Raw genomic sequence first — 115343 nt, forward strand, 5'->3', positions numbered from 1 at the left:
GGTCACAGGTTCAAATCCTGTCCCCGCAACCAAACCAAACGAAAAACCCCGCTCGGCATCGCCGGCGGGGTTTTTCGTTTGGCCGATGGCGCTTCAGTAGTTGCGGCGGGTCACGACCCAGATGGCGTGGATCAGGCCAGGAATGTAGCCGAACAGCGTCAGCAACACGTTCAGGATGAACTGCAGGCCGAACCCGACGGTGAACAGCACGCCGATCGGCGGGATCACGACGAGCAGGATGATGCGGATGATGTCGCCCACGGTGTCTCCGTCCTGACGCTTGGAAAACGAAAAGCCACGCTGGGAACGGCGTGGCGCCCGAACTGTTCCCGCGTCGGCGCCCGAAACCTCCCGCCATGGGCGGGAGGGGAGGGGGCTCACGGGCGCAGCAGCACCTTCCCCATCGCCTCGCGGCGGGCCAGGATGCCCAGGGCGGAGGCGGCCTCCTCCAGCGGGTAGACGCCGTGCACCTTGGCGGAGAGGCGGCCCTCGCGCACCAGCGACAACAGGCGAGCCTGGTTGGCGGCGTGGCCTTCCGGCTCTCGCTTGAGGAAGGCGCCCCAGAACACGCCCTGGATGTCGATGCCCTTCAGGAGGGCGAGGTTCAGCGGAATTTTCGGGATCTCGCCGGCGGCGAAGCCGACGACGAGGAAGCGGCCCTTCCAGTTGAGCGAGCGGAGCGCCGGCTCGGAATACTCGCCGCCGACGGGATCGTACACGACGTCGATGCCGGCCTCGCCGCCGAGCCGCTTCAGGCCCTCGCGCAGGGATTCGCGGCCGTAATCGAGGGTGAGGTCGGCGCCGTGGGCCTTGGCGAGTTCGAGTTTCTCGGCCGACGAGGCGCAGGCGATCACCCGCGCGCCCATCGCGTGGCCGAGTTCCACCGCCGCCAGCCCGACGCCGCCGGTGGCGCCGAGCACCACCAGGGTCTCGCCGGGCTGGAGGTTCGCCCGGTCCTGCAGCGCGTGCAGCGAGGTGCCGTATGTGACCGAGAGGCCGGCCGCCTGCTCGTCGCTCACGCCCTCCGGCACCCGGGTCAGGCCGGAGATCGGCGCCACCACCCGCTCGCGGCAGGCGCCGTAGCCGAGATGGACGATGACGCGCTCGCCGACGCGGAACGCCTCGGCGCCCGGTCCGACCGCCTCGATCACCCCGCAGGCCTCGGCGCCGGGCGAGAACGGCAGGTCCGGCTTCACCTGGTAGCGGCCGGCGATAATCAGCGTGTCGAAGAAGTTGAGCGCCGCGACGCTCACCCGCACCAGGGCCTCGCCCGGCCCGGGCACCGGATCCGGCACCTCCTCGATCACCAGGTCGTCCGGGCCGCCGAGCGCCTTGCACAGGAGTGCCTTCATCGTCACCGATCCTCCCCGCCGCGCGTCCGGCGGCTTGCGCCCCGAGTGGTGGGCCAGGCCGCGGCCGCTGGCAAGCCGGCACGCGGCCCGTCAGGGCCGTTCATAGGTCCCGGTCAGGGCGCCCTTGGCGAGGACGTGCCCGTGCATCGCTTCCAGGAGGGCGCCGCGGCCGGGCGTCCCTTCGAGGCCGAGACGCCGGTTCAGCGCGTAGACCTGGAACAGGTAGCGGTGCGGCCCGTGGCCGGTCGGCGGGTCGGGCGGCAGGTAACCGGCCTTGAGGAAGGTGTTCTTGCCGACTTCCTCGATCGTGCCGGTGGAGCCCGGGCTTGCCAGCGCCCCCTCGGCCAGGCCCTCGCTCGTCGGCTCCAGGTCCCACGCGATGGCGTGGACGATCGGTTTCGGCGTCGGGCTGTCGGCGTCCTCGACCAGCAGCACCAGGGCGGCGGTCCCCGCCGGAATTCCGCTCCAGGCGAGCGGCGGCGAGAGCTTCTCGCCGTCCTGCGTGAAGCGCGCCGGCACCGCGGCGCCGTCGCCGAAGGCCGGGCTCGCCACCCGGATCGCCTCGGGCGCGCCCTCGAACTCTGCGTGGTAGGCGGTCGTCTCGATGCCGGCGCGGAGGCCCGACAGGGCCTCGCCCAGGGCGTGGGGGATCTTTTCCAGCATGGACCCGTCTCTCCTCGGTGTGTCGCGGCGACAACCGGGGGAGGCGGGTCCGGGTTGCCGCCGTCAGGCCCGCAGGCGCTCGGCCGCGATCATGTAGTTCACCGCCGTGTCGCGGGCGGCGCTCCAGCGGTTGGTGAGCGGGTTGAAGACGACGCCGGTCGTATCGGTGACGGTCAGGCCGCCGCCCTCGACGGCGTCCTGCAGCTCGTCGGGCGTGACGAACTTGTTCCAGTCGTGGGTGCCCTTGGGCAGCCAGCCGAGGACGTATTCCGCCCCCACGATGGCGAGCGCGAAGGAACGCATCGTCCGGTTGATCGTCGCGGCGAAGAGCAGGCCGCCGGGCTTCACCGCCGTGCAGGCCGTGCGCACGAAGGCCGGCATGTCGGTGACGTGCTCAACCACCTCCATGGCGCAGACCACGTCGAAGCGTTCGCCGGCCGAGACCACGTCCTCGATCGTCTCGGCCCGGTAGCGCACCGGCACGCCGGCCTCGTCGGCATGGGCTTGCGCGATCTTGACGTTGGTCACCGCCGGGTCGAGGCCGGTCACCTCGGCGCCGAGCCGGGCGAGCGGCTCCGACAGGACGCCGCCGCCGCAGCCGACATCGACGAGGCTGAGGCCCGCCAGCGGGCTCGGGGCCAGCGGGTCGCGGCCGAACTGGCGGCAGACCGTGTCGCGGATATAGGTGAGGCGCACCGGGTTGAAGCGGTGCAGCACCCGCATCGGTCCCGTCTCGTCCCACCAGGTCGCGGCGAGGCGATCGAAGCGGGCGACCTCGTCGCGGTCGATCGAGGGTCCGGTCGGTTCGCTCATCGGCGCCAGGCCTTCCTGTGGGTGGGAGAGAAAAGGTCTCTCGAAGGGTCTCTCGGCGTCGAGGTAGCGCAGCCGCCGTCCCGGGCCAACCGCCGTGATGCGCCGCCGAGGGGCCCGCGACGTTGACACCGGCCCGGGGCGCTTGTACCCGCCGGACGCCCACCATCTCGCGCTGCGGCAGACGCGTCGCGAGGGCGGTCGGCGAGAGCAGTTCGCAAGAGCCGTTTGTTCGAAGCAGTTTGTTCGATCGGATCCCCATGCCCCGCCTGGTGATGAAATTCGGCGGCACCTCCGTCGCCACGGTCGACCGCATCCGCAACGTCGCCCGCCACGTCGCCCGGGAGGTACGGGCCGGCTACGAGGTGGCGGTCGTCGTCTCGGCGATGTCCGGCAAGACCAACGAGCTGGTGGCCTGGTGCAAGGACGCCTCGGCCCTCTACGCCCAGTCCGAGTACGATGCGGTCGTCGCCTCCGGCGAGCAGGTCACGTCGGGCCTGCTCGCCATCGTGCTCAACGAGATGGGCCTCAAGGCCCGCTCCTGGCAGGGCTGGCAGATTCCGATCGAGACCTCCGACCAGCACGGCTCGGCCCGCATCCAGAACATCGACGGTGCCCGCCTCGATGTCGGCTTCCAGCGCGGCGAGGTCGCGGTGATCGCCGGCTTCCAGGGCATCCACGCCGAGACCGGCCGCCTGACGACGCTCGGGCGCGGCGGCTCCGACACCAGCGCGGTCGCGATCGCGGCGGCGATCGGCGCCGAGCGCTGCGACATCTACACCGACGTCGACGGCGTCTACACCACCGATCCCCGGGTGGTCCCGAAGGCTCGCCGCCTCGAGCGGGTCGCCTTCGAGGAGATGCTCGAGATGGCCTCGCTGGGGGCCAAGGTGCTCCAGGTGCGCTCGGTCGAGCTCGCCATGGTGCATCGGGTGCCGACCACCGTGCGCTCCTCCTTCGACGACCCCGACGACGCCCGCCCCGGCACCCTCATCTGCGACGAGGACGATATCGTGGAACAGCAGATCATCACGGGCATCGCCTTCTCGAAGGACGAGGCCCAGATCACGCTTCGCCGGGTGAAGGACAAGCCCGGCATCGCCGCCGCCATCTTCGGCCCGCTGGCTGACGCCAACATCAACGTCGACATGATCATCCAGGTCGTGTCGGGCGACGGTGCCGCCACCGACATGACCTTCACGGTCCCGGCCGCCGACTACGAGCGGGCCCGCGCGATCCTGGAGGCGCAGTCCGGTACGGTCGAGTGCGAGCGGATCGAGGGCGCCACCGACGTGGTCAAGGTCTCGGCGATCGGCATCGGCATGCGCAGCCATGCCGGCGTCGCCGCCAAGGCGTTCCGGGCGCTGGCCGAGAAGGGCATCAACATCCGGGCGATCACCACCTCGGAGATCAAGTTCTCGGTGCTGATCGACGCTGCCTACACCGAGCTGGCGGTGCGCACGCTCCACGCCCTCTACGGCCTCGACAAGGCCTGACGCTCCGGCGGCCCCGGGACAGGGCCCGCAACACGTCGCCGAACCGACGCCCCGTCCGCGAATCCCGCGGGCGGGGCGTCGTCGCTTGTGACGGACGTCGTCGCCCGTTTCCCGGCGGGCGGGGCCGTTGCACCGGCCTCTCCCCCGGAAGGACGCTTGCCGGCCGGGCGTCGGACTCGCTATACGGCGATGACGGGGCCGATGCGTCAGGCCCGCGCGGGCCGATCCTTGGGTTGCGTCGCGCAGGGTCCGGCTCGCTAAAGGGTGGAACACGAGACGATGCCCGCAGCGCCTGGAGGCCCGCGCCTGCTACTGCGCCGCCTTCGCGAGGCCATGGCGGAGCCCGTCGGCCCGCAGGCGCGCCTCGACCGTATCGTCGTCCTGATCGCGTCCAACATGGTCGCGGAGGTCTGCTCGGTCTACGTCCTGCGCGACGACGGCAACCTCGAGCTCTTCGCCACCGAGGGCCTGAACCGCGAGGCGGTGCACCTCACGACCATGCGGGCCGGCGAGGGCCTGGTCGGCCTGATCGCCGCCACCGCCGAGCCGCTCTCCCTCTCCGACGCCCAGTCGCATCCCGCCTTCTCGTACCGGCCCGAGACCGGCGAGGAGGTCTACCACGCCTTCCTGGGCGTGCCGCTCCTGCGCGCCGGCAACACCCTCGGCGTGCTCGTGGTGCAGAACCGCACCTACCGGGTCTATTCCGAGGAGGAGATCGAGGCGCTCCAGACCACCGCCATGGTGCTGGCGGAGATGATCGCCTCGGGCGAGCTGCAGGCGCTGTCGCCCGGCACGGTCAGCGCCTCGCGCCGGGCGCTGAGCCAGTGCGGCGTCGCGCTCGCCGACGGGGTGGGCCTCGGCCACGTCGTGCTGCACGAGCCGCGCATCGTCGTGCGCACCCTGATCGCCGAGAACGTCGAGCGCGAGGCCTCACGCCTCGACACCGCCATCGCGGAGGTGCGCGCAGCCATCGACGACCTCGTCGAGCGCGGCGACGTCGCGGGGGCGGGCGAGCACCGGGAGGTGCTCGAGACCGTCAGGATGTTCGCCCACGACCAGGGCTGGCTGCGGCGGATGCGCGAGGCGGTGCTGTCGGGCCTCACGGCGGAAGCCGCGGTGGAGCGGGTGCAGTCCGACAACCGCGCCCGGATGCTGCGCCAGAGCGATCCCTACCTGCGCGAGCGCCTGCACGACCTCGACGACCTCGCCAACCGGCTCCTGCGCCAGCTCGTCGGCCGCGAGACGATCGGTCCGGATGCGATGCCCGAGAACGCCATCCTGGTGGCGCGCTCGATGGGCCCGGCGGCGCTCCTCGACTACGACCGCGCCCGCCTGCGCGGCGTGGTGCTGGAGGAGGGCGGCCCGACGAGCCACATCGCCATCGTGGCCCGGGCTCTGGGCATCCCGGCGGTGGGCGAGGTGGCCAACGCCACCGCGCTGGTCGAGACCGGGGACGCCATCATCGTCGACGGCGGTACCGGCGAGATCCAGATCCGCCCCGGGCCCGAGGTCGAGGCGGCCTACGCTGAGAAGGCGCGCCTGCGGGCCCGCCGCCAGGAGCAGTACCGCTCCCTGCGCGACGTGCCGGCGGTCACCCGCGACGGCGTCTCGGTCGGGCTCCAGCTCAATGCCGGCCTCATCGTCGACCTGTCGCACCTGCACGAGACCGGGGCCGAGGGCGTCGGGCTGTTCCGCACCGAGCTGCAGTTCATGGTCGCCGAGCGGATGCCGAGCGCGGCCGAGCAGCAGATCCTGTACGAGACCGTGTTCGACGCGGTCGGCGAGCTGCCGGTGACGATCCGGACCCTCGATATCGGCGGCGACAAGGTGCTGCCCTACATGAAGTCGCTGGAGGAGGAGAACCCGGCGCTCGGCTGGCGGGCGATCCGCATCGGCCTCGACCGGCCGGGCCTCCTGCGGATGCAGCTGCGCGCGCTGCTCAAGGCGGCGCGCGGTCGCCCGCTCAAGATCATGTTCCCGATGGTCGCGACCGTGGACGAGTTCGTCCAGGCGAGGGGCATCGTGGAGCGCGAGAAGGCGCACCTCACCCGCCACGGCTACCCGCTGCCGTCGGAATGCCGGCTCGGCGTGATGGTCGAGGTGCCCTCGCTGCTGTTCCAGATGGACGAGATCGCGGCCGAGGCCGACTTCCTCTCCGTCGGGTCCAACGACCTGATGCAGTTCCTGTTCGCGGTCGACCGCGAGAACCGCCAGGTCGCCAACCGCTTCGATCCCCTGAGCGCCGCGGCGTTGCGGGCCTTCCGGCTCATCGCCGAGCGGGCCAACGCCGCCGGGACCCCGGCGACGGTCTGCGGCGAGATCGGCGGGCGGCCGCTCGAGGCGATGGCGCTGATCGGCCTCGGCTTCCGCGCCCTCTCGATGTCCCCGGCCTCGATCGGCCCGGTCAAGGCGATGGTGCTGGGGATCGATGCCGGCGCCGTCGCGGCCTTCCTGGAGCAGGAGCTGGCGCGGACCAAGGACGGCGCGTCCCTGCGCCCGGCGCTCGCGGCCTTCGCCGAGGAGCATGGCGTCCCGATCTGAGCGGGCCGCGTGCGCGCACCGACCCGAAAGCGGTCCGTTCCCTCGGATCGACGATGACGTGACGTCGGGAAAGACCCTCTCCGGCCGCCGCCTGTCGATCCTGCGCCGGCCGGGGAGTGAGACATCCGAACGGCGTGCCGTTCGTGACCATCGCCGTCATCGAACGCCCGACCGGATCGGCTTTCGCCGTGACGATCGGGCTGCGTTCACGACCTGTCCCTGACAAGCGGGGTTGCGAGATTGCCACCCCGCGGCTCGTCGCCTGCAAGACGGAAGCGGGAGGACCCTGTCCGCGAAGATCCCGCACGGCCTCGGGGTGCGCCAAGGCGGTTTTCGGCGTCGGACTGGATCCGGCGTCTCGGCGGCCGCCCTATCGGCCGGGCGCGCGACCCGTCCAGCTCGCCTGGGCCACGGTATCACTCCAGGCCGAGCCGACGGGCTGCATGATGACCCAGGTTTCCGCCAGCCGGCCGGCTTCCGTACGGTAGGATTGCAGACCGGCGCGGGTTCGCACTTCGCTGCTTTCGAGGTCCGTCCATTTCATCGTGAAGCGAAACCGGGCGCGATCACCCTCGAAGCTATGATCGTAGACGATGATCCTGATATCGGGACGCGCCTGCCTCAAGCGCGAGAGCTCCGCCGCGTAGTCCTCGCGGGCGACGGTGCGGTCGCCCATCTCGTCATGCCGGACGTAAGACGGCGCGACGCAAAACTCGACGAGGTCGAAGGCGCCCTCGTGCCAGACGCGCTCCCAGCGGTCGAACAGATCCTCCAGCACGGTGGCATGCGTCACGATCGGCTCCCTCTGCGAGATCGACCCGTCGCAAGCCCCTTGCCGGGTCGGTCGGCCGAAGGCTCGGGTGTGACGGGCGGTGCCGTACTGCCATGGTGCAAGCGCGTGCGAGCCCGCACCGACTCCCCATCCCCCGCAGACCTGCTATACGCGGCACCATCTCCGGCACCGGGCGCGGGCCGCCCCGGCTGAACCGTCCGCTGCGCATGGCCATATCCTTCGTATGATCGCGATCCCGTCCGACCGTCTCGACGCCATCCTGGCCCGCCACGACATCGTCACCGCTATCCTGAGCGCCGGCGAGGCCGACGCGGAGAGCTTCGTCCAGCTCTCGCGCGAGCTCTCCGACCTCGATTCCGTCGTCGAGGCGATCCGCGCCTTCCGGGCCGCCGAGACGGCGTTGCACGGGGTCGAGGAGATGATCGCCGAGGGCGATCCCGAGATGCGGGCGCTCGCGGCGGAGGAGAAGCCGGAGGCCGAGGCCGCCCGCGACGGCGCGGCGCGCGCGCTCCAGCTCCTGCTCCTGCCCAAGGACGCGGCCGACGAGAAGAGCGCGATCCTCGAGGTGCGCGCCGGCACCGGCGGCGACGAGGCGGCGCTCTTCGCCGGCGACCTGTTTCGGATGTATTCCCGCTACGCCGACCTGAAGGGGTGGAAGGTCGAGGTCATCTCGGAGAGCGCCGGCACGATGGGCGGCTATCGCGAGGTCGTGGCCGAGGTGAAGGGCCGGGGCGTGTTCGCCCGGCTGAAGTTCGAGAGCGGCGCCCACCGGGTGCAGCGCGTGCCCGACACCGAGACCCAGGGGCGCATCCACACCTCCGCCGCCACCGTCGCGGTGCTGCCGGAGGCGGAGGAGGTCGACATCCAGGTCAACGAGTCCGACCTGAAGATCGACACGATGCGGGCGCAGGGCGCCGGCGGCCAGCACGTCAACAAGACCGAATCGGCGATCCGCATCACCCACGTGCCGAGCGGCATCGTGATCTTCGTCCAGGAAGAGCGCTCGCAGCACAAGAACCGGGCCCGCGCCATGGCGCTGCTGCGGGCCAAGCTCTACGACCAGGAGCGCAGCCAGAAGGACGCCGCCCGCGCCGCCGACCGCAAGTCGCAGGTCGGCAGCGGCGACCGCTCGGAGCGGATCCGCACCTACAACTTCCCGCAGGCCCGGGTGACCGACCACCGCATCAACCTGACCCTCTACAAGCTCGAGGAGGTGATGGCCGGCACCGCCCTCGACGAGGTGGTGGACGCGCTGATCACCGAGCACCAGGCGGCGCTCCTCGCCGCCGAGGGGATGACGTGATCGCGCTGGCCCCGGATACGAGCCGGATCGCGGCCCGCGCCCGGGCCGTGGACGTCCTCGCCGCCGGCGGCATCGAGACCGCCGCCCTCGACGCCCGCATCCTGGTCGAGGAGGCGCTCGGCGTCACCGCCACCGACCTCGCCCTGCGCGGCGACGCGCCGGTCGGCCCGGAGGGGGCGGCGCGGCTCGCCGCGTTCCTGGCGCGCCGCGCCGCCGGCGAGCCGGTGGCCCGCATCATCGGCGCCTGGGAGTTCTGGGGCCTCCCCTTCGCGCTGTCGCCCGAGACCCTGGTGCCGCGGCCCGACACCGAGACCCTGGTCGAGACCGCCCTCGGCCTCGGCCTGCGCCGGGACGGCGCCCATCGCCTCGCCGATCTCGGCACCGGCTCGGGCTGCATCCTGGTGGCGCTCCTCAGCGAGTGGCCGCGGGCCGAGGGCCTCGGGCTCGACCGCTCGCCCGGCGCCCTGCGCACCGCCCGGGCGAACGCCGCCCGCAACGGCGTCGGCGATCGCGCCGCCTTCGCGGCCGGGGACTGGGCCGCGGCGCTCGCCGGGCCCTTCGACCTCGTCGTCGCCAACCCGCCCTACATCGCCAGCACGATCGTCGACGGCCTGTCCGGCGAGGTCCGCGACCACGATCCCCGGCTCGCCCTCGACGGCGGCTCCGACGGGCTCGACGCCTACCGGGCGATCCTCGCCCAGGTGCCGCCGCTGCTGGCGCCCGGCGGGCATCTCGTGGTCGAGATCGGCTACGACCAGGAGGCGGCGTTGCGCGGGCTCGCCGCGGCGCACGGGCTCATGCCCGAGGTCCGGCGCGACCTCGCCGGGCATCCGCGCGTGGTCGTGATGGCGCCGCGGATCGCGACGTGACGCCGATCTGTCGGGTTCCGGACGCATTATCCCCGAAACCGGCCTGGACGAGACGGGAAATCGACTCGAAATCACTTGGCGGCGCCGGCCGAAACCGCTAACGTCCCAGGGTAGATCGTGAACGGTCCGGATATCACAGCCAGGCTCGGTTCTTAGGCGCGACATCGGACGCGGACCTTCGGACGATCTTCCACCACCGGGCAGACCAATCAGCGCGTAGGCGGTCCGGTGACCCGCATCTGTGGATCGAGGGCGGCCGGCGGCGAGACGGCCCGCGGTCGCACAGGGCACGGCGGACATCGCTGCGGAGACGGAGCAGGCCGGCACACGGCCGCCGGATCCGCGGACGAAGCCCCGCTCCGCGCGTGAAGCCCCGCCCTTCAAGTCGTCGAAGAGGGTCAGTCGAGACCGATGAGACCGAACCAGAACAGGCGTATGCGTGGTCGCAACCGCACCAACAACAAGGGGCCGAACCCGCTGACCCGGGCCTACGAGTCGAACGGTCCCGACGTCAAGATCCGCGGTACGGCCCAGCACATCGCCGAGAAGTACGCCCAGCTCGCCCGCGACGCCCAGGCCAGCGGCGATCCGGTGATGGCCGAGAACTACTTCCAGCACGGCGAGCACTATTTTCGCATCATCACGGCGGCGAACGAGCAGTATCGCCAGCAGTACGGCGGCACCTACGGCCGCCAGGGCTACGACGACGAGGACGAGGGCGACGACGAGGGCGCGCCGACGAACGGCTACGCCGTCCAGGAGCGCGGTCAAGACCGGGGCCAGGAGCGCGGCAACGGCTACGCCCAGTCGGGCTACGGCGCCGCCGACGATTACGGCGACCCCTCCCAGCAGCCCCAGCCCTATGACGGCCGCGGCGAGGACCGCCCGTCGCGCTACGAGCGCCAGGACCGCGGCGAGACCCAGCGGCAGGACCGTCCGGACCGGCAGGAGCGCCGCGAGCGGTTCCAGCAGAACCGCCAGGATCGACAGGACCGCCCGGAGCGCCAGCAGCGCGACCGGCAGGACCGTCCCGAGCGCAGCGAGCGTCAGGACCGCCAGCCTCGTTCCGAGCGTCAGGACCTCTCCCGCGTCGAGCAGCCGCGGCAGGACGACGCCCGGCAGGACGCGCCGAGGCAGGAGTCCCTTCGTCAGGATTCCCCTCGCCAAGATTTTCCTCGCCAAGATGCTCCCCGCCAGGAGGGCTACCGCGAGGGCGGTCGCTCCGAGTTCCGCCGCGAGCGCCGCCGCGAGGAGCCGCGCTCCGAGCCGGTGCTGGCCGCCGACGAGCCGACCGGCCTGCCGGCCTTCCTGACCACGCCGGTGCGTCCGGCGGTCTCGAACCCGGCCCCGGTCGAGGAGGCCCCGCCCGCCCCGCCGGCGACCGCGGTCGAGGCATCGGACGAGGCCCCGGCACCCCGTCCGCGCCGCCGCCGCCGCACCCGCTTCGAGGGCGCCGAGGGCGAGGGCCAGCCCTCCGGCGAGCTGTTCCCGAAGCCGTCCGAGCCCTCCGGCGAGTAAGCCCGCGGACATCTTACCGAGCGACGACGGGCCGGCTCCTCCCAGGGGGCCGGCTCTTTTCTTTGTCGGAGCCGCGGACGTCCCGACGCGGATCGGCCGGATGCAGCGACATTTTTTGCGCCGCCGCGTGTGGCGTTTCCCGCGCGGCTGCCTACCTGCCGGCCTGGAGCACGGGACTGCGGTCCCGCAGACCGGCATCCTCCGGGATCGCCCGAGGTGGAGCGCAGCATGACTCATCATCCCGCCCTCGCGCAGGGCCGCGTCGCGGTCGTCACCGGCGCCGCGAGCGGCATCGGCCTTGCCGCCGCCAGGGCGTTCGCCGAGGCCGGGATGCGGGTCGTGCTCGCCGACCTGCCCGGCGAGGCGCTGACGGCGGCCGGTCGAGCTGTGGCAGCCGCGGCCCGGGGTGGCGAGGCGGAGGTGCGCGCGATGCCGACCGACGTGACCGACCCCGAGGCCCTCGCGGCCCTCTCCCGCGAGGCCGCCTCCCTCGGCGAGGTGTCGATCCTGATGGCGAATGCCGGGATTGAGGCCGGCGGACGCTTCTTCTCCGACGCCGCGACCTGGCACCGCATCCTCGACACCAACCTGTGGGGCGTGATCAACGCGCTCCAGGCCTTCGTGCCGGGCATGATCGAGCGGGGGCGGCCCGGCGCGGTGATCGTCACCGGCTCCAAGCAAGGCATCACCACGCCGCCGGGCAACACGCCCTACAACGTCAGCAAGGCCGGTGTGAAGGTGACGGCCGAGGCGCTGGCCCACGAGCTGCGCGAGGCCGGCTCTCCGGTGACCGCCCACCTGCTGATTCCGGGCTTCGTCTATACCGGCCTGACCCGCGCCCGCGGCGTGACCGAGAAGCCGGCCGGCGCCTGGACGCCGGAGGAGACCGTCGCCCTGCTGCTCGACCGGATGGCGGCGGGCGACTTCTACGTCCTCTGCCCGGACAACGAGACCACCCGTGAGATGGACGAGAAGCGCATGCGCTGGTCCTCCGACGACGTGATCCGCAACCGCCCGGCCCTGTCGCGCTGGCACCCCGACCACAAGGCCGCCTTCGCGGCCCACATGGAGGCGCCGCTCGCGGGTGGCAGCACCGGGGCGGACGAGGGGATCAGGGAGGCCGCGGCGACGCCGGCCTCGTTCTGACGCGGCCCGCCCGCGAGGCCGGATTTTCATCGCCTCCCGGGTGCGTCGGAGGCACGGACGCGCCCGGCACGCATGCCGAATCGAGACGCCGCGGGATGTCGGGCGCGAAACGTGCTCGTCCCGCGGCAGGAGGCCGGCCAGCCCCTCGCGGAAGGGGCGCCGGCGAGGAACGGGAGACCCGTCACCCGATGCACAAGATCATCCCCGTCGCCGCCTTCGACGCGGTCGTGTTCGGCGCCACCGGCGACCTGACGATGCGCAAGCTGCTGCCGGCGCTCTACCAGCGCTTCCGCGACCGGCAGATCCCGGAGGAGAGCCGCATCGTCGCGGCGGCCCGCACCCATCTCGGCACGGACGAGTACCGGAACCTCGCCGCCACGGCGCTCGAGCGCCACGTCCCGACGGCCGACCGTGACCCCGACACGGTGGGCCGCTTCCTCGCCCATCTCCACTACGTCGCGGTGGACGGGGCCGGCGACGAGGGCTGGGACGACCTGGCGAGCCTGCTCGCCGAGCGCCCCGACCACGTCCGGCCCTACTACCTCGCCACCTCGCCGAGCCTCTACGGCTCGATCTGCCGCAACCTCAGCGCCCACGGCCTGATCGGCGAGCGCTCGCGCGTGGTGCTGGAGAAGCCGATCGGCCACGACCTCGCCTCGGCCCGCGCCATCAACGACCAGGTCGGCAAGGTCTTTCCCGAGAGCCAGATCTTCCGCATCGACCACTATCTCGGCAAGGAGACGGTGCAGAACCTGCTGGCTTTGCGCTTCGCCAACACGATCTTCGAGCGGCTGTGGAACGCCGACGTGATCGACCACGTCCAGATCACCGTGGCGGAGACGGTCGGGGTCGAGGGGCGCGGCGGCTACTACGACACGTCGGGCGCGCTGCGCGACATGCTGCAGAACCACATGCTGCAGCTCCTCTGCCTGCTCGGCATGGAGAGCCCGCTCTCGCTCGATGCCGACGCGGTGCGCGACGAGAAGCTGAAGGTCCTGCGCGCCCTCAAGCCGATCCCCGCCCACGAGGTGGCGATGCGCACCGTGCGCGGCCAGTACGTCGCCGGCGCGGTCAACGGCCAGCCGGTCGCCTCCTACGCCGCCGACCTCGGCGGCGAGGCCCACAGCCTGACCGAGACCTTCGTGGCCCTGAAGCTCGAGCTGATGACGCCGCGCTGGGCCGGCGTGCCGTTCTACCTACGCACCGGCAAGCGGCTGCCCCAGAAGGTCTCCGAGATCGTGGTGCAGTTCCGCTCCTCGCCGTTCAGCATCTTCTCCGACGAGTTCGCCCGCGAGCCGAACCGGCTGGTGATCCGCCTGCAGCCGCAGGAGGGCATCAAGCTCGAGGTGATGACCAAGGAGCCCGGTCCCGGCGGGATGCGCCTGCGCGCGACCGGCCTCGACATCTCGTTCGAGGAGACCTTCAACCAGCGCTACCCGGACGCCTACGAGCGCCTGCTGATGGACGTGGTGCGGGGCAACGCGACGCTGTTCATGCGGCGCGACGAGGTCGAGGCGGCCTGGGCCTGGGCCGATACCCTGCTGGACGCCTGGGCCGACCGTCCCGAGCCGCCGCGCCCCTACCAGTCCGGCACCTGGGGGCCGACCGCCGCCATCGCGTTGATCGAGCGCGACGGGCGCACGTGGCATGAGGACCTCGGCTGACGCCGAGCCGGCACGGTGATCCCGGCCGAACGCCGCTGATTGGAATGGATCCAAGATAATTGAAGGATCTCAACGGCATGGCACGGGGTTCGACCGTCCGGCGGCTTCCCTTCCGGCCCGCCGCGCTCTAGACGGGCGGCGAGACACAGGCCCGTTCCGCGCCCCGGCGTGGGCGGGCGCCGAGGAATCGATCATGCCGCCCTGCCGCCTTCCCGTCGCCAGCCTGCTTGTCCTCGCCGCGTTCCTCGCGGGTCCCGTCCGTGCCCAGGAGGAGCCCGCGGTCGAGGCCCCGCCGGCGGCGGAGGCGCCGCACAAGGCCGCGCCCAAGCCGGTGCGGCGCCCCGCCCCCAAGCCCGCCCCGGCCCCGAAGGCGGAGGCCGCGCCGCCCGTGGTGGCGACGCCCACCGGTGCCTGGCCCAACGGCGCCAGCGCGGTGAGCGAGGTCTATGGCGACTGGACCATCAGTTGCACCCGCGAGAACGAGAAGCGCCAGTGCCAGCTGTCGCAGGCGCAGGGCGTGGCCCAGACCGGGCAGCGCCGCTTCAGCATCGAGCTCAACCCGCCGCAGGACGGGCGCAGCAACGGCCTGCTCCTGATGCCGCTCGGCCTGTCGATCGAGCCCGGCGTGACCTTCAAGCTCGACGACGCGACGCTCGGCAAGGGGGCGCCCTACACCTCCTGCGTCCAGGCCGGCTGCATCGTGCCGATCAGCTTCCCGACGGTCGCCACCGACGCGATGAAGACCGCCGTCAACCTGCGGATCACCGGCACCAAGCCCAACGGCGAGGCCGACACCATCACGGTGCCGCTCGCCGGGTTCGCCGCGGCCCTCTCGCGGATGGCGCAGCTTTTGAGCTGACATCTTCACCGGCTGGTCATGCTTGGGCGGCAGGCTTTCGGTCATGAGCATCGATTCCGCCTCCCTCGCCGCCTTCGCCGTCGCCACGCAGGGCGCCAATTACAGCCAGCAGGTCGCGACCCTCGTGACCCGCCAGGCGCTCGATGCCGAGCGCAGCGTCGCCGCCTACGTCGCCGAGACGGCCAACATCCCGGCCCCGCCCCCGCCAGGCCAGGGGCAGATCGTCGACGTGAGCGTCTGATACCGTTTCCGGAAGATCCCTTCCGGACACGGTATCACCAGCCCGCGCGGCGCTTGAGCGGAGCCGAAATCCGCATCGCGGAGCGATCAACCGGATTTCGTATGAGCGGCTCCGGTCTCCCGCTGCCGCCCCGCGCGCCAGCTCCTGCCTGCCCCTGAGGCAGGCGGGCGGGCCCTCGATCCGGCGTGATCCCCGAAGAACCGGCCTTCGAGCACTGGCACGAAAGCTGCAAACGACCCCCGCAGGCTGGCCTCATGGCCCGCGGGGCAACGACGCCCGAGCCTTGGACAGGGATGTCCGACAGACGGAGGAGCGTGAACGGGCCTCGCCGGTCCTGCACGATCCTCGCCCTGAAGCGCGTCGAAGACCCCCCGCGGGGGCCATGCGTGAGGCTCGTGAGATGGCCAGTTTCAAGACCGTGATGAAGTCGGGCCATCCCCCGACCCTGTTCGCCGCATTCCTGTACTTCGATTTCTGTTTCGCGATCTGGGTGCTCAACGGCGCCATGGGTCCGTTCATCACCGAGCACTACAAGCTCACGCCGGCCCAGACCGGGTTCATGATCTCGCTGCCGATCCTGGCCGGCGCCATCATGCGCTTTCCCCTCGGCGTGCTCGCCCAGTATATCGGGCGCAAGAACGCTGCGATCACCGAGATGTCGCTGATCGTCCTGGCGATGGCCTACGGCTTCTTCCTGGTGCACTCGTTCACCGACGTGCTCGCCATGGGCGTGCTGCTCGGCATCGCGGGCGCGTCCTTCGGCGTCGCCTTGTCCCTCGGCTCGGGCTGGTTCCCGCCGGAGCACAAGGGCTTGGCGATGGGCATCGCCGGGGCCGGCAACTCGGGCACCGTGCTCGCCGTGCTGTTCGCGCCGCCGCTCGCCCAGGCCTATGGCTGGCAAGCGGTCTACGGCTTCGCCGGCGCGTTCATGCTGATCCCGCTCGCCGTCATGGTCGTCTTCGCCCAGGAGCCGCCGGACCGCGAGCACCAGAGCTTCAAGCAGCACGTCTCCTGCCTGTTCGAGAAGGACGGCTGGGCCTTCAACCTGGTCTACGTCATCACCTTCGGGGGCTTCATCGGCCTGTCGAACTTCCTGCCGACCTTCTTCTACGAGCAGTTCGCCGTCACCAAGATCGAGGCCGGGCGGCTCACCATGCTGGCCGCCTTGATGGGCTCGGGCATCCGCATCCTCGGCGGCTACTTCGCCGACCGGATCGGCGGCATCCTGGTCCTGACCGTGGTGCTGCTCGCCGCCGTCGGCTCGTTCCTGATGCTCACCGCGGCGCCGACGCTGCTGGTCACCACGATCCTGTTCATGGTCTGCTTCGCGGCGCTCGGCGCCGGCAACGGCGCGCTGTTCCAGCTCGTGCCCCTGCGCTGGCCGACCAACACCGCGGTGGCGGGCTCGATGATCGGCGAGGTGGGCGCGCTCGGCGGCGCGATCCTGCCGAACGCCATGGGCCTGTCGAAGCAGTATACCGGCGGCTTCGCGGCGGGCTTCCTGTTCTACGCCGCCTTCACGGCGGTCGTGCTCGGCTGCCTCGCCCTGTGGTCGCGCAAGTGGGTCGGCGTCTGGGTCGGTCCCCGCGGCAAGGTCCTGAGCACGTCCGGCGAGCCGGAGGCCGGCCAGGCGAACCCGATCGGCGGCGTGCAGCGCGCCTGATCTACACCACGTCGCGCCCGTCGCTGACCACGCGGGCGAAGACCAGCACGTCGACCGCCGCCGCCCCGCCGCGCAGGAGCGCGCGGGCGGCGGCGTTCGCCGTCGCGCCGGTGGTCAGCACGTCGTCGACGAGCAGCACGCGCTTGCCCTGAAGCCGCGCCCGCGCCGCTTCCGGCACCCGGAAGGCGCCCTGCAGGTTCTCGGCCCGGGCGGCCCGGGTCAGGCCCACCTGCTGGCGGGTCCGCCGCACCCGGGCGAGGAGGTCCGGCGCCACCGTCACGCCGCTCCCGCGGGCCACCACCCGGGCGAGCAGATGGGCCTGATTGAAGCGACGCCGCCACAGCCGCCAGCGCCAGAGCGGCACCGGCACCACGAGGTCGGCCTCGGCCATGAGTTCGGCGCCCGCCCGCGCCATCATCCCGCCGAGCGCCCCCGCGAGGTCGAGGCGGTCCTCGTATTTCAGCCGCTGCACCAGGCGCCGCGCCGTCGCGTCGTAGCGGGCCACCGCCCGGGCGCGCTGATAGACCGGCGGGTCGGCGAGCGCGGCCGGGGAGAGCAGGCCGGGCGATCCGAGATCGACCGAGAACGGCGTCCCCAGCCGCTCGCAATAGGGCCGCTCGATGAAGCGCATTTCGCGCCAGCACGCGGCGCAGAGTGCGTGCGGTACCGCCGTCGCTCCGCCGCAGGCGATGCAGCTCGGCGGATAGACCAGGCCGACGAGGGCCCGGACGGCGAGGCCGGGCAGCCTGGTGAAGCGGCTCACCGCCGCCCCGTGCCGCGATCGGCGGCACCGGGCCCAGCGGTGTCGTGACGGTGCATCATGGGCGAGGGGTCCGGGCGAATGTGTCGAAATCAGGCAACATACTGCCTGTTTGGCGCGCAGCACGGTTGCGTTGTGAACAGAGCCGGCGCACTATCGTGCTCAACATAAACGCGTAGGAGGAAGCGGTCATGAGTGCAGTGCGGATTTCGTCCTCGGCCGAGACCGGGTTGGGCGCGACGCTCCGTACGGCCGGGCAGCGCAGCAGCGAGAGCGGCGTGGATGCCGGAGCTTTCATGACCGCGAGCTTCGTGCCTGGCGCCCCGTCCACGATCGAGGAATTGCGCGAGCGTGCGCAGCGGGAGTTCAAGCGGATCTGGGAACTCGGCGTTCTCGCTCACTGACCTCGCCGCGGCGTCCGGTACCGGCGGGCGTCGCGCCGATCTCTGCCGCCGGCTCTCGCCTCCGGAGAGATCCCGTCGGCATGCCGTGGTGATCCCGCCGGTCACGTCTCGATGTCGGGCAGCGCGTCGTGGTGCAGGAGCAGCACGTCGGTCGCCGCCGCCAGCTTGCGGGCTGCGCGGGTGAAGCCGGCATTCGAGACTACCGCCGCGTGGTCGGCATTCCAGTAGCTGCGCGCCGCCACCACTTCCTGCACCGCGCCGTTGCCGACGGGCTTCGCATAGCGCTTGCACTGCACCACCAGCCGCACCCCGTCCCGCTCCGCCACCACGTCGGCGCCCTGGTCGCCCGCGGCCCGGGTGGTGCGCGCGTCCCAGCCCGCCCGCTCCAGCAGGGTGGCGCAGAAGCGCTCGTAGGCGATCCCGTCCGTCGGCGCCGCATCGTCCTCGTCCGGCAGCACCACGCTGAGGGAGGCTGCCTCGACGATGTCGAGGATCTCGTCGTAGCGCGCCGCGATCAGGTCGCCGTAGCCCTCGGCCTCGAGGCGCGGCAGCACCGTGCGGTCGGCGAAGTAGCTGCGCTCGCGCAGCCAGCCGTCGAGGATCTCGTTGCCGTAGGGATCGACGTAGCTCTCCTGGCGCCGGCGCAGCGCCAGGGTCTCGCGATGGCGGCGCGCGATCGCCCGGACCCGCCGGCGGAAGCGGCCGCCCCGGCCGAGCCGGTGCAGCACCAGCACCAGGGCCACCAGCCCGGCGACTCCGAGGGCCTTGGGCCCGAACCACAGGCTCGCCGCGCCACCGACCAGGATCGGCCAGAACAGGCGATCGGCGAGGCTGGAGGTGCGGCGCATCGGGAAGGACTCTCGCGCCGCGCGATGCGGCTGGACGGACCGGACTCTCGCGGGAGCGCGTTGTCCCCAGCCTAAGGCGCGGCCTGTCCCCGGATTCATCCACAGCAGAACGCCACCTCGCCCCGGGGGCCCGCATCGGCCTGAGACGGCGGCCCCTCACGCGAGCGTGTCGAGGCAAGGCCTTCGCGGCGCTTGCATTCGGGCTGCCGCGCGGCCGATCCTGGCGCTCCGCCGGGGTGTCTCGGGCCGGCGCACGGGAGTTCCCGGATGAGGTCACGCGTCGCCGCGCTTCTCGCCTGCCTCCTCGCCGCCACGGCGGCAGGCCCTCCGGTCCGGGCCGCGGACGCGCCGGTCGAGGTCGACGTCGCCCTGGTGCTGGCGGTCGACGTCTCCCTGTCGATGACCGGCGACGAGCAGGCGGTGCAGCGGGAGGGCTACGTCGAGGCGTTCCGCAACCCGGCGGTGCACCAGGCGATCCGCCAGGGCATGGTCGGGCGCATCGCCGTGACCTACGTCGAGTGGGCAGGGGTCGGCAACCAGCGGGTCGTGGTGCCCTGGACGCTCATCGCCGGAGCAGAGGAGGCCGCCGGCTTCGCCGAACGGCTGAGCCAGAGCCCGCCCCGGCGCTCGACCTGGACTTCGATCGCCAGCGCGATCGACTTTTCCGCCGGACTCCTTGCCGGCAGCGGCTTCGAGGCGATGCGGCGGGTGATCGACGTGTCGGGGGACGGGCCGAACAACCAGGGCCGCTCCGTCACCCGGGCGCGGGACGATGCGGTAGGGCAGGGGATCGTCATCAACGGCCTGCCGCTGATGATCCGCGAGCCGAGCGGCCCGTGGGACATCAAGGATCTCGACCGCTACTACCGCGACTGCGTGATCGGCGGGAGCGGGAGCTTCATGGTGCCGGTCCGCGAGCGCGACCAGTTCGCCGCCGCGATCCGCACCAAGATCATCCGCGAGGTGGCAAGCGGCGATCCCGGACCGCTGCTGCAGCGGGCCCAGGGCGAGCCCCGGGCCAACTGCCTGATCGGCGAGCGGCCCAACCCCGACTGGGATTAGCGCGACGCCGTTTGCAATCTGTAGATGCAGCAGGCCGCCTTCGGCCCCGCGGTCCGGCTCAGCCTTCGTTGCCGCGCAGCGCCTTGCGCCGCTGCTGACCGAGGCCCATGGTCTTGGCCAGTTCCGAGCGCGCCGCGGCGTAGTTCGGTGCCACCATCGGGTAGTCGGGCGACAGGTTCCAGCGCGCGCGGTATTCTTCCGGCGTCAGGCCGTAACGGCTGCGCAGGTGGCGCTTCAGCGACTTGAACTTCTTGCCGTCCTCGAGGCACACCAGATAATCCGGCATGATCGACTTCTTGATCGGAACGGCCGGGGTCAGCGGCTCGGCCGGGTCCGCCGTCTCGGTGTTGCCGAGGCCGCCCAACGCCGAGTGGACCGAAGCGATCAGGGCCGGAAGCTCGGCAACCGGCAACGAGTTGTTGCTCACGAATGCCGCCACGATATCCGCCGCCAGCTGGATGTGGTCCGTCGACGCCTCGGTGTCACTCATCACTTAGTCCTCTTCTCCCGATCGATCCATGACACGTTCGGACATCCCTGCCTCAGGACTCTGTGGGAGGGCGCCGAAACGGCAGGCCATGTCCGGGTTTGCTTCTGCGTGCAACTATGGCGTCGGCGCCAGAACCGCAAGGGAAAAACAAGCGACCTTCCCCAGCGGCTCAATGCCGTTCATAAATCTTGCAGGAGGGGGGATCGAGGCAGGGTTGTGCTCGCCTCAGCCTGCGCGTCCCGGGCAACTATCTCTGCCGTCGGCGATGCCTCGGCCATATCCTCTTCGGCTTATGCCATCTGGAGGATTTGTTATCTTTTGAACGGTGCGAGCTTCATCCTGTTGTCGCAAGTCGACGATCGAAGCCGGTGCAATCGCCGACGGCGGCCTTCGGCCGATCGAGCGACCAACCATAAGGTGTCGCGGGCGGGCGCGAAGAGTTGCTCGGTGATCGATGCTGTCGCAATTCAGTTATGCACGAATCGATCGACGGCGAATCGGCGCGGGGCGGCGTTTCCCGACGCCGTCGGGTGCCGCGATACAGTGCGACGGGTGGCGAAGACTGCGGTGAACGTGCAGGCCCGGCGTGACGCTAGCCGATCCGTGCGCGATCGGACGCCGAAGACCGGCGGGTTCGCTCCGCGGTGCGGGACCGGGCGGCCGAATGCTGTCGGTCGATTGCCGGAACCGGGTCGATCGTGCGGCCTTTTCAGGCCGCCGTCTGCGTCGCCGGCTCGAGGGCCGCGACGGCCAGGACCTGGTCGCGCCCGCGCACCGCGTGCTCGCCGAGCGGACGCGCGCGCACGCCCTCGGGCAGGCGCGGCAGCTTCGCCAGGAGGTCGCCGGAGATCAGCACCGGCGCGTCGAGGGTGCGGCACAGGGCCTCAAGCCGGGCGGTGACGTTCACCGCATCGCCGAAATACGCGATCTTGTGCCGGTCGACCCCAATCTCGGCGGTGACCACCGGGCCGCCATGCAGGGCGGCCCGGATGCGCGGCACGGTGCCGAAGCGCTCCTGCCAGGCCGCCGCGTCCCGGGTCAGGCTGTCCTGGATCGCCAGCACGCAGGCGACGCAGCGGGCGCCTTGCAGGCCGCGGGCCATCGGCCAGGTGATCATCGCCATGTCGCCGACGAAGTCGTCGGTCGAGCCCTGGCAGCGCCGCACCGGCTCGGCCAGGGTCGCGAAGACGGCGCTGAGGAACGCCTGCGTTCTCAGCGCCCCGTGGGTCTCGGCGTAGGCGGTGGAGCCGACGACGTCGACGAACAGGAAGATGCGCTCCTCCTCGACGGGCCGGTGGTAGCGGCCAACCAGCAGGTTGACGAAGACCTCGGCGCCGATGAGGTCGCGCATGCGCACCACGAAGACGAGCAGCGCCGAGACGGCGAGCGCGTAGACCAGGACCCGGAGCGAGGGCACCACCGCCTCGGCGAAGGGTTCGGGGCTCAGGCCCGTGCTCCACACGATGACACCGCCGGTGGCGTGCCCGAGGGTGATCATGCCGACATAGGCGAGCTCGGCGATGGGCACGTACAGGAAGGTCGGCAGGCGGCGCAGGCGTGCCTGCAGCCGCGGCAGCAGGGTACCGCGCTCCATCAGCAGCGCGCAGGCGCCGATGAACACCCCGTGGATCGCCGCCACCAGCGGGATGCCGTTCTTGAACAGCGCGTCGTAGAGCAGGCCGGCCCCGGCGCTGAGCGCCAGGATCCCGATCCAGAACCAGGCGTGCTGCGGGATCGGCAGCCGCAGCGTGCGCAGGAACTCGGCGGCGCGCGCCGCGAGCCCGACGGAATCCGGCTCCCCCGATGAGCGGTGGTCGGCGGGGCCGGCTGCGGGCACGATGGCGCTCTCCTGGGCCGCGGCGGGCTCGGGGCAGGCCCGCGGCGTCAGGGCAGTTCAGCCGGGATTCGCGCCGATTTGAGGGCACCGGCGACACGAGGGCGCAGATCGCCGCCTCGGCGGCGCTTCGATCGCCGGCGCGTCGCGGAGCCGGTCTGCTGTGGAAACCTGTGGAACTGTTGGCTTGACCATGGCGTTTGCAGCCCGGAACAGCATTCGAGCCTGGAGCCGACAATGTCTCTTCGTCTTGCCACCCTGGCGACCCTCGCCGCCCTGGTCACCGTTCCGGCGTTGGCCGAGGACGTGACGGTGATCCGCCGCGATTCGGCGCCTGTCGAGCGCAGCACCGTGATCGAGAAGCGTTCGGTCGAGTCGACCGGCTCGGTCGGTGGCTGCGAGACCAAGACCGTCAAGAAGACCAACGAGTACGGCGACAGCAAGACCGTCCGCAGCGAGCGCTGCGACTGATCCATCGATTGAAAAGGGGCGGTCCCGCGAGGGGCCGCCCCGTTCCGTTGTTTCTCCCGGTGTCCCTCGCGAAGCCCGCGTCCGCAGGACCGGGCTTCGCCGGGGACGCTTACTTGATCAGGCGAGCCAGGGTCTTGCCGGCCGGGCTCTTCATCTCCTTGGCGTCGAGCGTGCCGTCGTTGTCCGGGTCGGCGGCCTTGAACAGGCTCTCGGCCAGGGCGACGTACTCGTCCTTGGTCAGCGTGCCGTCGTTGTCCGGATCGGCCTTCATCAGTTGCTGGCGGCTCAGGCGGCCCTTCAGCTCCTTGGCGTCGAGCGTGCCGTCGGCATCCTTCTCGAGCTTGTCGAACACCGCGGCGGCGGCGGCCTTGACCTCGGCGAGGTCGAGCGTGCCGTCGGAGTCGGTGTCGACGGCCGCGATGGTGCGGTCGGCCGCCGGCTTGGCCTCGGCGGAAGCCGGAAGCGCCAGCGGCGCGGCGAGCAGGGCGGCGAGAAGCAGGGTGCGGTTCAGCATGGAAAGTCTCCGGCTCGAAAATCGTCGTCCATCTCCCGTCGGGGAGATGGGATAATCTGGCAAGCGGATACCTAACCGTTGCGGGAAGCTTTGCAACCCCTTCTGACGCAAGGGCGGGTCACGCGCCGAGCCGTTCCGCCAGGATCTTGTCGACCCGGCGCCCGTCCATGTCGACGACCTCGAAACGCCAGCCGCCGCGTTCGAACCCGTCGCCGGCGGTCGGAATACGTCCGAGCTGGAAGATCACGAAGCCTGCGAGCGTCGAGAAGTCGTCGGTATCGGGCCGTTCGGTGAGGCCGAGGCGCTCGAATGCTTCGACCGCGGGCATCATTCCATCGATGAGCAGCGATCCGTCCTGGCGCTCGACCACCATCGGCTCGTCGTCGTCGGTCTCCGGGATGTCGCCGGCGATCGCCTCGAGGAGGTCGGTCTGGGTGACGATGCCCTCGAGGTCGCCGTACTCGTCGACGACGATCGCCATCCGGACGGGCTTGGCCTTGAAGGTCTCCAGCACCCGCAGGATCGGCATGCCCTCGTGCACGACGATCGGCTCGCGGATGATCGCGTCGAGGCTGATCGGTGCCCCGTCGAGGAGCTGGTTGAGCACGTCCTGCTTGCGCAGCACGCCGACGATCTCGTGGATCTCGCCGCGGCTCGCCACCAATTGCTCGTGGCGGCAGGCGCGGATCGTCTCCAGCACCGCCTCGCGCGGATCCTCGACGTCGATCCAGTCGACCTCGTGGCGCGGTGTCATGATGTCCCGCACCCGCCGCTCGCCGATGCCGAAGATGCGCTGGACCGCCGCCTGCTGCGATTCCTGGATCAGGCCGGCCTCCTGGCTCGCCGCCACCAGGAGCGACAACTCGGCGGTGGAGTGGAGCGAGCCCTCGCCGGAGCCCGGTTGCAGGCCGCACAGCCGCAGCACGCCGTTGCCGAGCCCGTTGAGGAACGAGATCGCCGGGCGGAAGACCAGCAGGAACAGCCGCAGGGGCCGCACGATGGCGAGCGCGGTGCGCTCGCTGCGCTGCAAGGCCAGGCTCTTCGGCGCCAGCTCGCCGAGCACGATGTGCAGCGAGGTGATGACCACGAAGGAGAAGACCACCGCGATGGCGTGGGCGCCGGCCGTGCTGACGCCCTGCGGCAGGAAGGCGAGCAGCGGCTCGATCAGGTGGGCGAGCGCCGGCTCGCCGACCCAGCCCAGCGCCAGCGACGAGATGGTGATGCCGAGCTGCGTGGCGGCGAGGTGCGAATCCAGGCTGTCGACCGCCCGCTGCAGGGCGCCGGCATTGATCCGCTTCTCGGCGACGAGCTCCTGGACCCGGCTGCGCCGGACGGCCACGAGGGCGAACTCGGCCGCGACGAAGAACCCGTTCGCGAAAACGAGGAACACGATGGCGAACAGGCCGAGGCCCGTCCCCCAGGGACTGTCGGAGAAAATCACCGCCTCCCGTGGCGCGACCGGCCGCTCCCGGGGCGGGGCGTGGCCGGCCCCCTCATAGCAAGTCTGCTCCTCCGAGCCTATCCGTCGGATGCCCGATCCGCCGCTCCTCCACGCCCGATGCCGCCGCGGAAAGACGGTGGACGCCGTCCGTCATCCCGCGGCGCAACATCTGGCCTCGACCCGCAGTTTCTGCTAGGCGCCGGCAAGATCCTGCGCCGGCTCAGGCTTTCTTCCCTTGTCCGGGATCTCCGCCGCGCCGCGCTCCACGACCGAAAGACCCGGTTCATCATGGCGAGCGACCTGTCCCGCATTTCCCGTGCGCTTCTCTCCGTCTCCGACAAGACCGGGCTGGTGGAGTTCGCCCGCGCGCTCGCCGCCCGCGGCGTGACCCTGGTCTCGACCGGCGGCACCCACCGGGCGCTGACCGAGGCGGGCCTGACGGTGACGGAGGTCTCGGACCTCACCGGCTTCCCCGAGATGATGGACGGGCGGGTCAAGACCCTGCATCCGGGCGTGCATGGCGGGCTGCTCGCGATCCGCGACAACCCCGAGCACCAGGCCGCCATGCTGGCCCACGGCATCGCGGCGATCGACCTCCTCGTCGTCAACCTCTATCCGTTCGAGGCGACGCTCGCCGCCGGCAAGCCCGCCGCCGAGTGCATCGAGAACATCGATATCGGCGGACCGGCGATGATCCGCGCGGCGGCCAAGAACCACAAGGACGTCGCCGTGGTGGTCGACGTCGCCGATTACGCTTCGGTGCTGGCCGACCTCGACGCCCATGACGGCGCCGTCGCCTTCGCGACCCGCCGGCGGCTGGCCCAGAAGGCCTATGCCCGCACGGCCTCCTACGACGCCGCCATCTCGACCTGGCTCGCCGGCGAGATCGAGGCCGCGCCCGAGACCCAGACCTTCCGGGCGCTCGGCGGCACGCTGGCCCAGGGCCTGCGCTACGGCGAGAACCCGCACATGAAGGCCGCGTTCTACCGCACCGCCGGCGCCCCGCGCCCAGGCGTGGCGACCGCGCGCCAGCTCCAGGGCAAGGAGCTGTCCTACAACAACATCAACGACACCGACGCCGCCTACGAGGCGGTGAGCGAGTTCGATCCCGCCCGCACCGCGGCGGTGGTCATCGTCAAGCATGCCAACCCGTGCGGCGTCGCCGAGGGCGCGAGCCTGATCGAGGCCTACGAGCGGGCGCTTCGCTGCGATCCGGTCTCGGCGTTCGGCGGCATCGTCGCGCTCAACCGCACGCTGGACGCGGAAGCCGCGAAGAAGATCGTCGAGATCTTCACGGAAGTGATCATCGCGCCCGACGCCACCGAGGAGGCGGCCGCGATCGTCGCCGCCAAGAAGAACCTGCGCCTCCTCACCACCGGCGGCGTCGCCGATCCCCGTAAGCCCGGCCAGGTCTGGCGCACGGTGGCGGGCGGCTTCCTGGTCCAGGACCGCGACAACGCCGTCGTCGACGACATGCCGCTCGAGGTCGTGACCAAGCGCGCGCCGACCGAGGCCGAATTGTCGGATCTCCGCTTCGCCTTCCGGGTCGCCAAGCACGTCAAGTCGAACGCGATCGTCTACGCGAAGGACGGCGCGACCGTCGGCATCGGCGCCGGGCAGATGTCGCGGGTCGATTCCTCGCGCATCGCCGCCTGGAAGGCGGCCGAGGCCGCCAAGGCCGCGGGCCTGCCCGAGAGCCTCGCCCGCGGCGCGGTCGTGGCCTCGGACGCGTTCTTCCCCTTCGCCGACGGCCTTCTCGCCGCGGCCGAGGCCGGGGCCACGGCGGTGATCCAGCCCGGCGGCTCGATGCGCGACGACGACGTCATCCGCGCGGCTGACGAGGCCGGCCTCGCCATGGTGCTGACCGGTCACCGCCACTTCCGGCACTGACCGACGACGGCCGTCGCCCGATCGGGGGGCGGCCTTCGCCGACCGGACCGTTGACCCCCGGGCCGGCCTCGGCCAAGCCTCGCCGGGACGACAGGCGGGACCTCGACGAATGCGGCTGGACGAACACCCCTTGCGGGCCCGGGTGCTGGCGGAGGTCCACGCCCGGCCGTTCACGCCGGTCAAGACGCCCCGCCGCTTCCTGCACTACGCCTTCCTGACCGACGGCGATGCCGCCGCCGCCGACCGCGACGCGCTCGAGGCCTATTGCGCCGGCCTCGGCCATCCCGGCCCGGCCCTGGGCGCCAAGCAGCATCGGGTGATCTTCTCCGGCGCGATCCTGCGCTGGGAGAGCCACAGCGAGTTCACCACCTATACCTGGGAGTACGGCGACGCCCAGGGCCATGCCTTCCAGCCCCAGCCCGACGCGATCGAGGGCGCGATGGGGGAGGTGGCCCAGCCCGGCCCGCTCCTCGTCGCGGTTGACCTCCACCTCCTGCCGGCGGTCGACGGGGGCCTGCCGGCCGACGTCGTATCGGGCTTCAACGCCGCCTCCCTGGCGATGGCGGAGGCCGAGGGCGGCGCCGCGGTGATCGCCACCGACTTCCAGCCCGACCCGCACGGCTACGTCCGCATCGTGGTGGCCGACCGGCGCCTGAGCCGGCTCGGCGCCGGCACCCTGGTGCAGCGCCTGCTCGAGATCGAGACATACCGGACCCTGGCCCTCCTCGGCCTGCCGGAGGCGCAGGCGCTCGGGCCGACCATCCGGCGGATCGAGACCGCGCTGCCGCCCCTGATGGAGGCGATGCGCTCCAGCGAGGGGTTCGAGAAGAACCACGCCCTCCTCGACGAGCTGATCGGGCTCGCCGCCGAGCTCGAGGCCGGCGCCTCCCGGGCGATGTACCGCTTCGGCGCCACCCGGGCCTACGACGAATTGGTGCGCCTGCGCCTCTCCTCCTCGGGCGAGCACGCGCTGCCCGGGCAGACGAGCTGGTCGGTCTTCCTCGCCCGGCGCTACAACCCGGCGATCCGCACCTGCACGACGATCGCCGAGCGGCAGGACCTGCTCTCGCGCAAGCTCGCCCGGGCGGCCCAGATGCTGCGCACCCGGGTCGACATCGAGCTGGAGCGCCAGAACCAGGCCCAGCTGCAATCGATGAACGACCGGGTGCGGCTGCAGCTGCGCATGCAGCAGACCGTCGAGGGCCTTTCGGTCGCGGCGATCACCTACTACGTCGCGAGCCTCGTCCACCACGTCCTGGAGGGCGTCCACCATGCCGGCGTGCCGGTCGATGCGACGGTCGGGACCGCGGTCGCGGTGCCGGTGGTGCTGGCGGGCGTGTGGTGGACGGTCCGGCGCATCCGGCGGATGCATGCGGAGCCCGGGGGGCATTGAGGGGGAGCACCGGCTCGTCCGTCGCGACGATCTCGGCACCCTTTAGGTATTTGCAATCGTGCTTCCGCCGTCCGGACGAGGGCGGATAGCAACGTCGTCACCGGACAACGAGAAAGGGGCGGCGGCCGCAACGGCCGCCGCCCCTCGTCGCATCAATGCGCGTGCGCGCCGGACGCCCCGATGCCGGTCTCGGAGCGCACGTACTGCGCCTCGAAGGCCGCCCGCTCGCGCTTGGCGCGGGCCGAGTTGTCGATCTTCGAGACCGCCCAGATGCCCAGGAAGGCGAGCGGCATCGAGAACAGGGCCGGGTTGTCGTAGGGGAAGAGCGCCGCCGGATGGCCGAAGGTGGTGACCCACACGGCCTTCGACAGCACCACCATCACGACCGCGCTGACGAGGCCGATGAGGCCGCCGACGAGGGCGCCGAGCGTGGTGGTGCCCTTCCACAGGATCGACATCGCGAGCACCGGGAAGTTGCAGCTCGCCGCCACCGCGAAGGCGAGGCCGACCATGAAGGCGACGTTCTGGTTCTCGAAGACGTAGCCGAGATAGATCGCCACGATGCCGATCACGACGGCCGAGATCTTCGACAGCCGCACCTCGCCGGCCTCGGTCGTGCGCCCGCGGGCGAAGACCTGGGCGTAGAGGTCGTGGCTGACCGCCGAGGCGCCGGCGAGCGTCAGGCCGGCGACCACGGCCAGGATGGTCGCGAAGGCCACCGCCGAGATGAAGCCGAGGAAGAGCGACCCGCCGGTGGCGTTGGCGAGGTGCACCGCCGCCATGTTGCTGCCGCCGAGAAGCCCGGTGATCCGGTCGTAGGCACCGTTCGCCCCGGCCTTGAAGTAGCTCGGGTCGCCCATCAGGAAGGTGATGGCGCCGAACCCGATGATGAAGGTCAGGATGTAGAAGTAGGCGATGAGGCCGGTGGCGTAGAACACCGACTTGCGGGCGGCCTGGGCGTCCGACACCGTGAAGAACCGCATCAGGATGTGGGGCAGGCCGGCGGTGCCGAACATCAGGCCGATACCGAGTGACAGGGACGAGATCGGGTCGGCGACGAGGCCGCCCGGCGCCATGATCGCCTCGTGCTTGGGATGCTCGGCGACGGCGGCCGCGAACAGCGCCTCCGGATTGAAGCCGTAGCGCCACAGCACCGCGAGCGCCATGAAGGACGCGCCCGCGAGCAGCAGGCAGGCCTTGATGATCTGCACCCAGGTCGTCGCCTTCATGCCGCCGAAGGCGACGTAGACGATCATCAGGATGCCGACCGCGACGATGGCGGTGAGGTAGTCGAGGCCGAACAGGAGCTGGATCAGCTTGCCGGCGCCGACCATCTGGGCGATCAGGTAGAACGCCACCACCACGAGGGTGCCGGTCGCCGACAGGATGCGGATCCGGGTCTGGTCGAGGCGGAAGCTCGCCACGTCGGCGAAGGTGAATTTGCCGAGGTTGCGCAGGCGCTCGGCAATCAGGAACAGCACGATCGGCCAGCCGACCAGGAAGCCGATCGAGTAGATCAGCCCGTCGAAGCCCGACGAGAAGACCAGCCCCGAGATGCCGAGGAACGAGGCGGCCGACATGTAGTCGCCCGCGATGGCGAGCGCGTTCTGGCCGGCCGAGATGCCGCCGCCGGCGGCGTAGAAGTCGGCCGCCGACTTCGAGCCCGCGGCCGCCTTGTAGGTGATGCCCAGCGTGGCGAGCACGAAGAGCAGGAACATGACGACGGCGGTCCAGTTCGTCGCCTGCTTCTGCACGGCGCCGAGATCCGGTCCGGCGGCGAGCGCGGCGCCGGCCCCGACGATCGTCAGGAGCGCCACGACGGCGATGCGGCGGGCGGTCATCGGCCGAGCTCCCGGTTGAGGTCGCGGGTCAGGTCGTCGAAGCGGCCATTGGCCCGGGCGACGTAGATCCCGGTCAGCACGAAGGCCGCCACGATGACGACGAGGCCGAGCACGATGCCGAGCGAGGTGACGCCGGAGCCGACCTTCGTCGCCATCAGGCCGTGCGCGAAGGCGACGAGCAGGATGAAGACGAGGTAGATGCCCAGCATCACGCCGGACAGGATCCAGCCGAAGCGGGTGCGTTCGGTGACGAGCTGCCGGAATTTCGGGCTCGCCAGAACCCGTGAATGATCGATCTCCGCCATCGGCGGGCCTCCTCCCTGTTGTCTTTCGCCTGTCGGTCTTTCGTCAGCCGGACGCAGGTCACCTCGCGCCCGTCATCGACGGGGCGGCGATGAGGCGGCCGATGCGGGCTGAGAATGTTGCCGGATCGTAACGGACAATCTTGTGCCGACTATCCGCTGCTGCAGCGCACACAGCGAATGACCTGAAATGGCGGCGATTGCCAGTGCGAAACGATTGAAAAGCCGTGTCGTGCTACGAAGGTTTAGTATGTCGCCGGTGGCGTGATCGACGGCTCTGCTGGCCGCAGCGGCGATTCCGCACAGGAGAATGCCGCCGCGCGGTCGGCGCGGCGGCGTCTGCCGGGAGCCGAGCCGGCGCGGGCCCCGATGGTCGTGCCCGGGGCCCGGCTGCCGGATCAGTGGGTGCGGTTCTGGCGGTTCTCGATCAGGTCGTCGACGACGGCCGGCTCGGCCAGCGTCGAGGTGTCGCCGAGCGACGAGAACTCGTCCTCGGCGATCTTGCGCAGGATGCGGCGCATGATCTTGCCCGAGCGGGTCTTGGGCAGGCCGGGGGCGAACTGGATCAGGTCGGGCGAGGCGATCGGCCCGATATCCTTGCGCACCCAGGCGACCAGCTCCTTGCGGAGCGCGTCCGAGGGCTCCTCGCCCTGCATCAGGGTGACGTAGGCGTAGATGCCCTGGCCCTTGATGTCGTGCGGATAGCCCACCACCGCGGCTTCGGAGACCTTCGGGTGCGCGACCAGCGAGGATTCGACCTCCGCCGTGCCCATCCGGTGGCCCGAGACGTTGATGACGTCGTCGACCCGGCCGGTGATCCAGTAATAGCCGTCCGCGTCGCGCCGGCAGCCGTCGCCCGAGAAGTAGCGGCCCGGGAAGGTCGAGAAGTAGGTCTGGACGAAGCGTTCGTGGTCGCCCCACACCGTGCGCATCTGGCCGGGCCAGGAATCGTCGATGCAGAGGTTGCCCTCGCAGGCGCCGTCGAGGACCTTGTTGTCGGCATCGACCACCACCGGCTTGACGCCGAAGAACGGCCGGGTCGCCGAGCCGGGCTTGAGCGGGGTCGCGCCGGGCAAAGGCGTGATCAGGATGCCGCCGGTCTCGGTCTGCCACCAGGTGTCGACGATCGGGCAGCGCTCGTCGCCCACCACCCGGTAGTACCACTCCCAGGCCTCGGGGTTGATCGGCTCGCCGACCGAGCCGAGGGTGCGCAGGGACGCGCGCGAGGTCTTCTTCACCGGCGCCTCGCCGGCACCCATCAGCGAGCGGATCGCGGTCGGCGCGGTGTAGAAGATGTTGACCTTGTGCTTGTCGACGACCTCCCAGAACCGCGAGATCGACGGGTAGGTCGGGATGCCCTCGAACATCAGGGTCGTGGCGCCGTTCGCCAGCGGCCCGTACAGGATGTAGGAGTGGCCGGTGACCCAGCCGACATCGGCGGTGCACCAGTAGATGTCGCCCTCGTGGTAGTCGAAGACGTACTGGTGGGTCATCGCCGCGTAGACGAGGTAGCCGCCGGTGGTGTGGACCACGCCCTTCGGCTGGCCGGTCGAGCCCGAGGTGTAGAGCAGGAAGAGCGGGTGCTCGGCCTCGACGTGGGTGACCGGGCACTCGTCGGTGACCTGGGCGGCCGCCGCGTCGTAGTAGACGTCGCGGACCGGGTCCATCTCGACCGCGCCGCCGGTGCGGCGCACCACGATCACGTGGTCGACGCTGTCGGCCGGCAGGCGCTGGATCGCCGCGTCGACATTGGCCTTCAGCGGCACCTTGCGGCCGCCGCGCAGGCCCTCGTCGGCGGTGATGACGAGCTTCGAGTCGCAGCCCTGGATGCGGCCGGCGAGCGAATCCGGCGAGAAGCCGCCGAACACCACCGAGTGGATCGCGCCGAGGCGGGCGCAGGCCAGCATCGCGAAGGCGGCCTCGGGGATCATCGGCAGGTAGATGGTGACCCGGTCGCCCTTCGACACGCCCCGGTTGCGCAGGACGTTGGCCATCCGGCACACTTCCGCGTGCAGCTCGCGGTAGGTGATGTGGCGCGATTCCGACGGGTCGTCGCCCTCCCAGATGATCGCCACCTGGTCGCCGCGGGTCTCGAGGTGCCGGTCGATGCAGTTGTGAGCGGCGTTGGTCACGCCGTCGGAGAACCACTGGATCGAGACGTCGCCGGGGCCGAAGGTCGTCTCCTTGACCTTGGTGTAGGGCGTGAACCAGTCGATCCGCTTGCCGTGTTCGCGCCAGAACGCCTCGGGATCGTCGATCGAGGCGCGGTACCAGGACTGGTACGTCGCCTCGTCGATATGCGCCCGCGCGCGCGCATCCTGGCTGACCTCGACGACCCGCTGGCTCATGGCGTTCTCCCCTGCCTCGTCCGCCCGGTCACGGCGCAGGTCCCGGGCTGGTTGCGGTCGGTGTAGGCGTCGGCTCGCGGCGCCCGCAACCGATCATTCCGTCTAATGCACCTTGGATTAATGCGCCGGGCGAAGGGCACGGCGACGTAGCGGGCTACTCGGTGCAGCCGGTGCAGATCTCGGTCTCGATCTTGCGGCCGATCTCGCGGTCGCGCGCCTGAAGCTCGGGGGTCAGGCCCGAATCGGGGCCGAGCGCCGCGCCCGGCGGCTTGGTCTGGCCGACACCGGTGGTTGTACGGCTGCCCGGCCCGAGCGAGCCGGTGACGGCCGTGTCGTGCACGGCGATGTCCCGCGTCCCGGGGGCGACCTGGGCGAAGAGCGGGGCGGGAGCGAGGGCCGTCGCCAAGAGTCCGGCGAGACCGAGGGCGGCGAGACGAAGCGTCGAACGCATGAAAGGCCTCCTTCGTAGATCCGAGGCTTGCGGAACCAATTCCGAAGCATCCTCGAAGGACAACGCCGCGACGGGTGAGGGGTTCGCCCGGGATGTGCCGCCCCGCACCTCGCCTGTCAGTACGGCACCCGGTCGGCCTTGGCCTCGTAACGCTCCCAGACCTCGATCGCCTCGGCCCGCATGATCTGGCGGATCGGGATCTTGCGCTCGCCCGCGGGCTTGCGGATCTCCTCGTAGATCATGCTGTCGTCGAAGTTGCCGTGCTTCAGGGCGTCCTCGTTGGTCGAGGCGTAGAAGATCCGCGAGATGCCGGCCCAGTAGGCGGCGGCCATGCACATCGGGCAGGGTTCGGCCGAGGTATAGAGCGTGGCGCCGTGCAGCTTGAAGTTGCCTTCCTTGCGGCAGGCGTCGCGGATCGCCGCCATCTCGGCGTGCCAGGTCGGATCGTTCTCGGCGACGACCCGGTTGGCGCCCTCGCCGACGATCTGCCCGTCGCGCATGATCACGGCGCCGAAGGCGCCCCCCGCGCTCTCGACCAGGGAGGTGTGCTCCGACAGGGCGATGGCCCGCGCCATGAAGGTCTCGTCGTCGGTCATCGGGGCTCCTCGCGGCCAGGCCTTACGGTTACCCGAGGAGCATGGCGCCGCCTGCCGGAAAGGCAAGCGCGGAGAGGGGGCCGCGAAACCGGCCGCCCCTCAATACGTCCAGCGCTGCGCCTTCGCGACGAGGAAGTCCCGGAACGCCTGGACACGGGCGACCGTGCGCATCTCCTCGGCGTAGACGAGGTAGCTCTCGAGGTTCGGCATCTCGTAGTCGCGCAGCACCTGGACCAGCTGCTCGTTCCCGTCCGCCACGTAGTCCGGCAGGATGCCGATGCCGGCGCCGGTCTCGACCGCGAGCTGCAGCGCCGAGATGTTGTTGACCGTGAAGTGGATGGTGCGGTGCTCGCGCCCCTCGCGCCCGACGGTGGCGAGCCAGTGCGTCGCCATCAGGTAGGAGGGCTGGTCGCCGCCGAACGAGACTAGGCGGTGCTTGTCGAGGTCGTCGATGGTCTTCGGCTCGCCGAAGCGCTTGATGTATTCGAGCGAGGCGAAGACGTGGTAGTGCACCGTGAACAGCCGGCGCTGGATCAGGTCCGGCTGGGCCGGGCGCCGGAGCCGAATCGCCACGTCGGCCTCGCGCATCGCGAGGTCGAGTTCCTCGTTGGTCAGGATCAGCTCGACGCGCACGTCCGGGTGCAGGTCGAGGAACTCGGCCACCCGCTGCGACAGCCAGGCGGTGCCCAGACCCACCGTCGTCGTCACCTTGAGGTCGCCGGACGGGCGTTCGCTGGTCTCGACGAGGCGCGCGCGCGTCGTCTCCAGCCGCATCTTCATGTCCCGGGCGGCCCGGAACAGGAGGTCGCCCTGCTCGGTCAGGATCAGCCCGCGGGCATGGCGGTGGAACAGCGGCGCCTTCAGCTCGCGCTCGAGCGCGCTGATCTGGCGGCTGACGGCCGACTGGCTGAGGCCGATGTCGTCGCCCGCCTTGGTGAAGCTGCCCGCCTCGGCGACGTTGAGGAAAATCCGGATCTTGTCCCAGTCCACGGCCGTCAACCCCTCGCCAGAGCTCCGGCCGGCTCGGATGAGCCGGTGAGTTCAGAGCGAACGCCACAAGGCCGGGACCGGGGCTCATCCCCGGCCCCGGTCGATTGTCCCCTACTCGGCCGCCGCCTTGCGCGGCTCTTCGCCGATCGCGAGGTTCGCCAGGTACTTTTCCGCCTCGAGGGCGGCCATGCAGCCCATCCCGGCGGCGGTGATCGCCTGCCGGTAGACGTCGTCGGTCACGTCGCCCGCCGCGAACACGCCGGGGATCGCCGTCATGGCGGTGCCGGGCGTCACCTCGAGGTAGCCGCCGGCGCGGAAGGGCAGCTGCCCCTCGAACACGGCCGTGGCCGGCTGGTGGCCGATGGCGATGAACACGCCGTCCGCCTTGCGCTCGGTGATCGCGCCGGTGACCGTGTCGCGCAGGCGCAGATGGGTGACCGAGGGGGCCGGCTTGTCGCGGCCGCAGACCTCCTCCACCGCGTGGTTCCACACCACCTCGACGTTCGGGTGCTTGAACAGGCGCTCCTGCAGGATGCGCTCGGCCCGGAAGCTGTCGCGGCGGTGGACCACCGTCACCTTGGAGGCGAGGTTGGCCAGGTACAGCGCCTCCTCGACCGCGGTGTTGCCGCCGCCGACGACCACCACCTCCTTGTTGCGGAAGAAGAAGCCGTCGCAGGTGGCGCAGGCCGAGACGCCGAAGCCCTGGAACTTCGCCTCGGAGGGCAGGCCGAGCCACTTGGCCTGGGCGCCGGTGGCGATGATCAGCGCGTCGCAGGTGAAGACCGCGCCGGAATCGGCCTCGAGGCGGAACGGCCGCTGCGCGAGGTCGACCTTGGCGATGTATTCCGAAACGATCCGGGTGCCGACATGCTCGGCCTGGGCGCGCATCTGCTCCATCAGCCACGGGCCCTGGATGGCCTCGGCGAAGCCGGGATAGTTCTCGACGTCGGTGGTGATCATCAGCTGGCCGCCGGGCTGGAAGCCCGAGATCAGCAGCGGCTCGACCATGGCACGGGCGGCGTAGATCGCGGCGGTGTAACCGGCCGGGCCGGAACCGATGATCACGAGCTTCTCGTGCTGGGGAGCCTGCGGGGTCGTCGACATAGGAATCTCCGGGGCTGCCGCCGGTCGGGCTCTAGCGAGCCGTCCGACGGGCGAGCGCGTCGCGATGCCCCATATAGGCATTCGCCACAGCCTGCGCGATCGCGAGGGTCATGTCTAAGGGTTTGGGGCGCAACGCTTCAACCCGTCCGTCGAAAGCATGCACAGTTCCGTGCCGTTTCAGGGCCTCGAACAGCGTGCGATGGCGGGCGTAGACGTTCGCCGGCTCGAACAGCCGCACCGGAACACCGGCGGCGCAGGCCTCGACGACCATGTTGGCCGAATCACCCGTCGCCACGATCGTGTCGGCGAGCGCCAGCATCGCCAGGTAGGGATTCTCGCCGCTGCCGTCCCAGACGAACCCGCCGCGGCGGCGGACGAGATCGGAGAGCGCCGCGCGCAGGGCGGCGGGCGTGCGCCGCGAGGCGGTGACCATCAGGCTCGCGCCCTCCGACAGGCGCTCCAGTCCGGCGAGGAGGCGCGCCGCATCCGCCTCCGAAAAACGCCCGTGCCGGCTGTCGCCGCCGACCAGCACGGCGATGCGGGGCGCGGGGAGGGCGGCGAGGCGCGGATCGGGATGGGTTCGCGCCTCGGCGAGGCGGGCGGGCGAGACCGGATGCGGCCCGGCCTCGGTCACGATCACGTTGGCGCCGCGCAGGCGGTCGTGGGCCGGCACCCAGATCAGGTCGGCGGCCCGCGTCCCGATGCGCGGATCGCGCAGGAACACCGTGAAGGTGTCGTTCCCCGAGCGGCGCTTGATGGCACGCAACGCCGGCACCGCCCGCCGGCCGGTCGCGATGGCGAGATTCGGCCAGGGCGGGATGAGCGCCCGCTCGCGCGGATCGGCCGGGCCCCGGGGCGCCAGCCAGGAGAAGGGCGGGCGCGGTGCGATGCGCCGTTCCACGGGCGTCGACCCCAAGGCCTCCGCGAGGCCGCGGCACGGCGCGAGGTCGCCGGCCTTGCCGTCTGTGACGAGCCAGACCGTCGCGTCGGGCGGCAGCAGGCTGGCTGGGGGAGGGGAGGCGTCCACCATCGTGGCGATGCGGCGGCGGGGCAAGCGCTGTCAAGCCGGCGTCACGGGGCGGCGGCAACAACCCGCCGATTGCGCCGCGCTCGGGCGATGCTCTACGAGGGCCGCATGGCACCCGTCGTCCGCTTCGCTCCCTCGCCCACCGGCTTCCTGCATATCGGGAACGCCCGGCCGGCCCTGTTCAACGCCCTGTTCGCCCGCCGGGCGGGCGGCCGGTTCTGGCTGCGCCTCGACGACACCGACACGGCGCGCTCGACGGCCGAGTTCGCCGCGGCGATCGAGGAGGATCTGGGCTGGCTCGGCATCGTCCCGGACGGGATGTTCCGTCAGTCGGAGCGCCTGGCGATCTACGACGCGGCCGCCGAGCGCCTGAAGGCGGTGGGCCGGCTCTACCCGGCCTACGAGACCGCCCAGGAACTCGATCGCCGGCGCAAGCGCCAGCTCGGCCGCGGCCTGCCGCCGGTCTACGACCGCGCCGCCCTGAAGCTCAGCCCTGAGGAGCGTGCCGCCTTCGAGGCCGAGGGGCGCCGGCCGCATTGGCGCTTCCGCCTTGATCCCGGCACGGTGACCTGGGACGACCTCGTGCGCGGCCCCTGCCACGTCGAGGCCGACAGCCTGTCCGACCCGGTGCTGATCCGCGAGGACGGCAGCTACCTCTACACGCTTCCCTCCGTGGTCGACGACGCCGAGACCGGGGTGACCCACGTCATCCGCGGCGAGGACCACGTCACCAACACGGCGGTCCAGATCCAGATCTTCTCCGCGCTCGGCGCGCCGGTCCCGGTCTTCGCCCACCACAACCTGCTCACCACGGCGAGCGGCGAGGGGCTGTCGAAGCGCCTCGGCCACCTGTCGCTTCGCGGCCTGCGCGCGGCCGGCTACGAGCCGATGGCGGTGGCGGCGCTCGCCGTCCTCACCGGCTCGGCCGAGGCGGTGCGGCCGGTCTCCGACCTCGACGAGCTGGCTTCCCTCGTCGACCTCGCCCACGTCTCGCGGGCGCCGGCGAAGTTCGACGAGCACGAGCTCGACGGTCTCAACGCCCGGGTCGTGCACGGCCTGGGCTACGCGGCGGTGGCGGAGCGCCTGGCCGCCCTCGGCGTTGCGTCTGAGCGGGCCGAGGCGTTCTGGGAGGTCGTGAAGGCGAACCTCACCCGCGTGTCGGACGCCGCGGACTGGTGGCGGGTGGTCGAGGGCCCGGTGACGCCGGTGATCGGCGAGACGCCGGATCTCTTCGCCGTCGCCCGCGAGGCCCTGCCGGCGGAGCCCTGGGACGCCACGACCTGGAAACGGGTGACGGAGGCGGTGCGCAACGCCACCGGCCTCAAGGGCAAGGCCCTGTTCCTGCCCCTGCGCCTGGCGCTGACGGGGCTGGACCACGGCCCCGACCTCGCCGGCCTGCTGCCGCTGATCGGACGGGCGCGGGCGCTGGCGCGGCTGAAGGGCGAGACGGCCTGACCTCGGTCAGGCCACCCCCGGCCACGGCCGGAGCGCCGGCCGGATCCGCTCGAAGGCGCGGGCGAGCCGCAGCACGCCGACATCGTCGAAGCGCCGGCCGACGATCTGCAGGCCGACCGGCAGCCCGTCCGGGGTGAACCCCGCCGGGACCGAGACCGCCGGCTGCTCCGACATGTTGAACGGCACCGTGTAGGCGATGTGGTGCATCGCCCGGGCGGGGTCGTTGGTCGGCGAGGCGTGCTCGGCCGGAAAGGGCGGGTTCGGCGAGACCGGACCGATCAGAAAATCGAACGGCCGGATCGCCGCGAGCGCGGCGTCGCGCATCGCCGCCATCTGGGCCATGCCGTGGAAGACGGCCGCGCCGCTCAGATCCCGGCCGCCCGCCGCCCAGTCGCGGATGAAGGGCAGGACGCGGGCGCGGCGCGCCTCGTCGAGGGCGTCGATGTCGAGGGAGGCGCGCTGGCGCCAGAACCGGTCGAGCCCATCGAGCATCTCCTGCGTCAGGAAGGCCGGTACTGGCGTAACGCTTGCGCCGGCCTGCGCCAGGAGAGCCGCCGCCGCCTCGATCACCGCACGGTTGCCCGGATCGAGCGGGAGGCCTGCGCCCGCCTCCATCACCAGGCCGAGGCGCAGGCCCTTCAGGTCGATTCCGTCGAGGTCGAGCCAGGGCAGGTCGGCCGGGGGCAGGCCGGTCGGGTCGCGGTCGTCCGGGCGGCTGATCGCGCGCATCGCCAGCGCCGCGTCGGCGACCGTACGGGTGAGCGGTCCGGCGCAGCGGCCGTAGAAGGCGTTGTCGAGGGGCACGCGGCCGTGGCTGGGCTTGTGGCCGACGACGCCGCACCAGGAAGCGGGCAGGCGGATCGAGCCGCCGATATCGGTGCCGAGATGGATCGGCCCGTAGCCCGCCGCGGCGGCCGCGCCCGAGCCGGCCGAGGAGCCGCCCGGGCCCCTGGCGAGGTCCCACGGGTTGCGGGTGAGCGGGTGGAAGCTCGACAGTCCCGAGGACAGCATGCCGTAATCCGGCATCGTCGTGGCGGAAAAGATCACCGCCCCGTCCTCGCGCAGGCGGGCGGTGGCCGGCGCGTCGGCCGGGCTCGGGGCCGCGTCGTCCCGGGCGGCGGTGCCGAGCGGCATCGGCACGCCCTTGGTGGCGATGTTCTCCTTGATGGTGACCGGTACCCCGTCGAGGGGCAGGGCCTCGCCTCTCATCCACCGGGCCTCCGAGGCGCGGGCGGCGGCCAGCGCCGCCTCGGGCGCGAAGGCGTAGAGCGCGTGGAGGTGGGGCTCCCGGGCCTCGGCCCGGGCGATCACGGCCCGCGCCACCGCCACCGGCGAGACGGCGCGGCGAGCGTAGAGGGCGAGAAGCTCGGTCGCCGCGAGGTCGGCGAGGTTGTCGGAAGCCGGCTGGTCCATCGCGTCAGCGGGCCTCGGGCGTCTTCTCGGGCCGCCCGGCGAGGGCGACGTAGAAGCCGAGCCCGTCCTGGGACGGCAGGGTCTGGAGCCGCTCGACCCAGCCACGCCGCTTGGCGTCGAGGAGCTGGCGGCCGACCGGCTGGAACAGGGTCTCGCCGCCGCCGGGCACCGGCCCGTCGAACCGCACCGCCACGGTCTTGCCCTTGGCGAAGCGGCTGCGCTCCAGCATGTCGGCGAGCGAGGCCTCGGCCTGGGCCCGGGGCGCGCCCCGCAGGTCGAGCACCGATTCGGCGTCGGTCACCCCGAGGGAGCCGCGCAGCTTGTTGGCGTAGAATTCGTCGAAATGGGGCAAGGGCGGCTCGGGCGTCAGAGGGGAATGCCATCGTAGAGTGCAGCGACGGGGATTTCCCCGCCGAGATCGGGCAGCGGGATCGCGTCGTCGCGGCCGAGGACGCGCAGGGTCGCGTCGGGGCCGTTGCCCCGCGACCACAATTCGACCCGGGCCTCGTCGGCATAGACGATCAGATAGGCGCGCAGGGTCTGGAGGGCCTGGTAGAACGCCGCCTTACGGCCTCGGTCATTGTTCAGTGTCGACGGCGACAGGACCTCGGCGACGATGAGAGGGTCGCGGGCATAGCCGTCCGTGAGAAGTGGGCCGCACCGCACGACGACATCGGGGATCGGCGCGTAATCGTCGACGAAGTCGTTGCGCAGCCCAAGGCCCGGTAGAGCACGGCAGCCGAATTTCGCCACGAGCGGGCGCAAGGCGGCGAGCAGATTGCTGACGATCTGCTGATGCCGCTCGCTCGGCGGCGCCATCAGCACGGCCTCGCCGTCGAGAAGCTCCCAGCGCTCCTCGTCCGGGCGCTCGCGGATCATGGCGATGAAATCGGCGACCCGCATCCGCGGGGCGCGCCGCAGCGCGAGCGACATGACGGCTCCCTGTCACCGGCGCGATGGTAGCACCGGGCGGAAGCGGACGACAGCCCGCGGCGGTGAGGCACCGCGCCCGAAGAAGGGGCGCGGTGCCGCAAGCCCAGGCGTTACGCGCCGTGCACCAGCACGTTGCGGAACTGCCAGGGATCGGTCTCGTCGATGTCCTCCGGGAAGAGGCCCGGGCGGCCCGAGAGCGGCGTCCAGTCGGTGTAGACCCCGACCACGGGGCCGAGATACGGCGTCTGGACCTCGAGGCAGCGACGGAAATCGACCTCGTCGGCCTCGACGATGCCGGCCTCGGGATTCTCCAGCGCCCAGACCATGCCGGCGAGCACCGCCGAGGTCACCTGGAGGCCGGTGGCGTTCTGGTAGGGGGCGATGCGGCGGGTCTCCTCGATGGAGAGCTGCGAGCCGTACCAGTAGGCGTTCTTGCCATGGCCGTAGAGCAGCACGCCGAGCTCGTCGATGCCGTCGACGATCTCGTTCTCGTCGAGGATGTGGTGCTTCTCCTGCACCTTGCCGGCCTGGCCCCACATCTCGTGCAGCGACAGCACCGCCTCGTTGCAGGGGTGGTAGGCGTAGTGGCAGGTCGGCCGGTAGACCGCCTTACCGTCCTGGCGCACCGTGTAGTAGTCGGCGATCGAGATCGCCTCGTTGTGGGTGACGAGGAAGCCGAACTGCGCCTGCCCGGTCGGGGTCCAGGAGCGCACGCGGGTGTCGGCGCCGGGCTGCAGCAGGTAGATCGCCGGGGCGTCGTTCGGCAGGGTGCGGCCGTTCTCCGGCATCCAGGTCTCGTGGGTGCCCCAGCCGAGCTCCGCCGGCTGGTTGCCTTCCGAGACGAAGCCCTCGACCGACCAGGTGTTGACGAAGATGCCCTGCGGCTTCTCCGACTTGGCCCGCTGGGTGTCGCGCTCGGCGATGTGGATGCCCTTGACGCCCACCTCGCGCATCAGCGCGGCCCACTCCTCGCGGCTCTTCGGCTCGGGGGTCTTGAGGCCGAGCTCGGCCGAGAGGTTCAGGAGCGCCTGCTTGACGAACCACGACACCATGCCGGGATTGGCGCCGCAGCACGACACCGCGGTCGGGCCGCCCGGGTTGCGGCGGCGGGCGTCGAGCACCTGCTCGCGCAAGGCATAGTTGGTGCGGTCGGCCGGACCCGCGTTCTTGTCGAAGTAGAAGCCCGGCCACGGCTCGGCGACGGTGTCGATGTAGAGCGCGCCGATCTCGCGGCACAGCTCCATGATGTCCCGCGACGAGGTGTCGACCGAGAGGTTGACGCAGAAGCCCTGGCCGCCGCCCTCGGTGAGGAGGGGCGTCAGGATCTCGCGGTAATTGTCCTTGGTCAGCGCGACCTGCTCGAAGCGCAGGCCGTGCTCGTCGGCGAGCGCCTTGTGGGTGTCCGACGGCTCGACCACCGTGAACCGGGCCTTGTCATAGGTGAAGTGGCGCTCGATCAGGGGCAGGGTGCCCCGGCCGATCGAGCCGAAGCCGATCATCACGATGGGGCCGCTGATGCGGCCGTGGACGGGCCAGTCGGTCATGGCGCTCAAGGTCTCCGGACTCGTGGTCTGTGGTATCGCCCCGCCTGCGGGGACACGCGCCCCCGAGCCGGTCGGCTCGACTAGCAGGTCAGGATGACGCGCGGGCGACGGGGTGATTGACCTCTCGGCTCCCCGGGGTCAACCCCGGGCAAGCCATTGTCCCGGAACGACCAAGCGTCACCACCGGGTTAACCGGCGCGCCGGAATCGTCATGCCGGAATCGCATGGCGCCGCTGCACCCGCGACGCTTGTGTGCAGCGCGGCAGCGTCCATATTGCGTTGCAACAAGAACACCGGAAACGCCCGCGCGCAATCTCACAGGAGATCCCGATGCTCGCGGTCATCACTCACTCTCTCATCGCCCCCGCCATCGACGAGCGCTCCGACATGGAGCCCGGCATCCTCACCCTCGTGAGCCGCATGGTCCACGCGATCCACGCCGCCAACCAGCGTCGCCTGGAGCGCCAGATCGGCGAGTACGTCGAGGTCAACGGCGGACGCATCACCGACGATCTCGAGCGCCGGATCGGCCAGCACTTCTGCTGATCGCACCGCCCCGGCGAGCCGGGGCAACGCACTCGATGGTCAAGCAAGGCGCCAGGGGCGGCTCACGCCCCTCAGGCGCCTTCTTGGTGTTTGGGCGCTGCTCGGCTTCGACGGATCGCGCAGCGGGCTCGACCCGAGTTGTCCTCGCCTCGAGGCTGCGCACGCGACCGGGACGACCGAGGGCAGGCCCAGAATCGCGGGAGCCGAAACCGAGTCGCCCTCGGCACGTGTGCACGACGGAAGCTCCCGCGATCACCGCACCGCTCGTGCCCGCCCCCGATCGCGAAGCGCCAAGGCGGCCAGCCACAATGCCAGTATCGCCATGATCGGCCAGGCGAGGAGCCAGGCGAAAGATCCGAAGAACAGCAGATCGGTTTGCCATCCCGCCGAGGCTTTAGGGTGGCACCGGAAGGACATCTGGGCGGAAACGTCCTGAAATCCTGCCATCTCCTCCGTCAGGGCCGCGCTCAACCGGTACTTGTCGGGAGGAAGAGGAAGCGATGTGCTTACGGTGCGGTAGAATCCCTCCGCGTCGAACCCATCGCTCCCGATATTCTCTGCTTTGCCCCAGGCCACCGGCTGCCCGGCCATGTCGCGGAAGGACCATTGCAACGGAATGTCGATCCCCTCGGCCGTTCCGTACCGCCCGACGAGGCGCCGCATATCCTCGCGTGCGCGCGTCTTGCTGGACAGATGGAGACGGAGCCTGTGCGGGCAGGATAGGCGGACGACCACGTCCGTCTCGACCCGACCGGGAGGCGACATGGAGAGGGACGCGTCCAGGGGATCGGCTGTGATCCATCGCGACCAGATGCCGAAGACGACCGCGAAGGCAACGACGACGAGGAGAGCAACCGTCAGCCACCGGTAGCGGATGAAGAAGGCGCCCATGATTCCCGCGTGTGCTGGGTGTTGCAGGTCGCACGAACCGGCGACGAACCGCGGCCTTTGCACGACGGGCCCCGATATCCGTCCCTCGGCCTCAGCCGCCCTCTTCTATACCGGGGTGTCGTCGACGCGAGAACGGTTCGATCAGCAGGCACGCCCGGAAAGTGTCTCAATCCCCCACCAGCGCCAGATCGTCCCGGTGCACCATCGCCGCCCGGCCGGGATAGCCCAGCACCGCCTCGATCTCCCGGCTCGACCGGCCGAGGATGCGGGCGGCGTCGTCGCTGTCGTAGGCGACGAGGCCGCGGGCGAGGACGAGGCCGTCGCCCGAGCGGATCGTCACCGCGTCGCCGCGGCCGAAGCTGCCCTCGACCCGGGTGACGCCGACCGGCAGCAGGCTCGCCCCGCCCTGCAGCGCCCGGGCCGCGCCGGCATCGATCGTGAGCGTGCCGCGGGGCTCGAGCGAGCCGCCGATCCAGGTCTTGCGCGCCGCGCCCGGCGTCGAGCCGGCGAGGAACCACGAGCAGCGCGCGCCGTTCGCCACCGCCTTGAGCGGATTCTTGCCGCGGCCGTCGGCGATCATCATCTGGGTGCCGCCCTGGATCGCGATCTTGGCCGCCTCGACCTTGGTGCGCATGCCGCCGCGCGAGAGTTCCGAGGCAGGCCCCCCCGCCATCGCGTCGATCTCCGGGGTGATCCGGGCGATCACCGGCAGGTGTCGCGCGGCCGGGTCGCTCGCCGGGGGGGCGGTGTAGAGCCCGTCGATGTCGGAGAACAGCACCAGGAGGTCGGCGCCGATCATCGTGGCGACCCGGGCGGCGAGGCGGTCGTTGTCGCCGTAGCGGATCTCCGAGGTCGCGACGGTATCGTTCTCGTTGACGACCGGGACGGCGCGCTCCTCCAGGAGCTTCAGGGTAGTGGCGCGCGCGTTGAGGTAGCGCCGGCGCTCCTCGGTGTCCTGCGGCGTCACCAGGATCTGGCCGGCGACGATGCCGTGATGGGCGAGCGCCTCCGACCAGTGGCGGGCGAGCGCGATCTGCCCCACGGCGGCGGCGGCCTGGCTCTCCTCCAGCCGCAGCGGGCCGGGGCCGAAGCCCAGCACCGTGCGCCCGAGCGCGATCGAGCCCGAGGACACCACCAGCACGTCGACGCCGCGCCCGTGCAGGTCGGCGATGTCCTCGGCGAGCGCCGCGAGCCAGGCGTGGCGCAGCCGCCCCCGCGCCCGGTCGACGAGGAGCGCCGAGCCGACCTTCAGGACGACGCGGCGGAACTGGTCGAGGCTGGGCGTGAAGGGAGGGGTGTCCTGGGAACCGGGCGCGGAGGTCGTGAGCATGGAACCGAACGTCAGGGTGCGGCGGGAGTGAGGTCCGTGTGGACGAAGTCGTCCCCCTTGAAGGGGAGCGGCAGGCGCCAGACCTTGGCCACGGCGTAAGCCATGCAGTCCCCCATGTTCAACCGCGCGGGGTGGCCGCGACCGCGCCCGAAGCGCAGAAAGGCATCCCGGGCGGCTCGAACCATCCGATGGTCGAAGTCGACCGAACGGAGAGAGGGGAGGGCCATCAGGCCGTCGAGGAAGTGTTCGGCACCTGCCGACAGGCGCGCTTCGAGAACCATGGCGGTTTTGACGAGCGCCATTCCATTGACGGCAATGATACGAGAAAAGGCTTCGCTCTCCGACTCGTCCAGGGCGATCGCTACCAGCGCCGACGTGTCGAGCACGATCATGCCGGCAGGCCGTCCTCGGCGTAGAGGTCCGAGTGGTTCGAGGTGGCGCCCGGCCGCCTATGAGGTGCCGTCGCCTTCGTCAACCTACGCAAGGCATCGTAGTCGCTCGTCTGGGCGGGCGTCAGTGGTGCAGCGGGCGCAGCCGAGCGTACTTCCGCCTCGCGCAGGAGGCCGATCACGGCCTCGCTCGGCGTCGTGCCGAGCCGCTGCGCGACCCGCTCGGCGATCCCGACGATCTCGTCGCCCTTGATGATGAGCCGCTCGGTCATCGTGGTCTCCTCGCGGAGACAAGTCTATGGCAAGCGGGCCGGCGCAGCCAGGGCGCGGAGACGACGGCAAGCGAGTTCGTTCGCGGGTTCGTTCTTCTGGGCCCCCGTCTCACAGCTATCAGGGATGGGCGCGGCGTCCCTCACGCCTCGAGGGCGGCGGTTTCCCGCACGATGTCCGGGTAGGCGCTGTCCTGGGCCGCGTCCTGCGCGGCGGCGGCCTCGTTGAGGCCGGGGCGGGGCAGGCGGACCAGCACGATCGTGCCGATGCCCTCCTCGGAGCGGATGCGCAGGCCGCCGCCGTGGAGCTCGGCGAGCGAGCGGGCGATGGCGAGGCCGAGGCCGGAGCCCTTGTAGCTGCGGGCGAAGTTGGTCTCGACCTGCTCGAACGGGTAGCCGAGTTTCGGCAGCGCCGCCTTCGGGATGCCGATGCCGCTGTCCTCGACGAAGATGTGGACGGCGTCGAGGGCGCGGCGGGTGCGCACCGCGACCCGGCCTGCCTCGGGGGTGAACTTCACGGCGTTCTGGAGCAGGTTGACCAGGATCTGGTGCAGGGCGCGCTCGTCGGCCATCACCAGGGTGTCGGCGCTCATCTCGACGCTGACGGTGAGGCCCTTGGCGCGGGCCGGCTCGGCGATGAGCTTGAGGGCGCGCTCCAGCGCCTCGCTCACGGCGACCGGCTGCTTGGCGAGCTTCACCCGGCGGGCGTCGATGCGCGACATGTCGAGGATGTCGTCGATGACCGAGAGCAGGTAGTGCCCGCTCGATCGGATGTCGCGGCAATATTCGCGGTACTTCTCCGAGCCGAGCGACCCGAACACCTCGCTCTCCATCACCTCGGCGAAGCCCAGGATGGCGTTCAGCGGGGTGCGCAACTCGTGGCTCATGTTGGCCAGGAACTCGGATTTCGAGCGGTTGGCGCTCTCGGCCTGGGCCTTCTGGTCGAGGTAGCGCTCAGCGAGGTCGGCGAGCTGCTGGGTCTGGATCTCGAGGGTGCGGCGCGAGCGCTTGAGGTCGGAGATGGTGGCGATGAGCTGGCGCTCGGATTCCACCAGCCGCTCCTGGTGCCGCTTGAGCGCCGTGATGTCGGTGCCGACCGAGACGTAGCCGCCGTCCTTGGTGCGGCGTTCGCTGATCTGCAGCCAGCGCCCGTCGGCGAGCTCGGCCTCGAAGGTGCGGGCCCCGGCCTCCGGGAACTCGCCGGCGGGGATCTCGCGCCGCACGGTCGGCAGCGCGGCGCGGCCCATGATGGCGTCGTAGCGCCGGCCCGGCTGGGCCTCGTCCGTGGTCAGCGCGTGCAGGCGCCGGAACTTCGAGTTGCACAGGACGAGGCGGTTCTGCGCGTCCCACAGCACGAAGGCCTCGGACACCGCCTCGACCGCGTCGCGCAGGCGCATGTCGGCGGTGGCGGTCGATTCGGCGAGACGGCGCTGCTCCGAGATGTCGATGACGATGCCGACGAGGTGGCGGCCGTTGTCCTCGAGGTCCTGGACGATCTCGGCCCGGGCCTTGAGCCAAACCCACTCGCCGCCGGCGCCGCGGATGCGGAACTCGTGGTCGACGGTGGTGTCGCGGGCTGCCAGCTGGCGGGCCAGCCCGTAGAGGTCGGTGTCGTCGGGGTGGACGAGGGCGTTGACGTCGCCGAAGGAGAGGAACTCCTGCTCCCGGACGTAGCCGAGGAGCTGGTACATCGAATCAGACCAGTAGATCCGGCCGCGCGGGATGTCCCAGTCCCACAGGCCGCAACGGCCGCGGCCGAGCGCCGTGTCCAGGCGCTGGCGGACCTGCTCGCAGACCCGGTCGACGGCCCGCGCCCGGTCGGCCTGGAGCGCGTAGGCGAGGCCGGTGCAGACCACCACCAGCGCCACCGCGCCGACCAGCACCGCGGCGGTGCGCGCCCGGGTCCCCCAGATCGCCGTCACCGAATCGAGGGTCTGGACCACCGCGACCTGCGCGACCCCGGCGCCCCCCGTCACCGTCCGCACGGTGGCGAGCGCCCGCTCGCCGTTGCCGAGCACCACCGGCAGCACGCCGGCGCGCTCGCCCATGATGCCGAGCACCTGCACCTCGCCGACGAGTTCGGCGAAGCTCCGGGGCAGGCCCGGGCGCTCCGGCAGGGCGGCCAGGATTGCATCGTCGGCGCCGACCAGCAGGACGGTGCGGCCGGCCGGCAGGCTGCCGACGGGAAGCAGGCGGACCAGCCGCTCGCGCAGGGTCGCGGGCGTCGCCGTTTCGGGGAGGCCCAAACCGGGCAGCGAGGCGGGCCGGGCCAGCGCCGTCGGCAGCGTGCCGGCCAGAAGGCGGGCGACGAGGTCGATCTCGCGCCGCGCATCGCCCACCACCTCCTCGCGGTGACCGGTGAGCTGCAGGGCGGTGACGGTGGCGAGGCAGATCAGGAAGGCCGCCAGCATCGCCGGGACGGCGAAGCGCAGCCAGGATTCCGCATGGGCAAGACGCTGGTGCGCCGTCTTCGAAGACCGGCTGATCCCGAGGATCGTCGCGGCACGCTCCGAGAAGGGGGCGGGATCCGCCTCCAGCATACCCAAACCCCCAACGGAACAGAAAGACAGATGCCGCGGAGGTTTTCAGCGGGCCCCCGAATCGAGCCTCAATCTGGCATTTCCACAAGCATTTTGTCCAGCGCCCCGCATCCCGGAAATGAAGTGTTAACCAGTGATCCGGGGGGCGGCCGGCCGGGCGTCCTGCGCGATTCTACCAGGTCTCACAGGGGCTTGTGCATTATCTCGCCGGGGCGAGCGAGCGCCCGACGATGTCGCTGACGTCGGGGGAGAGGCCCGGCGCCTGCGCCACCCGCCGCAGGGCCGCCTCGGCGTGGAGGCGGCGCCCGCCCTCGACCATACGCCAAGTATTGAAGGCAGTTAGCAGGCGCGCCGCGACTTGCGGATTTTTTCCGTCGAGGGCCAGCACCACCTCGGCGGTCAGGTCGTAGCCGGCCCCGTCCGGGCGGTGGAACTGGGTCGGATTGTTGAGGCTGAAGCTCGCGATCAGCGAGCGGACCCGGTTCGGGTTGCCGAGCGAGAAGGCGGCGTGGTGCATCAGGCCGCGGACCCGCTCCAGGGTGCCGGCCTCCGGGATCATCGCCTGGAGGGCGAACCACTTGTCGAGCACCAGGGGCTCGCCGCGATAGGTCTCGCCGAAGCGGGCGAGCGCCGCCTCCCGGGCCGCGCCCGGCACGAGGCTCAGGGTGGCGAGCGCCGCGAGACGATCGGTCATCGTCGCGGCGTTCTCGACCTGACCCAGCGCCAGGGCGGTGCCGGCCTGCGGGTCGGCCGCGGTCACGAGGTCGAGGGCGGCGTTGCGCAGGGCGCGGCGCCCGGCGCTCGCGGCGTCCGGGCTGAACGGCGCGCCCTCCGGCTCGACCAGCGCCTCGCGCAGCGCCAGGAGCCGGGGCCCGAGGTCGCGGCCGAGCTGCACCCGCAGGGTCTGGCGCGCGCGCCAGATCGCGTCGGGGTCGATCTCGGCGCCGATCGCCTGGGCGATCTCCTGCTCGCCCGGCAGGGTCAGGACCAGGGCGGCGAAGGCCGGATCGGCGAGGGCCTCGCCATCGAGGAAGGTCGCCAGCGCGGCGGCGAGGCCCGCGCCCTCCGTCCCGGCCTCCTCGGCCAGCGGGGCATTCGCGCGGGCGCGGCCGACCAGCACCTCCATGGCGAGGCTCTGGGCCGCCTGCCAGCGGTTGAAGGCGTCGTGGTCATGGGCGAGCAGCGTCAGGCGTTCGTCGCGGGTCAGCGCGTGCTCGACCTTCACCGGTGCCGAGAAGCCGCGAAACAGCGACGGCACCGGTGCCGCGTCCAGCCCGGTGAAGACCAGCGCGTCCTCGGCCCGGTCGAGCACGAACACCCCGTCGCGCACCCGCTCGCTCGCCGCCGCGACCGGGCCGCCGCCGGGGGCGACGAGGCCGAGCGCGATCGGGATCACCAGGGGCTGGGGCGCGGCACCGGCGGCCGCCTCAGTGGCGACGACCGGAAGGCTCTGGCGGAAGGTCAGCGTATAGGTTCGCGCGGCAGCGTCGTAGGCACCCGAGACCGCGACGGTCGGGGTACCGGCCTGGGCGTACCAGCGGGAAAAGGCGGCGAGATCCCGACCGCTCTCGGCGGCGAAGGCGGCCAGGAAGTCCTCGACCGTGGCGGCGGTGCCGTCGCAGGTGGTGAAGTAGCGGTCCATGCCGGCCCGGAAGGTCTCGGGCCCGAGGAGCGTGCGCAGCATCCGGACGATCTCGGCGCCCTTCTCGTAGACCGTCGCGGTGTAGAAGTTGTTGATCTCGCGATAGGCCTGCGGCCGCACCGGGTGGGCCAGCGGCCCGGCATCCTCCGGGAACTGGCGGGCGCGGAGCGTCCTCACCTCGGCGATCCGGTGGACCGGGCGCGAGCGCTCGTCGGACGAGAATTCCTGGTCGCGAAAGACCGTCAGGCCTTCCTTGAGGCAGAGCTGGAACCAGTCGCGGCAGGTCACCCGGTTGCCGGACCAGTTGTGGAAGTACTCGTGCGCGATGATCGCCTCGATGTTGGCGTAGTCCGCGTCGGTCGCGGTCTCGGGACTGGCCAGCACGTATTTGTCGTTGAAGATGTTGAGGCCCTTGTTCTCCATCGCGCCCATGTTGAAGTCGGAGACCGCGACGACGTTGAAGACGTCGAGGTCGTAGGCGCGGCCGAAGGTGCGCTCGTCCCAGGCCATCGAGCGGGCGACCGCGTCGAGGGCGAAGTCGGCGCGGCCCTCCTTGCCGGGCTCGACGTAGACCGCGATCTCGACGTCGCGGCCCTCCATCGTGGTGAAGCGGGAGCCGACGCGGCCGAGCCGGCCGCCGACGAGGGCGAACAGGTAGGCGGGCTTGGGGTGGGGGTCGTGCCAGATCGCGTAGTGCCGGCCCGGGCCCGCCTCGCCCCGCGCGACCGGGTTGCCGTTGCCGAGCAGCACCGGCGCGGCGTCGCGGCTGCCCTCGATCCGGGTGGTGAAGACCGCCATCACGTCCGGCCGGTCGAGGAAGTAGGTGATGCGCCGGAAGCCGTCGGCCTCGCACTGGGTGCAGTAGACGCCGTTCGAGCGGTAGAGCCCCATCAGCTTGGTGTTGGTGCTCGGGTTCACCTGCGTCTCGATCTCGAGCACGAAGGGACGCTGCGGCGGCTGGTGCAGGGTGAGCGACCGGGGCGTCACCTCGATAGCGCCGGGGCCGGTCGGCTGGCCGTCGAGCGCGATGGCGACGAGCGTCAGCTCGTCACCGTCGAGGACGAGCGGCGCGCCCGGCTCGCCCGCCGGGTTCGGCCGCAAGCCCAGCGTCGCGGTGATCCGCGTCTCGGTCGGATGCAGGCGCACGTCGAGGTCGACCCGGTCGATCAGGTAGTCGCTGGGGCGGTAATCGGCGAGGCGGACGATCGTCTGCATGGCGGGTCTCGCGGGCGCTCGCGAACGGCGCGGGGGAACAGGGCGGGGGAACAGGGCAAGGGAACAGGGTAAGGAATCAGCCTTTGCACCGCCGTCGGCCCCAGCGCAACGCCGGAGCGATGCCGGGGCTCCGGGTGAGGGAGGCCCCGGCAGGAGAGGGCTCCCCGGAGGCCGACCCGCGCCCTAGCTACGACGCCGAAACCGGGCGGCTCCCGTGCGCCCGGCCACGAGGACGAGAGAGCGCCATGGAATACCTGCACACGATGGTCCGCGTCGCCGATCTCGAGCGTGCGCTGGACTTCTACTGCAACAAGTTCGGCCTGCAGGAGGTGCGCCGCACCGAGAGCGAGAAGGGCCGCTTCACCCTGGTGTTCCTGGCCGCCCCGGGCGACGCCGCGCGGGCGAAGGACACCAAGTCGCCGCTGCTCGAGCTGACCTACAACTGGGGCCCGGAGGAGTATACCGGCGGGCGCAACTTCGGTCACCTGGCCTACCAGGTCGACGACATCTACGAGACCTGCCAGAAGCTGCAGGATGCCGGCGTGACCATCAACCGCCCGCCGCGGGACGGCCACATGGCCTTCGTGCGCTCGCCGGACGGCATCTCGATCGAGATCCTGCAGAAGGGCGGCGCCAAGCCGCCGCAGGAGCCCTGGGCCTCGATGGAGAACACCGGCAGCTGGTAAAGGCCGGTGCGGGCGGGCCGCCGTCGGGGCCCGCCCGCGTCTTGAGATCAGGCCCCGGCGGCCGGCGTGACGCCGAGCTCGGCGAGCTTGGCGTGGATCGCCGTGACCGGTCGCTTGAGCTTCAGGCTCATGACCGAGGCCGGGACGCCCTCCCGGGCCATGGCCCGCAGTTGCTGCACGGTGTCGAGCGTCCAGCCCGCCTCGATGTTCTCGCTCATCAGGGTTGCCTCCCGTGTCGGCCGCACGCGTCCGTGACGCCGGCCTTGAGAGAAGCAGGTAGGGAGTATCCAGGGTCCGGCAAGCCGATCGGGCGCGGCTGCCGCCTCGACGCGGATGCGCCCGCGTCCCCTTACGTCCTCGACGCGGGCATGGCCGTGCCGCCTGCGCCTTGACGCGGCGGCTCCCGCGTCGCACATCGGCGGCGTCAGCCGGCCGGGCGGCCGCTCCGGTCCTGTCAGCGGGTTCGCCCGTGCGCGGGACCGGGGAGGAAAGTCCGGGCTCCATGAAGAGACGGTGCCGGATAACGTCCGGCGGGGGCGACCCCAGGGACAGTGCCACAGAGAGCAGACCACCGGGCGGATCCTCGCGGATCCGGGCCGGCCAGGGTGAAAGGGTGCGGTAAGAGCGCACCGCGGACGCGGCAACGCGGACGGCACGGCAAACCCCACCGGGAGCAAAACCGAATAGGGGCGGCACGCGCGCTCGTCGCGCAGGGCTTCTTCAGGCCCGTCGCCCGGGTTGGTTGCTCGAGGCGGCCGGCAACGGCCGTCCCAGAGGAATGGCCGCCACGTTCGGGCGATCCTCGCGGATCCTCCGGGCCATACAGAACCCGGCTTACAGGCCGGCTGATACCCAATTTCCCGATGATCACATCCTCCGCCCCGCGGCGCGAACCCGCCGGGCGCGAGGATTTGTCGACGTAGAGCGCGGCGCACCCCGCGAACAGGCGGCACGGCCTCGACTTTCCCGTGGCGCCCGCCGTCGGGCACAAGCCTTCGTTAACCTTGCTGGTCTCTGATGGCACACGGACGGGTGCTGCCCGTCGCGTGTGCCCTCGCGTTGACGACCCCAGAGGCCCATGATACCCCGAGCCACCCCGTTCCCGGCGATTCCCGCACCGGCGACCACGCCCCGCGCGAGCGGGCCCGATGGCCGCGCGGCGATGTCGGGCGTGGACAGAGCGGCGCCCCGGCGCCGGACCCGGCCGGCCTCGGCCCGGCTCGTGCGGACTGCGGAGCACCATGGATCGTCACGCGTCAGAGCGCGCTCGCCGCGCGCGGTGTGTCGTCGTCTCGGGAGGCCGGCCGTGACCGACGCGCCCCACATTCCGGTCCTGCTCGACGAGGTCCTGGGCGCGCTGCGCCTCGGCGACGCGCCGGCCCGCATCATCGACGGCACCTTCGGGGCCGGCGGCTATACCAGGGCCATCCTCGCCGCCCATCCGGGCAACCAAGTGCTCGCCATCGACCGCGACCCGACCGCGATCGCCGCCGGGCAGGCGCTGGTGGAGCGGGAGGCCGGTCGTCTCGTCCTGGTCCAGGGCCGCTTCGGCGACCTCGACGCCCTGGCGCGCGACCACGGCTTCGCCGACGCCGACGGCGTCGTCCTCGACATCGGCGTATCGTCGATGCAGCTCGACCAGCCCGAGCGCGGCTTCTCGTTCCGGTTCGAGGGCCCCCTCGACATGCGGATGGAGCGGGCCGGCGAGACCGCCGCCGACCTCGTGAACGAGGCCTCCGAGGCCGCGCTCGCCGACGTGATCTACCATTACGGCGAGGAGCGCCGGGCCCGCGCGGTCGCCCGCGCCCTGATCGAGGCGCGCCGGCGCGGCCGCATCGAGACCACGGCGGCGCTCGCGGAGATCGTCGCGGGCGTCGTGCGGGCGGAGCCCGGCAGCGGCATCCACCCGGCGACCCGGACGTTCCAGGCCCTGCGCATCGCGGTCAACGACGAGCTCGGCGAGTTGCAGCGGGCCCTGCACGCGGCCGAGCGGACCCTGCGCCCGGGCGGACGCCTCGCGGTGGTGACCTTCCACTCGCTCGAGGACCGCATCGCCAAGCAGTTCTTCTCGGCCCGCAGCGGCCGGGCGGTGGCCGCCTCGCGCCACCTGCCGATGGCGGCGCAGCCCGCGCCCCGCAGCTTCACCCTCGCCACCAAGGGCCCGGTCGCCGCCAGCGAGGCCGAGTGCCGGGCCAACCCGCGCGCCCGCTCGGCCAAGCTCCGGGCCGGCGAGCGCACCGACGCAGCCCCGCCGCCGCCGCTGACGGCGCTGGAGGCCCTGGCCTCCCTGCCCGAGCCCCAGACCCGGGGAGGGCGCCGGTGATCCGCCTCCTGCACCTCGCGGCGATCGCCGGGCTCATCGCCTCGGCCATCTACGCCTACTCGATCAAGTACGACACGCTCTACCAGGCCGAGCAGGTCGCGAAGCTCAAGACCCGCCTGCGCAAGGAGCGCGACGCGATCGCGGTCCTGCGCGCCGAGTGGCAGCTGCTGACCCGGCCCGACCGGCTCCAGGGCGCGGTCGACAAGTACCTGACGCTGGAGCCGATCGGCACCAGCCACCTCGCGCGGCTCGCCGACCTGCCCGCCAAGGTCGATCGCGGCGACGAGATCGCCCGCAAGCTCGAGGCGCTCGGCCTCGGCGCCACCGCGACCCCGGCCGCCAAGGACCGCGCCCCCTCGACCACCGGCGCCACCGCGGCCCGGCCCGAGGAGCCCCGCACCACCGGCTCCACCTCCACCCGCACCCCGACCGCCAAGAGGTAGGCGCCGTGACCCAGGATTCGGACTTCCAGGCTCACGCTCCCCTCGACCCGGACGCCATGCCGGAGACCGGCGCGCAGCCCGTGGACGACGCCCCCCAGCCCGCGCCCGGCCGCAGCCTCGCCGCGCTGCTGCGCGGCGGCGTGCTGGCGATGTTCCGCCTCTCGGTCGAGCGCAGCGCCGCCCGCGTCGGGCTCGTCAGCCTGGTCTTCGGCGCTGTGTTCCTCACCCTGATGGGCCGGCTCGCCAGCTTCGCGCTGTTTCCCGACGATCCGGTCACCGCCTCGGCCCGCCGCGCCGAGGCCGGCGGCACGACCCAGATCCGGCCCGACATCATCGACCGCAACGGCGAGATCCTGGCCACCGACATCCGCACCGTCTCGGTCTTCGCCGAGCCGAAGAACATCTACGACAAGGACGAGGCGGTCGAGCTGCTCACCGCCGTCCTGCCGGAGATCAACGCCCGCGACCTGCGCGAGAAGCTGTCGTCGAAGAAGGGCTTCGTCTGGGTCAAGCGCGAGATCACCCCGCGCCAGCAGGTCGAGGTGCATCGCCTCGGCATCCCGGGCGTCGGCTTCCTGCCGGACCACAAGCGTGTCTACCCGAACGGCACTGCGGCCGCCCACATCCTCGGCGTGACCAACCTCGACAATGTCGGCATCGCCGGCATCGAGAAGTACATCGACCGCCAGGGCCTGCGCGACCTCACCAGCCTCGGCTTCGTCGAGAAGTCGGCCGACATGGCGCCGGTCCAGCTGTCGATCGACCTGCGGGCCCAGCACGCGGTGCGCGACGAGCTGGCCTGGGGCATGGAGCATTACCGCGCCAAGGCGGCGGCCGGCCTGATCCTCGACGTGACCACCGGCGAGGTGATCGCCCTCGCCTCGCTGCCCGATTTCGACCCCAACGAGCCGAAGGACGCGCTCGATCCCGACCGCATCAACCGGATGAACGTCGGCGTCTACGAGATGGGCTCGACATTCAAGGCGATGACGCTCGCCATGGCGCTCGATTCGGGCAAGTTCAACGTCAACTCGACCTTCGACACCCGCGGCGGCGTGCTGCACTGGGGCCGGCAGAAGATCCACGAGTACCACGGCACCAACCGGGTCATCACGATGCCAGAGGTGTTCACCCACTCGTCGAACATCGGCTCGGCCAAGATGGCGCTCGGCATCGGCGTGCCCGGCCACAAGGCCTTCCTCAAGAAGATGGGCCTGCTCGACCGCCTGCGCACCGAATTGCCGGAGAGCGCCGAGCCGATCATCCCGCCGCGCTGGACCGAGATCAACACGATCACCATCGCGTTCGGCCACGGCCTCGCCGTGGCGCCGCTCCAGGCCTCGGCGGCGGTGGCGGCGATCGCCAATGGCGGCTTCCTGATGACGCCGACCTTCCTCAAGCGGACCGAGGCCGAGGCGCGCGAGAAGGCGACGCAGGTGCTCTCGGCCCAGACCAGCGAGGCGATGCGCTACATCATGCGCCTCAACGCCACCGAGGGCTCGGCCAAGAAGGCGGCGATTCCCTACTACTACGTCGGCGGCAAGACCGGCACCGCCGAGAAGGTCATCCGCGGCCGCTACGTCAAGAACCGGCTGTTCACGACCTTCATGGCGGCCGCCCCCATGGACAAGCCCAAATACCTGTTCGTCACGATCATGGACGAGCCGCAGGCGGTCGCGGCGGAATCGGGCTCCTACGCCACCGCGGCCTGGAACTCCGGCGTCGTGACCGGCCGGGTCATCGCCCGCGTCGCCCCGATCCTCGGCCTGCCGCCGCAATTCGAGCCGCCGGCCAAGCCCTTCCCGCTGATGGTCAAGCTCGGCGCCTATCACGTCAACCAGGTGGACGGGCGATGAGCCTCACCCTCGGCGACCTTTTTCCGCAGGCCGGTCGAGCCGCCGGCCTTCCCGTGGCCGGCCTCACCGCCGACAGCCGCAAGGTCGAGCCCGGCTTCGTGTTCCTGGCGGTGCCCGGCACCGCCGCCGACGGCCGGTTGTTCGCCGCCAAGGCGGCGGCGGCCGGCGCGGTCGCGATGGTGGCCGAAGGCGCGCGTCCGGCCGACCTGCCCGATCCGGTCGCCTACCTGACGGTGCCGGACGCGCGCGTCGCGCTCGCCGCCGCCGCCGCCCGGCTGCATCCGGGCCAGCCCGGCACCGTCGTCGCGGTCACCGGCACCAGCGGCAAGACCTCGATCGCCGACTTCGTGCGCCAGATCCTCGGCCGTCTCGGCCGGCAGGCGGCGAGCCTCGGCACGCTCGGCGTCATCACCACCTCGGGCGCGGCCTACGGCTCGCTGACGACCCCCGACCCGATCACCCTGCACGAGACCCTCGACCGGCTCGCCCGCAACGGCGTGACCGAACTGGCGATGGAAGCCTCGTCGCACGGCATCGAGCAGAGCCGCCTCGACGGGGTACGCCTGACGGCGGCGGGCTTCACCAATCTCGGCCACGACCACCTCGACTACCACGGCACGCCGGAGGCCTACCTCCAGGCGAAGCTCCGGCTGTTCACGACGCTCCTGCCCGAGGACGGCACCGCGGTCGTCAACGCCGACGGGCCGCAGAGTCAGGCGGTGATCGCGGCGGTGCGCGAGCGTGGAATCCGCCTCGTCACCACCGGCCGGGCCGGGGAGGGGATCCGCCTCGTCTCCGCCCGCCCGGAGGGTTTCGCCCAGCGCCTCGAGATCGCGGTGGCGGGGACGACCCATGCGGTCGACCTACCCCTCGTCGGGACGTTCCAGGTCGAGAACGCGCTGCTGGCCGCCGGTCTCGTGCTCGCGACCCCGGCCGGCGCCGGGCGCGAGGCCGAGGTGATCGCGGCGCTCGGCCACCTCGCGGGCGTGCCCGGACGGCTCGAGCGGGTCGGCACGGTGCGGGATGCGCTCTGCATCGTCGACTACGCCCACAAGCCCGACGCGCTCGCCAACGTCCTAGACGCGTTGCGCACCTTCACCACCGGGCGCCTCGTCTGCGTCGTCGGCTGCGGCGGCGACCGCGACCGCGCCAAGCGCCCGCTGATGGGCCGGATCGCGACCGAGAAGGCCGATCGCGTCATCGTCACCGACGACAATCCCCGCAGCGAGGACCCCGCGACGATCCGCGCCGCGATCCTGGCGGCGGCACCCGGCGCCGAGGAGATCGGCGACCGCGCCGAGGCGATCCGGGCGGCGGTGCGCGACCTGCGCGCTGGCGACGTGCTGGTAGTCGCCGGCAAAGGTCATGAAACCGGCCAGATCATCGGCGACCGCACGTTGCCCTTCTCCGACCGCGACGCGGTCCTGAGCGCGATCGAGGAGTCCCGCGCATGACCGAGCCCCTCTGGACCCTGGACACCGCCGCCGCCGCGATGGGCGGCCGCGCCGTCGCGGACGCCGCCGCGTCCCGCGACCTGTCCGGAATCTCGATCGACACCCGCACCCTAAAGGTCGGGGACCTGTTCTTCGCCATCCGGGGCGAGGCCCGCGACGGCCACGACTTCGTGCGCGACGCGCTCGCCCGCGGCGCCGGCGCCGCGGTGGTGGCCGAGGAGCGCGCCGCCGACCTCGCCGAGGCCGGCCCGGTGATCGCCGTGCCGGCCCGGGACGAGGACGGCGTGCTCGCCGCCATGCGGGGCCTTGCCGCCGCCGCGCGCGCCCGCACCGGCGCGCGGGTGCTCGCCGTCACCGGCTCGGTCGGCAAGACCGGCACCAAGGAGGCGCTGCGCCACGTGCTGGCCGCGCAAGGGGTCACCCACGCCTCGGTTGCCTCCTACAACAACCACTGGGGCGTCCCCCTGACCTTGAGCCGGATGCCGGCCGCGAGCGAGTTCGGGGTGTTCGAGGTCGGCATGAACCATGCCGGCGAGATCGCGCCGCTTACCCGGCTGGTGCGGCCCGAGATCGCGATCGTCACGACCGTCGAGCCGGTCCATATCGAGCATTTCCGCTCGCTGTCGGGCATCGCCGACGCCAAGGGCGAGATCTTCTACGGCCTGGAGCCCGGCGGCGTCGCGATCGTCAACCGCGACAACCCGAACTTCGAGCGGCTGAAGGCCCATGCGCTGGCCTCGCGGGCCGGTCGCATCGTGAGCTTCGGCGAGCACCGCGAGGCCGACGTGCGGGCCGAGCGCATCGTGATGCGGCCCGACCTCTCGATCGTCGACGTGCGGGCGATGGGCCAGGCCGTGACCTACCAGCTCGGGACGCCTGGCCGGCACACGGCCCTGAACTCGCTCGCCGTCATCGCCGCCGTGCAGGCGCTCGGCGCCGACCTGGCGCTGGCGGCCCTGTCGCTGGCCCAGCTGCGCCCGCCCGTCGGCCGCGGCGCCCGCACGATGCTGCGGATCGGCGACGGCGAGGCGCTGCTCGTCGACGAGAGCTACAACGCCAACCCGGCCTCGATCCGGGCCGCGCTCAGCACGCTGGCCGGTGCCGAGACCGCGGGCCGCCGCATCGCGATCCTGGGCGACATGATGGAGCTCGGCGCGGACGCGCCCGCCCTGCACCGCGAGCTGGCCGGGGCGGTCGAGGAGCACGGCATCGACCTCGTCCTCACCGCCGGCCCGCTGATGCAGGAACTGTTCGAGGCGCTGCCGGCCTCCCGGCGCGCCGCGGCCCGGCCGACCTCGGCCGAGCTCGTCGATCCGGTGCTCGATCTCGTCCGCCCCGGCGACGCCGTGATGGTCAAGGGCTCGAACAGCACCCGCATGGGCCGGATCGTCGAGGCGCTCAAGGCCCGCTACGGCGCCCAGGACCAGGATCTCGCCGTCGGCCGGTCCGGCTGAGCCCACCTTCAGGAAGCTGTCGCAGTGCTGCCGGCATAAGCCCGGCGCTGCCGCTCGCCCACGATCGGATATCCTTGGGATGCTCTACCTCCTCTCCGACCTGAGCGGCGTGTTCTCGCCGCTCAACGTCTTCCGCTACATCACCTTCCGCACCGGCGGCGCGCTGTTCACCGCCGGCTTCTTCGTGTTCTGGTTCGGCCCCTGGATCATCTCGCTCCTGCGCCTGCGCCAGGGCAAGGGCCAGCCGATCCGCGAGGACGGCCCGCAATCGCATCTGCTGACCAAGCGCGGCACGCCCACCATGGGCGGACTGATGATCCTGGCGGGCACGCTGGTGGCGGTCGTGCTCTGGGCCAACCCGCGCAACCACTACGTCTGGATCGTCATGATGGTGACGCTGGGCTTCGGCGCCATCGGCTTCTACGACGACTACCTCAAGGTCACCAAGCAGAGCCACAAGGGCTTCTCCGGCAAGTTCCGCCTCGGCCTCGAGGCGCTGATCGCGATTGCGGCCTGCACCGCCATCGCGGAATATTCGGCCCCGGGCCTCGCCTACCGGCTCGCCTTCCCGGTCTTCAAGGACGCGATCATCAATCTCGGCCTGTTCTACGTCGCCTTCGCGGGCTTCGTGATCGTGGGCGCGGGCAACGCGGTCAACATCACCGACGGCCTCGACGGGCTCGCCATCGTGCCGGTGATGATCGCGGCGGCCACCTTCGGGATCATCGCCTACCTGGTCGGCAACGTCATCTACGCCTCCTACCTCCAGGTGAACTACGTTCCGGGCACCGGCGAGCTGGCGGTGATCTGCGGCGCCTTGATCGGGGCGGGCCTCGGCTTCCTGTGGTTCAATGCGCCGCCGGCCCAGATCTTCATGGGCGATACCGGCTCGCTGGCGCTCGGCGGCCTGCTCGGCACCGTGGCGGTGGCGACCAAGCACGAGATCGTGCTCGGCATCGTCGGCGGCCTGTTCGTGCTGGAGATCCTGTCGGTCATCATCCAGGTCGCGTCGTTCAAGCTCACCGGCAAGCGCGTCTTCCGCATGGCGCCGATCCACCACCACTTCGAGCAGAAGGGCTGGAAGGAGCCGCAGGTCGTGATCCGGTTCTGGATCATCGCCGTGGTGCTGGCGCTGCTCGGCCTGGCGACGCTCAAGCTGCGGTAGGGGCGGCGAGGTCGGACCTTGCAATCTCGGCCGCCGCTTGGAAGGAAGGCGCTTTCCCTCTTCCACACCGGGAGGGGGGAGGCGCCCTTCGATCATCCGGCGGAACCCCGCATGACACCCTCCACCACCTTCGCCGGCCGGACGGTCGCCCTGTTCGGCCTCGGCGGCTCGGGCCTCGCCACGGCGCTCAGCCTCAAGGCGGGCGGGGCCCGGGTGATCGCCTGCGACGACAACCCGGCCCGCATGGCGGCGGCGCGCGAGCAGGGCATCGAGACCGGCGACCTGCGCGGGGCGGAGTGGAGCACCTTCGCCGCCCTCGTCCTCGCGCCCGGCGTGCCCCTGACCCACCCGGTCCCGCACTGGACCGTGGACCTCGCGACGGCCGCCGGCGTCCCGGTGATCGGCGACATCGAGCTGTTCTGCCGCGAGCGGGCGGCGACGAGCCCGGACGCGCCCTTCGTCGCCATCACCGGCACCAACGGCAAGTCGACCACCACGGCGCTGATCGCCCACGTCCTGGCGGCGGCCGGACGCGACGTGCAGATGGGCGGCAACATCGGCACGGCCATCCTGTCGCTCGCCCCGCCGTCGCCGGAGCGCGTCCACGTCATCGAGCTGTCGTCGTTCCAGATCGACCTGACGCCGTCGCTCGCACCCACCATCGGCGTCCTCCTCAACCTCACGCCCGACCACCTCGACCGCCACGGCGACATGGCGCGCTACGCCGCCATCAAGGAGCGGCTGGTGACCGGCGCCGCGCATGCGATCGTCGGCGTCGACGACGCGTATTGCCGCGCGATCGCGGCGCGTCGCACGGGGCCGCTCACCCGGGTCCATGTCGGCGAGGCGGGGGAGGGGCCGGGCATCCTCGCCCGCGGCGGCATCGTCATCGACGGGCGCCGGGAGCCGGCGGAGCCGGTGGCGGACCTCGCCGGCATCGGGTCCCTGCGCGGCGCCCACAACTGGCAGAACGCCGCCATCGCCTACGCGGTGGCGAGCGCGCTCGGCGTGACGCCGGACGCCTTCGCAGCGGCGCTCGCGACCTTCCCGGGCCTGCCGCACCGGATGGAGGAGGTCGGGCGTCGCGGCCCGGTCCTGTTCATCAACGATTCGAAGGCCACCAACGCCGACTCGACCGAGAAGGCGCTGTCGGCCTTCCCGCGGGTCCACTGGATCCTCGGCGGCAAGCCGAAGGAGGGCGGGATCGCGAGCCTCGCGCCGTACTTCCCGCGCGTCGCCCACGCCTACCTGATCGGTGCGGCGAGCGACGACTTCGCCGCCACCCTCGACGGGCATGTGCCGTTCAGCCGCTGCGGCACGCTCGCCGCCGCGGTCGCGCAGGCCGCCGGGATGGCCGAGGCGGATGCGGCGGGCGAGCCGGTGGTGCTGCTCTCGCCGGCCTGCGCCTCCTACGACCAGTTCCGCAGCTTCGAGGATCGCGGCGACCAGTTCCGCGACCTCGTCCGGGCCCTGCCGGGCCTGCGCCCTCCCGGGGCCTGAGCGCCGACCTCGGCCCTCCCGCATCCGCGGCGCCGTTCCCAGGGCGGGCAAATCGGCGTAAGGGGCTTGCCGCCGGACGGGCCTCGCGCGGGCCCGGCGCGCGCCCGGGCGGTGCCGTTCCGCATCCGCCCTCGTGCCGGCCCCTCCATGCGCTGCCAGCCGGTGCCATGCTGCCTCCCCAACACCTCCTGCCCGCCGAGTCCCAGGCTCCCGCGACCACGCCCGCGCACGTCCCGCACCGGCCGGGGCCACGCAAGATCATCAGCTGGAACCTGCTGCGACGGACCGGCGCGACGGTCGATGCCCTGGAGGCGCTGATCGCCCAGGAGAAGCCGGACCTCCTGCTGATGCAGGAGGCGACCGTCGACATCACCGAGCTGCAGGCGCGGGTCGGCGGGCACTACGCCTGGGCGCCGCTGCCGAAGCGCATCCACGGTCTCGCGATGTGGAGCCCGACCCCGTGGCCGAGCCCGCCGCGGGTGATCACGCTGCCCTCGGGCGCGCTCATCGACCGGGTCTGCCAGATCCTCGATCTCGGCTCGTTCGGGGTCGCCAACGTCCACCTGTCGCACGGCCAGGTGCTCAACCGGCGCCAGCTGCGCCGCATCGCCCAGAACCTGCCGGTGCGCGCCGCCGTGCTCGGCGACTACAACATCGTCGGGCCCGCCCTGCTGCCGGGCTTCCACGATGTCGGGCCGCGCCACCCGACCCACGCCATGGTCGACATCGTGCCCCTGCGCCTCGACCGCTGCCTGGTCCGCGGGCTCACCTGCCGCGGCCAGGCGGTGCTGCCGCGGGGCGCCTCCGACCACCGGCCGATCGTGGTCCACCTTGAGCCCGGCAACCCGCAGGGGCGGCGCGAGCCGCTGCGCGACAGGATCGCGGCGTTCCGCGACCGGGCCGAGGATCTCCGCAAGCGAGTGCCGCTCAAAGATATGGCAGCAGCAATCGGACGGCGGCGTCGCGCAGCCGCACGGCCATCCCGCGAGAGTTGAGGTCGTCGGCGGTCAGCCGCGCCTCCATCTTGGCCTGCATCAGCCGATTGAGGTCGGCGGCGAAGTCGGGGTCGTAGACCTCGACGTTGAGCTCGAAGTTCAGCCGGAAGCTGCGGCTGTCCCAGTTGGCGCTGCCGACGAAGCACCAGGCGTCGTCCACCACCATCAGCTTCGAGTGGTCGAAGGGCGGCCGGTCGAGCCAGATCCTGACGCCGGCTTCGAGCAGCGGCCCGACATGGGCCCGCGTCGCCCAGTCGACCACCCGGTGGTTGCTCGCCTGCGGGATGATGACGTCGACCGTGACGCCCCGCATCGCCGCGAGGCCGAGCGCCGTCAGCAGCATCTCGCTCGGCAGGAAGTAGGGGGTGGCGAAGCGCACCGAGTGCCGGGCGGTGGCGAGCGCCTCCAGCACCACGAACTCGATCTTCTCGATATCGGCGTCCGGCCCCGAGGTGACGACCCGGGCGAGCGACGCGCCCGCGGGCGGGATCTGCGGGAACCAGGCCGGCCCCTCCAGGTCCTCGCCCTTGACGAAGGCCCAGTCGCGCCAGAAGGCCTGGGCGAGCTGGCCGACCACCGGCCCGTCGATGCGGAAATGGCTGTCGCGCACCGGCTCGGGCGGGTCCTTCGCCATGACGTTCTCGTCGGCGATGTTCACTCCCCCGACGAAGCCGATCCGGCCGTCGATCAGAAGAAGCTTCTTGTGGGTGCGCAGGTTGAGGAACGGCATCCGCCAGGGCAGCGCCGAATGCATGAACAGCCCGGCCGGGATTCCGAGGCCGCGCAGGCGCCGGTACATCGCCGGGAAGAAGTAGCCGCTGCCGATGCCGTCGATCAGGACGCAGACCGCGACGCCCCGGGCCTGTGCGGCGTCGAGCGCTGCCGCGAAGGCCCGGCCGCTGTCGTCGTCGCGCATGATGTAGCTCGACAGCGCGACGCTGGTCTGCGCCTCGGCGATCGCCAGGAGCATCGCCGGATAGGCCTCGTCGCCGTGGCGGTAGCGCCGGACGCTGTTGCCCGCCACCAGCGGCAGGCCGCTGATCCGTTCGACGGCGCGCCGCAAGGGGGCGAAGGCCTCCGGCACCTCGGCCACGGGGGCCAGCGGCGCGCCGGGCCGCGGCCCGGGCAGCACCGGCAGGCGGCGGGCGCGCCGGCTCACCCGGTTGATGCCGAACATCACGTAGAGGAGGCTGCCGAGCATCGGCGAGAGCCAGCCGAGGCCGATCCACCCGATCGCCGCGCCGACCTCGCGCTTGTTCATCAGCACGTGGACGGTGACGATGACCGCGAGCGCCAGGCCGATCGGCGCCAGCACCTCCGACTGGATCGCGGCCGGGATGCCGAGCCAGCGGTAGATCTCGTGTTCCACGCGGGTCTCCTGCCGGCGCCGTCCGAGGGCCCGCGCCCTGTCGTGCCCCCGATCGGTTCCACCGGATACGAAAGGATGGAGGCGGAATCCACTCGGCGGCGCGGCCATCCACGCCCGACAAACAAAAATCCCCCGCCCCGGGGAGGGGCGAGGGATCCGGTCTCACGAAAAGTCTGAGGCGATCAGGCGCTCAGCGCTTCCTTGGCCCGCTCGGCGCGCTTGCGGTCGTTCGGGTCGAGGACGGCCTTGCGCAGGCGGATCGACTTCGGGGTCACCTCGACCAGCTCGTCGTCCTGGATCCAGGCGAGCGAGCGCTCGAGGGTCATGCGGATCGGCGGGGTCAGGCGGACCGCCTCGTCCTTCGAGGTGGTGCGGATGTTGGTGAGCTTCTTGCCCTTGAGCACGTTTACCTCGAGGTCGTTCTCGCGGTTGTGCTCGCCGATGATCATGCCCTGGTAGACCTTCCAGCCGGGCTCGATCATCATCGGGCCGCGGTCCTCGAGGTTCCACAGGGCGTAGGCCACGGCCTCGCCCTGGTCGTTGGACATCAGCACGCCGTTGCGGCGGCCGGCGATCTCGCCCTTGTAGGGCTCGTAGGCCTTGAACAGCCGGTTCATGATCGCGGTGCCGCGGGTGTCGGTCATCAGCTCGCCCTGGTAGCCGATCAGGCCGCGGGTCGGAGCGTGGAACACCAGGCGCAGGCGGTTGCCGCCCGACGGGCGCATCTCGATCATGTCGGCCTTGCGCTCCGACATCTTCTGCACGACGACGCCGGAATACTCCTCGTCGACGTCGATCACGACCTCCTCGATCGGCTCCATGATCTCGCCGGCCTCGTCCTTCTCGAAGACGACGCGGGGACGCGACACGGCGATCTCGAAGCCCTCGCGGCGCATGGTCTCGATCAGGATCGCGAGCTGGAGCTCACCGCGGCCCGAGACGTAGAACGAGTCCTTGTCGGCGGCTTCCTCGATCTTGAGCGTGACGTTGCCCTCGGCCTCCTTGAACAGGCGGTCGCGGATCATGCGGCTCGTGACCTTGTCGCCCTCGGTGCCGGCGAGCGGCGAATCGTTCACGATGAACGACATCGTCACGGTCGGCGGGTCGATCGGCTGGGCCTGGATCGGGGTCTCGACCTGCGGGTCGCAGAAGGTGTCGGCGACGGTGCCCTTCACGAGGCCCGCGATCGACACGATGTCGCCCGCCTCGCCCATCTCGATCGGCTGGCGCTCCAGGCCGCGGAAGGCCAGGATCTTCGAGACGCGGCCGGTCTCCACCACCTTGCCCTCGCGGTCGAGGACCTTGATCGCCTGGTTCGGCTTCACGGTGCCCGAGGCGATGCGGCCCGTGATGATGCGGCCGAGGAAGGGGTTGGCCTCCAGCAGCGTGCCGAGCATGCGGAACGGGCCGTCCTCGGTCTTGGCCTGGGGCACGTGCTCGAGCACGAGGTCGAAGAGCGGCGCCAGGCCGTCCTCCTGCGAGCCCTCGGGCGAGGTCGCCATCCAGCCGTTGCGGCCCGACCCGTACAGGATCGGGAAGTCGAGCTGGTCGTCGGTGGCGTCGAGCGCCGCGAAGAGGTCGAACACCTCGTTCACCACCTCGGTGATGCGGGCGTCGGGCCGGTCGACCTTGTTGACCGCCACGATCGGGCGCAGGCCGATCTTGAGCGCCTTCGAGACCACGAACTTGGTCTGCGGCATCGGGCCCTCGGCGGCGTCGACGAGCACGATCACGCCGTCGACCATCGAGAGGATGCGCTCGACCTCGCCGCCGAAATCGGCGTGGCCGGGGGTGTCGACGATGTTGATCCGGGTATCCTTCCAGACCACCGAGGTGGCCTTGGCCAGGATGGTGATGCCGCGCTCCTTCTCGAGGTCGTTCGAGTCCATCGCGCGCTCCTCGACCCGCTGGTTCTCGCGGAACGAGCCGGATTGCTGGAGCAGCTTGTCGACCAGGGTCGTCTTGCCGTGGTCGACGTGGGCGATGATGGCGATATTGCGCAGCTTCATGGGATATCCGAAGCAAACAAAGCCCGGCACGCCGCGGGCCGCCAGGATGGCAGCCGGACGCATCGAGCCGGGGGAAAACTATTGCGTCGCAATATAAGGTGTGGCGCCACTTCGCAAGGGGGCTGTCGCGACGGTCCTCCCAGGACGGCCCTCGCGAGACGGCCCTCGCGAGACGGCCGCCTACTCGGCCGCGGCGGAGAGCGGGTCCGGCCCGGCGGCGTGCCGCTCGACCAGCACCGCCCGGCGCTCGGCGATGGCGCGCCGCGCCTGGTCGAGGCCCAGCGTGAAGGCCGCCACGCCGGCATTGTCGATGGCGCCGGTCCCCGCCCGGGCCAGGGCCGCGGCCAGGATCTCGTCGGCCTGGCGCTCGAGGTCGGACAATTCCAGTTCGTCCTCGACGTCGCGGCTCGCCCGCACGATGGCGAGGAGCTGGCGCAGGAGCGCCATGTCCCGGGCCCGCGACCTGTTGGCGGCGCGTGACACCAGGGTGGCGGCGGCCGAGCCGAGGATCGAGACGCACATCACCAGGAGGTAGAACCAGTCGCCGTAGCGCTCGAAGAAGCTCTCGACCTCGCCCTCGTAATAGGCCTGCGCGCCGGGATGGACCGGGAGCGAGGCGCTCTTCGAGGTCTCGGGCGCCTCGATCTGGTTGGCGAGCGGCACCTCGACGGCGAGGGCGGGCCGGATGACGAAGAGAAGTCGCGTCAGCTCCGACACCACCGAATCGGCGAGGCGCGCCTGGGCCACCAGCCGGTGGCTGACCCCGACCGTGGTGACGGTCTCGGCCGGGCGCGGCGGCGTGCCGCCGAAGGTGCCGCGGGCGATCTCGACGCTCTCCAGCGCCGGCCAACGCCGGGCCAGCACCGCCGCCTCGCCGATCGGCACGAAGGCCGGGGTGCCGCCGGTGCGCCCGATGCTCGCCACGACGTCGCCGGCGGTGCGGCCGATCAGCGGGCTGACGGTCAGCACGGCGTCGACCTTGCCCTCGCGCAGCGCCTCGCCGGCTTCCTGCCCGTCGCCGAGCGGGACCGTCGTCACGGCGTCGGCCGGCACGTCGTAGTGGGCGAGCAGGCTCGCCAGCAGCCGGAGGTTGGCGGCGGGGTTGCGCACGATCCCGATCCGCTTGCCGCGCAGGTCCGGCACGGCGGAGAGGGACGGGTCGGTCGCCAGCAGCAGGGCCGCGTCGCGATGCAGGATCGCCACGGTCTGGGTGCTCGCCGGAATGCCGACGTCGGAGCGCACTACGGCGAGGTCGGCGCGGCCGATCTCGGCCATCCGCGCGCTCTCGGCGACGCCGCTCGTCGGCACCAGCCGCAGGCGCACCTCCTCGTGGGTGCGGGCGAGGGATTGCGCCACCGCCGCCATCAGGCGGGCGTCCTCGCTGCCCGCCGGCCCGACGGCGACGCGCAACGTCGTGGGCTGCCCGAGCCACTGGTAGGCGAGCAGGGCCGTCGCCACGAGGGCGAGGATGGCCGCGAGGACGAGGGGAAGGTGGCGCCGCATGGTCGTGTGACCTTGCGGCCGGGCGCCCGGTTCCGCAATCCGGCCGTTTGGCGCGGGGCCCGCGCCCCGGATTGCCCGTCGTCCCGGATCGGGCGGCGAGACGCCTACAGCCCGGCGATGCGGTCGATGGCGAACTTCGCGTTGGCGACGATGCGGTCGCGGTGCTCGGCCGGCAGCTTGCCCCCCGTCAGGAGCTGCAGGCAGGCCCGGAGGGTGTCGGCGGGACGCCCCGTCCAGGAGGCGGCGACGGCGTACTCGTCGAGCAGCGCCCAGTCGTGGATCCAGGCCTCGACGGCCCGGCCCTCGGCGGGCAGGCCGATGCCGAGGCCGCGCGCCGCGAACCCGTAGGCCTCCTCGTGGCGGCCATGCGTGCGGGCGTGCCGGGCGGCGGCGTGCAGCGCCTCCGCCCGCGACGCACCGATGCCGGCCGCCCGCGCGAACGCGTCGAGCACCGCCTGCGGCTCGTCGCCGAGCGCGGCCTTCAGGCGCGCCGCGCGGTAGAGCGCGAGATAGACCTCCTCCCGGTCGGGCCCGCCGAACGCGCCTCGCGCCAGGTAGCGATCGTGCGCCGGCCGCAGCCGGCCGGCCGTCTCCAGGATCAGGCCCAGCTCGTAGCCGCAGGACGGATCGGCGACCGACTCGGCCGTCGCCAGGCGCGCCGACCGGAAGGCGCCCCGGTCGTGCCGGACCGCCAGCCTCGGACCGAGCGCGTTGTAGAGGCTGTGGTTCTCCACGCTCCCGGTCTGGGCGAAGCGCTCCAGTGCGGCCATCCCCGAGAAGGTCGACCGCGACGTCCCCACGAAGGCTCCTGCCGCGAGCGCGATCTCGAAATCCGCCAGCGAGAGCTCGAGCAGGTTCGCGTCGTCCGACTGGAAGCGCGGCAGCAGGTCGGACTTCCAGAACGCCTCGATGTCGAAATGCTCGCGCAGGGATTGCCGGATCCGGTCCTTTCCGTCGACGAGCGCCGCCTCGTCGCAGACGACGTAGATCTTCGCGGCACCGTCGGGATGCGTCGCGCGGAACTTGCGGGCGATGCTCTCGGCCGTGTGCAGGTTGTCCTCGTTGAAGCCGACTTCCGGATCGACCCGGGTCCGGACGTGGAACTCCCAATCGCGCTCGATGCGCATCTGGACCACGTGGGTGATGCCCCGCTCGTCGAGCACGATGTCGCGCAGCCTCGCCACGTCGGGCGCGGTGCGCGCTGACGGCACCAGGGCGCGCAGGAACCGGGCGGCGACGCCGTCGCGGTCGAGCTCCCCGGCCGCCGCCGTGCCGGCGATGTGGCGCTCGCCGTGATGGAAATACTCCCAGCCGCCCTCGTCCCCGGCGGGATCGCGATCGAGGATGGTGACGCCGATGGACTCCGCGAAATCCCGTAGGCGCGCCACGTCGAACGCCGTCGCGATCGGGACGCGCTTGTGGATGAACGTGATCTGGTCGAAGATCACGATATCGGGCAGGACGACGCAACGATTCTCGCCCGTCATCGCCTTCAGGAACAGGCCGAGAAGGGCGATCTTCTGGTTGCTGATGCCGCCCCTGTTGTAGGAATAGCCGTGCGCCTGATCGGGGCGGTCGGTGTCGCGGATCACGAAGGAAGCCTTTTCGCGGAAGTCCGTCGCCGGCCGATCGATGCGGGCATCGAATGCTTGCGGCCGCTTCCCGGTCAGCCCGGCCTGCTCGCGGGATAGACCCGATCATCGTTCATGCGCCGCCGGCTGCCAACCCCGGCGCTTTCGTCGTGCCGGCCGGGCTCCGCCTACAGGCTGACCCGCAGCCCGAGCGCGATCACCGCCACGATCGCCGCCCCGAGCGCCGGACCGACGGCCGCGATCAGCAGGGCGCCCGGGTGGTAGCCCGGCGCCGCGAGGTAGCGCTGATGCGCGTTCTTCTCCTGCCGGAGCAGCGGCGCGTGCTCGCGCGCCGCCGCTCCGGGCGTCCGACCATGTCGCATGATGCCGTCCCCGCCCGCTTGAGCCGGCCCGTCTCCGGGCGGCGCGAGACCTGTTGTGTGGAGCCCATGAGGCGCCGGACGGCGTGAAGAGGTGGTGAATCCGATCCCTCGGATTCTCCCTTGTCGTGAATCGGGGGTTAGCGCGCCGAGATCGGGTCGAGGCCGGTCCCGGCCACCGTGCCGGCATGCTCCGGGGCGGACAGCCAGGCGATCAGGGCCCGGGCCGCCTCCGGGTGCTGCGCGCCCTTCGGGATCCCGGCCGAGAACACCGTCACCTTCTGCACCTCGGGCGGGACCGGCCCGACGATGGTGATGCCCGGGACGGGCTTCAGTTCGGCGACCTGCTGGAAGCCGAACTCCGCGTCGCCGCGGGCGACGACGTTGCCGACGCGCTCGGCGACGATCATCCGGCTCTTGGGCGCCAGCTCCTTCTCGAGACCCAGCTTCCTGTACATCTCCTTCTCGATGTAGACGCCGCTGGCGCTGTCCGAGTAGGCGATCGAGGCGGCGCCGAGCAGTGCCCGCTTGAAGGCGTCGAGGGTGGCGATGTCGGGCACCTTGGCGCCGGCCTTGACCGCCAGCGCGATGCGCGAATCGGCGAGCGCGACCTTGCTGCCCGGCTCGATCCGGCCCTCCTTGTCGAGAGCGTCGAGGGCGTAGCCGACCATGATCACCACGTCGGCCGGCTCGCCGCGGGCGAGCCGCACCGGGATCGCCTCGGGCGCCGTCCCCATCGAGGGGCCGTAGGCGGTCGCGACCGTGTCGCCGGTCTTCGTCTCGAAACCCGGAACCAGGGCCTGGTAGGCGGCGGTGAAGCCGCCGGAAATCATCACCCGGACCTCGGCGGCCTTCGCCGGGCCGGCGAGCGCGAGCCCCGCCGCCAGAAGGGCGGCGAGCCGGGGGAGGGCGCGTCGCCGGGTCCGCCCGGCGTGGTGATGCGGTGTCGTCTCGCTCATGGAACCTCCCGGCGGCGCCCGTCGCGGCACCTCGTCCGTCGATTAAGCCGTCGACGGCGCCCTCGCCACCGATTCCACGGGATTAGATTTCTCTGTCAAACGTGCGACGGTTGGCGCTAGAGAGGGCGAAGGCAAGCCCGACATCGGGAGGAAGCGTCATGGCAGGTCCGGTCCACGGTCCGCAGGGATCGAAGGTCGCCACGGTGTTGCGCGTCACGAGCGGCAACTTCCTGGAGATGTTCGACTTCTTTCTGTTCGGCATCTACGCGAGCCACATCTCGAAGGCCTTCTTCCCGGCCGAGAACGAGTTCGCCTCGCTGATGTTCACCTTCATGGCCTTCGGCGCCGGCTTCCTGATGCGGCCGCTCGGGGCGATCTTCCTCGGCGCCTATGTCGACCGGATCGGCCGGCGCCAGGGCCTCATCGTAACCCTCGGCATCATGGCCGCCGGCACGGTGCTGATCGCCTTCGTGCCGTCCTACCAGACCATCGGCCTCGCGGCGCCGTTCCTGGTGCTGATCGGCCGCCTGCTCCAGGGCTTCTCGGCGGGCGTCGAGCTCGGCGGCGTGTCGGTCTACCTCGCCGAGATGGCGACGCCCGGCCGCAAGGGCTTCTACGTCTCCTGGCAGTCGGGCAGCCAGCAGGTCGCCGTGATGGTGGCGGCGCTGATCGGCTTTACCCTGAGCCGGACCCTCATGCCGGCCCAGATGTCGGACTGGGGCTGGCGCATCCCGTTCTTCATCGGCTGCATGATCGTGCCGTTCCTGTTCTACATCCGGCGCTCGCTGGAGGAGACCCAGGAGTTCCTGCACCGCAAGCACCGCCCGTCGCTGCCCGAGGTGTTTGCCTCGCTGGGCCAGAACTGGAAGATCGTGCTGCTCGGCATGCTGCTCGTGGTGATGACCACGGTGTCGTTCTACACCATCACGGTCTACACCCCGACCTTCGGCAAGAGCGTGCTCAAGCTGTCCGAGACCGACAGCCTGATCGTGACCTTCCTCACCGCCCTGTCGAACCTGTTCTGGCTGCCGGTGATGGGCGCGCTCTCCGACAAGATCGGCCGCAAGCCGATCTTGCTGGTGTTCTCAGGCCTGACCCTGCTCACCGCCTACCCGGCCTTGGCCTGGCTCACCTCCAACATCTCGTTCACCAACATGCTGATCACGCTGTTGTGGCTGTCATTCCTTTACGGCAGCTATAACGGCGCGATGGTGGTGGCGCTGACCGAGATCGTGCCGGCCAACGTCCGCACCACCGGCTTCTCGCTCGCCTATTCGCTCGCCACGGCGATCTTCGGCGGCTTCACCCCGGTCGTCTCGACCTGGCTGATCCAGGCGCTCGACAACAAGGCGGCGCCGGGCCTGTGGATGGCCTTCGCGGGCGCCTGCGGGCTGATCGCCACCCTGCTGATCTACCGCCGCCGCGAGGGCGCGACCGCCGCGCTGCCGGGCACCGTCCGCCCGATGGCGGGCGAGTAGCCCGCGCCGGGCTGCAAGCCCGCGTCAGGTCAGGAGACCGTCGAGGGAGCGGATCACCCGGACCGGTGCGAGGTCCGGGTATTCGTCGGGCTGGCCGGTCCGGTTGACCCAGACCGGGGCGAAGCCGTAGGCCGACGCCCCGGCGATGTCCCAGCGGTTCGAGGACAGGAAGACGATCCGCTCGCGCTCGACCGCGAGCGCCCGCGGCGCCAGGTCGTAGGCCCGCGGCGCGGTCTTGAAGGTGCCCGCGGGATCGACCGACAGGACCGCGTCGAGCCGGCCCGACAGCCCCGCCGCCGTCACGGCCGCGTCCAGCATCGCGGGGTCGCCGTTCGACAGGATCGCGGTCTTCAGCCCCGCCCGGCGCAGGGCGTCGAGGGTGTCGGGCACCTCCCCGTAGGCGTCGAGCGACCGGTAGGCCTCCAAGAGAGCGTCCCGCACGCCGGCATCGACGTCCGGATGCCTGGCGAGGGCGAAGTCGAGGGCCCGTTCGGTCAGGGTCCAGAACGGTGCGTAGCGCCCGCACAGCGCCAGCACCCATGAATATTCGAGCTGCTTCTGCCGCCAGGTCTCCGACAGGGCCTGCGATTGCGGGCCGATCGCGGCGGCGTGGCGCTGCACGGCGGAGTGGACGTCAAGAAGCGTGCCGTAGGCGTCGAAGACGACGGCCTCGGCGCGGTCGAGCGGGGCGGGAAGCGGCATGGACGAGCCCTCACGGATCGAGCGTGAACCCGCGAGGCCCGCGACGGGTTGCGCCCGTGCTCCAGGATACCGCGTCGTGGCGCAGTGTCGCGCACCGGCCGGAATCTGCGCCGAGCGGGGAAACCGGCCGGCCTCCCCGGCGCTTCATAGGGAGCGTTCGCAACCCCACCGATCCGGGATTCCTCCATGCCGCATCTCCTCGTCATCGGCGCCAGCCAGGGCATCGGCCTGGAGACGGTCAAGGCGGCGCTCGCGGCGGGGCATCGGGTGCGGGCCTTTGCCCGCTCGGCGGGCAAGATCGACCTCTCCGACCCCAACCTCGAACGCTTTCCCGGCGACGCCCTGTCCTCCGCCGACGTGACGGGGGCGCTCCAGGGCGTCGACGCCGTGGTGCAGGCCCTCGGGGTGCCGGCCCGCGACCTGCTCGGTCCGGTGCACCTGTTCTCCGACGCGACGAACGTGCTCGTGCCGGCGATGGAGAAGGCGGGCGTACGCCGGCTCGTCGCGGTGACGGGCTTCGGCGCGGGCGACAGCCGGGCGGCGATCGGCCCGCTGCAGCGGCTGCCCTTCCGTCTCGTCTTCGGGCGCGCCTACGACGACAAGGACGCCCAGGAGATCCGCATCCGCCAGAGCGGGCTCGACTGGACCCTGGTGCGCCCCGGCGTGCTGACCGGCGGTGCCGCGACCGGGCGCTACCGGGTGCTCGACCGGCCGTCCTCGTGGAAGAACGGCCTGATCGCCCGGGCCGACGTGGCCCGCTTCATCGTCGCGGAGATCGCCGACAACGCCCATGTCGGCCGCCCCGTCGTCCTGATCAGCCACGCCCTGCCGCTGTGACGCCATGGACAAGCTCGCCTACTACGCCGTCACCCTGTTCGAGTCGGTCCTCGGCGTCGTCGGGATCCGGACCTTCTACGACCAGCCCCGCTACGCGGTGGTGGAGCGGCTCGATCGCGGCGTCGAGATCCGCGCCTACGAGGCCCGCGTCGCGGTCGAGACCGACGCGCGCGGGCAAGGTGGCGGGCAAGGCGACGGCGAGGCCTTCGGGCGGCTCTTCCGCTACATCACCGGGGCCAACCGGGCGGGCGACCGCATCGCCATGACGGCGCCCGTCGAGACCGGCGGCCGGCGCATCGCCATGACGGTGCCGGTCGAGCAGGGGACCGGCGGCACGATGCGGTTCTTCCTGCCCCATGCCGTGGCGGATGCCGGTGCGCCGGAGCCGACCGAGGCCGGGGTGCGGCTGGTGCGGGTGCCGCCGGAGCGGATCGCGGCGCTTCGCTTCTCCGGCCGCATCACCCCGGAGGCGAGGGTCGAGCAGGAGCGCATCCTGACCGGGGTGCTGGCGAGCGCCGGCAAGGCGACGGCCGCGGCCCCATTCTTCATGGGCTACGACCCGCCCTTCGCGATCCCGTTTCTGCGCCGCAACGAGGTTGCGGTACGGCTGGGGGAGTGACCCGCGCCCGAGCAGACTTGCGTTGGAAGGCCGCACGGTACACGACAGGGGCGTAAAGCTTTTCTGCGTCAAGGCTTTCCCATACACCACCTCATCCTGAGGTGTTGGCGATCAAAGATCGCACGTGATCGAAGATCGCTGAGCCTCGAAGGAGGGCTCCAGAAATTGCAGCGACATCTGGAGGTTTCCCTTCGAGGTCAGTCGATCGAAGATCGACCAACGCCTCAGGATGAGGTCGCGGGTGGGAGAGACAATCATCGCGGATTGACGTCGCTGTCGTGTGCCGTGGGCAGGCCAACGCGTCGCCCGCTTAGGTTCTTGTTCTGTCGCAGATGTTCGGCGCCGAACCGATAACCGCTTCCGCGAAATCTGCTTACCGCCCGTCCGCCCGCGCCACCGCCCGCTTGATCACCTGCTGGACCTCGACGTTCGACAGGAAGAGGTCGTGGTTGATGAGGCCGCTGCCGTAGTCGGACGCATCGGCGACGCGCACGCCGAGCGCCTCGAGGCGGCTGCGGTCGGCCGCGCCCGCCCGCGTCACGCCGCCCGCGATGGTGCTGGAGAGTTCGAGCGCCCGGTCGTTCGTCGAGGAGATCACCGTGATCTTCTGCGCCGCGGTCCCGAGGCGCTCGATGCCGTTGGTGAACAGGTCGATGTCGATGTCGGGGGCGGCGAGCACGATGGCGCCGATCCGGTCGAGGGCGGCCTCGCCGGCGTCGGCCCGCAGCATGCGCAGGGTCTCGAGGGTGAGGAGCGTCCCCATCGAGTGGGCGACGATGTGGATCCGCCCGCCCTGCGAGATCGCGAGCGCCCGCAGCAGGTCCTCGAAGGCGTCGCGCGACCACAGCGCGCTCTCGCGGTCGTAGCCGTAATCGAAGGTCTTGCCGGCGGATGGCCAGCTGAACAGGCCCGACACGCCGCGAAAGCGGATGCCGTCGGAGAGCTGCGCCGCGCTCACCGCCGCGGTCTCGAACGACTCGCGGTAGCCGTGGACGTAGAGCAGCACGTCGCGCCCGAGCGCGGCTTCCGCGAAGGCAGTGGCGGCCTCCGGCCCGGTGACCACCCGGGGGGCGGCGGCGATGCGCCAGTCCCCGGTGACCACCGCCGAGACCTTGCCGATCAGCGAACGGTCCGGCACCGCGAGCCGCACGGTCGCGAAGGACAGGCCGCGCCCGCGCTGGTCGGTGAAGTAGGGCGGGCGCCCGGCCGGGTCGGCGGAGCGGCGGGTCGTGGCGATGAGGAGCACCGGGCTCACGTCGAGGGCGGATTGCTTCTCGGGACCCGGGGACTCGCCGAGGAGCCCGTCGCCGAAGCAGCCGCCCAGCGACAGGCTGGCGAGGGCGGAGAGGCCGAGGCGGGCAAGGCCCCGGCGCGTCGGCGCGGCGTTCGTGGTCATGGCGTCCTACTCGGGATGCGGCACTCGCCCCGGCTTTGGGGCTGGGGATGCGGCATGATCGTGGCCGTGGCGCGTCGCGCCGGGGAATGCCGCGGCGAAGGGACCGGGCGAGGCCCCGCCTGTTGCCCGAAGGTTACGCTTCCCCGACCTTTCGTCCACAGCCCGGGCCCTCGACGGGGGCCCGGCGAGCCGGCAGAAAGGTCGCCATGACCGTCCCGGCCCCCGATCTCACCCAGCTCCTGTCCGGCAACCGCGCCGCCCTCGCCCGTGCCATCACGCTGGTCGAATCGAAGCGGGCCGACCACCGCGCCGCCGCCCGCGGGCTCCTCGACGCCGCCCTGCCGCATGCCGGCAAGGCGGTGCGGGTCGGCATCACCGGCGTGCCCGGCGTGGGCAAGTCCACCACCATCGACGCGCTCGGCGCCGCCCTGACGGCGCGGGGCCACAAGGTCGCGGTGCTGGCGGTCGATCCGAGCTCGTCGCGCACCGGCGGCTCGATCCTCGGCGACAAGACCCGGATGGCTCGTCTCGCGGTCGATCCGAATGCCTTCATCCGGCCCTCGCCCTCGTCGGGCACCCTCGGGGGCGTCGCCGCCAAGACCCGCGAGACGATGCTGCTGTGCGAGGCCGCCGGCTTCGACGTGGTGCTGGTCGAGACCGTGGGCGTCGGCCAGTCCGAGACCGCGGTCGCCGACCTCACCGATTTCTTCCTCGTCCTGATGCTGCCCGGCGCCGGCGACGAATTGCAGGGCATCAAGAAGGGCATCCTCGAACTCGCCGACATGATCGCCGTCAACAAGGCCGACGGCGAGGAGGGAATGCGGCGCGCCATGGCGGCGGCGGCCGAATACCGCGCCGCGCTGCACATCCTGACCCCGGCGAGCGCCACATGGTCGCCGCCGGTGGCGACGATTTCGGGACTGTCCGGCCAGGGCCTCGATGCCCTGTGGGACGCGGTGCTCGACCACCGCCGCAAGCTCACCGCCACGGGCGAGATCGCCGCCAAGCGCCGGGACCAGGACGTGAAGTGGATGTGGGCGCTCGTCCACGAGCGATTGCACCAGCGCCTCACCGGCAGCGCCGAGGTGCGCAAGACCACAGCGGAGGCCGAGCGGATGGTGGCGGCGGGCGAGCGCTCGCCCGCCGCCGGCGCCGACCTGATCGCCGAGCTGATCGGCCTGTAGATCAGTACCCGACGGTGAAGCGCCGGCGGAGATGGGCCGAGCGCTCGATCTCGTCGACGAGGGCGACGGCGTCGTCCTCCCAGGAGATGCGGCTGCCGCCCTCGCCGGAACCAGGCGGCGATCCTGGTAGCGCGGCAGCGTCAGGCGAAGCCTGCGGCCGGGGTGGCACCGGAACGATCGCGGGCAGGCACGACCTGCCCGGTAACCGGGCGTTAACCAAAATCGGTAACGATGCCTTAACACAAAAAAGCCGGGACGAATCCCGGCTTCTCTTTGGTGGTCTCGAGGGTCCGGGGGCCGGCTCAGCCGAGGTTGAGCCGGTCCACCTTGGTGCTCCGCAGGGATTCCGGGATGGCCGCGAAATCGGTGTACCCGGCCTCGCGCGCCATGGCGTCGAGGGCCTGCTGCTCGTCCGCGGCACCGCCGGTCCAAAGGATCGCACCGGTCGCGGCCTGCCGAACCTGGAAGATGGCCATCGCGCTGTTCCTTCCCGTGATCACTGACATTCGTCCCCTCAACGCGGAGCGGGCACGAGAAGTTGCAGCCGATCGGTCATTGCGCGGTGTCATGCCCTGGGTGTAGAGAATGAACGTTCATTCTCGGAAACGACACCGCGTGCCGCCCTCCCAGAGTCCCGCCCGCCTCGATTCGGCCGAGGAGCGCCGCACCCGCATCCTCGATGCGGCGGAGGCCTGCTTCGTCCGCCACGGCTTCCACCGCGCCACGATGCACGACGTGGCGGCGGAGGCCGGGATGAGCCCCGGCAACCTCTACCGCTACTTCCGCTCGAAGGACGCGATCGTCGCCGGCCTTGCCGAGCGCGACCGCGCCGCCGTGGCGGAGGACTTTTCCGGCATCGAGGCCGCCCCGGACCTGATGCAGGCCTTCACCGGCCTCGCGCGCCGCCACCTCGCCGAGGCACCGGCCGAGAAGGCGGTCCTGTGCCTGGAGATGTGGGCCGAGGCGACCCGCAACCCCGCCATGGCGGCGATCTGCCGGGACTTCGAGCGCGAGATCGCGGGACGGCTCACGTCGCTCTACCGGCTGGCGCAGGACCGCGCCGATCCGCCGAAGGCCGGCGCCGACCCGGAGGCGCTCGCCCGCCTCGCGATGGTGATGGCCGACGGCATCATGGTGCGCCGCGCCCTCTCGCCCGACTTCGCCACCGGCCCCGTCATCGACGCCATGCTGACCCTCGTCGGCGCGGCGCTCGACGGCCGCTTCGACCCGACGACCACCCCGGAATCCGACCGATGACCCGCCCCCGTCGCCGCGCCGGCATCCCGGCCCTCACCCTCGCGGCGGCCCTCGCTGCGACCTCCGCCGCCGTTCCGGCCCTGGCCGAGACCGCGCCGTCGGCTCCCGTCGTCGCGGCGGCGCCCGCCCCCGCGGTCACCGTCGCGGTGGCGGCCGAGCGCGAGATCGTCGAGCGCGCCGTCGTCACCGGGTCGCTGGTGCCCCGCGACGAGATCCTGGTCTCCCCGGAGATCGAGGGCTGCCGCATCACCGAACTGCTGGTGGAGGAGGGCGACCGGGTCGCCAAGGGCGCGGTGCTGGCGCGGCTCTCGCGCGAGATGATCGACACCCAGCTCGCCCAGAACGCCGCCGCCATCGCCCGGGCCGAGGGCGCGGTGGCGCAGGCGCGCAGCACTATCGTGCAGGCGGAGGCCGCCCAGACCGAGGCCGCCCTGTCGCTGGAGCGCGCCCAGTCGCTGATGAAGACCGGCAACGGCACCGCGGCGGTGCTGGAGCAGCGCGAATCCGCCGCCAAGGGCGCGGATGGCCGGCTCTCGGCCGCCCGCAACGGGCTCGCCATCGCCCAGGCCGACCTCGCCCAGGCGCGGGCCCAGCGCACCGAACTCGACCTGAAGCTCGCCCGCACCGAGATCCGCGCGCCGGAGGGCGGCATCGTCAGCCGCCGCACCGCCCGGGTCGGCGCCACGGCAAGCGCCTCCGGCGAGCCGCTGTTTCGCCTGATCGCCCGCGGCGAGATCGAGCTCGAGGGCGAGGTGCCGGAGACCGGGCTGGCGCGCCTGCGCGCCGGCGCCCCGGCGAGCCTCGACCTCGATACGCCCGACGGGCCGGTCTCGGTCTCGGGGCGCGTCCGGGTGGTCTACCCGGAGATCGACCGGGCGACGCGGCTCGGCAAGGTCCGCATCAAGCTCGACGCCGATCCGCGCCTGCGCATCGGCGCGTTTGCCCGCGGCGCCGTCGAGGCGGCGCGGCGCACCGGCGTCGCCGTGCCCCTCGCCTCGGTGGTCTACGGCCCGTCGGGCCCGACCGTGCTGGTGGTCTCGGGCGAGCGGGTCGAGCTGCGCTCGATCCGCACCGGCCTGTCGGCTGGCGGCTTCATCGAGGCCCGCGACGGGGTCAAGGCCGGGGACGCCGTGGTGGCCCGGGCCGGCAGCTTCCTGCGCGACGGCGACCGGGTGCGGCCGATCTACCCCGCGATGCCGGCGACCGCCGAGGCAGGGCGTCCCTGACGCCCTCTTCCTCAGTTCTCCGGCGTCCCTGACGCCCTCTTCCCGACTCTTGGACGTCCCCGACGCCCGCCTCGTCCGCCTTCCTCTCCTGACCGGGTCCGCTCGATGCGCCTGAACGTCTCCGCCTGGGCGATCCGCAAGCCGATCCCCTCGATCGTGCTCTTCCTGGTGCTCGGGCTGCTCGGCCTCGTGAGCTTCCGCAGCCTGCCGATCACCCGCTTCCCCAACATCGACATCCCGATCGTCTCGGTGACGGTGACCCAGGCCGGCGCCGCGCCGAGCGAATTGCAGACCCAGGTCACGAAGTGGGTCGAGGACGCGGTGGCGGGGGTGAAGGGCGTCAAGCACATCATCTCGTCGATCACCGAGGGCACCTCGACCACGACGATCGAGTTCCGCCTCGAGGTGAACACCGATCGCGCCGTCAACGACGTGAAGGACGCGATCGCCAAGGTCAGGATGAACCTGCCGCGGACGATCGACGAGCCGATTATCGCCCGGGTCGAGATCGCCGGCCTGCCGATCATGGTCTACGGCGCCTCGGCGCCCGCGATGACGCCCGAGGACCTGTCGTGGTTCGTGGACGACGTGGTGGCGCGCCAGATCCAGGGCCTGCGCGGCGTCGGCGGCGTCGAGCGCTTAGGGGGCGTCGCCCGCGAGGTCCGCGTCACCCTCAAGCCCGACCGGCTGCTGGCGCTCGGCATCACGGCGGCCGACGTGAACCGGCAGTTGCGGCTCACCTCCGCCGACATGGCCGGCGGCCGGGCCGAGGTCGGCGGACAGGAGCAGTCGATCCGCACGCTCGCGGCGTCGGCCAGCCTCGATACCCTGGCGGCGACCTCGATCGTGCTGCCCGGCGGCCGCAAGGTGCGGCTCGACGACCTCGCGACGCTCAGCGACGGGGCCGAGGAGCCCCGCACCTTCGCACGCCTCAACGGCCAGCCGGTCGTCGCCTTCGCGATCTCGCGGGCGAGCGGCGCCTCCGACGCCTCGGTGGGCGAGGTGGTATCGAAGAAGATCGAGGAGCTGGGCCAGACCTATCCGGGCGTGCGCTTCGACCGGATCGACTCCTCGGTCACCAACACCATCGGCAACTACGAATCCGCCATGCACAGCCTGATGGAGGGCGCGGCGCTGGCGGTGCTGGTGGTGTTCCTGTTCCTGCGCGACTGGCGCGCGACGCTGATCGCCGCCGTCGCCCTGCCGCTCTCGGTCTTCCCGACCTTCTGGGCGATGAGCGCGATGGGCTTCTCGCTCAACGCGGTGAGCCTCCTCGCCATCACCCTCGTCACCGGCATCCTGGTCGACGACGCGATCGTCGAGATCGAGAACATCGTCCGCCACATGCGGATGGGCAAGTCGCCCTACCGCGCCGCGATCGAGGGCGCCGACGAGATCGGCCTTGCCGTCATCGCCATCACGGCGACGCTGATCGCGATCTTCGCCCCCGTCTCGTTCATGGGCGGCATCGCCGGGCAGTACTTCAAGCAGTTCGGCCTCACCATCGCGGCGGCGGTCTTCATGTCGCTGTTGGTGGCGCGCCTCATCACCCCGATGATGGCGGCCTACTTCCTGCGCGACCACGGCCACCACGAGGAGCGCGAGGGCCCGGTGATGCGGGTCTACAACCGCCTCGTCCTGTGGTCGGTGCGGCACAAATACGTGACCCTGGTGGTCGGCCTGGCGCTGTTTGCCGCCTCCATCCTGTCGACGAGCCTGCTGCCGGCCGGCTTCCTGCCCAAGGAGGACGCCGCCCGCACCCTGATGGTGGTCGAGCTGCCGCCGGGCGCGCGCCTCGACGACACGATCGCCGTCACCGACCGGATCGCGCAGCGCATCCGCACCCTGCCGGAGGTCCGCTCCGTCTTCGTCGATGGCGGTCGGCAGCTGCCGGGCAAGAAGGAGGTGCGGCTCGCCACCTTCACCATCAACCTGACGCCGAAGAACGCCCGCGCCCGCAAGCAGGCCGACGTCGAGGCGGCGATCATGGACCTGATGCGCGACGAGGCGGACGTCCGCTACTGGTCGCTGCGCGAGGGCGGCCAGCGCGACTTCACCCTCATCGTCGCGGGCGGCGACACCGCCCAGGTGACCGAGGTGGCGGAGAAGATGCAGCGCGAGGTCGCGACGCTGCCCAACCTCGTCAACGTGATGTCGACCGCGCCCCTCGACCGCACCGAGGTCCGCATCCGGCCGAAACCCGGCGTCGCCGCCGATCTCGGCGTCTCGACCGACACCATCGCCGAGACGGTCCGCGTCGGGACGATCGGCGACATCGGCCAGAACCTCGCCAAGTTCAACGCCACCGACCGGCAGATCCCGATCCGGGTCCAGCTGCCGATGGCCCTGCGCGGCGACCTCTCGGCGCTGGAGAGCCTGAAGGTGCCGGCGAAGAACGGCGCCTCTGTGCCGCTCGCCGCGGTGGCCGACATCAGCCTCGGCCGCGGGCCCACCGCGATCGACCGCTACGACCGCGCGGTGCGCGTGGCGCTCGAGGCCAACATGCAGGGCTCGGACGCGCTCGGCGAGCAAATCAAGCTCGCGATGAACACCCCGACCGCCCGCAACCTGCCGCCCGGCATCAGCTTGCGCCAGACCGGCGACGCCGAGGTGATGGGCGAGGTGTTCGAGGGCTTCGCCCTGGCGATGGGTGCCGGCCTGATGATGGTGCTGGGCGTGCTGATCCTGCTCTTCGCCTCGTTCTTCCAGCCGCTGACCATCCTGTTCTCGCTGCCGCTCTCGATCGGCGGCGCGATTCTCGGGCTCCTGGTCTTCAACCGGCCGATCTCGATGCCGGTGGTGATCGGCATCCTGATGCTGATGGGCGTGGTGACGAAGAACGCCATCATGCTGGTCGACTTCGCCGTCGAGGAGATGAGCCGCGGGGTCGACCGCGTCACCGCCATTACCCAGGCCGGCGCCAAGCGTGCCCGACCGATCGTGATGACGACCATCGCCATGGCGGCCGGCATGGTGCCGAGCGCGATGGCCTTCGGCATCGGCGGCGAGTTCCGCTCGCCGATGGCGATCGCCGTGATCTCGGGCCTGATCGTCTCGACCCTGCTGTCGCTGCTGTTCGTGCCGGCGATCTTCCTGCTGATGGACGATCTCTCGCGCCTGATGGGCCGGCTGCTCGGGCGGTTCGTGGGGGCGGTGGACGAGCCGCCGGGGCACGAGGGGGCGCAGCGTCCGGCGGCGGCGGAGTAGGGGTGACTTGATCGCGCCGGGATCATCGTGGGACAAGTTGCGGCGCTGCCGCTCGGGCATCCGATCGTTGGTTTTCCAGGAAGCCGGTGCAACGATGACCACGCCTCCCAACCCAGCGAGAGTGGCGACCATCCGGCAGGAGGATCCGGCACAGCCGGAGGTCGTCGCGCTGCTCCGCAACGGCGAGGCGGATTCTGCCGCGCTTTATCCTGCTGAAAGCAACCACCATATGATTCTTGAAGGGTTGCGCGCATCGAACGTGCGCTTCCTCGTGGCGCGTGACGCCGAGGGCCGGGCGGTCGCGACTGGTGCCCTGGTCGAGCATGGCGACTGGGCCGAGATCAAGCGGATATGGGTCGAGGAACACGCACGAGGACGGGGCCTGTCCCGGCAGATGCTCGACGCGTTGCTGGCCGAAGCGGATCGCGCCGGGATGGCCGTCCTGCGCCTGGAGACCGGTATCGTCAGTCACACCGCGCTCGCCCTTTACGAGAGGACAGGCTTCGTGCGTCGGGGGCCGTTCGCGGACTACACCGACGATCCGCTGAGTGTGTTCATGGAACGCCGGCTGAGAGCCGCGTGATCTGATGAGATGCCACAGCGCGACACCGAGAACTCGGTCAAGCAGCAGAACAAGGAGAACCGGGAGGCCGACCGCAACGTCGATCGCCTGATCACCAACCGGAAGTAGGTCTGCCACTTCTTTCGACCGGTGGAACTGTCAGAGCCTTTCTGAGTGGCTGCGCAAGCTGTCTGCCGCACAGACGCCGCCATCTCCCGACGTCATCCTGGGGCTCGACGAAGTCGAGAACCCGGGATCCATAACCGCTGACGGGGCAGGATGAGGTGTGCAGCGTTCCGCTTCAACCTGGACTGTCAGCGGTTATGGATCCCGGGTTCCGCTGCGCGGCCCCAGGATGACGTTGGTGGACTTGAAGGCGCCATCGCATAGCTGCGGGCGCGACCAAGCGTTACTGCCCCCGCCGCGCCTGCGCGGCGAAGCGCACCGCCTCCTCCGCGGCCCGGAACTGCGCCTTGGCCTTGTTGATGCATTCCTGCTGCTCGGAGGCAGGATTCGAATCGTGCACGATGCCGGCCCCGGCCTGGACGTGCATCCGGCCGTCCTTGACGATGGCGGTGCGCAGCACGATGCAGGTGTCCATCTGGCCGTCGGCGCCGAAATACCCGATGCAGCCGCCGTAGGGCCCGCGCTTCTCGCGCTCCAGTTCGTCGATGATCTGCATCGCCCGCACCTTCGGGGCGCCCGAGACCGTGCCGGCGGGGAATCCCGCGGCGAGCGCCGAGAGGGCGTCGTGCCGGGGATCGAGGCGGCCCTCGACGTTCGACACGATGTGCATGACCTGGCTGTAGAATTCGAGGAAGAACGAATCCGTCACCCGCACGCTGCCGATCTCGGCGACGCGGCCGACGTCGTTGCGGCCGAGATCGAGCAGCATCAGGTGCTCGGAGCGCTCCTTGGGATCGGCCAGGAGCTCGTCGGCCAGCGCCCGGTCCTGCTCCGGCGTGGCGCCGCGGGGCCGCGTGCCGGCGATCGGCCGGATGGTGACCGCGCCGTCGCGCACCCGCACCAGGATCTCGGGCGAGGAGCAGACGATCTGGAAGCCGCCGAAATCGAGGAAGCACAGGAACGGTGCCGGGTTGACGCGGCGCAGCGCCCGGTAGAGCGCCAGGGCCGGCAGGCCGAACGGCGATTCGAAGCGCTGCGACAGCACCACCTGGAAGATGTCGCCGGCGGCGATGTACTCCTTGGCCCGCGCCACCATGGTGTGGAACTCGTCGGGCGTGACGTTCGAGACCTGGGTCGGCGTCGGGATCTCGGCCGGGTTCTGGCGCGCCTCGACCGGCAGCGGGCCCTCGAGGGCGTCGGCGGCCGCTTCGAGCCGGGCAAGCGCCCGCTCGTAGGCGGCCCTGGCCGAGATCCCGGCGACCGGCCGGATCGGCGCCACGAGCGCGATCTCGTCGCGCACCGCGTCGAAGATCACCATCACGGTCGGGCGGACCAGGATCGCGTCCGGCACCCCGATCGGGTCGGGATGGGCCGGGCCGAGCCGCTCCATCTCCCGCACCATGTCGTAGCCGAGATAGCCGAAGAGGCCGGCGGCCATCGGGGGCAGGCCGGGCTCGGCCGGAATCGCGCTCTCGGCGATCAGCGCCCGCAGGCTGTCGAGGGGGGCGGCCTCCTCGGGCGCGAAGGCCGCGAGGTCGGGCGCCACGGCCCGTTCGGCCCGGCCGTCGGCGCAGCGCCAGGCGAGGTCGGGATCGACCCCGATCATCGAGTAGCGGCCGCGCACGGCGCCGCCCTCGACCGATTCAAGCAGGAAGGCGGCGCCGTCGCGGCCGGCCTTCAGCTTCAGGAAGGCGGCGACCGGGGTCTCGAGATCCGCCACCAGGGTGGTCCGCAGGAGGACCGGCCGGCCCTCGGCATAGGCGGCGGCGGCGGCCTCGGGGGAGGGGGCGACCAGCACGGGATCAGTACTCGCCGCCGATGGCCCGCCGGAAGGCGGCATCGTTGACCGAGACGCCGGCCTGCTTCTGCACGTCGGCGATGTACTGGGCCAGGATGTCGTCGGCCAGCGCCGTGCGGTACTGCTGCTCCACCGCGACGGCACCGGCCGCACTCGGCACGAAGGCCGGCACCGTGGCGTTCGTCACCCGGAACACCGCCCGGGCGGTGTCATCGCCGGCGGCAGTGCCGGCCTTGCCGACCGGGGTCGCGAAGATGCGGGCGACGCTCTCGGCCGAGAGGCCGTCGCGCCCGCGGCCGCGGGCGAGGTCGGTCACGGTCTTGGCCTCCTGGCCGAGGGACTTCGCGACCTCCTCGATCGCCTCGCCCTTGTCGAGGCGCTCGGTCGCCTCGCGGGCCTTGGCGGCGAGGCGGCGGGCGACCTCGTCGGCCTTCCACTGGGCCGTCACGGCGTCGCGGACCTCGGCCAGGGGCTTGTCGTGGGCCGGGTCGACCTTGGTCACGTCGTACCAGACGTAGCCGCCGGCGCGGGTGCGCAGGGCCTCGTTGTCGGCACCCATGTCGCTGCGGAAGATCGCCGCCAGCGTCGCGTCCTTGTCGGGGATGGCCTCCACCGCCTTGCCCTGGGGATCGCGGCCCTGCGCGTCGACCGCCGGCACGCTGACGAGGGTCAGGCCTTGGTCGCGGGCGATGTCGGCCAGCGGCTTGGCGCCGGCGCGCTGGTCCTCGATCGCGTCGTGGACCTTCTCCAGCCCGTCCCGGGCCTTGTCGAGGGCGACCTCGGCGCGGATCTCGCCCGCCACCTCCTGGAACGGCTTGCGCGCCGCCGGCTGCACCGCGGTCACCCGCAGGAGCACCGTGCCGAAGCGGCCCTTCACCGGCTCGCTCACGGCGTTCGCCTCCGCGGCGAAGGCGGCGTCGGCGACCGCCGGGTCGAACAGCTCGGACTTGGCGAAGGTGCCGAGATCGAGCGCCTTGGCGTCGAGGCCGCGCTCGGTCGCGACCTGGTCGAAGGTCGCCTGGCCGCCGCGGATGCGGGCGAGCGCGGCTTGCGCGTCGGCGTCGTTGGGGAAGACGATCTGCTGGATCGACCGCTTCTCGGGCGTGCCGAAGCGGGTCTTCTCGCTCTCGTAGCGGGCCCGGGCGTCGGCGTCCGTCACCGCGTCGGGCTTGGCGAGCGTCGCGGGATCGAGGACCAGCAGGTTCACGCTGCGGTACTCGGGCGCCCGGAATGCGCCCTTGCGCTCGGTGTAGAAGGTCGTGACCTGCTCGTCGGTCGGGGCCGGGATCTCGCCGGCGGCCGAATCCGGCAGGGTGAAGGTCGCGGCGGCGCGGCGCTCGGAGGTGTAGCGGTGGATCGCCTCGCGGGCGGCGAGCGAGACCGGCAGATCGGCGGTGATCGCGTCGGCGAGCTGGAGGCGGGCGGCGACCGCGCGCTGCTCCTGCACGAAGCCCTGCTCGGTCAGGCCGGCCTGCCGCAGGGTGTCGCGGAAGGTGTTGACGTCGAAGGCGCCGTTCGTGCCCTTGAAGGCCGGCTCCTCCTGGATCAGCCGCACCACCGTCGAATCCGGGATGCGCAGCCCGAGGTCCTTGGTCTTCTGGTCGAGGGAGGCCTCGGTGATCAGCTGGGCCAGCACCTGGCGGTCGAGGCCGAGCGCCTTGGCCTGATCCGGCGTGATCGGCCGGCGGCTCTGGCGCGACAGGCGCTGGAGCTGGTTCTGGTAGGCGGTGCGCAGGGCCTCGGCCGGGATCTGCGTGCTGCCCACCGTCGCGACCGCGTTGCTGCCGCCGCCGCGGAAGATGTCGCCGATGCCGAAGATGGCGAGGCCCGCGATCAGGAGGCCGAACACCACCGTCACCACGATCTTGCCGAGCCAGCTCTGGCTGGCGGCGCGGAACCCCTGGAGCATCGCGATCCTCAAAAGCCATGGGGGCGCCTGCCGCGAGGGGACGCCCGGATGGGGCCGCGATACCCCATAAGCGCCGCAAGGCAAAGAGCGCCCCCCGGACGTTTGCCGCCCGGCGGCGGACCTGTTACCCGGCGACGCTTGATCGAGGATCGGGGGAGAGACATGACGACCGAACGGCCGCGTCCGCTGGTGGCGGGAAACTGGAAGATGAACGGCCTCCAGGCTTCGCTGGCGGTCGCCGAGGCGGTCCGCGACGGCCTCGATGCGGGGCTGGCCGCGCGCATCGACGTGCTGGTCTGCCCGCCCGCGACCCTCGTCGGCGCGACCGCCGCGGCGCTGAAGGGCTCAGCCGTCCAGGTCGGCGGCCAGGACGTCCACGCCGAGGCGAACGGCGCCTATACCGGCAACGTCTCGGCCGAGATGCTGGCCGATCTCGGCGCGCGCTACACCATCGTCGGCCATTCCGAGCGCCGGGCCTACCACCACGAGAGCGACGCCGACATCCGCGCCAAGGCGCTGGCCGCGCGCCGCGCCGGCCTCGTCGCCATCATCTGCGTCGGCGAGACCCGCGAGGAGCGCGAGGCCGGCCGGACCCTCGAGGTCGTGGGCGGCCAGCTCGCCGGCTCGCTGCCCGACGGCGCCACCGCCGCCGACACGGTGATCGCCTACGAGCCGGTCTGGGCGATCGGCACCGGGCTCACCCCGACGGTCAACGACGTGGCGCAAGTCCACGCCCTGATCCGGAAGGAGCTCGAGGGCCGGCTCGGCGCCGAGGGGGCGAAGCTGCGCATCCTCTACGGCGGCTCGGTGAAGCCCTCGAACGCGGCCGAGCTGATGGGCGTCGCCAACGTCGACGGCGCGCTCGTCGGCGGCGCAAGCCTGAAGGCCGAGGACTTCCTGGGGATCGCGGCGGCGTATCGCTGAGGCACGCGGCCCCGCGCGCGTCCTCCACCGGGATTCAACCCCATTGATTATCCCGGGGCTCGCCGAAGGCGGGGCCCGGGACCCATGAAGGCCGGCGCTTCAGAACGCGGCCGAGATCGTGCCGCTTCGCCTGGAGGCCTTGGGCACGGGATGACGAGCCCCCGGGTTCAGTCGTCCGGGCGCCATAGATCAGTCGATCCGTGACTGCAGGAACGCGACCGGATCCGGCGCGGTCCGGTCGAAGACCGCGGCAGCGTAAGAGGCGAGAGTCCAGCTACCACCCGTTGCCGTCCAGGCGGCAGCCCGTCGGGGATCGTGCATGGCGCGCGGCAGCGCCACTTCCCGGTTTCCCATCAGGCAGACGACGGAATCGGGCTCACGCGACTGCAGGAGCCGGATGGCCCCGATGGTGCGGGCAATCTCAGGTCCCTTGTCGACGCAATCGCCGAGGAAGACCAGCTTCCGCGATCACCCTTCGCAATGATCCGCGGTCATGGCGAGCAATCTCTCAAATTCGCTCGCGCAGCCGTGAACATTGCCGATTGTATATGTTAAATATTACACGCAAGAATACTGAATATTTTGACGACAGCACGGTAGATCGCGCACAATAACGGCGCTGGCACCCTGCAATAATTGGTCGACCGACCTGGCAGCGCCATCCGGTCAGTGCGGCTTCGAGGCGTATCACGACCTCTACGCGACAGCCGCCGACGCGGTGAGGCTGGACGAGACCTTCGCGGTCGCGGTGACGGCCGAGCGACTCGGTGGCATGATCTTGTTCGACCGACAGCTTCGGGGCGTCGCGCATGCACGCCCGCGCCGGCGGGTTCTGCGCAACGGCTTCGATCACTTCACGGCCCAGATCGTCCTCGACGGAGCCCTGACGGTCGGCACGCCGAACGGCAGCCGGATCGTCGGACCGGGCGAATGCGCCCTCATCGACATGAGCCAGCCCATGGAGACGAGGGCGAGCCAGGCCCGCGTCATCACGCTGTCCATCCCCCGCGACGTGATCGAAGTGGCCGCGCCCGAGCCCGGGCGCCTGCACGGTGCGGTCCTGCCGCAGGATCGGGCACGCCTGCTGACCGGGTTCCTGCACTCCGTGCTCGACGAACTACCTCGTCACGGCGCGAGCGATCGCCAGCGGTTGGAGCGAGTGACTGCGGAGCTCCTCGCCCTTACGCTTGCAGGCCACGTCCCGCCAGCATCGGACGCGGTGCGGACGGCCAGCGCGGCGGCCTGCCGCCGCCGGGCCCGACGCTACATCGATGCGCATCCGGGGACGACGCCCGACGATGTCTCGCGGGCCGTCGGCGTGTCGCGCTCCGTGCTCTATCGGGCCTTCGAGGCGAGCGGCGGCGTCGCCCGCGTGATCCGCTCCCACCGGCTCGCGCGCCTGCGCGCCCTGCTGGCGAGCCCCGACGAGTGCGGCCGGATTTCCGATCTCTCCCGGGCCTGCGGCTTCTCGAGCGAGTCCGATTGCAGCCGCGCATTCAAGGCGGCCTACGGCGTGTCGCCGAGCGACTACCGCCATCTCCGACGGGCCGAGAGCAATCCGGGCGCCGCATCCCCTCAGGGCCTCGCCGAATGGTGGGACGATCTGCGCTGAACCGTCGCCGCCGCTGCGCCGCGTCGGCGCGTCGCGGTGTTCGAACCTCGATGCGGATCCGGTCGGACAAGGACCTTGCGCGGCTATGGCCCGGCGAGACCGTGGGACCGGTCGCGGACGGCGGCTTCTGGCGGATTGGATGGCGAAAGGGCCCTGCCGATGGCGGCACCGAGGGCCTGAGCCATCGCGGGCATTGGTGGGCGGTGACGGGCTCGAACCGCCGACCCTCTCGGTGTAAACGAGATGCTCTACCAACTGAGCTAACCGCCCGGGTGCCGGCATCGTTAAGGGGCTCGGGCCGCGAGTGCAAGACGCTGCATGCAAGACGCTGCATGCAAGCTGCGGCACGGACAAGGTCCTTTGCAGCGGGGGGCAAAGCTCTGTCCACGGGCGCCGGCGAGGCCTGTCGCGGATGCGGAACGGGCCGCGTGCGATGGGCCGGCGACACCCCGCGCGGCACCCCGGGAACCCCTCCCGGCTTTCTTGAGCCGGCGGCTTGACAGGGTAGGGGGCTCCCCATACACCGCAGCCATCGCAGCACTGCGAGACGCCGGGCGGACGTAGCTCAGTCGGTTAGAGTGCCGGCCTGTCACGCCGGAGGTCGCGGGTTCGAGCCCCGTCGTCCGCGCCACTTCCTTCAGGGATAAGGCGTTTCTGTAGTGCAATGCGCCATGTGCGGACGTAGCTCAGTCGGTTAGAGTGCCGGCCTGTCACGCCGGAGGTCGCGGGTTCGAGCCCCGTCGTCCGCGCCATTCCTCTCGGAGGAATGGAAGCCGAGGCTGCATGGTGAAGCGAGCGCGCCGCGCGGGCGTAGCTCAGTTGGTTAGAGTGCCGGCCTGTCACGCCGGAGGTCGCGGGTTCGAGCCCCGTCGCCCGCGCCATTTCCCTCGCTGAAAAACGACTTCCAAGATCTGACCCTAAGGCAACGTCAATCATCGTTGGCCTAAGGCATTCCCGTATGGAATGCGGTGCTGCGGATTTATTGGTCCAACATTGGCGTGAGCCGGAAATTCGCCATCCTGATGGCGGCGACCGTGCTCGGTCTCGGCGCGGTGATGCTCCATGCCCTGCGCGCCAACCACGACAGCCAGGTCGGCGAGCGGGTGGCGAAGCTCCGCGCCCTAACCGACGTGGTGGTCGCGACCGCGCCGGGCCTCGAGGCGGAGGTGAAGGCCGGCACGTTGACCCGCGAGGCCGCCATGGCGACGGTCCAGCGCCGCTCCACCGCCATGCGGTATGATGGCGACAACTGCGTCGCCGTCTACGACTTCTTCGCCGACCAGACCGACCGGGCGACGCAGGAGATCTCCGCCCAGGTCGCGGCGATCCAGAACACGATCCGCCGGGCGACCGCCGCGATGGGCGAGGTCGCCGAGCGGGCCCGGGCGATCAACGGCGTCACCGACCGGTTCGCGACCGCCGTCGAGACCCAGGTCGGGGCGACGCAGGCGATCGTGCACGGCGTCGCCGAGACGGCCGCCGGCACTGCCGCGGTCCGCGGCGCGGTCGAGGGCCTCGCCCTCGACGCCGAGGCCACCGGCGACGCCGCCCGCCGGGTGCTGCAGGCCGCCGGTGCGGTGGCGCAGCAATCGGCCAGCATCGGCGCCGAGGTCCGACGGTTCCTGGCGACGCCGCGGGCCGCCCGAGGCCGCCCGCACATCGCCACAATCCCCGCACAGGTGGCGCCGCCGGCCCGGACTCGCCCGGGCCGCGCCGCCCGCCCCGAGGATTGACGAGACGATGCCCCAGCCGCTCCGTTCGATGGCCCCAGCCCGGCCGGCCGGGAGCCCGCGTTGCGGGGCGACCCGGCGCCCGCTCGTCCTCGCCGCCCTCGCGGGGGTCGGCCTGGCGCTCGCCGGGTGCAGCGGCAGCGCGCTCCTGCCGGCGCCCGACCTGCCCACGAGCCCGGTGATCCTCGACGAGGCCGCGGCGGCGGCGGCGATCTCGCGCTACCGGGCGAGCCACGGCCTCGGGCCGGTGACGGTCGATTCCTCCTTGATCCGCGCCGCCTCGTACCAGGCCGATTCCAACGCCCGCGCCGGACGGCTGTCGCACGAGGTCGGCGGCACCTTCGACGCGCGCCTCAAGCGGGCCGGCTTCGGCGGGCGCTACGCCGCCGAGAACCTGAGCGCGGGCTCGGCCACCTTCGACGAGGTGCTGAAGCGCTGGCAGGTCTCGCCCGAGCACAACCGCAACATGCTGATGCCGCAGGTCAGGCGCGTCGGCATCGCCCGGGTCGACGCGCCCGGCAGCCGCTACAAGCGCTTCTGGGCCCTGATCCTCTCCGACGGCTGAGCCCCGCCGTCGCCCCGCGCTGCGGCATGGCGACCGGTCCGGGCCCGGCCCGGGAGCGGGGAGGGCCCCCCTGCGACGATACTCCCCGGCAGGCCGCGGCCCGCCGGCGTTGTGCGCCGCGTGCATGTCCTTATGTAGCGCGGAGACGTTCGCGGTTTGTGCGGTGCGAACGCCCCTTGTTTCGCAATACCCGCTCGTTTAAGCCTCGCGGCACCTTCCGGGCTTTGGAACCGTTCCGATGACGGCCCCGGCGGCCCGCGGCGCGGGCCCGCGCCCAACGCTCGCGCCAACCCTTGGGGATGCTCGATGAACGGCCTCCTGTCGGATTATCTGCCGCTGGTGATCTTCATCGGCGTGTCTCTCTTCATCGCCGTGGCGCTCCTCGTGGCCCCGTTCCTGGTGGCCTACAACAGCCCGGACCCGGAAAAGCTCTCGGCCTACGAGTGCGGGTTCAACGCCTTCGACGACGCGCGCATGAAGTTCGACGTGCGCTTCTACCTCGTCGCCATCCTGTTCATCATCTTCGACCTCGAGGTGGCCTTCCTGTTCCCGTGGGCGATCACGTTCGGGGACCTCGGCTGGTTCGGCTTCTGGTCGATGATGACCTTCCTCGGCGTGCTCACCGTCGGCTTCGTCTACGAGTGGCGCAAGGGCGCCCTCGAGTGGGACTAGCAGCCGGAACGCGTAGAGCCGCCCCCGAGACGTAGGAACCGGACCCCACCATGGCCCTCACCACCGTCCGCGCCCCCGAGATCGCGCCGCAGCCGAAGGGTATCCTCGACCCGGCCACCGGCAAGCCGATCGGCGCCAACGACCCGACCTTCCTGACGATCAGCGACGAGCTCGCCGATCGCGGCTTCCTGCTCACCACCACCGACGACCTCATCACCTGGGCCCGCACCGGCTCGCTGATGTGGATGACCTTCGGGCTCGCCTGCTGCGCCGTCGAGATGATGCAGATGTCGATGCCGCGCTACGATTGCGAGCGCTTCGGCTTCGCGCCCCGCGGCTCGCCGCGCCAGTCCGACGTGATGATCGTCGCCGGCACGCTGACCAACAAGATGGCCCCGGCGCTGCGCAAGGTCTACGACCAGATGCCGGAGCCGCGCTACGTCATCTCGATGGGCTCATGCGCCAACGGCGGGGGCTACTACCACTACTCCTACTCGGTGGTGCGCGGCTGCGACCGGGTGGTCCCGGTCGACATCTACGTCCCGGGCTGCCCGCCGACCGCCGAGGCGCTGCTCTACGGCGTGCTGCTGCTGCAGAAGAAGATCCGCCGCACCGGCACGATCGAGCGCTGAGGCCGGACCCATGAGCAACGGCATCACCATCCGGGCCCACACCCAGACAGAGCAGGGCGACGCCGCCCTCCAGGCCCTCTCGGACACGCTCGCCGCGAGCCTGGGCGCCGCGATCACCGACCGGGCGCTCACCTTCGGCGAGCTGACCCTGATCGTCGAGGGCTCCGAGATCCTGCGGGTGCTCACGCACCTGCGCGACGATCCCTCCTGCGCCTTCTCGACCTTCATCGACATCTGTGGCGCCGACTATCCGGGCCGCGCCAAGCGCTTCGACGTCGTCTACCACCTGCTCTCGATGCGCCATAACCGGCGCATCCGCGTGAAGGTGCAGACCGACGAGCGCACCCCGGTCCCCTCCGCCATCCCGGTCTTCCCGGCCGCCAACTGGTTCGAGCGCGAGACCTACGACCTCTACGGCATCCTGTTCTCGGGCCATCCGGACCTGCGCCGGCTGCTCACCGATTACGGCTTCGAGGGCCATCCCCTCCGCAAGGACTTCCCACTGACCGGCTTCGTCGAGGTCCGCTACGACCAGGACGAGGCCCGGGTGGTCTACGAGCCCGTGCGACTGACGCAGGAATTCCGCAACTTCGACTTCCTGTCCCCCTGGGAGGGCACCGACTACGTGCTCCCGGGCGACGAGAAGGCCGACAAGGCACCGGCGAAAGGCTGAGCCGACATGGGCGAGCACAGCATCCGCAACTTCTCGATCAACTTCGGCCCGCAGCACCCGGCGGCGCACGGCGTGCTGCGCCTGGTGCTGGAACTCGACGGCGAGGTGGTCGAGCGCGTCGACCCGCATATCGGCCTCCTGCACCGCGGCACCGAGAAGCTGATCGAGGTCAAGACCTACCTCCAGGCGACGCCCTATTTCGACCGGCTCGACTACGTCGCGCCGATGAACCAGGAGCACGCCTTCTGCCTCGCGGTCGAGCGGATGCTCGGGATCGAGGTGCCGCGCCGTGCCAAGCTGATCCGCACGCTCTACTGCGAGATCGGCCGGCTCCTGTCGCACCTCCTCAACGTCACCACGCAGGCGATGGACGTTGGCGCCCTCACGCCCCCGCTCTGGGGCTTCGAGGAGCGCGAGAAGCTGATGATCTTCTACGAGCGCGCCTCGGGGGCTCGTCTCCACGCCAATTACTTCCGGCCGGGCGGCGTCCACCAGGACCTGCCGCCGAGCCTGATCGAAGACATCGAGGCGTTCTGCGAGACCTTCCCGCAGGTGGTCGACGACCTCGACAACCTCGTGATGGCCAACCGCATCTTCAAGCAGCGCAATGTCGACATCGGCATCGTCACCGTCGAGGAGGCGCTGGCCTGGGGCTTCTCGGGCGTGATGGTGCGCGGCTCCGGCATCCCATGGGACCTGCGCAAGTCGCAGCCCTACGAGGCCTATGCCGAGATGGAGTTCGACATCCCCGTGGGGAAGAACGGCGACACCTACGATCGCCAGGTCATCCGCATGGAGGAGATGCGCCAGTCGGTGCGCATCATGAAGCAGTGCATCGCCAAGCTGCGCGAGCCGGCCGGCCAGGGGCCGATCGCCACGCAGGACGGCAAGGTCGCGCCGCCGCCGCGGCGCGAGATGAAGCGCTCGATGGAGGCGCTCATCCACCACTTCAAGCTCTACACCGAGGGTTTCCACGTCCCGGCCGGCGAGGTTTACGCCGCGGTCGAGGCGCCCAAGGGCGAGTTCGGCGTCTACCTCGTGGCCGACGGCACCAACAAGCCGTATCGCTGCAAGATCCGCGCTCCGGGCTTCGCCCACCTCCAGGCGATGGACTGGATGTGCCGCGGGCACCTGCTGGCGGACGTGTCGTGCATCCTCGGCACGCTCGACATCGTGTTCGGCGAGGTGGATCGGTGAGGGGGCTCGCGCCCGTACCCGCCCCCGTCGGACACGTTTGAGACATGGACGTTTGAGACATGGCCAACCGCAGATTAGCCCCCGTTTCCGAGCAGCCCGAGAGCTTCGCGTTCACGCCTGAGAACGCCGAGTGGGCCAAGGGGCAGATCGCCAAGTACCCGGAGGGGCGCCAGGCCTCGGCGGTGATCCCGCTCCTGTGGAAGGCGCAGGAGCAGAACGGCGGCTGGCTGCCGCAGAAGGCGATCGAGGCGGTGGCCGACCAGCTCGGCATGCCGCATATCCGCGTGCTGGAGGTCGCGACCTTCTACACGATGTTCGCCCTCGAGCCGGTCGGCCGCTACTGGATCCAGGTCTGCGGTACCGCCCCCTGCGACGTCTGCGGTGCCCGCGAGCTGAAGAAGTACCTGCACGAGCGGCTCGGCCCGTCCGGCCATGTGAGCCCGGACGGCAACTTCTCCTGGCTCGAGGTCGAGTGCCTGGGCGCGTGCTGCAACGCCCCGATGGCGCAGATCAACCACGACTACTTCGAGGACCTCACCCCTGAGTCCCTCGGCAAGCTGATGGACGACCTCGCGGCCGGACGGCCGGTGAAGGTCGGCTCCCAGATCGGCCGCACCTCCTCCGAGCCCAAGGACGCGGTCTCGACCCTCCAGGACGAGACGCTGTTCGACGGCTCGCGCGTCGGCGCCTGGCGCAAGCGCTTCGAGGAGGAGGGGCTGAAGGAGACCGGCGCCGACGCGACCGGCGAGAAGGCCCGCACCGACGCGTCGGCCGCCGAGAATCCGAAGGCCGCCCGTCCCGATGCCGGCCGCGCCACCGAGAGCAAGGCCGCTGCCGCTCCGGCGCATGCCCAGGCTCCAGCCGGCGTCGAGCCGAAATCCGACAAGGGCGAGGTGACGCCGGACCGCACCACGGTGGCGGTCCCCCGCACCGGGCCCGAGACCGTCGGCGCGCCCCAGAGCGGCCGCTCCTACACCATGACCCCGGTGAAGCCCGAGGAGGGCCGTCCGGTGGCGGCGCCCAAGGGCACGACGCCGGAGGCCGGCGCCGAGCCGGCGACGGCCGCCGGGAAGACCGACGGGTCGCAGGCCAAGCCCGTCGGCCTGACCAACGCCGACAAGGCCGCCGACAAGGGTCCGCCCGGCCCGAAGGCGAAGCCGTAATCTCGACCATGATGTCCCTTTTCACAGCAGGCCTGTAGGACGATCGCCATGCTCGCCGATCAGGATCGGATCTTCACCAACCTCTATGGTCTCCACTCCCCCGGCCTCGAGGCCGCGAAGAAACGCGGCGCGTGGGACGGCACCAAGTTCCTGCTGCAGCAGGGACGGGACTGGATCATCGAGGAGATGAAGAAATCGGGCCTGCGCGGCCGCGGCGGCGCCGGCTTCCCCACCGGCCTGAAGTGGTCCTTCATGCCGAAGAAGTCGGACGGCCGGCCGCACTACCTCGTGGTCAACGCCGACGAGTCGGAGCCGGGCACCTGCAAGGACCGGGAGATCATGCGGCACGATCCGCATCTCCTGATCGAGGGTTGCATGCTGGCCTGCTTCGCCATGGGCGCGCATGCCTGCTACATCTACATCCGCGGCGAGTACGTCGCCGAGAAGCACGCGCTCCAGCGCGCGGTGGACGAGGCCTACGCGGCCCGCCTCGTCGGCGAGAGCAACGTCCACGACTACCCCTTCGACATCTACGTCCACCACGGCGCCGGCGCCTACATCTGCGGCGAGGAGACGGCGCTGATCGAGAGCCTCGAGGGCAAGAAGGGGATGCCGCGGCTGAAGCCGCCGTTCCCGGCCAATATGGGCCTCTACGGCTGCCCGACGACGGTCAACAACGTCGAGTCGATCGCGGTGGCGGGCACCATCCTGCGCCGTGGCGGCGCCTGGTTCGCCGGCCTCGGCCGCCCTGGCAACACCGGCACCAAGCTGTTCTGCGTCTCGGGCCACGTCAACAAGCCCTGCAACGTCGAGGAAGAGCTCGGGATCACCTTCCGCGAGCTGATCGACCGGCATTGCGGCGGCATGCGCGGCGGCTGGGACAACCTGCTCTGCTCGATCCCCGGCGGCTCCTCGGTGCCGCTGGTGCCGGCCGCCGAGATCATCGACGCGCCGATGGACTTCGACACGCTGAAGAACCTGAAGTCGGGTCTCGGCACCGCCGCCGTGATGGTGTTCGACAAGTCGACCGACATGGTCGCGACGATCGCCCGCATCGCGTACTTCTACAAGCACGAGTCCTGCGGCCAGTGCACCCCGTGCCGCGAGGGCACCGGCTGGATGTGGCGCGTGATGCTGCGCATGGCGGAAGGCCGGGCGCAGAAGCGCGAGATCGACATGCTGCTCGACGTGACGAAGCAGATCGAGGGCCACACGATCTGCGCGCTCGGCGACGCCGCCGCCTGGCCGATCCAGGGCCTGATCCGGCACTTCCGCCCCGAGATCGAGAAGCGGATCGACCGCTACACCGCCAACCCGCATCCGACCCCGGTGCCGATGGCGGCGGAGTGAGGCGGTGCCCCGTCTCACCCACCCTGGATCGTATCAACGGTTCGCCGGCCTGACGCGCGGAGACGTGCGCGCCGCGGGCCTCGCCCGAGAGTTGACCGCATGACCAAGATTCTCGTCGACGGCATCGAGGTCGATGTCCCGCCGGACTACACCCTGCTCCAGGCCTGCGAGGTCGCGGGTGCGGAGATCCCCCGCTTCTGCTTCCACGAGCGGCTGTCGATCGCCGGCAATTGCCGCATGTGCCTGGTGGAGCTGAAGGGCGCGCCGAAGCCCGTCGCCTCCTGCGCCTGGGCCGTGCGCGACTGCCGCCCGGGCCCGAACGGCGAGCCGCCGGCGGTGTCGACCAAGTCGGCCCTGACCAAGAAGGCCCGCGAGGGGGTGATGGAGTTCCTCCTCATCAACCACCCGCTCGATTGCCCGATCTGCGACCAGGGCGGCCACTGCGACCTGCAGGACCAGGCGATGGCCTACGGCGTCGACTCGACCCGCTACGGCGAGAACAAGCGCGCCGTCGAGGAGAAGTACATCGGCCCGCTGGTGCGGACCGCGATGAACCGCTGCATCCACTGCACCCGCTGCGTCCGCTTCCTGGCGGAGGTGGCCGGCGTGCCGGATCTCGGCGCCATCGGCCGCGGCGAGGACATGGAGATCACCTCCTACCTCGAGCGCGCGATGGAATCGGAGCTGCAGGGCAACGTCGCCGACCTCTGCCCGGTCGGCGCGCTGGTCCACAAGCCGCAATCCTACAACGTCCGCCCCTGGGAGCTGAACAAGACCGAATCCGTCGACGTGATGGATGCGGTCGGCTCGGCGATCCGCGTCGACACCCGCGGCCGCGAGGTGATGCAGATCGAGCCGCGGGTGAACGAGGCGATCAACGAGGAGTGGATCTCCGACAAGACCCGCCACGTCGTCGACGGCCTGCGCCTGCAGCGCCTCGACCGGCCCTACCTGCGCGAGAACGGCCGCCTGCGCCCGGCCTCCTGGGCCGAGGCCTTCGGGGCGATCGCGGCGAAGCTCAAGGGCGCCGATCCGAAGCGCGTCGGCGCGATCGTCGGTGACCTCGCGGGCGCGGAAGAGATCTTCGCGCTCAAGACCCTGATGGGCGCGCTCAAGGTCCAGAACCTCGATTGCCGCCAGGACGGCGCGATGATCGATCCGGCCTGGGGCCGGGCCGCCTACACCTTCGGGCCGGGCATCGCCGGCATCGAGCAGGCAGACGCGATCCTGATCGTCGGCGCCAACCCGCGCACCGAGGCCTCGCTGCTGAACGCCCGCATCCGCAAGCGCTGGCGGCTCGCGCCGATCCAGATCGGCGTGATCGGCGAGGACGCGGACCTCACCTATCCCCACACCTATCTCGGCGCTGGTCCCGAGACCCTGGCCGAGGTGGCCTCGGGCCGTCACAGCTTCGCGGAAGCCTTCAAGGCCGCCGAGCGGCCCCTGGTCATCGTCGGCCAGGCCGCGCTCGCCCGTCCGGACGGTGCGGCGCTCCTCGCGGCGGTCGCCAAGCTGGTCCAGGGCCTCGGTGCCAAGGCCGAGGGCTGGAACGGGCTGGGCGTGCTGCAGAACGCGGCGTCCCGCGTCGGCGCCCTCGATCTCGGCTTCGTGCCGGGGGAGGGCGGGCTGAGCTTCGCCGAGATGGTCGAGGCCGGCGCGCTCGACGTGCTGTTCAACCTCGGCGCCGACGAGGTCGAGGTCGGTCCTGGCGCCTTCGTGATCTACCAGGGCACCCACGGCGACAAGGGCGCCCACCGCGCCGACGTGATCCTGCCGGGCGCGGCCTATACCGAGAAGTCGGCGACCTACGTCAACCTCGAGGGCCGGGTCCAGCTCGCCAACCGCGCCGCCTTTCCGCCGGGCGACGCCCGCGAGGATTGGGCGATCCTGCGCGCCCTTTCGGACGTGCTCGGCCACCGGCTGCCGTTCGACTCGCTGAACGCGCTGCGCAAGGCGCTCTACGCCGCGCATCCGCACTTCGCCGGCATCGACCAGGTCGCCCCGACCGACGGTGCCGCGGCGCTGACGACGCTGGCGGGCCTCGCCGGCGAGCCCGGCCGCGAGGCGTTCCGCCCCGCGGTGGCGGATTTCTATCTCACCAACCCGATCGCCCGCGCCTCGCGGGTGCTCGCCGAGTGCTCGGGTCTCGCCCGCGGGCGGGCCCTCGAAGCGGCGGAATGAGGAGCACCGACCGATGACCGTCTGGGAGGTGCTGGGCACCGTCCTCCTCGTGGCCCTGAAGAGCGTGGCGCTGCTGGTGGCGCTGCTTGTCTTCATCGCCTACGCGCTGCTCGCCGACCGCAAGATCTGGGCGGCCGTGCAGCTGCGCCGCGGCCCGAACGTGGTCGGGCCCTGGGGCCTGTTCCAATCCTTCGCCGACCTCCTGAAGTTCGTGCTGAAGGAGCCGGTGATCCCGGCGGGCGCCAACAAGAGCCTCTTCCTGCTGGCGCCGCTGATCTTCGCCACCCTGGCGCTCGCGTCCTGGGCGGTGATCCCGCTGGCCGACGGATGGCCGATCGCCGACATCAACGTCGGCATCATCTACATCTTCGCGATCTCGTCGCTCGGCGTCTACGGCGTCATCATGGGCGGCTGGGCCTCGAACTCGAAATACGCCTTCCTGGGTGCGCTCCGCTCGGCGGCCCAGATGGTGTCCTACGAGGTCTCGCTCGGCTTCGTGATCGTCACGGTGCTGATGTGCGCCGGCTCGCTCAACCTGTCGCAGATCGTGCGGGCGCAGGACACCTCGCTCGGCATCCTCGGCTGGTACTGGCTCTGGCTCTTCCCGATGTTCGTGGTGTTCTTCATCTCGGCGCTCGCCGAGACGAACCGCCCGCCCTTCGACCTGCCGGAAGCCGAATCCGAGCTCGTCGCCGGCTACATGGTGGAATACTCCTCCACCCCGTACCTGCTGTTCATGCTCGGCGAGTACGTCGCCATCGTCACGATGTGCGCGCTCGGCACGATCCTGTTCATGGGCGGCTGGCTCTCGCCGATCCCGTTCGCGCCCTTCACCTGGGTGCCGGGCCTGATCTGGTTCGCGCTCAAGGCCAGCTTCCTGTTCTTCATGATCGCCATGGTGAAGGCCATGGTGCCGCGCTACCGCTACGACCAGCTCATGCGGCTGGGCTGGAAGGTGTTCCTTCCGCTCTCCCTCGTCATGGTGTTCGTCGTCGCCTTCGTCCTCAAGCTGACCGGCCTGGCGCCGGTCTCCTGAAGCCCCCCGTCGGAGAACGAGCCATGAAGCTCGACCAGGTCGCCCGCGGCCTGCTGTTGAAGGAGTTCGTCACCGGGTTCGCCCTGGCGATGCGCTACTTCTTCAAGCCCAAGGCGACGATCAACTACCCCTTCGAGATGGGCCATCGCGGCCCGCGCTTCCGCGGCGAGCACGCCCTGCGGCGCTACCCCAACGGGGAAGAGCGCTGCATCGCCTGCAAGCTGTGCGAGGCGGTGTGCCCGGCCCAGGCCATCACCATCGAGGCGGGTCCGCGCCGCAACGACGGCACCCGGCGCACCACCCGCTACGACATCGACATGGTGAAGTGCATCTATTGCGGCATGTGCCAGGAGGCCTGCCCGGTGGACGCCATCGTCGAGGGGCCGAACTTCGAGTTCTCGGTCGAGACCCGCGAGGAGCTGCTCTACGACAAGGAGAAGCTGCTCGCGAACGGCGACCGCTGGGAGCGCGAGATCGCCCGCAACATCGCGGCGGACGCGCCCTACCGCTGAGCGCGGGCCGGGGAGGGTGGGAGCGCCCTCCCTCGAGGATAGGGGAGGGCGGCGATCCTTCCCCATCGACGCCACATTCGCCGCTCCCCCGGTTGTGCGCCGCGGGAGCGGGTTCTATAGACGAGCCGCCGGCACGCTCCGGGGGTCGGGCAGGAGGCCGCCGCCAGGCGGCATGAATTCAGCGCATGACCGCAGCCGCCGCCTTCTTCTATCTGTTCGCCGCGATCACCGTCGCCTCCGGCTTCATGGTGATCGCCTCGCGCAACCCCGTCGTCTCGGTGCTCTTCCTCATCCTCGCCTTCGTGAACGCCTCCGGGCTGTTCGTGCTGATGGGGGCGGAGTTCCTGGCCATGCTCCTGGTCGTGGTCTATGTCGGCGCCGTCGCAGTACTGTTCCTGTTCGTCGTCATGATGCTCGACGTCGACTTCGCGGCGATGCGCCAGGGCTTCCAGGACTACCTGCCGGTCGGCGGCATGATCGGGGCGGTCTTCCTGGTCGAGCTGCTCCTCGTGGTCGGCTCCTGGGCGATCGATCCGGGTCTCGTCCACGGCCCGCTGGCGGTGTCGCCGGGCTCCGGGACGGTGACCAACACGCAGGCCCTCGGCCTCGTTCTGTACACCAACTACTTTTTCTTCTTCCAGATCGCCGGCCTGATCCTGCTGGTCGCGATGATCGGCGCGATCGTGCTGACCCTGCGCGACCGCCCGGGCGTCAAGCGCCAGGACATCGCGATCCAGAACGCCCGCACCCAGGCCAGCGCCGTCGAGGTCCGCCAGGTCCCGACCGGGCAGGGCGTCGAGGTCTGACGGGCCGGCCCGCGGCCGGACGAGTTCGTGCGGGGCTGCCCCAAGCCTCGCGATGGTGATGGCAAGAGCGGCGGGGCAGGTGCCCCGCGACACGAAGGCGGCCGCCCGCGGCCGAGAGGCACGATGATCGGTTTGAGCCATTACCTGACGGTCGCCGCGATCCTGTTCACCCTCGGGGTGCTCGGCATCTTCATCAACCGCAAGAACATCATCGTGATCCTGATGTCGGTCGAGCTGATCCTGCTCGCGGTGAACATCAACCTGGTGGCGTTCTCGACCCATCTCGGCGACATCGTCGGCCAGGTCTTCGCCCTGTTCGTGCTGACGGTCGCCGCCGCGGAGGCCGCGATCGGCCTCGCCATCCTGGTGGTGTTCTTCCGCAACCGCGGGTCGATCGCCGTCGAGGACGTCAACATGATGAAGGGCTGACGCGGCTCGCCCGAGCCCGCACGCCCTTTCCCCCAGAACCAGCGCCACAGCGGCAACCGCCACGCGAGGCCGGGACCCGAGCATGTACCACGCGATCGTCTTCCTGCCCCTGATCGGCTTTCTCATCGCCGGTCTGTTCGGGCGCCGCATCGGCCCGCGGGCCAGCGAGGTGGTGACCACCGGCATCCTCGTCTTCGTGGCGCTCCTGTCCTGGGTCGCCTTCTTCGAGGTGACCGGCGGGCACGGCCACGGCGCCACCAAGGTCCATGTCGCGACCTGGTTCACCGCCGGCGACCTCGTGGTCGACTGGGCGTTCCGGGCCGACGCGCTGACCGCGGTCATGCTGGTGGTGGTCAACAGCGTCTCGGCGCTCGTCCACCTCTACTCGATGGGCTACATGCACGAGGACCCGCACCGGCCGCGGTTCTTCGCCTACCTGTCGCTCTTCACCTTCGCCATGCTGATGCTGGTGACGTCGGACAACCTCGTCCAGATGTTCTTCGGCTGGGAGGGCGTCGGCCTCGCCTCGTACCTGCTGATCGGCTTCTGGTACGAGAAGCCCTCGGCCAACGCGGCCGCCATGAAGGCGTTCATCGTCAACCGCGTCGGCGATTTCGGGTTCTCGCTCGGCATCTTCCTCTGCTTCGTCCTGTTCGGCGCGATCTCGTACGATGCGATCTTCGCCAAGGTGCCGGAGCTCAAGGACGCGACCTTCCACCTGCTCGGCTACGACTGGAACGCCCTGACCATCTGCTGCCTGCTGCTGTTCATGGGCGCGATGGGCAAGTCGGCGCAGTTCCTGCTGCACACCTGGCTGCCGGACGCGATGGAGGGCCCGACCCCGGTCTCGGCGCTCATCCACGCCGCCACCATGGTGACCGCCGGCGTCTTCATGGTCGCCCGCCTGTCGCCGCTCTTCGACGCGGCGCCGAACGCGCTCATCGTCGTCACGGTGATCGGCGGCATCACGGCCTTCTTCGCCGCCACCGTCGGCCTGGTGCAGAACGACATCAAGCGGGTCATCGCCTACTCGACCTGCTCGCAGCTCGGCTACATGTTCGTCGCCCTCGGCGTCGGCGCCTACGCGGCGGGCGTGTTCCACCTCTTCACCCACGCCTTCTTCAAGGCGCTGCTGTTCCTCGGCGCCGGCTCGGTCATCCATGCGATGCACCACGAGCAGGACATGCGGAACATGGGTGACCTGCGTCGCTACATCCCCTTCACCACCGCCATGATGGCGATCGGGACGCTCGCGCTGATCGGCTTCCCGTTCACCGCCGGCTTCTACTCGAAGGACGCCATCATCGAGGCGGCCTACGTCTCGACCCGGCCGGGCCACACCCTGGCCTTCCTGGCGACCGTCATCGCCGCCTTCATGACCTCGTTCTACTCCTGGCGCCTGTTCTTCCTGACCTTCGAGGGCCGGGCCCGCTGGCAGAACGCGCACGGCCACGGCCATGACGACCACCACGCCGACGCGCATCATGCGGTCGCGCATGCCCCGGTCGCGCATGCCCAACTCGCTCACGCCTCGGCTCAGGCCGACGGCGCGCCGGGCCACCATGAGGGCGTCGCCCACGACGACAAGGGCCACGACGTCGAGCCGGCCTCGCACTCGGCGATCGAGCACCACGATCACCACGCCCATACCCCGCACGAGAGCCCCAAGGTGATGACGATCCCGCTGGCGATCCTCGCCCTGGGAGCGCTCTTCGCCGGCCTGGTGTTCAAGAACCGCTTCATCGGCGAGGGCATGGACGAGTTCTGGAAGGGCGCGCTCGCGCACGGCCCCGACAACCACATCATGCACGACATCCACAACGCGCCGGCCTGGGTGCAGCACTCGCCCTTCGTGATGCTGGTGCTGGGCTTCCTGCTCGCCTTCTGGATGTACATCCGCCGGCCGGAGCTGCCGCACCAGCTGGCCCAGAACCAGCCGCTGCTGTACCGCTTCCTGCTCAACAAGTGGTACGTCGACGAGATCTACGACCGGCTGTTCGTCCGCCCGGCCAAGGGCTTCGGAGAGTTCCTGTGGAAGGTCGGCGACGGCCGGATCATCGACGGGATGGGCCCGAACGGCATCGCCGCCCGCGTCGTCGACGTCACCCGCGGGGTGGTCCGCCTGCAGACCGGCTACGTCTACCACTACGCTTTCGTGATGCTGGTCGGCGTCGCGGCCCTGGTGAGCTGGTACCTCATCACCGGCGTCTCCGCGGCCACCCACTGACCTGACCGGAGAACAGAGACTCATGCTCGGCCTCGGGATCCTCTCCGGCCTCCTCGTCCTGCCCCTCGTCGGCGCCGCGTTCATCCTGACGCTGCGCGGCGACGAGGAGTCGGTCCGCCGCAACGCCCGCTGGGCGGCGCTCATCGCGACGCTCGCCACCTTCCTGCTCTCGCTCGTCGCCTGGGGGCGCTACGACACCGCGACCTCGCAGTTCCAGCTCGTCGAGACCCATGCCTGGCTGACCGACACGATCCGGTTCAAGCTCGGCGTCGACGGCTTCTCGATGCCGCTGGTACTGCTCACCACCTTCCTGATGCCGTTCTGCGTCGGCGCCTCCTGGCTCTCGATCGAGCACCGGGTGAAGGAGTACTTCGTCGCGTTCCTGGTCCTCGAGACCACGATGATCGGCGTGTTCTGCGCCCTCGACCTGGTGCTGTTCTACCTGTTCTTCGAGGCCGGCCTGATCCCGATGTTCCTGATCATCGGCATCTGGGGCGGCAAGCGCCGGATCTACGCATCGTTCAAGTTCTTCCTCTACACCCTGCTCGGCTCGGTGCTGATGCTGCTCGCCATCATGGCGATGTACTGGCAGGCCGGCACGACCGACATCCCGACCCTGCTGCAGACCCGCTTCCCGGCGAACATGCAGATCTGGCTCTGGCTCGCCTTCTTCGCCTCCTTCGCGGTGAAGATGCCGATGTGGCCGGTCCATACCTGGCTCCCCGACGCCCACGTCGAGGCGCCGACCGCCGGCTCGGTGATCCTGGCGGGCATCCTCCTGAAGATGGGCGGCTACGGCTTCATCCGGGTCTCACTGCCGATGTTCCCGGACGCCTCCCATTACTTCGCCCCGATGGTCTACACGCTCTCGGTCGTGGCGATCATCTACACCTCGCTGGTCGCGCTGGTGCAGACGGACATCAAGAAGCTCATCGCCTACTCGTCGGTGGCGCATATGGGCTTCGTCACGCTCGGCCTGTTCACGCTCAACGAGCAGGGCATCCAGGGCGCCCTGTTCCTGATGATCTCGCACGGCATCGTCTCGGGCGCGCTGTTCCTCTGCGTCGGCGTCATCTACGACCGGATGCACACCCGTGAGATCTCGGCCTACGGCGGCCTGGTGAAGCGGATGCCGCTCTACGCGGTCGCCATGATGGTATTCACGATGGCCAATGTCGGCCTGCCGGGCACCTCGGGCTTCGTCGGCGAGTTCCTGGCCATGATGGGCGCCTTCCGGGCCAACCCGATGGTCTCGTTCTTCTCGGTCTTCGGCATCATCCTGTCGGCGGCCTACGCCCTGTGGCTGTTCGCCCGGGTGGTCTACGGCAAGCTCGAGAAGCCGAGCCTGCAGGGGATCACCGACCTCGACCGCCGCGAGATGCTAATCCTCGCCCCGCTCGTGGTGCTGACGATCTATTACGGCGTCCATCCCGGCCCGATCCTCGACGTCTTCGCGCCATCGACCGACGCGCTGATGCAGGGGATGCGCGCCGCCCTCTCCACGACCCAGACCGCTGCCGCGGCTCTGCCGGTCCCGCACTGAGTTTTTCGCGATGAACGCCGCTCAGATCGTCATGCCCGCCCTCGGGCCCGCCCTGCCGGAGCTGATCCTGTCGGTCGGCGTCCTGGTGCTGATCCTCTACGGGGCCTTCAAGGGCGAGCGCTCCACCGAGGGCGTCAGCGTCGGGGCCCTGATCATCCTGATCCTCGCGCTGTTCGCGGTGGTCAGCCAACCCTTCGGCGCCAAGGTCACCACCTTCAACGGCTCCTTCATCGTGGACGGGTTCGCCCGTTTCATGAAGGCGTTGACCCTGATCGGGTCGGCTGCCGCGATCCTGCTCGCGAAGGAGCATTTCGAGCGCGAGCGCATCGCCCGGTTCGAGTACCCGATCCTGATCGTCCTCGCGACGATCGGCATGATGGTCATGGCCTCGGCCAACGACCTGATCGCGCTCTACATGGGCCTCGAGCTGCAGAGCCTGGCGGCCTACGTCATCGCCTCGTTCCACCGCGACGACGTGCGCTCGACCGAGGCCGGCCTGAAGTACTTCGTGCTCGGCGCCCTCTCGTCCGGCATGCTCCTCTACGGGGCCTCGCTGGTCTACGGTTTCACCGGCACCGTCTCGTTCCCGCACATCGTCACCGCCTTGCGCGAGGGCTCGGGGATCGGCGTGGTGCTCGGCGTGGTGTTCGTCGCCGCCGGCGTGTCGTTCAAGCTCGCCGCCGTGCCGTTCCACATGTGGACGCCGGACGTCTACGAGGGCGCGCCGACCCCGGTCACCGCCTTCTTCGCCTCGGCCCCCAAGATGGCCGCGATGGCGATGGCGGTGCGCGTCTTCATCGGCGCCTTCCCGGTCATTACGCCGGAATGGCAGCAGATCATCGTGTTCGTGTCGATCGCCTCGATGGCGCTCGGCTCCTTCGCGGCGATCGGCCAGCGCAGCCTCAAGCGCCTGATGGCGTATTCCTCGATCGCCAATGTCGGCTACGCCCTCATCGGGCTCGCCGCCGGCACGGAGGAGGGCGTGCGCGGCGTCGTGATCTACATGGCGATCTACCTCGCCATGACGCTCGGCGCCTTCGCGGTGATCCTGTCGCTGCGCCGCGGCCGCCAGATGTACGAGACCATCGACGACCTGTCGGGCCTGTCGCGCACCCACCCGCTGGTCGCGTTCCTGCTCGCCATGATGATGTTCTCGCTCGCCGGCATCCCGCCGCTCGCCGGGTTCTTCGCGAAGTTCTACGTCTTCGCGGCGGCCATCAAGGCGAACCTGGTGCTGCTGTCGGTGATCGGCGTGGTGACGAGCGTGGTCGGCGCCTACTACTACCTGCGCCTCGTCAAGGTGATGTACTTCGACGAGCCGGCCGGCGCCTACGCACCGATGGGCCCGGGCCTGCGCATCGTGCTCGGCCTGTCGAGCGTCGTCGTGCTGCTGTTCTGGCTCGTGCCGGCGCCGCTGGTCGGTTTGGCCGGAGCCGCCGCCAAGTCGCTGTTCTAGCCGCATGACCTTCGTGCTCGACCCCGCGGCGACGGCCGCGGGATACCGCCTCGAGGTCCATGACAGCCTCGGCTCGACGAGCACGCAGGCCCTCGCCCGCGCCCGCGCTGGCGAGACCGGCCCGCTCTGGGTGGTGACGCGGGAGCAGACCGGAGGCCGCGGCCGGCGCGGCAAGGGCTGGAGCTGGATCCCCGGCAACCATGCCGCCAGCCTGCTCTGGCCGGTGCCGGCGGGTCTCGCCCCCGACCGGGTCGCGACGCTCGGCTTCGTCGCAGGCGTCGCGGTCGAGCGGGCGTTGCGCCGGGCCTGCGGGCCTGGCATGCACGGACGCCGCCCGGATTTCCGGCTGAAATGGCCGAACGACGTGCTGCTCGACGGCGCCAAGCTCGTCGGCATCCTCCTCGAGATGGAGACCCTGCCGGACCGCCGCGCGGTGGTGACGGTCGGAATAGGGATCAACGTCGCGGGGGCGCCCGACGGGCTGCCCTATCCGGCGACCTCTCTCGCCGCGGCGGGGTACGCGGTCGATGCCCCGGGCCTGTTCCGGCTCCTCAGCGCCGCCTGGGTCGAAGCCGAGCGCCTCTGGGACGAGGGAAAGGGCTTTTCCCGCATCCGTGAGGCCTGGCTCGCGGCGGCGGCGGGCCTCGGCGGACCGGTCAACGTCCACGCCGGCGGGCGCAGCGTAGCGGGAATCTTCGAGACGATCGACGAGGGCGGACGCCTGGTCGTGCGCCTGGAGGAAGGCGGCCACCTCGCGGTCTCGGCCGGCGAGGTGCATTTCGGGACGGCCGCCACGGCGGCGTGACGCGGGGGGAGGCGGCACGGCGCCGGGATGGCGACGGCGGCTCCCCCGACAGATCGGGTTTTCACGGCGGGGCGCCCCTGGCGCCGCCGCCGCGCGGCCGTTTCCGGCCGCAAAGGGACATGACGGCGCCGTGACCGTGACGGCAGACGAGGCCGTTCCTCGAGTGTGACCGCGACGGCGGTCCGTGCAGTGATGGTATGGGAATGTCGAACAAGGGAGATGAGCTGATCTTCGTGCCCCTCGGTGGGGTGGGCGAGATCGGCATGAATGCGGGCCTGTACGGCTTCGGCCCGCCCAAGGCGCGCAAGTGGATCATGGTCGACCTCGGCATGGGGTTCGCCAGCGAGGAGCACCTGCCGGGCGTCGACCTGATGTACCCGGACCTGAGCTTCGCCGAGGAGCACCGCAAGGACATCCTCGGCATCCTGATCACCCACGGGCACGAGGACCATATCGGCGCCATCGGCGAGATGTGGCCCAAGCTCAAGGTGCCGATCTACGCCACCCGCTTCACCAAGAACCTGATCGAGGCCCGCCGCCTCGGCGAGCCGGGCGCGCCCAAGGTCGACATGCGCGAGGTGCCGGCGGACGGCCGCCTCGAGCTCGGCCCGTTCTCGATCGAGTACGTGCCGGTCGCCCACTCGATCCCGGAGGCCAACGCGCTGGCCATCCGCACCCCGCTCGGCATGGTGCTGCATACCGGCGACTGGAAGCTCGACGACACGCCGGTCGCCGGCAACTCGACCTCCGAGGAGACCTTCACGCGGCTCGGCGAGGAGGGCGTGCTGGCCCTGGTCTGCGATTCGACCAACGTCACGCGCGAGGGCCGCTCGCCGAGCGAGTCCGAGGTCGCCGAGCATCTCGCCGAGCTGATCCGCAACTCCCCGCACCGGGTCGCGGTCACGACCTTCGCGTCGAACGTCGCCCGCATGCGCGCCGTCTGCCTCGCCGCGCAGGCCTGCGGCCGCGACGTGGTGGCGGTCGGTCGCGCCATGGACCGGGTGATCGACGTCGCGCGCGAGTGCGGCTACCTCGACGGCCTGCCGGAGATCCGCGGCGCCGAGGCCTACGGCTACCTGCCGCGCGAGAAGGTGGTGGCGCTCCTCACCGGTTCGCAGGGCGAGGCGCGGGCGGCGCTCGCCCGCGTGTCGCGCGACGAGCATCCGGAGATCGCGCTCGCGGCCGGCGACCGGGTGATCTTCTCCTCGCGGGCGATCCCCGGCAACGAGCGCGCGGTCGGCGCGATCATCAACGACCTGATCGAGGCCGGCATCGAGGTCATCACCGACCGCACCGAGCTCGTCCACGTCTCCGGCCACCCGCGCCGGGACGAGATGGCGGCGATGTACCGCTGGACCAAGCCGCGGATCGCCGTGCCGGTGCACGGCGAGGCGCTGCATCTCGCCGAGCACGCCACCTTCGCCCGCAAGCAGGGCGTCGACAAGGTGATGAAGGCCCGCAACGGCACTCTCATCCGCCTCGCGCCGGGCGAGCCGGAGATCGTCACCAAGGTGAAGAGCGGCCGGGTCTACAAGGACGGCAACGTCCTGGTCGATGCCAACGACCGGGCCATCCCCGAGCGGCGCAAGCTCGCCTTCACGGGCATCGTCTCGGTGGCCGTCGCGCTCGACCGAAACGGCGAGATCAAGGGCGAGCCCTCGATCGACCTGATGGGCCTGCCGAGCTACGGCCGCAAGGGCGAGGTCATCATCGACGTCGTCGGCGACGCGGTGGAGCGGACGCTCAACGGCCTGTCGCGGGTCAAGCGCCGCGATTCCGAGGCGGTGGAAAATGCCGTCGACCGGGCGATCCGCTCGGCGGTCAACGAGGTGTGGGGCAAGAAGCCCGCCTGCCACGTGATGGTCGTCGAGGTGTGAGGGCCGGGGGGCGTCGTTCACGGACGCTCCCGATCGAGGGGCCGAACCCTCCCCCTCTGCGGGGGAGGGTGGACCCTGCGTTGGCAGGGGCCCGGCCGGGATAACGTCCCGCGAGAGGGGCGGCAGCGTCCCCTTTCCCGGTTCGCTGCGCCCGCCCTCCTCCCCCGCAGAGGGGGGAGGGCTCAGCGCGCGTCCTGAAGTACCCTCTTGGACGCTGACCTCGTAACGACAAACGTCCCGAAGGGACCACGGAGGAACACCCCATGATCGGCCGGCTCAACCACGTCGCCATCGCGGTGAAGGATCTCGCGGCCGCCGCCGCCGTGTACCGCGACACCCTCGGCGCGACCCTGTCGGAGGCGCTGCCGCAGCCCGAGCACGGCGTGACGGTGATCTTCGTGGAGCTGCCCAACAGCAAGATCGAGCTGCTGGAGCCGCTGGGTGCGGACTCGCCGATCAACGCCTTCCTGGAGCGCAACCCGGGCGGCGGCATCCATCACGTCTGCTACGAGGTCGACGACATCCTGGCCGCGCGCGACCGGATGAAGGCGCAGGGCGCCCGCATCCTCGGCTCGGGCGAGCCGAAGATCGGCGCCCACGGCAAGCCGGTGCTGTTCATGCACCCGAAGGACTTTCTCGGCACGCTCGTCGAGCTGGAGCAGGCCTGACCTTGTTCTCCGCCCTTCTCGATCGTGCCACCACCTCGATCCCCCGCACCCTCGCGGCGTGCATCCTGATGATGCTGCCGATGCTCGCCCTGGCGGTCTGGGGCTTCCGCCTCAGCGGCTTCGGGGCGGGGGCGCTCTACTTCGTGGTCTGGTGGACGATGCTCTTCTCGGTGCTGCCGTTCCGGGCTGCGCCCGACGGCACCGAGGTCGTGGTGCCGGGCCAGGATCTCGGCGCGCCGCACAGGCCGCAGATGCGCCGCAAGGCGGTGTGGACCACGCTGGTCGCCGATGTGGTCTTCCTCGTCGCCGTCGCGGCGTTTCCTCTCGCCGGGTTGTAGCAGAGCTGCGGCGTCCACCGCCGCGGCCTCCCGGATGATCCGACTTTGACTGATGATCGAAGCACAAAATAAAAAAGCAAGGCTCGGAAGCCTTGCTTGATAGCTTTCTGAATGTTTTCGCCAGTCCGTATTCTATTATTCACCCCGTTGGGTGTTGAGGCTGGCTATTCCTCCCGAGACTCGGACCTTGCGCGGCGCCGTTCGGCCTGCCTGCGCATCATCGCGATGCCGCTTATAGGAACAAGAATTCGCATTGTCACCTGCTTTCGAGCAGGGTGATGCGTTTTTTTGCATGGCAACCGCATTTTTCTCCTCTGCCCCGCGTTCGGTGCGGGGAGAGCCGCGACCGGACCAAGGGCCCGGGCTTGCGCCGCGCGTTTCATGTTTTGCGAACGGGGCCGGAAGCGTGCAAAAGAGCGGTCCCCGGGGATCAACCCGCCCCGGCGGCGCCGTTGCGCCCCCGCGAAGCCACTGCCTGCCACGCCAAGGTCCACCATGCGTCTCAGCCGCTACTTCCTGCCCATCCTGCGCGAGACGCCCAAGGAAGCCGAGATCGTCTCGCACCGGCTGATGCTGCGCGCCGGCATGATCCGCCAGGAGGCGGCCGGTATCTACGCCTGGCTGCCGCTGGGTCTGCGGGTGCTCAACCGCGTCGCCGACATCATCCGGGCCGAGCAGGACCGCTCGGGCGCCGTCGAACTCCTGATGCCGACGATCCAGTCGGCGGACCTCTGGCGCGAATCCGGCCGCTACGACGCCTACGGCAAGGAGATGCTGCGCATCAAGGACCGGCACGAGCGCGACATGCTGTTCGGGCCGACCAACGAGGAGATGATCACGGCGATCTTCCGCTCGGCGGTGCGCTCCTACAAGGATCTGCCGAAGAACCTCTACCACATCCAATGGAAGTTCCGCGACGAGGTGCGGCCGCGCTTCGGCACGATGCGCTCGCGCGAGTTCCTGATGAAGGACGCCTACTCGTTCGACCTCGACCAGGCGAGCGCGCGGCACTCCTACAACAAGATGTTCGTCGCCTACCTGCGGACCTTCGCGCGGCTCGGCCTGAAGGCGATCCCGATGCGGGCCGAGACCGGTCCGATCGGTGGCGACCTCTCCCACGAATTCATCATCCTGGCCCAGACCGGCGAGAGCGAGGTCTTCTGCGACCGCGCCTATCTCGATTTCCCGACCCCCGAGGCGGGAATCGACTTCGACGACGTCGCCGGGCTCCAGGCCACTGTCGACCACTGGACCTCGCGCTACGCCGCCACCTCCGAGATGCACGACGCCGACGCGTTCGCGCAGGTGCCGGACGGTGAGCAGATGGCCGCCCGCGGCATCGAGGTCGGCCACATCTTCTACTTCGGCACCAAGTACTCGGAGCCGATGGGCGCGAAGGTGACCGGCCCGGACGGCCAGGAGCGCCCGGTCCATATGGGCTCCTACGGCATCGGCCCGAGCCGGCTGGTGGCGGCGATCATCGAGGCGGGCCACGACGAATCCGGCATCGTGTGGCCGGATGCGGTGGCGCCGTTCGACGTCGCGCTCCTCAACCTCAAGGTCGGGGATGCCGGCACGGACGCGGCCTGCGCCAAGCTCCAGGGCGAGCTGGAGGCCGCCGGCCTGACCGTGCTCTACGACGACCGCGACGAGCGTCCGGGCGGAAAGTTCGCGACCGCCGACCTGATCGGCCTGCCCTGGCAGGTCATCGTCGGGCCCAAGGGCCTGGCCGACGGCAAGGTCGAGGTGAAGCGGCGCGCCACCGGCGCCCGCGAGACGGTCGCCCCCGACGCCGTGCCGGCCTACCTGCGCCAGAACCGGACGGCCTGAGCCGATGGTCCTCGCCGCGCTCCGCGAGCGCCTGCCCAAGGTCGGTGCGTTCCTCCGGCCGCGCGGCGGGGGCGGCACCCTGCCGTTCGCGCCCTTCGAATGGACGATCGCCGGGCGCTACCTGCGCACCCGGCGCAAAGAGGGCTTCGTCTCGGTCATCGCCCTGTTTTCGTTCCTCGGCATCATGCTGGGCGTCGCCACCCTCATCATCGTGCTCTCGGTGATGAACGGCTTCCGCAAGGAGCTTCTCAGCAAGATCGTCGGCATCAACGGCCACATCTTCGTGGCGCCGATCGACCGGCCGCTGACCGATTTCGCCGACTTGTCGGAGCGGCTCGGCAAGGTGGCGGGCGTGCACCTCGCCCTGCCGATGGTCGAGGGCCAGGCCTTCGCCTCGTCGCAGTTCGGCGGCTCGGGCGTGCTGGTGCGCGGCGTGCGGGCCGACGACCTGCAGAAAATTCCCTCGGTGGCCAAGACCATCCGGGGCGGCACCCTGGAGAACTTCGACGCCGCCGGCGGCGTCGCCATCGGCAAGCGGCTCGCCGAATCCCTCGGGCTTCAGGCCGGCGACACGATCACGCTGGCGACGCCGAAGGGCGCGACGACGCCGTTCGGGACCGCGCCGCGGATCAAGAGCTACAACGTGGCGGCGGTGTTCGAGGTCGGCATGTCCGAGTTCGACGGCACCTTCGTGTACATGCCGCTCACGGAAGCGCAGGCCTTCTTCAACCGAGACGGCGATGTCTCGGTGATCGAGATCTTCCTCGACAACGCCGATTCGGTCGGGGAGGCGCGGGGAGAGCTGGAGCTTGCCGCCGAGCGCCCGGTGCTGATCACCGACTGGCGCCAGCGCAACCGCACCTTCTTCTCCGCCCTCGAGGTGGAGCGCAACGTGATGTTCATCATCCTCACGCTGATCGTGCTGGTGGCGGCGCTCAACATCGTTTCCGGCCTGATCATGCTGGTGAAGGACAAGTCGAGCGACATCGCGATCCTGCGCACCATGGGGGCGACCCGCGGCGCGATCATGCGGGTGTTCCTGATCACCGGCGCCTCGATCGGCATCCTCGGCACCATCGCGGGCTTCGTCCTGGGGCTGGTCTTCTCGGCCAACCTCACGGTGATCCAGCGCACGCTGTTCCCGGGCGCCTGGGACCCGACGGTGCGGTTCCTGTCCGAGATCCCGTCGGAGACCAACGCCAGTGAGGTCGTGGCCGTCGTCGCGATGTCGATGGTGCTGTCGCTGCTCGCGACCCTCTACCCGTCCTGGCGCGCCGCCCGGCTCGACCCGGTGCAGGCCCTGCGCTACGGCTGATCCTTCGTCCCGGCCGGGCGCTCGTCCGGCCCCGTACCCGAGTACCGTCCGGATGCCGTTGCCCGCCTTCCCCGAACGCTCCACCCCCCACGCCTCGGCGCGGGGCGCCTGACGCCGATGGACGACACCCAGCAGCAGCCGGTCCCGGCGCTCTTCCTCGCGCAGGTCGAGCGGCGCTACGCGCAAGGCGCCGGCCATCTCGAGATCCTGAGCGGGGCCGATCTCGCGATCTGGCCCGGCGAGATCGTGGCGCTGGTCGCGCCGTCCGGCACCGGCAAGTCGACCCTGCTGCACGTCGCCGGGCTGCTCGAGCGCCCGGATGCGGGCGAGGTCTATATCGGCGGCCAGCCGAGCGCCCGGATGGACGACGCCGCCCGCACCCGGATGCGGCGCGAGGAGATGGGCTTCGTCTACCAGTCGCACCACCTCCTGCCCGAGTTCTCGGCGCTGGAGAACGTGGCCCTGCCCCAGCTCATCCGGGGCCTGGCCGCCAAGGAGGCGCGGGCGCGGGCGGGCGAACTCCTGTCGTTCCTCGGCCTCAAGGAGAGGCTGAGCCACCGCCCGGCGGAGCTGTCGGGCGGCGAGCAGCAGCGCGTCGCCATCGCCCGGGCGCTCGCCAACGGCCCCCGCCTGCTGCTGGCCGACGAGCCGACCGGCAACCTGGACCCGCAGACCGCCGGACACGTCTTCGCGATCCTGGTCTCGCTGGTGCGGGCCTCCGGCGTCGCGGCGCTGATCGCGACCCACAACCTGGAGCTCGCCGCCCGGATGGACCGGCGGGTGACGATCCAGAACGGCCTCATCGTCCAGCTCGCCTGACACCCGCGCGGCGGAGCGGCCGCTTCGCCCGCCCGGGCGGGGCCGGAATCCGCGTCGCGCGGCGACTTGCCGGATTCGAACGGCGCGGCCTCACGCCCGACTCACCGCGAAGAGGTCGGGACGGCGCCGCCGTTCAGCTTGCGTTGGGGTTCCGAATGGTCCAA

100 protein-coding genes, 4 tRNA genes and 1 other RNA gene are annotated in these 115343 nt (G+C 70.9%); 63 read left to right on the plus strand and 42 right to left on the minus strand.

Features of this window, described 5'->3' with window-relative positions; translation table 11 throughout:
- Positions 1–93: 93 nt before the first annotated feature.
- From HPY23_RS04230 to ubiG, 4 genes are all read right to left on the minus strand, one after another.
- Positions 94–261 carry a YqaE/Pmp3 family membrane protein gene (locus HPY23_RS04230; protein WP_064504300.1) on the minus strand — a complete coding sequence of 56 codons (168 nt, stop codon included), beginning with the start codon at positions 259–261 and terminating at the stop codon, positions 94–96.
- A gap of 116 nt (positions 262–377) precedes the next feature.
- The gene (locus HPY23_RS04235; RefSeq protein WP_091752037.1) at positions 378–1352 is read right to left on the minus strand and encodes an NADPH:quinone oxidoreductase family protein; all 975 of its coding nucleotides are present in this window, start codon (positions 1350–1352) and stop codon (positions 378–380) included.
- 90 nt (positions 1353–1442) lie between these two features.
- Positions 1443–2015, minus strand: coding sequence for a YbhB/YbcL family Raf kinase inhibitor-like protein (locus HPY23_RS04240; protein ID WP_091885972.1), 573 nt, complete (start codon positions 2013–2015; stop codon positions 1443–1445).
- A gap of 63 nt (positions 2016–2078) precedes the next feature.
- The gene (gene ubiG / locus HPY23_RS04245; protein ID WP_091885975.1) at positions 2079–2828 is read right to left on the minus strand and encodes a bifunctional 2-polyprenyl-6-hydroxyphenol methylase/3-demethylubiquinol 3-O-methyltransferase UbiG; all 750 of its coding nucleotides are present in this window, start codon (positions 2826–2828) and stop codon (positions 2079–2081) included.
- A gap of 257 nt (positions 2829–3085) precedes the next feature.
- Between ubiG and HPY23_RS04250 the strand changes: the two genes are divergently transcribed.
- Both HPY23_RS04250 and ptsP read left to right on the plus strand, forming a co-directional pair.
- A complete protein-coding gene (locus HPY23_RS04250) occupies positions 3086–4321 on the plus strand; it encodes an aspartate kinase (protein ID WP_091885978.1) in 1236 nt (411 codons plus the stop codon).
- Between the two features lie 279 nt (positions 4322–4600).
- Positions 4601–6862 carry a phosphoenolpyruvate--protein phosphotransferase gene (gene ptsP / locus HPY23_RS04255; protein ID WP_060845485.1) on the plus strand — a complete coding sequence of 754 codons (2262 nt, stop codon included), beginning with the start codon at positions 4601–4603 and terminating at the stop codon, positions 6860–6862.
- Between the two features lie 370 nt (positions 6863–7232).
- Here ptsP and HPY23_RS04260 read toward each other — a convergent pair whose 3' ends face one another.
- The gene (locus tag HPY23_RS04260; RefSeq protein WP_091885981.1) at positions 7233–7655 is read right to left on the minus strand and encodes an ester cyclase; all 423 of its coding nucleotides are present in this window, start codon (positions 7653–7655) and stop codon (positions 7233–7235) included.
- 223 nt (positions 7656–7878) lie between these two features.
- Between HPY23_RS04260 and prfA the strand changes: the two genes are divergently transcribed.
- The 8 genes from prfA to HPY23_RS04300 all read left to right on the plus strand — a co-directional run bounded on the left by prfA (position 7879) and on the right by HPY23_RS04300 (position 16918).
- Positions 7879–8958: a peptide chain release factor 1 gene (prfA, locus tag HPY23_RS04265; RefSeq protein WP_091885984.1), complete on the plus strand. Its 1080-nt coding sequence runs from the start codon at positions 7879–7881 to the stop codon at positions 8956–8958.
- Between the two features lie 5 nt (positions 8959–8963).
- The gene (prmC, locus tag HPY23_RS04270; RefSeq protein ID WP_210344537.1) at positions 8964–9827 is read left to right on the plus strand and encodes a peptide chain release factor N(5)-glutamine methyltransferase; all 864 of its coding nucleotides are present in this window, start codon (positions 8964–8966) and stop codon (positions 9825–9827) included.
- A gap of 435 nt (positions 9828–10262) precedes the next feature.
- On the plus strand, positions 10263–11345 hold the full coding sequence (locus HPY23_RS04275) for a DUF4167 domain-containing protein (protein ID WP_175539940.1): 1083 nt from the start codon (positions 10263–10265) through the stop codon (positions 11343–11345).
- A gap of 228 nt (positions 11346–11573) precedes the next feature.
- The gene (locus HPY23_RS04280; RefSeq protein ID WP_091886308.1) at positions 11574–12491 is read left to right on the plus strand and encodes an SDR family NAD(P)-dependent oxidoreductase; all 918 of its coding nucleotides are present in this window, start codon (positions 11574–11576) and stop codon (positions 12489–12491) included.
- 188 nt (positions 12492–12679) lie between these two features.
- A complete protein-coding gene (gene zwf / locus HPY23_RS04285; protein ID WP_091885994.1) occupies positions 12680–14155 on the plus strand; it encodes a glucose-6-phosphate dehydrogenase in 1476 nt (491 codons plus the stop codon).
- Between the two features lie 193 nt (positions 14156–14348).
- Positions 14349–15014: an invasion associated locus B family protein gene (locus tag HPY23_RS04290; RefSeq protein WP_091885997.1), complete on the plus strand. Its 666-nt coding sequence runs from the start codon at positions 14349–14351 to the stop codon at positions 15012–15014.
- Positions 15015–15057: 43 nt separating this feature from the next.
- Positions 15058–15255: a putative motility protein gene (locus HPY23_RS04295; protein ID WP_091886002.1), complete on the plus strand. Its 198-nt coding sequence runs from the start codon at positions 15058–15060 to the stop codon at positions 15253–15255.
- 400 nt (positions 15256–15655) lie between these two features.
- The gene (locus HPY23_RS04300; RefSeq protein ID WP_060845493.1) at positions 15656–16918 is read left to right on the plus strand and encodes an MFS transporter; all 1263 of its coding nucleotides are present in this window, start codon (positions 15656–15658) and stop codon (positions 16916–16918) included.
- A 1-nt stretch (position 16919) separates the two neighbouring features.
- Here HPY23_RS04300 and HPY23_RS04305 read toward each other — a convergent pair whose 3' ends face one another.
- A complete protein-coding gene (locus tag HPY23_RS04305) occupies positions 16920–17681 on the minus strand; it encodes a ComF family protein (RefSeq protein ID WP_060845494.1) in 762 nt (253 codons plus the stop codon).
- A gap of 188 nt (positions 17682–17869) precedes the next feature.
- Between HPY23_RS04305 and HPY23_RS04310 the strand changes: the two genes are divergently transcribed.
- On the plus strand, positions 17870–18082 hold the full coding sequence (locus tag HPY23_RS04310; RefSeq protein WP_091886007.1) for a hypothetical protein: 213 nt from the start codon (positions 17870–17872) through the stop codon (positions 18080–18082).
- Between the two features lie 101 nt (positions 18083–18183).
- Here the strand turns inward: HPY23_RS04310 and HPY23_RS04315 are convergent, their stop codons facing one another.
- Positions 18184–18930, minus strand: a complete 747-nt coding sequence (locus tag HPY23_RS04315; RefSeq protein WP_091886010.1) for a restriction endonuclease — start codon at positions 18928–18930, stop codon at positions 18184–18186.
- Positions 18931–19197: 267 nt separating this feature from the next.
- Here HPY23_RS04315 and HPY23_RS04320 point away from each other — a divergent pair, with 267 nt between their 5' ends.
- Entirely contained in the window at positions 19198–19992 is a 795-nt protein-coding gene (locus HPY23_RS04320) for a DUF1194 domain-containing protein (RefSeq protein ID WP_060845497.1), read from the plus strand.
- Positions 19993–20050: 58 nt separating this feature from the next.
- On the opposite strand, the gene HPY23_RS04325 is transcribed toward HPY23_RS04320, so the two are convergent.
- On the minus strand, positions 20051–20482 hold the full coding sequence (locus HPY23_RS04325) for a Ros/MucR family transcriptional regulator (protein ID WP_060845498.1): 432 nt from the start codon (positions 20480–20482) through the stop codon (positions 20051–20053).
- Between the two features lie 709 nt (positions 20483–21191).
- Positions 21192–22217 carry an adenylate/guanylate cyclase domain-containing protein gene (locus HPY23_RS04330; protein WP_175539947.1) on the minus strand — a complete coding sequence of 342 codons (1026 nt, stop codon included), beginning with the start codon at positions 22215–22217 and terminating at the stop codon, positions 21192–21194.
- Between the two features lie 336 nt (positions 22218–22553).
- On the opposite strand from HPY23_RS04330, the gene HPY23_RS04335 reads away from it, so the two are divergent.
- Positions 22554–22787, plus strand: a complete 234-nt coding sequence (locus HPY23_RS04335) for a hypothetical protein (RefSeq protein WP_060845499.1) — start codon at positions 22554–22556, stop codon at positions 22785–22787.
- A gap of 109 nt (positions 22788–22896) precedes the next feature.
- Here HPY23_RS04335 and lanM read toward each other — a convergent pair whose 3' ends face one another.
- Together lanM and HPY23_RS04345 are read right to left on the minus strand one after the other, a co-directional pair.
- On the minus strand, positions 22897–23301 hold the full coding sequence (gene lanM / locus HPY23_RS04340; protein ID WP_060845500.1) for a lanmodulin LanM: 405 nt from the start codon (positions 23299–23301) through the stop codon (positions 22897–22899).
- A gap of 118 nt (positions 23302–23419) precedes the next feature.
- Complete coding sequence (locus tag HPY23_RS04345) at positions 23420–24742, minus strand: hemolysin family protein (protein ID WP_060845501.1); 1323 nt, start codon at positions 24740–24742, stop codon at positions 23420–23422.
- A gap of 288 nt (positions 24743–25030) precedes the next feature.
- Here HPY23_RS04345 and purH point away from each other — a divergent pair, with 288 nt between their 5' ends.
- A complete protein-coding gene (gene purH / locus HPY23_RS04350; RefSeq protein WP_091886013.1) occupies positions 25031–26632 on the plus strand; it encodes a bifunctional phosphoribosylaminoimidazolecarboxamide formyltransferase/IMP cyclohydrolase in 1602 nt (533 codons plus the stop codon).
- Positions 26633–26741: 109 nt separating this feature from the next.
- Positions 26742–28025 carry a DUF3422 family protein gene (locus tag HPY23_RS04355; protein ID WP_091886016.1) on the plus strand — a complete coding sequence of 428 codons (1284 nt, stop codon included), beginning with the start codon at positions 26742–26744 and terminating at the stop codon, positions 28023–28025.
- Between the two features lie 152 nt (positions 28026–28177).
- Here HPY23_RS04355 and HPY23_RS04360 read toward each other — a convergent pair whose 3' ends face one another.
- The 8 genes from HPY23_RS04360 to HPY23_RS04395 form a co-directional block, all read right to left on the minus strand.
- Positions 28178–29866: a cation acetate symporter gene (locus tag HPY23_RS04360; protein ID WP_060845504.1), complete on the minus strand. Its 1689-nt coding sequence runs from the start codon at positions 29864–29866 to the stop codon at positions 28178–28180.
- Positions 29863–30171, minus strand: coding sequence for a DUF485 domain-containing protein (locus HPY23_RS04365; RefSeq protein ID WP_060845505.1), 309 nt, complete (start codon positions 30169–30171; stop codon positions 29863–29865). The genes HPY23_RS04360 and HPY23_RS04365 overlap by 4 nt, the downstream gene beginning before the upstream one ends.
- Before the next feature lie 395 nt (positions 30172–30566).
- Positions 30567–32516, minus strand: a complete 1950-nt coding sequence (acs, locus tag HPY23_RS04370) for an acetate--CoA ligase (RefSeq protein WP_091886019.1) — start codon at positions 32514–32516, stop codon at positions 30567–30569.
- Positions 32517–32670: 154 nt separating this feature from the next.
- Positions 32671–32967: a hypothetical protein gene (locus tag HPY23_RS04375; protein ID WP_060845507.1), complete on the minus strand. Its 297-nt coding sequence runs from the start codon at positions 32965–32967 to the stop codon at positions 32671–32673.
- 116 nt (positions 32968–33083) lie between these two features.
- Entirely contained in the window at positions 33084–33563 is a 480-nt protein-coding gene (locus HPY23_RS04380; RefSeq protein WP_091886021.1) for a nucleoside deaminase, read from the minus strand.
- A gap of 99 nt (positions 33564–33662) precedes the next feature.
- Positions 33663–34553, minus strand: coding sequence for a LysR family transcriptional regulator (locus HPY23_RS04385; RefSeq protein WP_048434235.1), 891 nt, complete (start codon positions 34551–34553; stop codon positions 33663–33665).
- Between the two features lie 111 nt (positions 34554–34664).
- On the minus strand, positions 34665–35657 hold the full coding sequence (trxB, locus tag HPY23_RS04390; protein WP_091886024.1) for a thioredoxin-disulfide reductase: 993 nt from the start codon (positions 35655–35657) through the stop codon (positions 34665–34667).
- A gap of 31 nt (positions 35658–35688) precedes the next feature.
- Complete coding sequence (locus tag HPY23_RS04395; protein WP_236012785.1) at positions 35689–36711, minus strand: mitochondrial fission ELM1 family protein; 1023 nt, start codon at positions 36709–36711, stop codon at positions 35689–35691.
- 81 nt (positions 36712–36792) lie between these two features.
- On the opposite strand from HPY23_RS04395, the gene gltX reads away from it, so the two are divergent.
- Entirely contained in the window at positions 36793–38139 is a 1347-nt protein-coding gene (gltX, locus tag HPY23_RS04400) for a glutamate--tRNA ligase (RefSeq protein ID WP_091886315.1), read from the plus strand.
- 6 nt (positions 38140–38145) lie between these two features.
- Here the strand turns inward: gltX and HPY23_RS04405 are convergent, their stop codons facing one another.
- The 4 genes from HPY23_RS04405 to HPY23_RS04420 form a co-directional block, all read right to left on the minus strand.
- The gene (locus tag HPY23_RS04405) at positions 38146–39552 is read right to left on the minus strand and encodes an amidase (protein WP_091886027.1); all 1407 of its coding nucleotides are present in this window, start codon (positions 39550–39552) and stop codon (positions 38146–38148) included.
- A 4-nt stretch (positions 39553–39556) separates the two neighbouring features.
- Positions 39557–39904 (minus strand): hypothetical protein, encoded by a 348-nt coding sequence (locus HPY23_RS04410; RefSeq protein ID WP_060845510.1) that lies wholly within the window; start codon positions 39902–39904, stop codon positions 39557–39559.
- Positions 39905–39918: 14 nt separating this feature from the next.
- Positions 39919–40485: a Uma2 family endonuclease gene (locus tag HPY23_RS04415; protein ID WP_091886030.1), complete on the minus strand. Its 567-nt coding sequence runs from the start codon at positions 40483–40485 to the stop codon at positions 39919–39921.
- A 110-nt stretch (positions 40486–40595) separates the two neighbouring features.
- On the minus strand, positions 40596–42029 hold the full coding sequence (locus HPY23_RS04420) for a homospermidine synthase (RefSeq protein ID WP_091886034.1): 1434 nt from the start codon (positions 42027–42029) through the stop codon (positions 40596–40598).
- A gap of 330 nt (positions 42030–42359) precedes the next feature.
- Between HPY23_RS04420 and HPY23_RS04425 the strand changes: the two genes are divergently transcribed.
- Positions 42360–42575, plus strand: a complete 216-nt coding sequence (locus tag HPY23_RS04425; RefSeq protein WP_048428297.1) for a hypothetical protein — start codon at positions 42360–42362, stop codon at positions 42573–42575.
- Positions 42576–42827: 252 nt separating this feature from the next.
- Here HPY23_RS04425 and HPY23_RS04430 read toward each other — a convergent pair whose 3' ends face one another.
- The 6 genes from HPY23_RS04430 to pepN all read right to left on the minus strand — a co-directional run bounded on the left by HPY23_RS04430 (position 42828) and on the right by pepN (position 50851).
- Entirely contained in the window at positions 42828–43466 is a 639-nt protein-coding gene (locus HPY23_RS04430) for a hypothetical protein (RefSeq protein ID WP_091886037.1), read from the minus strand.
- Between the two features lie 166 nt (positions 43467–43632).
- On the minus strand, positions 43633–44796 hold the full coding sequence (gene proB, locus HPY23_RS04435; protein WP_060845514.1) for a glutamate 5-kinase: 1164 nt from the start codon (positions 44794–44796) through the stop codon (positions 43633–43635).
- Between the two features lie 11 nt (positions 44797–44807).
- The gene (locus tag HPY23_RS04440) at positions 44808–45188 is read right to left on the minus strand and encodes a type II toxin-antitoxin system VapC family toxin (protein WP_091886038.1); all 381 of its coding nucleotides are present in this window, start codon (positions 45186–45188) and stop codon (positions 44808–44810) included.
- Positions 45185–45457 carry a hypothetical protein gene (locus tag HPY23_RS04445; protein ID WP_091886041.1) on the minus strand — a complete coding sequence of 91 codons (273 nt, stop codon included), beginning with the start codon at positions 45455–45457 and terminating at the stop codon, positions 45185–45187. The genes HPY23_RS04440 and HPY23_RS04445 overlap by 4 nt, the downstream gene beginning before the upstream one ends.
- 140 nt (positions 45458–45597) lie before the next feature.
- Positions 45598–47994 carry a PAS domain-containing sensor histidine kinase gene (locus HPY23_RS04450; protein ID WP_060845517.1) on the minus strand — a complete coding sequence of 799 codons (2397 nt, stop codon included), beginning with the start codon at positions 47992–47994 and terminating at the stop codon, positions 45598–45600.
- Positions 47995–48193: 199 nt separating this feature from the next.
- Positions 48194–50851 carry an aminopeptidase N gene (pepN, locus tag HPY23_RS04455; protein ID WP_091886044.1) on the minus strand — a complete coding sequence of 886 codons (2658 nt, stop codon included), beginning with the start codon at positions 50849–50851 and terminating at the stop codon, positions 48194–48196.
- Positions 50852–51096: 245 nt separating this feature from the next.
- Between pepN and gloA the strand changes: the two genes are divergently transcribed.
- Complete coding sequence (gloA, locus tag HPY23_RS04460; protein ID WP_091886047.1) at positions 51097–51537, plus strand: lactoylglutathione lyase; 441 nt, start codon at positions 51097–51099, stop codon at positions 51535–51537.
- A gap of 47 nt (positions 51538–51584) precedes the next feature.
- Here gloA and HPY23_RS04465 read toward each other — a convergent pair whose 3' ends face one another.
- Positions 51585–51755, minus strand: coding sequence for a hypothetical protein (locus HPY23_RS04465; RefSeq protein ID WP_167543871.1), 171 nt, complete (start codon positions 51753–51755; stop codon positions 51585–51587).
- A gap of 206 nt (positions 51756–51961) precedes the next feature.
- Between HPY23_RS04465 and rnpB the strand changes: the two genes are divergently transcribed.
- The 9 genes from rnpB to HPY23_RS04510 all read left to right on the plus strand — a co-directional run bounded on the left by rnpB (position 51962) and on the right by HPY23_RS04510 (position 62727).
- Positions 51962–52390: RNase P RNA component class A (gene rnpB, locus HPY23_RS04470), an RNA gene on the plus strand.
- Between the two features lie 453 nt (positions 52391–52843).
- Entirely contained in the window at positions 52844–53860 is a 1017-nt protein-coding gene (rsmH, locus tag HPY23_RS04475; protein WP_091886050.1) for a 16S rRNA (cytosine(1402)-N(4))-methyltransferase RsmH, read from the plus strand.
- Entirely contained in the window at positions 53857–54303 is a 447-nt protein-coding gene (gene ftsL / locus HPY23_RS04480) for a cell division protein FtsL (protein WP_060845521.1), read from the plus strand. Before rsmH ends, ftsL begins: the two co-directional genes overlap by 4 nt.
- Before the next feature lie 56 nt (positions 54304–54359).
- Positions 54360–56159 (plus strand): peptidoglycan D,D-transpeptidase FtsI family protein, encoded by a 1800-nt coding sequence (locus HPY23_RS04485; RefSeq protein WP_091886319.1) that lies wholly within the window; start codon positions 54360–54362, stop codon positions 56157–56159.
- On the plus strand, positions 56156–57613 hold the full coding sequence (locus HPY23_RS04490; protein ID WP_091886053.1) for a UDP-N-acetylmuramoyl-L-alanyl-D-glutamate--2,6-diaminopimelate ligase: 1458 nt from the start codon (positions 56156–56158) through the stop codon (positions 57611–57613). Before HPY23_RS04485 ends, HPY23_RS04490 begins: the two co-directional genes overlap by 4 nt.
- Positions 57610–59067: a UDP-N-acetylmuramoylalanyl-D-glutamyl-2,6-diaminopimelate--D-alanyl-D-alanine ligase gene (locus HPY23_RS04495; RefSeq protein WP_091886056.1), complete on the plus strand. Its 1458-nt coding sequence runs from the start codon at positions 57610–57612 to the stop codon at positions 59065–59067. The genes HPY23_RS04490 and HPY23_RS04495 overlap by 4 nt, the downstream gene beginning before the upstream one ends.
- Before the next feature lie 79 nt (positions 59068–59146).
- Positions 59147–60232, plus strand: a complete 1086-nt coding sequence (gene mraY, locus HPY23_RS04500) for a phospho-N-acetylmuramoyl-pentapeptide-transferase (protein ID WP_060845525.1) — start codon at positions 59147–59149, stop codon at positions 60230–60232.
- Between the two features lie 111 nt (positions 60233–60343).
- The gene (gene murD, locus HPY23_RS04505) at positions 60344–61732 is read left to right on the plus strand and encodes a UDP-N-acetylmuramoyl-L-alanine--D-glutamate ligase (protein ID WP_060845526.1); all 1389 of its coding nucleotides are present in this window, start codon (positions 60344–60346) and stop codon (positions 61730–61732) included.
- Positions 61733–61899: 167 nt separating this feature from the next.
- Positions 61900–62727: an endonuclease/exonuclease/phosphatase family protein gene (locus HPY23_RS04510; RefSeq protein WP_082742365.1), complete on the plus strand. Its 828-nt coding sequence runs from the start codon at positions 61900–61902 to the stop codon at positions 62725–62727.
- On the opposite strand, the gene HPY23_RS04515 is transcribed toward HPY23_RS04510, so the two are convergent.
- The 6 genes from HPY23_RS04515 to HPY23_RS04540 form a co-directional block, all read right to left on the minus strand.
- Positions 62660–64096, minus strand: coding sequence for a phospholipase D-like domain-containing protein (locus tag HPY23_RS04515; protein WP_175539941.1), 1437 nt, complete (start codon positions 64094–64096; stop codon positions 62660–62662). The genes HPY23_RS04510 and HPY23_RS04515 overlap by 68 nt on opposite strands.
- A gap of 182 nt (positions 64097–64278) precedes the next feature.
- Positions 64279–66105 (minus strand): translational GTPase TypA, encoded by a 1827-nt coding sequence (gene typA / locus HPY23_RS04520; RefSeq protein WP_060845528.1) that lies wholly within the window; start codon positions 66103–66105, stop codon positions 64279–64281.
- Between the two features lie 180 nt (positions 66106–66285).
- The gene (locus tag HPY23_RS04525; protein ID WP_091886062.1) at positions 66286–67608 is read right to left on the minus strand and encodes a TAXI family TRAP transporter solute-binding subunit; all 1323 of its coding nucleotides are present in this window, start codon (positions 67606–67608) and stop codon (positions 66286–66288) included.
- Between the two features lie 104 nt (positions 67609–67712).
- A complete protein-coding gene (locus tag HPY23_RS04530) occupies positions 67713–69200 on the minus strand; it encodes an O-fucosyltransferase family protein (RefSeq protein WP_091886065.1) in 1488 nt (495 codons plus the stop codon).
- Positions 69201–69367: 167 nt separating this feature from the next.
- A complete protein-coding gene (locus tag HPY23_RS04535; protein WP_139234944.1) occupies positions 69368–69562 on the minus strand; it encodes a hypothetical protein in 195 nt (64 codons plus the stop codon).
- A gap of 137 nt (positions 69563–69699) precedes the next feature.
- Positions 69700–70518 carry a substrate-binding domain-containing protein gene (locus tag HPY23_RS04540; protein WP_091886071.1) on the minus strand — a complete coding sequence of 273 codons (819 nt, stop codon included), beginning with the start codon at positions 70516–70518 and terminating at the stop codon, positions 69700–69702.
- Positions 70519–70676: 158 nt separating this feature from the next.
- On the opposite strand from HPY23_RS04540, the gene tcuC reads away from it, so the two are divergent.
- On the plus strand, positions 70677–71996 hold the full coding sequence (gene tcuC, locus HPY23_RS04545; protein WP_091886074.1) for an MFS transporter: 1320 nt from the start codon (positions 70677–70679) through the stop codon (positions 71994–71996).
- A gap of 24 nt (positions 71997–72020) precedes the next feature.
- On the opposite strand, the gene HPY23_RS04550 is transcribed toward tcuC, so the two are convergent.
- Positions 72021–72698 (minus strand): haloacid dehalogenase type II, encoded by a 678-nt coding sequence (locus HPY23_RS04550; RefSeq protein WP_091886077.1) that lies wholly within the window; start codon positions 72696–72698, stop codon positions 72021–72023.
- 186 nt (positions 72699–72884) lie between these two features.
- Here HPY23_RS04550 and HPY23_RS04555 point away from each other — a divergent pair, with 186 nt between their 5' ends.
- Together HPY23_RS04555 and HPY23_RS04560 are read left to right on the plus strand one after the other, a co-directional pair.
- Complete coding sequence (locus tag HPY23_RS04555; protein ID WP_091886080.1) at positions 72885–73535, plus strand: NAD(P)-dependent oxidoreductase; 651 nt, start codon at positions 72885–72887, stop codon at positions 73533–73535.
- Between the two features lie 4 nt (positions 73536–73539).
- Positions 73540–74154: an SOUL family heme-binding protein gene (locus HPY23_RS04560; protein WP_091886083.1), complete on the plus strand. Its 615-nt coding sequence runs from the start codon at positions 73540–73542 to the stop codon at positions 74152–74154.
- Between the two features lie 373 nt (positions 74155–74527).
- Here the strand turns inward: HPY23_RS04560 and HPY23_RS04565 are convergent, their stop codons facing one another.
- The gene (locus HPY23_RS04565; RefSeq protein ID WP_091886086.1) at positions 74528–75550 is read right to left on the minus strand and encodes an alpha/beta hydrolase; all 1023 of its coding nucleotides are present in this window, start codon (positions 75548–75550) and stop codon (positions 74528–74530) included.
- A gap of 206 nt (positions 75551–75756) precedes the next feature.
- Here HPY23_RS04565 and meaB point away from each other — a divergent pair, with 206 nt between their 5' ends.
- Complete coding sequence (gene meaB / locus HPY23_RS04570) at positions 75757–76734, plus strand: methylmalonyl Co-A mutase-associated GTPase MeaB (protein ID WP_091886089.1); 978 nt, start codon at positions 75757–75759, stop codon at positions 76732–76734.
- A gap of 302 nt (positions 76735–77036) precedes the next feature.
- On the opposite strand, the gene HPY23_RS04575 is transcribed toward meaB, so the two are convergent.
- Positions 77037–77210, minus strand: a complete 174-nt coding sequence (locus HPY23_RS04575) for a hypothetical protein (protein WP_167543872.1) — start codon at positions 77208–77210, stop codon at positions 77037–77039.
- Between the two features lie 139 nt (positions 77211–77349).
- Here HPY23_RS04575 and HPY23_RS04580 point away from each other — a divergent pair, with 139 nt between their 5' ends.
- The 4 genes from HPY23_RS04580 (at position 77350) to HPY23_RS04595 (ending at position 83007) form a co-directional block, all read left to right on the plus strand.
- Positions 77350–77991 (plus strand): TetR/AcrR family transcriptional regulator, encoded by a 642-nt coding sequence (locus HPY23_RS04580; RefSeq protein WP_244537569.1) that lies wholly within the window; start codon positions 77350–77352, stop codon positions 77989–77991.
- Positions 77988–79217: an efflux RND transporter periplasmic adaptor subunit gene (locus tag HPY23_RS04585; protein ID WP_091886095.1), complete on the plus strand. Its 1230-nt coding sequence runs from the start codon at positions 77988–77990 to the stop codon at positions 79215–79217. The genes HPY23_RS04580 and HPY23_RS04585 overlap by 4 nt, the downstream gene beginning before the upstream one ends.
- A 105-nt stretch (positions 79218–79322) precedes the next feature.
- The gene (locus tag HPY23_RS04590) at positions 79323–82424 is read left to right on the plus strand and encodes an efflux RND transporter permease subunit (RefSeq protein ID WP_091886098.1); all 3102 of its coding nucleotides are present in this window, start codon (positions 79323–79325) and stop codon (positions 82422–82424) included.
- 94 nt (positions 82425–82518) lie between these two features.
- Entirely contained in the window at positions 82519–83007 is a 489-nt protein-coding gene (locus HPY23_RS04595) for a GNAT family N-acetyltransferase (protein WP_091886100.1), read from the plus strand.
- A 388-nt stretch (positions 83008–83395) separates the two neighbouring features.
- On the opposite strand, the gene trpE is transcribed toward HPY23_RS04595, so the two are convergent.
- Entirely contained in the window at positions 83396–84910 is a 1515-nt protein-coding gene (gene trpE / locus HPY23_RS04600) for an anthranilate synthase component I (protein WP_091886103.1), read from the minus strand.
- A gap of 4 nt (positions 84911–84914) precedes the next feature.
- A complete protein-coding gene (locus tag HPY23_RS04605; protein WP_091886106.1) occupies positions 84915–86819 on the minus strand; it encodes a SurA N-terminal domain-containing protein in 1905 nt (634 codons plus the stop codon).
- 162 nt (positions 86820–86981) lie between these two features.
- Here HPY23_RS04605 and tpiA point away from each other — a divergent pair, with 162 nt between their 5' ends.
- Together tpiA and HPY23_RS04615 are read left to right on the plus strand one after the other, a co-directional pair.
- Complete coding sequence (gene tpiA / locus HPY23_RS04610) at positions 86982–87743, plus strand: triose-phosphate isomerase (RefSeq protein WP_091886109.1); 762 nt, start codon at positions 86982–86984, stop codon at positions 87741–87743.
- A gap of 718 nt (positions 87744–88461) precedes the next feature.
- Complete coding sequence (locus tag HPY23_RS04615) at positions 88462–89355, plus strand: helix-turn-helix domain-containing protein (RefSeq protein ID WP_091886111.1); 894 nt, start codon at positions 88462–88464, stop codon at positions 89353–89355.
- A gap of 194 nt (positions 89356–89549) precedes the next feature.
- Here the strand turns inward: HPY23_RS04615 and HPY23_RS04620 are convergent.
- Positions 89550–89625, minus strand: a tRNA-Val gene (locus HPY23_RS04620).
- Between the two features lie 284 nt (positions 89626–89909).
- Here HPY23_RS04620 and HPY23_RS04625 point away from each other — a divergent pair.
- The 26 genes from HPY23_RS04625 (at position 89910) to HPY23_RS04750 (ending at position 115179) form a co-directional block, all read left to right on the plus strand.
- Positions 89910–89986: transfer RNA gene (locus HPY23_RS04625), tRNA-Asp, on the plus strand.
- 44 nt (positions 89987–90030) lie between these two features.
- Positions 90031–90107, plus strand: a tRNA-Asp gene (locus HPY23_RS04630).
- Positions 90108–90159: 52 nt separating this feature from the next.
- Positions 90160–90236 (plus strand) — tRNA-Asp (locus tag HPY23_RS04635).
- Positions 90237–90353: 117 nt separating this feature from the next.
- A complete protein-coding gene (locus HPY23_RS04640; protein WP_139234945.1) occupies positions 90354–91088 on the plus strand; it encodes a hypothetical protein in 735 nt (244 codons plus the stop codon).
- A gap of 7 nt (positions 91089–91095) precedes the next feature.
- Positions 91096–91650, plus strand: a complete 555-nt coding sequence (locus HPY23_RS04645; RefSeq protein ID WP_082742373.1) for a CAP domain-containing protein — start codon at positions 91096–91098, stop codon at positions 91648–91650.
- Positions 91651–91956: 306 nt separating this feature from the next.
- Positions 91957–92322, plus strand: coding sequence for an NADH-quinone oxidoreductase subunit A (locus HPY23_RS04650; RefSeq protein ID WP_060845602.1), 366 nt, complete (start codon positions 91957–91959; stop codon positions 92320–92322).
- Between the two features lie 50 nt (positions 92323–92372).
- Positions 92373–92954 (plus strand): NuoB/complex I 20 kDa subunit family protein, encoded by a 582-nt coding sequence (locus HPY23_RS04655; RefSeq protein WP_048425437.1) that lies wholly within the window; start codon positions 92373–92375, stop codon positions 92952–92954.
- 10 nt (positions 92955–92964) lie between these two features.
- The gene (locus tag HPY23_RS04660; RefSeq protein ID WP_091886117.1) at positions 92965–93627 is read left to right on the plus strand and encodes an NADH-quinone oxidoreductase subunit C; all 663 of its coding nucleotides are present in this window, start codon (positions 92965–92967) and stop codon (positions 93625–93627) included.
- Between the two features lie 6 nt (positions 93628–93633).
- Complete coding sequence (locus HPY23_RS04665; protein WP_091886120.1) at positions 93634–94824, plus strand: NADH-quinone oxidoreductase subunit D; 1191 nt, start codon at positions 93634–93636, stop codon at positions 94822–94824.
- Between the two features lie 59 nt (positions 94825–94883).
- On the plus strand, positions 94884–95987 hold the full coding sequence (nuoE, locus tag HPY23_RS04670; protein ID WP_091886123.1) for an NADH-quinone oxidoreductase subunit NuoE: 1104 nt from the start codon (positions 94884–94886) through the stop codon (positions 95985–95987).
- Between the two features lie 48 nt (positions 95988–96035).
- A complete protein-coding gene (gene nuoF / locus HPY23_RS04675) occupies positions 96036–97337 on the plus strand; it encodes an NADH-quinone oxidoreductase subunit NuoF (RefSeq protein ID WP_048425441.1) in 1302 nt (433 codons plus the stop codon).
- Positions 97338–97436: 99 nt separating this feature from the next.
- Positions 97437–99518 carry an NADH-quinone oxidoreductase subunit NuoG gene (gene nuoG / locus HPY23_RS04680; protein WP_091886126.1) on the plus strand — a complete coding sequence of 694 codons (2082 nt, stop codon included), beginning with the start codon at positions 97437–97439 and terminating at the stop codon, positions 99516–99518.
- 13 nt (positions 99519–99531) lie between these two features.
- Positions 99532–100554 (plus strand): NADH-quinone oxidoreductase subunit NuoH, encoded by a 1023-nt coding sequence (gene nuoH / locus HPY23_RS04685; protein WP_060845607.1) that lies wholly within the window; start codon positions 99532–99534, stop codon positions 100552–100554.
- A gap of 23 nt (positions 100555–100577) precedes the next feature.
- A complete protein-coding gene (nuoI, locus tag HPY23_RS04690; protein WP_048425444.1) occupies positions 100578–101066 on the plus strand; it encodes an NADH-quinone oxidoreductase subunit NuoI in 489 nt (162 codons plus the stop codon).
- A gap of 185 nt (positions 101067–101251) precedes the next feature.
- The gene (locus HPY23_RS04695; RefSeq protein WP_091886130.1) at positions 101252–101872 is read left to right on the plus strand and encodes an NADH-quinone oxidoreductase subunit J; all 621 of its coding nucleotides are present in this window, start codon (positions 101252–101254) and stop codon (positions 101870–101872) included.
- A 123-nt stretch (positions 101873–101995) separates the two neighbouring features.
- The gene (nuoK, locus tag HPY23_RS04700; protein WP_048425446.1) at positions 101996–102301 is read left to right on the plus strand and encodes an NADH-quinone oxidoreductase subunit NuoK; all 306 of its coding nucleotides are present in this window, start codon (positions 101996–101998) and stop codon (positions 102299–102301) included.
- A gap of 82 nt (positions 102302–102383) precedes the next feature.
- A complete protein-coding gene (nuoL, locus tag HPY23_RS04705) occupies positions 102384–104528 on the plus strand; it encodes an NADH-quinone oxidoreductase subunit L (protein ID WP_091886134.1) in 2145 nt (714 codons plus the stop codon).
- Between the two features lie 22 nt (positions 104529–104550).
- Complete coding sequence (locus tag HPY23_RS04710; protein ID WP_048425448.1) at positions 104551–106071, plus strand: NADH-quinone oxidoreductase subunit M; 1521 nt, start codon at positions 104551–104553, stop codon at positions 106069–106071.
- 10 nt (positions 106072–106081) lie between these two features.
- Positions 106082–107527, plus strand: a complete 1446-nt coding sequence (gene nuoN / locus HPY23_RS04715; RefSeq protein ID WP_091886137.1) for an NADH-quinone oxidoreductase subunit NuoN — start codon at positions 106082–106084, stop codon at positions 107525–107527.
- A gap of 4 nt (positions 107528–107531) precedes the next feature.
- Complete coding sequence (locus HPY23_RS04720) at positions 107532–108332, plus strand: biotin--[acetyl-CoA-carboxylase] ligase (protein ID WP_200602027.1); 801 nt, start codon at positions 107532–107534, stop codon at positions 108330–108332.
- A gap of 203 nt (positions 108333–108535) precedes the next feature.
- A complete protein-coding gene (locus HPY23_RS04725) occupies positions 108536–110209 on the plus strand; it encodes a ribonuclease J (RefSeq protein WP_091886143.1) in 1674 nt (557 codons plus the stop codon).
- 263 nt (positions 110210–110472) lie between these two features.
- Complete coding sequence (gene mce / locus HPY23_RS04730) at positions 110473–110877, plus strand: methylmalonyl-CoA epimerase (protein ID WP_091886146.1); 405 nt, start codon at positions 110473–110475, stop codon at positions 110875–110877.
- Between the two features lie 2 nt (positions 110878–110879).
- A complete protein-coding gene (locus tag HPY23_RS04735) occupies positions 110880–111215 on the plus strand; it encodes a DUF1467 family protein (protein WP_091886149.1) in 336 nt (111 codons plus the stop codon).
- 495 nt (positions 111216–111710) lie between these two features.
- Positions 111711–113045, plus strand: coding sequence for a proline--tRNA ligase (proS, locus tag HPY23_RS04740; RefSeq protein ID WP_091886152.1), 1335 nt, complete (start codon positions 111711–111713; stop codon positions 113043–113045).
- Between the two features lie 4 nt (positions 113046–113049).
- Positions 113050–114360 carry a lipoprotein-releasing ABC transporter permease subunit gene (locus HPY23_RS04745; RefSeq protein ID WP_091886155.1) on the plus strand — a complete coding sequence of 437 codons (1311 nt, stop codon included), beginning with the start codon at positions 113050–113052 and terminating at the stop codon, positions 114358–114360.
- A gap of 117 nt (positions 114361–114477) precedes the next feature.
- Positions 114478–115179 (plus strand): ABC transporter ATP-binding protein, encoded by a 702-nt coding sequence (locus HPY23_RS04750; RefSeq protein WP_060845617.1) that lies wholly within the window; start codon positions 114478–114480, stop codon positions 115177–115179.
- Positions 115180–115343: the final 164 nt, after the last annotated feature.

Origin of the sequence: Methylobacterium ajmalii (genome assembly GCF_016613415.1) — a bacterium.
GTDB lineage: Bacteria > Pseudomonadota > Alphaproteobacteria > Rhizobiales > Beijerinckiaceae > Methylobacterium > Methylobacterium ajmalii.

Coding starts and splice junctions, on each gene's coding strand:
- typA (WP_060845528.1), bottom strand. CDS start 66,105: ATGAAGCTGCGCAATATCGCCATCATCGCCCACGTCGACCACGGCAAG.
- purH (WP_091886013.1), top strand. CDS start 25,031: ATGGCGAGCGACCTGTCCCGCATTTCCCGTGCGCTTCTCTCCGTCTCC.
- HPY23_RS04535 (WP_139234944.1), bottom strand. CDS start 69,562: ATGCGACATGGTCGGACGCCCGGAGCGGCGGCGCGCGAGCACGCGCCG.
- nuoI (WP_048425444.1), top strand. CDS start 100,578: ATGAAGCTCGACCAGGTCGCCCGCGGCCTGCTGTTGAAGGAGTTCGTC.
- HPY23_RS04660 (WP_091886117.1), top strand. CDS start 92,965: ATGAGCAACGGCATCACCATCCGGGCCCACACCCAGACAGAGCAGGGC.
- HPY23_RS04555 (WP_091886080.1), top strand. CDS start 72,885: ATGCCGCATCTCCTCGTCATCGGCGCCAGCCAGGGCATCGGCCTGGAG.
- nuoG (WP_091886126.1), top strand. CDS start 97,437: ATGACCAAGATTCTCGTCGACGGCATCGAGGTCGATGTCCCGCCGGAC.
- HPY23_RS04485 (WP_091886319.1), top strand. CDS start 54,360: ATGCCGGAGACCGGCGCGCAGCCCGTGGACGACGCCCCCCAGCCCGCG.
- HPY23_RS04295 (WP_091886002.1), top strand. CDS start 15,058: ATGAGCATCGATTCCGCCTCCCTCGCCGCCTTCGCCGTCGCCACGCAG.
- HPY23_RS04450 (WP_060845517.1), bottom strand. CDS start 47,994: ATGCTGGAGGCGGATCCCGCCCCCTTCTCGGAGCGTGCCGCGACGATC.
- ptsP (WP_060845485.1), top strand. CDS start 4,601: ATGCCCGCAGCGCCTGGAGGCCCGCGCCTGCTACTGCGCCGCCTTCGC.
- gloA (WP_091886047.1), top strand. CDS start 51,097: ATGGAATACCTGCACACGATGGTCCGCGTCGCCGATCTCGAGCGTGCG.
- HPY23_RS04495 (WP_091886056.1), top strand. CDS start 57,610: ATGACCGAGCCCCTCTGGACCCTGGACACCGCCGCCGCCGCGATGGGC.
- HPY23_RS04405 (WP_091886027.1), bottom strand. CDS start 39,552: ATGGACCAGCCGGCTTCCGACAACCTCGCCGACCTCGCGGCGACCGAG.
- HPY23_RS04360 (WP_060845504.1), bottom strand. CDS start 29,866: ATGACCGCCCGCCGCATCGCCGTCGTGGCGCTCCTGACGATCGTCGGG.
- proS (WP_091886152.1), top strand. CDS start 111,711: ATGCGTCTCAGCCGCTACTTCCTGCCCATCCTGCGCGAGACGCCCAAG.
- HPY23_RS04565 (WP_091886086.1), bottom strand. CDS start 75,550: ATGACCACGAACGCCGCGCCGACGCGCCGGGGCCTTGCCCGCCTCGGC.
- HPY23_RS04325 (WP_060845498.1), bottom strand. CDS start 20,482: ATGAGTGACACCGAGGCGTCGACGGACCACATCCAGCTGGCGGCGGAT.
- HPY23_RS04315 (WP_091886010.1), bottom strand. CDS start 18,930: ATGCGCCGCACCTCCAGCCTCGCCGATCGCCTGTTCTGGCCGATCCTG.
- HPY23_RS04425 (WP_048428297.1), top strand. CDS start 42,360: ATGCTCGCGGTCATCACTCACTCTCTCATCGCCCCCGCCATCGACGAG.
- HPY23_RS04720 (WP_200602027.1), top strand. CDS start 107,532: ATGACCTTCGTGCTCGACCCCGCGGCGACGGCCGCGGGATACCGCCTC.
- HPY23_RS04445 (WP_091886041.1), bottom strand. CDS start 45,457: ATGACCGAGCGGCTCATCATCAAGGGCGACGAGATCGTCGGGATCGCC.
- HPY23_RS04365 (WP_060845505.1), bottom strand. CDS start 30,171: ATGGCGGAGATCGATCATTCACGGGTTCTGGCGAGCCCGAAATTCCGG.
- ubiG (WP_091885975.1), bottom strand. CDS start 2,828: ATGAGCGAACCGACCGGACCCTCGATCGACCGCGACGAGGTCGCCCGC.
- HPY23_RS04540 (WP_091886071.1), bottom strand. CDS start 70,518: ATGAGCGAGACGACACCGCATCACCACGCCGGGCGGACCCGGCGACGC.
- HPY23_RS04745 (WP_091886155.1), top strand. CDS start 113,050: ATGGTCCTCGCCGCGCTCCGCGAGCGCCTGCCCAAGGTCGGTGCGTTC.
- HPY23_RS04490 (WP_091886053.1), top strand. CDS start 56,156: ATGAGCCTCACCCTCGGCGACCTTTTTCCGCAGGCCGGTCGAGCCGCC.
- HPY23_RS04420 (WP_091886034.1), bottom strand. CDS start 42,029: ATGACCGACTGGCCCGTCCACGGCCGCATCAGCGGCCCCATCGTGATG.
- meaB (WP_091886089.1), top strand. CDS start 75,757: ATGACCGTCCCGGCCCCCGATCTCACCCAGCTCCTGTCCGGCAACCGC.
- HPY23_RS04355 (WP_091886016.1), top strand. CDS start 26,742: ATGCGGCTGGACGAACACCCCTTGCGGGCCCGGGTGCTGGCGGAGGTC.
- HPY23_RS04750 (WP_060845617.1), top strand. CDS start 114,478: ATGGACGACACCCAGCAGCAGCCGGTCCCGGCGCTCTTCCTCGCGCAG.
- nuoL (WP_091886134.1), top strand. CDS start 102,384: ATGTACCACGCGATCGTCTTCCTGCCCCTGATCGGCTTTCTCATCGCC.
- zwf (WP_091885994.1), top strand. CDS start 12,680: ATGCACAAGATCATCCCCGTCGCCGCCTTCGACGCGGTCGTGTTCGGC.
- HPY23_RS04320 (WP_060845497.1), top strand. CDS start 19,198: ATGAGGTCACGCGTCGCCGCGCTTCTCGCCTGCCTCCTCGCCGCCACG.
- HPY23_RS04415 (WP_091886030.1), bottom strand. CDS start 40,485: ATGTCGCTCGCGCTGCGGCGCGCCCCGCGGATGCGGGTCGCCGATTTC.
- HPY23_RS04380 (WP_091886021.1), bottom strand. CDS start 33,563: ATGACCGACGACGAGACCTTCATGGCGCGGGCCATCGCCCTGTCGGAG.
- HPY23_RS04575 (WP_167543872.1), bottom strand. CDS start 77,210: ATGGCCATCTTCCAGGTTCGGCAGGCCGCGACCGGTGCGATCCTTTGG.
- tcuC (WP_091886074.1), top strand. CDS start 70,677: ATGGCAGGTCCGGTCCACGGTCCGCAGGGATCGAAGGTCGCCACGGTG.
- tpiA (WP_091886109.1), top strand. CDS start 86,982: ATGACGACCGAACGGCCGCGTCCGCTGGTGGCGGGAAACTGGAAGATG.
- prfA (WP_091885984.1), top strand. CDS start 7,879: ATGATCGCGATCCCGTCCGACCGTCTCGACGCCATCCTGGCCCGCCAC.
- HPY23_RS04465 (WP_167543871.1), bottom strand. CDS start 51,755: ATGAGCGAGAACATCGAGGCGGGCTGGACGCTCGACACCGTGCAGCAA.
- HPY23_RS04280 (WP_091886308.1), top strand. CDS start 11,574: ATGACTCATCATCCCGCCCTCGCGCAGGGCCGCGTCGCGGTCGTCACC.
- trxB (WP_091886024.1), bottom strand. CDS start 35,657: ATGTCGACGACCCCGCAGGCTCCCCAGCACGAGAAGCTCGTGATCATC.
- nuoN (WP_091886137.1), top strand. CDS start 106,082: ATGAACGCCGCTCAGATCGTCATGCCCGCCCTCGGGCCCGCCCTGCCG.
- HPY23_RS04250 (WP_091885978.1), top strand. CDS start 3,086: ATGCCCCGCCTGGTGATGAAATTCGGCGGCACCTCCGTCGCCACGGTC.
- HPY23_RS04710 (WP_048425448.1), top strand. CDS start 104,551: ATGCTCGGCCTCGGGATCCTCTCCGGCCTCCTCGTCCTGCCCCTCGTC.
- HPY23_RS04590 (WP_091886098.1), top strand. CDS start 79,323: ATGCGCCTGAACGTCTCCGCCTGGGCGATCCGCAAGCCGATCCCCTCG.
- pepN (WP_091886044.1), bottom strand. CDS start 50,851: ATGCAGACGATCGTCCGCCTCGCCGATTACCGCCCCAGCGACTACCTG.
- HPY23_RS04605 (WP_091886106.1), bottom strand. CDS start 86,819: ATGCTCCAGGGGTTCCGCGCCGCCAGCCAGAGCTGGCTCGGCAAGATC.
- nuoK (WP_048425446.1), top strand. CDS start 101,996: ATGATCGGTTTGAGCCATTACCTGACGGTCGCCGCGATCCTGTTCACC.
- HPY23_RS04525 (WP_091886062.1), bottom strand. CDS start 67,608: ATGCGGCGCCACCTTCCCCTCGTCCTCGCGGCCATCCTCGCCCTCGTG.
- HPY23_RS04595 (WP_091886100.1), top strand. CDS start 82,519: ATGACCACGCCTCCCAACCCAGCGAGAGTGGCGACCATCCGGCAGGAG.
- HPY23_RS04375 (WP_060845507.1), bottom strand. CDS start 32,967: ATGCGTTCGACGCTTCGTCTCGCCGCCCTCGGTCTCGCCGGACTCTTG.
- murD (WP_060845526.1), top strand. CDS start 60,344: ATGACACCCTCCACCACCTTCGCCGGCCGGACGGTCGCCCTGTTCGGC.
- HPY23_RS04560 (WP_091886083.1), top strand. CDS start 73,540: ATGGACAAGCTCGCCTACTACGCCGTCACCCTGTTCGAGTCGGTCCTC.
- HPY23_RS04695 (WP_091886130.1), top strand. CDS start 101,252: ATGACCGCAGCCGCCGCCTTCTTCTATCTGTTCGCCGCGATCACCGTC.
- HPY23_RS04725 (WP_091886143.1), top strand. CDS start 108,536: ATGTCGAACAAGGGAGATGAGCTGATCTTCGTGCCCCTCGGTGGGGTG.
- HPY23_RS04585 (WP_091886095.1), top strand. CDS start 77,988: ATGACCCGCCCCCGTCGCCGCGCCGGCATCCCGGCCCTCACCCTCGCG.
- HPY23_RS04665 (WP_091886120.1), top strand. CDS start 93,634: ATGGGCGAGCACAGCATCCGCAACTTCTCGATCAACTTCGGCCCGCAG.
- nuoF (WP_048425441.1), top strand. CDS start 96,036: ATGCTCGCCGATCAGGATCGGATCTTCACCAACCTCTATGGTCTCCAC.
- lanM (WP_060845500.1), bottom strand. CDS start 23,301: ATGCTGAACCGCACCCTGCTTCTCGCCGCCCTGCTCGCCGCGCCGCTG.
- gltX (WP_091886315.1), top strand. CDS start 36,793: ATGGCACCCGTCGTCCGCTTCGCTCCCTCGCCCACCGGCTTCCTGCAT.
- HPY23_RS04650 (WP_060845602.1), top strand. CDS start 91,957: ATGAACGGCCTCCTGTCGGATTATCTGCCGCTGGTGATCTTCATCGGC.
- HPY23_RS04275 (WP_175539940.1), top strand. CDS start 10,263: ATGCGTGGTCGCAACCGCACCAACAACAAGGGGCCGAACCCGCTGACC.
- HPY23_RS04440 (WP_091886038.1), bottom strand. CDS start 45,188: ATGATCGTGCTCGACACGTCGGCGCTGGTAGCGATCGCCCTGGACGAG.
- acs (WP_091886019.1), bottom strand. CDS start 32,516: ATGAGCCAGCGGGTCGTCGAGGTCAGCCAGGATGCGCGCGCGCGGGCG.
- HPY23_RS04510 (WP_082742365.1), top strand. CDS start 61,900: ATGCTGCCTCCCCAACACCTCCTGCCCGCCGAGTCCCAGGCTCCCGCG.
- mraY (WP_060845525.1), top strand. CDS start 59,147: ATGCTCTACCTCCTCTCCGACCTGAGCGGCGTGTTCTCGCCGCTCAAC.
- HPY23_RS04290 (WP_091885997.1), top strand. CDS start 14,349: ATGCCGCCCTGCCGCCTTCCCGTCGCCAGCCTGCTTGTCCTCGCCGCG.
- HPY23_RS04655 (WP_048425437.1), top strand. CDS start 92,373: ATGGCCCTCACCACCGTCCGCGCCCCCGAGATCGCGCCGCAGCCGAAG.
- HPY23_RS04550 (WP_091886077.1), bottom strand. CDS start 72,698: ATGCCGCTTCCCGCCCCGCTCGACCGCGCCGAGGCCGTCGTCTTCGAC.
- HPY23_RS04310 (WP_091886007.1), top strand. CDS start 17,870: ATGAGTGCAGTGCGGATTTCGTCCTCGGCCGAGACCGGGTTGGGCGCG.
- HPY23_RS04430 (WP_091886037.1), bottom strand. CDS start 43,466: ATGGGCGCCTTCTTCATCCGCTACCGGTGGCTGACGGTTGCTCTCCTC.
- proB (WP_060845514.1), bottom strand. CDS start 44,796: ATGCTCACGACCTCCGCGCCCGGTTCCCAGGACACCCCTCCCTTCACG.
- mce (WP_091886146.1), top strand. CDS start 110,473: ATGATCGGCCGGCTCAACCACGTCGCCATCGCGGTGAAGGATCTCGCG.
- nuoE (WP_091886123.1), top strand. CDS start 94,884: ATGGCCAACCGCAGATTAGCCCCCGTTTCCGAGCAGCCCGAGAGCTTC.
- HPY23_RS04335 (WP_060845499.1), top strand. CDS start 22,554: ATGTCTCTTCGTCTTGCCACCCTGGCGACCCTCGCCGCCCTGGTCACC.
- nuoH (WP_060845607.1), top strand. CDS start 99,532: ATGACCGTCTGGGAGGTGCTGGGCACCGTCCTCCTCGTGGCCCTGAAG.
- HPY23_RS04240 (WP_091885972.1), bottom strand. CDS start 2,015: ATGCTGGAAAAGATCCCCCACGCCCTGGGCGAGGCCCTGTCGGGCCTC.
- HPY23_RS04300 (WP_060845493.1), top strand. CDS start 15,656: ATGGCCAGTTTCAAGACCGTGATGAAGTCGGGCCATCCCCCGACCCTG.
- HPY23_RS04645 (WP_082742373.1), top strand. CDS start 91,096: ATGCCCCAGCCGCTCCGTTCGATGGCCCCAGCCCGGCCGGCCGGGAGC.
- HPY23_RS04235 (WP_091752037.1), bottom strand. CDS start 1,352: ATGAAGGCACTCCTGTGCAAGGCGCTCGGCGGCCCGGACGACCTGGTG.